This is a genomic window from Rhodococcus sp. IEGM 1307 (genome assembly GCF_030056915.1).
Taxonomy (GTDB): domain Bacteria; phylum Actinomycetota; class Actinomycetes; order Mycobacteriales; family Mycobacteriaceae; genus Rhodococcus_F; species Rhodococcus_F opacus_D.
In genome coordinates, this window is the sequence record NZ_JASHKW010000019.1 from 57,672 (window position 1) to 172,348 (window position 114,677).

Genomic DNA, 114,677 nt, shown 5'->3' on the forward strand with positions numbered 1-114,677 from the left:
CGAGATGATCAAGGGCCAACGGCCGCTGATCCCCAAGTGGGCACTGAGCCACGCCACCGCCCGCAGCATGGACTGGTGGCTGTTCACCGAGGATCTGCCCGATCCGGACAACCGCGTCACCCTCACCGACGACGGCAACATCCAGATCGTGTGGACCCCCAACAACACTCGCGCCCACGAGGTACTCGTCCGCGAGGTGCGCAAGATCCTCCGGAAGATCGGCTATCCGTTCGTCTTCAGCCAGGGCACCGGCATCGAGGTCAACTCCCACCAGGCCGGCACCGTGCGGGCCGGAACCGACCCCGCGACCTCCGTGCTCGACGCCGACTGCCGCGCCCACGACGTCGGCAACCTGTACGTCGTCGACTCGTCGTTCTTCCCGTCCCTGCCCGTGATGAACCCTGCCCTGTCCATCGCGGCCAACGCTTTCCGCGTCGCCGAGAGCATCGCCGACCGAATCGGCAAGACCCGTTCCCACGACACCCCGGCCCAGTCCGCGTCCCTGTGACGCTTCGCCCCCACCACACCCAGAAAGCCTCTTCGATGACAACACAGAAACTCACCGGCGGACAGATGGTCGTCGACTTCCTCATCCGCGAGGGAGTCGAGAAGGTCTTCGCGATCCCCGGACACGGCAACACCGCCCTCCTCGACGCGTTCGTCGACCGAGCCGACGAGATCGAACTGGTGCCGGCAATGCACGAACAGGGCGCCGCCCACATGGCCGACGGCTACTACCGGGCCTCCGGCAAGATCGCCGCGATCTGTACCTCTATCGGACCGGGTGCGACCAACACCCTCACCGGGCTCGCGACGGCCTTCGCCGACTCGATGCCGATGCTGCTGATCACCGGCGCCGTGCACACCTACATGGAGAACCGCGGGGTGCTCCAGGAGATCGACCGCCCGCACGGCAACAACTTTCCCCGCATGGTGGAACCGGTGGTCAAGCGCTGGTGGCAGCCCAGCCGCCTCGAACAGCTGCCGGTGGCGCTCGCGCAGGCGTTCAACACCATGCACGAGGGCAGGCGCGGACCCGTGCTCGTCGACATCCCGCAGGACCTGCAGGCCGAGTACGGCGACTACACCCCCGACACCGGTGCCCGCCGTCCCGCCACCCGCGCGACCGGCGACCCGGCCGTGATCGCCGAGGCCGCACGCCTGCTCGCCGGTGCGAAACGTCCCGTCATCGTGGCCGGTGGCGGCGTCATCCACGCCGAGGCCGCCGCCGAGCTGATGGCCGTCGCCGAGCACCTCGGCGCGCCGGTGACCCATTCGTTCCAGGGCAAGGGCGCGTTCCCCGCCGACCACGACCTCTACGCGTGGCCGTGCGGCGACATGGGTTCGATCCCCGGCAACGGCGTGACCCGCACCGCCGACGTGATCCTCGCCGTCGGCTGCCGGTTCAGCGACCGCATCACGTCGTCGTACCGCCCCGGCGTCACGTTCGACATCCCGAACACCCAGCTCGTGCAGATCGACATCGACGGCTTCGAGATCGGCCGCAACTACCCGGTCGAGGTCGGCGTCGTCGGCGACGCGAAAACGTCACTCGCCGCGCTGCGCGACGTGCTCGCCGACCTCGGGCCTGCCCTCGACTACCGCAGCACCGACTACTTCGCCGAACTGCAGGACCTCAAGGCGCAGTGGGAAGAGCACCTGCGGCCGATGCGGACCACCGACTACCTGCCGATGACCAACTCGCGGGCGATGGTCGAGATCCGCAAGGCCCTTCCGCGCGAGGGCATTCTGGTCACCGACTCGTCCAACCCCGCGAACCAGGCGTTCAACGAGTTCCCGATCTACGGCCCGAAGACCAACATCGTGGCCGGCGGCTTCTCCGGCATCGGATTCGGTGTGCCCGCCGCGATCGGCGCGCAGATCGGCGCCCCGGACACCCCGGTCCTGGCGATGGTCGGCGACGGCAGCTTCCTCCAGACCGGCACCGAGATCGCGACCGCCGCGATGCTCGGAGTGCCGCTGGTGATCGTCGTGCTCAACAACGGCGGCTGGGAGGCGATCAAGGACCTCCAGATCAGCCTGTTCGGTGAGGAACGCGAAATCATCTCCGGATGGAAGAACCTCGACGGGACACCGTATTTCGCCGACATCACCCGGTTCGCTCAGTCACTCGGCTGCAGCGCCGAGCGCGTCGAGGACCCGGAGAAGCTGGCCGACGCCATCGAGCGCGCGTTCGCGACACCCGGCCCGGTGATCATCGAGGCGATGAGCGCCCACGAGCTGCCGTGGACCGAGATGCACCCGACCGGCTGGTGGGACATCACCGTTCCCGCCTACCACGGCGAGGTCCGCGACGACTACGTCGCGCAACGCGGATTCTGATCGGAGACCGGCATGGGAGAGATCAAGCTCGGCCTGAACCTGGAGTTCGCCCGATTCGAGAACGGGTCGTTCGACTGGGCCATGGACCAGGCCGCGGAGATCGGCTACAAGTACGTGGAGCCGATGGTCTACTGGGGCCGCGAGTTGCTGAGCACGGCCGGGTACTTCCACACCCGGTCGATGCTCGACGACCCGCTCATCATGCGGGACGCCGCCGAATCACGCGGGCTGTGCATCTCCTCGCTGTCCAGTCATGCACCGCTGGCCAAGCCGGACGTGAGCGTCGACTATCTGAAGCAGTCGATCCGCTACGCGGCCGAGGTCGGTTCGCCGATGATCATGGTCGACGACGGGCCGCTGCCGACGTGGACCACCGAGGCGGAGAACTACACGCTGATGCGGTACACACTGCAGGAGGCGGCGAAGGTGGCCGAACCGCGCGGCATCAAGATCGCGATCGAGACGCACGGCGAGTACACCGCGACCCCGGAGCGGCTCGAGAAGATCATGACGCTGATCGACAGCCCTGCGTTGACCATCAACCTCGACACCGGCAACAGCTACCTCAGTGAGAACGACCCGCACGAGTGGCTCGAGCAGATCGTCGGCGGCGTCACGCACCTGCACGCCAAGGACATCGGTATCGAGGACGCGAAGAGGCTGCGCGGCAAGGTCCGCGGCATGCTCGGCTGCGCCTGCGGCGACGGCGTCATCGACTGGGAACGGATCGTGAAGACCCTCCACGACGCCGACCACGACGTCGTCCTGTCGGTCGAGTGCGGTGGTCTCGACGCCGCGAAGAAGAGCTACACCTACCTCACAGATCTGATCACCCGCACCCAGGGCAGCTGACAACGGCGTCGCCGGTCCCGCAGGTGATCTCGCGACACGCCGGATCCTGAACCGACATTCGAGTCTCCGGTGCGTCGTGTCCACCGTGCCGCCCGACGCCCCGTGTCGGGCGGCACGGTTCACCCCTACCAGTACTGCGGATGGCGATAGACGCGATCCGGGAAGAGCGTGTCATGAATACTCCTGCCCGCACCGAGGCACGTCATCGCGTGGTGATCATCGGTTCCGGATTCGGCGGCCTGTTCGCCGCGAAGGCGTTGCGCCGCGCCGACGTCGACGTGCTCGTCGTCGACCGCACCAGCCACCACCTGTTCCAGCCGCTGCTGTACCAGGTGGCGACCGGAATCCTGTCCGAGGGAGAAATCGCACCGTCGACCCGGATGGTGCTGAAGAAGCAGTCGAACGCCTCGGTGATGCTGGGGGACGTCACCGACATCGACCTGGCCGCGCGCAGGATCACCTCGACCCACCAGGGCAGAACGACCACCACCGAGTACGACAGTCTGATCGTCTCGGCCGGAGCCCGGCAGTCGTACTTCGGTAACGACCACTTCGCCGAACACGCCCCCGGCATGAAGACCATCGACGACGCACTCGAACTCCGCGGCCGGATCCTGGGCGCGTTCGAACGCGCCGAGCTGTCCACCGCCCCGGAGGAGCGCGCCCGCCTCCTGACGTTCGTGGTGGTCGGCGCCGGACCCACCGGGGTGGAGATGGCCGGTCAGATAGCCGAACTGGCCCACCGAACCCTGGTCGGCGCGTACCGGAACATCGATACCCGCGACGCCCGGATCGTCCTGCTCGACGCCGCGTCCGCAGTGTTGCCGCCGTTCGGTGACCGGCTCGGGTCCACCGCCGCCGAGCGTCTCGAGAAGATCGGTGTCGAGGTGCGGCTCGGGGCGGCCGTCACCGACGTCGACGCGGACGGCGTGACGATCAAGGACGGGCGAGGCGAGACCGTCCGCATCGAATCCGCGTGCAAGGTGTGGTCGGCGGGTGTGGAAGCCAGCCCGCTGGCCAGGCAGCTGGCCGAGCAGTCGGAGGCCGAACTCGACCGCGCCGGGCGGATCGCCGTCCGCGAGGACCTGACCGTGCCGGGACACCCCGAGGTGTTCGTGATCGGAGACATGATGGCGCGCGACCGCCTTCCCGGGGTGGCGCAGGTCGCGATCCAGGGTGGCCGCTACGCGGCGCAGCAGATCGCGGCCGGCGCCCGAGGACGTGACTCGTCACCCGACCGCGTTCCCTTCCGGTACCGGGACAAGGGGTCGATGGCCACGATCTCGAGGTTCCACGCGGTCGTGAAAGTCGGGGGTATCGAACTCGCGGGACTGTGGGCGTGGATCCTGTGGCTGGCCGTCCACGTCGTCTACGTCGTCGGGTTCCGGAGCCGGCTGTCCACGCTCATGTCGTGGACGTGGACCTTCCTCGGGTCGTGGCGGGGACAGATGACGGTCACCGATCAACAGGTGGTGGCACGCAACGTCATGGGCAAACTCGTTCTCCTCGACCGGGGTGAGGACGACGATGACACCGTTGTCGCCAGAGCGAGCTGACACCCGGGGGACGCGCACGGTCCGGCCGATAAGCTGGCCTCGGTAACCGTGCGACGGAGAGGATCGGCATTCGTGACCACGATGCACGACGTCGCCCGAGCGGCAGGCGTGTCCCAGGCCGCGGTCTCGTACGCGTACAACCAGCCCCACAAGCTGTCGGCAGCCCGGCGCGCCCACATCTTCCAGGTGGCCGCGGAACTCGGCTACGCCGGCCCCAACCCCGCGGGACGCAATCTCCGCACCGGGCAGGTCGGTGCGCTGGGGCTGATGATCACCGACTCGTTGCGCTACGCCTTCGACGACCCGGCCACCGCGCAGTTGCTGAAAGGCATATCGGAGGTTGGTGAACTCGCCGAGGTCGCGCTGACCCTGCTGCCCTGCCCACTCGAGTCGACCCGGGTGGCCGAGGGTTCCGGCGTGCTCGTGCGGGGCGCGGTGGACGGCTTCCTCGCGTACGCGATGCCGGACGGCCACCCCGGAATGCAGACGGCGATGAGCCGCCGGCTGCCGATCGTCGTGATCGACGGTCCCAATCCGGGCGAACTGCCGCGGGTCGGAATCCGGGATCGGCAGGCCGCCAAGGAGATCGCGGAGCACGTGCTGTCGCTCGGGCACCGGCGTGTCGGATTTCTCGTCGACCGGCTCGTCCCCGACGGCAAGGGTGGGCCCGTCGACGCCGCCCGCACCCGGGCCGCACGAGATCACGTGATGAAGGAACGCCTCGCCGGATACGCGTCCGCCTGCCGCAAATACACGGTGCCGTGGTCGTCCACCGTGGTCGTCGAAGCAGGCGGGTTCGACTACGAACTGTCGCGCACCGCCGTCGAGACGTTGCTCGATGCCGGTCCCGTGACCGCCGTCATCGCCGCCTCCGACCTGCTGGCCCTCGCGGCCATCGACGTCGCACACGAACGTGGTCTCCGGGTGCCGCAGGATCTGTCGGTGGTCGGTTTCGACGACATTCCCGCGGCCCGGGCCGCCGGACTGACGACGGTCCGGCAACCACTCGTCGACAAGGGCCGCGAGGCCGCGCAGCTGCTGCTCGACATCATCGGCGGCGGAGCGGGACGGGAAATCACACTCCCCACCGAGCTCGTCGTCCGCGAGAGCGCCGGACCCGTCCCCGCGGACCGGTAAGTTACCCTGCTGCACCTCGCAGTTCGGGATTGCCGTCGACGATGGAGTAGAGCGCCTCGGTGATCGCCTTCACCCGCGCGAGTCGCGTCAGTTCCCGCGGTACCACCAGCCAGTAGGTGCGGTGGGCGATGACGTCGCGGAGAACCGGCACCAGATCCTCGTCCAGCGCGCCGATGTAACTCGGCAGCGGAGCGATCCCGACTCCGTGCTTCACGGCCTGGTAGTGGCCCGCGATGTTGTTGGTCTGGATCTGGGCCTGGAAGTCCGGAATCAGCGCGTCGAGGATCCGCAGCGGCTCGACGTCCAGGAACGCATCCACGTACCAGATGAGCGTGTGGTGCCGGAGATCCTCGAGTGACGTGATGGGGTCGTGTGTGTCCAGGTAGCGCCGCGACGCGTACAGACGAAGGTCGTACTCGGCCAGTTTGCGGACCACGACGGACCGCGGCGACGGACGTTCGAGGGTGACCGCGATGTCGAAGTCGCGCCCGGTCAGCAGGTCGTGAGTGGTCGACGTGACGAGTTCGGTGAACAGGTCGGGGTGCTCGGACCGTAGTGCGGCCAACCCCGGCACCAGCACGAACGACCCGAAACCGTCGGGAGTGATGATGCGGACGGTGCCCGTCAGCCCGCCCAGGGACGACGTTTCGTCGAGAGCGGCGAGCACCGCGGATTCCACCGCCTCAGCGTGGGGAACCAGTCGCCGGCCCGCCTCGGTGAGCTGCCACCCCGACACGCCACGATCGAAAAGTCTCGTGCCCGTGTCTTTCTCGAGCCGGGTGATTCTCCGCGAGACGGTCGTGTGATCGACACCGAGCCGCTTCGCCGCATCGGCGAGGCGGCCGGTTCTCGACAACTCGAGGAGGTAACGCATGTTGTCTGCGGTGAACATCGCCCTCATCCCTCGTGCAAAAGTGCAGTCCGAAGTGCCATTTTACTCGTTGACGCAGGCATTGTTGCCCAGCAGACTCGTGGGCACCCCACCTTTCCCAGGAGTGAACCCCATGGCCGTCATCTCGCATTGGCTCAACAACAAGTCCTACCCCGGAATGCGCGTCGATACCGCTCCGGTGACGAATCCGGCCACCGGTGCCGTCACCGGTCAGGTCGCCCTCGCCAGCGTCGAGGACGCCCGCGCCGTCATCGACGCCGCCGCCGCCGCGTTCCCCGCCTGGCGCGACACCTCCCTCGCCAAGCGCACCCAGGTGATCTTCACATTCCGGGAACTGCTCAACGCCCGCAAGCGCGAACTCGCCGAAATCATCACCGCCGAGCACGGCAAGGTCGTCTCCGACGCCCTCGGCGAAGTCAGCCGCGGCCAGGAAGTCGTCGAATTCGCCTGCGGCATCGCCCACCTGCTCAAAGGCGGCATGACCGAAAACGCCTCCACCAACATCGACGTCTCCTCCCTCCGCCAACCCGTCGGCCCGGTCGGCATCATCTCCCCGTTCAACTTCCCCGCCATGGTCCCGATGTGGTTCTTCCCCATCGCCATCGCCGCCGGCAACACCGTGGTGTTGAAGCCGTCCGAGAAGGACCCCACCGCCGCGATCTGGATGGCCGAACTCTGGGCCGAAGCCGGACTCCCGGCCGGGGTCTTCAACGTGCTGCAGGGCGACAAGACCGCCGTCGACGAACTGCTCACCCACCCCGCCATCAAGGCGATCAGCTTCGTCGGCTCCACCCCCATCGCCCAGTACGTCTACGCCACCGGCACCGCCCACGGCAAACGCGTCCAAGCATTGGGTGGGGCGAAGAACCACGCCATCGTCCTCCCGGACGCCGACCTCGACCTCGCCGCCGACGCCATGGTCAACGCCGGCTTCGGGTCCGCCGGCGAACGCTGCATGGCCATCAGTGCCCTGGTCGCGGTCGGCGACATCGCCGACGAACTCGTCGCCAAGATCAAGGACCGCACCGACACGTTGAAGATCGGCGACGGCACCCAGGATTCCGACATGGGACCGCTGGTGACCAAGGTGCACCGCGACAAGGTCGCCTCCTACATCGACGCCGGCGAAAACGACGGCGCCACCATCGTCGTCGACGGGCGCACCGTGCAGGCAAACGGCGGCAAGGACGGGTTCTGGCTCGGACCCACCCTCATCGACCACGTCACCACCGACATGAGCGTCTACACCGACGAAATCTTCGGACCCGTCCTCTCCGTCATCCGCGTCGACTCCTACGACGAGGCCCTGGAACTGGTGAACTCCAGCCAGTTCGGCAACGGCACCGCCATCTTCACCAACGACGGCGGCGCCGCCCGACGGTTCCAGAACGAGGTCGAGGTCGGCATGGTCGGCATCAACGTCCCCATCCCCGTCCCCATGGCGTACTACAGCTTCGGTGGCTGGAAGAACTCCCTCTTCGGCGACAGCCACGCCCACGGCACCGAAGGCGTCCACTTCTTCACCCGCGGCAAGGTCGTCACCACCCGCTGGCTCGACCCCAGCCACGGCGGACTCAACCTCGGCTTCCCCCAGAACAACTAAGGAACCTCTCCCATGACCGCACATCTCTCACTCCCCCGTTTCGCCAGGATCGGGGCCGGAGCAGTCGACGAGATCGGCTCGGTTGTCGACCAATTGGGTCTGCAGAGGCCGGTTCTCGTCACCGACTCCTATCTGACCGGCACCGGCGCGGCCGACCGGATCATGAGCCTCCTCAGGTCCGCGGGCAAGGAGCCGGCACTGTTCTCCGGCACCGTGCCCGACCCCACCACCGATTCTCTGGAGGAGGGGCTGAGGATCGTCGCCGAGCACAACGCGGATTCGGTGATCGGGTTCGGCGGCGGTAGTCCGATGGACACCGCGAAGGCACTGGCCGTGCTGTCCGCGAACGGCGGCGAGATGCGGTCGTACAAGGCGCCCCACGTGTACACCGGGAAGGCGCTGCCGATCATCGCGGTACCGACCACCGCCGGAAGCGGCTCGGAGGCGACGCAATTCACCGTCATCAGTGACAGCGCTTCCGACGAGAAGATGCTGTGCCCGGGACTCTCCTTCCTGCCGATCGCCGCGATCGTGGATTTCGAACTCACGATGTCGATGCCGCCGCGGTTGACCGCAGACACCGGAATCGATGCGCTCACCCACGCCATCGAGGCGTACGTCAGCAAGAAGGCCCAGCCGTTCACCGATGGACTCGCGCTCTCCGCGATCCGCACCATTGGCAAGCACATCGGCACGGCGTACGCGGACGGTGAAGACCGCACCGCGAGAGAAGCGATGATGGTCGCGTCCATGCAGGCCGGTATGGCGTTCTCCAACTCGAGCGTGGCGTTGGTGCACGGGATGAGCAGGCCGATCGGTGCGCATTTCCATGTCGCACACGGACTGTCGAATGCCATGCTACTTCCCGCGATCACGGCGTTCTCTGTGAAGGGAGCGGAGAGCCGCTACGCCGACTGCGCGCGTGCGTTCGGCGCTGCACCGGAATCGGCGGGCGATTCCGTCGCCGCGCAGTTCCTCGTCGAAACCCTGAGCACGCTGTGTCACGACCTGAAGGTTCCGACGCCGCTCGCCTACGGGATCGACCGCGACGCCTGGGACGGCCTCATTCCGTTGATGGCAGAGCAGGCGCTGGCGTCCGGATCGCCCGGCAACAATCCGGTCGTGCCCACCGCCGGCCAGATCGAGACGCTGTATTCGGAGGTCTTCAGCCAGCGCTAGAACTCGACGGTGCCCCTGAGGTACCGCCGGTACGCCCCGGACAGGTGGACGCGGTCGCCGCGCACCTCGCAGTGCACCGTTCCTCCCCGCGCCGACAGTTGTCGTCCGACAAGGCTGTCTCGGCCCAGGACGTCAGCCCAGTACGGTGCGATCTGCGAGTGCGCGGACCCCGTCACCGGATCCTCCTGAACGCCGGCCGCGGCGCCGAACCATCGCGACACGAAGTCGAGTCCCTCGACGTCGGATGCTGCGGTGACGGCGATGCCCCGCACCTTCAGCGGGCTGATCACGGCGAAGTCGGGTGCCATCGACGCGATGTCGTGTTCGGATTCCGCGACGAACACGAGGTCGGTGGCCTTCAGGCACTCCCGCACCGGAATCCCGAGTGCGGCGACGATCCGGGGATCGGCCGCGGTCGGTGCCGGCGGCTCCGCCGGGAAATCCATCACCAGCGTCGCGTCCGGTCCACGGTCGACGTGCAGCCAGCCGCTGCGCGTCCAGAATTGGATGCGGTCGGCGTCCGGGTGCACGTCCTCGAAGATCTGTGCGGCGGTGGCGAGGGTGGCATGGCCGCACAGGTCCACCTCGACGGCAGGGGTGAACCACCGCAGGTGATACGCCGGGTGTTCCGGGTCGTGGGGCCCCGCATCCACGGGAAGCTGAGCGGTGTAGAACGCCGTCTCGGACAGGTTGTTCTCTTCGGCGAGTTGCTGAAGCACCGAATCGTCCAGCCAGTCGGCGGTCAGCGGCATGACCGCCGCCGGGTTGCCCTCGAAGGGCCCGGCGGCGAATGCGTCGATCTGATAGATGTCCAGCTTCATAGCGTCCGATGGTGGTGGACGGTCCGGCGCCCGTCGAGGGCCATCGCACACACTCTGGACCGGTCCAGCCTGCGTCAGGCCCGCGCGAAGCTCATCGTCTCGCCTTCGACGCCGCGCATCCACAGGTCGTTGCACGCGGCCGCCAATTCCGGCAGCCCCTCCTCGATGGCGGCGAACACGTTGCCCGGCACCCAGCCGACGTCGCCGTTGAGCAGGAGGTTGTTGCGGCCGTAGAAGATCGCGAGGTCGGTGGCGCCCTGCGCGGCGTGCGCCTCCGAGCCCGGCTCGTACCCGTAGGCGGAGTTGCCGATCTCCCAGGGCTCGAAGTCGAACAGGCACACGTCACCGGGAATCGGTGTGACGGTGGGATTTTCCCGCCGCGGCGCCGCGGTGATCCGCGGGATCAGCGTGTACACCTCGTTGCGCGCGTACTTGGCGTGGTACGCGTCGCCGCTCTGCGGAAGCACGTTCCACACCGCGTCGCACGTGAGTGGTGCATCCTCGTCGAGAAGCCGGGCACGGCAGGTCACGCCGCGCTTGTCCAGGCTGATGGTGATGTAGCGAGCCACAGGTCCTCCTTCGGAGCCCGTGAGTACTTGTTAACCGCCCGCGGTTAACAAGTACTCACGGGTGCTTGTCACACTTCGTCGAGTACTTCGGACCAGATCTTCAGGGCGTCCTCGATCTGTTCCGCCGTCACGATGAGCGGTGGAATCATCCGTACCACGTTCATGTGGGCGCCGCAGGTCAAGAGCAGCAGCCCCTTCTTCGCGGCCAGCTGCTGCGCCGCAGACGCTTTCGCACGGTCCGCACTGCCGTCGGCGGCCGTGAACTCGCTACCCACGAGCAGTCCGAGACCACGGACGTCACCGATCCCGTCGATGGCGCGGGCGCGCGCACCGTCGAGCAACTGGACGCCCCGCGCGGCGGCGTTGGCCACGAGATCTTCCTTCTCGATCACCTCGAGCGTCGCGACCGCGGCCGCGCAGGACACGGCGTTGCCGCCGTACGTTCCACCCTGCGACCCCGGCCAGCCCTTGGCCATGAGCTCCTCGGACGCCGCGATGCCCGACAACGGGAAACCACTGGCCAGACCCTTGGCGATGGTGATGATGTCGGGCCGGACGTCGAAATGCTGGTGCCCGAAGAACTTGCCGGTGCGACCGAAACCGGTCTGGATCTCGTCGATGACGAGCAGGATGCCGTACCGGTCGGCGCGCTCGCGGAGCCCCTGAAAGAACGCGGTGTTGCCGGGCACGTATCCGCCCTCGCCGAGAACGGGCTCGACGACGAACGCCGCCGTCTCGTTCGGCGCGGTGAGCGTCGCGAAGATGTAGTCGAGTTCCTTCAGCGCGAACGCGGTCGCCTCCTCCTCGGTCCAGCCGTAGCGGTAGGCGTTGGGGAACGGTGCCACGTGCACCCCGCCCATCAGCGGGCTGAAGCCGGCCGAGAACCGGGTGCCGGACGTGGTCATCGTCGCCGTCGCGACCGTGCGTCCGTGGAATCCGCCGTGGAAGACGATCACGTTGGGGCGGCCGGTCGCCTGCCGCGACAGTCGCAGCGACGCCTCGACGGCCTCACTCCCCGAGTTCGCGAAGAACAGCGAGTCGAGCCCCGGGGGCAGCACCGACCCCAGCCGATCGACCAGTTCGAGCATCGGCTGGTGCATGACCGTCGTGTACTGGCCGTGGATCAGGGAGCCGACCTGCCTGCGCGCGGCTTCCACGACGTGCGGGTGGCAGTGCCCGGTGCTGGTGACGCCGATGCCCGCGGTGAAGTCGAGATAGCGCCTGCCGTCGGTGCCGTAGAGGTAGCACCCTTCACCGTGATCGACCGTCACGGGTGTGGCCTGTGCGAGCAGTGGAGATAGCCGAGTCACGAGAACCCTCCCACGCGTAGATGCCGGCGAATGTCGGCAAGTGCATTGTCAGATTGTTGACAATCTGTATAACATGGGGAGCGTCCCTTCGGCAATGGAGAATGGGGAAAAATCATGCTCGAGGAAGCAGCAATCGCATCGGTGCAGACCGGCCTGTTCATCGGCGGCAAGTGGCGCGACAGCGCCCGCACCATGCCGGTCCACGACCCGTCCACCGGACAGATCCTGTGCACGGTCGCCGACGCCGACGCCGCGGAGGCCCGCGAGGCGCTCGACGCGGCGGTGGCGGCGCAACCGTCGTGGGCGGCCACGACACCCCGCGAACGCAGCACCATCCTCATGAACGCACACCGACTCCTGCTCGAGAACGTCGACCGGCTGGCGCTGGTCATGACGCTCGAGATGGGCAAGCCACTCACCGAGGCGCGGGGTGAAATCGCCTACGCCGCGGAGTTCTTCCGCTGGTTCGCGGAGGAGGCCGTCCGCATCGACGGCGGCTACATGACGGCGCCCGGCGGCGGGTCGCGGTTCCTCGTGACCCGTCAGCCCGTGGGGACGAGCCTGCTCATCACCCCGTGGAACTTCCCGATGGCGATGGGTACCCGGAAGATCGGGCCCGCGATCGCCGCCGGGTGCACGTCCGTCATCAAGCCGGCGGCCCAGACGCCGCTGTCGATTCTGGCGCTCGCCGATATCCTCACCGAGGCCGGGCTGCCGGACGGCGTCGTCAACGTCGTCACCACGTCCAGCCCCGACGAGGTCATCACTCCCCTCATCCTCGACGGCAGGGCCCGCAAGCTGTCGTTCACCGGTTCGACCAAGGTCGGGAAGCATCTGCTCGAACTGTGCGCGCGCACGGTGATGCGCACATCCATGGAATTGGGCGGCAACGCGCCGTTCCTCGTCTTCGACGACGCGAATCTCGACGACGCCGTCGACGGGGCCATGGCGGCGAAGATGCGCAACATCGGCCAGGCCTGCACGGCTGCCAACCGGATTCTCGTGCACAGTTCGGTCGCCGAGGAATTCACGCGCAAACTCACGCAGCGGATGGAGGCCCTGCCCGTCGGGCGCGGCACGGAGGACGGCGTCGTGGTCGGACCGCTGATCGACGAGGCGGCCGTCGCGAAGGTGAGCAGTCTCGTCGCGGACGCGGTCGACCGCGGCGCCTCGGTGCTCACCGGCGGCGAGGCACTCGACCGCCCGGGCAACTTCTACCCGGCGACGGTCCTGACGGGTGTGCCCGACGACGCCGAGATGTGCCACAACGAGATCTTCGGCCCGGTGGCCGCGATCAGCACGTTCGAGACCGAGGCCGAGGCCGTCGAGCGGGCCAACGACACCCCGTACGGGCTGGTGGCCTACGTGTACACCGAGAGCCTCAAGCGCGGCATCCGCGTGTGCGAGGCGCTGGAGTCGGGCATGGTCGGCCTCAACCAGGGTGTGGTGTCGAATCCGGCCGCGCCGTTCGGCGGCGTGAAGGAATCCGGGCTCGGGCGCGAAGGCGGAACCACCGGCATCGACGAATTCCTCGAGACCAAGTACATCGGCGTCGCCGTCTAGGAACTAGAGCCAGGTGTCTTCCGACGACGTCGTGAGGAACGCCTCGAGGTCGTCGCGCCACGGCGCAGGCACCGTCTTGTCCGGCTCGATGCCGGTGTACTGCCCGCGGTAGAACAGCAACGGTCGCTCCTCCCTGATCTCGCTCAGGGAGGAGACCCGGCCGAACGCGACCCAGTGGTCGCCGCCGTCGTGCACGCTCTCGAGCGAGCAGTCGATGTGGGCGAGCGAGCCGGTGAGGATCGGCGAGCCCAGCGGCGACTCCGTCCAGTCGATCCCGGCGAATTTGTCCGGGTCGCGGGAACCGAAGCGGGCGCACGTCGACTGTTGTTCCTCGGCGAGCACGTTGACGCAGAAGATGCCGCTGCGCTCGATCGCCGCCCACGACCGCGACGTCTTGGTCGGGCAGAACAGCACGAGCGGGGGTTCGAGCGACAGCGCGGCGAACGACTGGCATGCGAACCCCACGGGCACGCCGTCGTCGATCGTCGTGATGATGGTGACGCCGGTGCAGAACTGGCCGAGCACCGTCCGGAACCGTCGCGGATCGATCGCCTCGGCCGCGACGGCCCCGTCCCCGGTCACCTCGCTCACGGCTGCATCCCGACGCTGAAGTCGTGACCCCACAGGCTGACGGCCGTGCTCTCCCTCGCGATCCAGCTCTCGTCCTCCACCTGACGTCCCTCGCAACCGAATTCGATGTCGAAGCCGCCGGGGGTCTTCATGTAGAACGACAGCATCAGGTCGTTGACGTGGCGGCCGAGCGTGGCCGACATCTTGACCTTCTTGCGGAGCGCGCGGTCGAGGCACAATCCGACGTCGTCGGAGTTCTCGACCTCGATCATCAGGTGCACGATGCCGCTCGGCGTCGGCATCGGCAGGAACGCGAGACTGTGATGCCGCGGGTTGCAGCCGAAGAACCGCAACCACGCCGGCTTGCCGTCCGCCGGCCGCCCGACCATTTGCGGGGGCAACCGCATCGAATCGCGCAGGCGGAAACCGAGGACGTCGCGGTAGAAGCGCAGCGACGCCTCGTCGTCCGTGGTCGAGAGCACGACGTGCCCGAGGCCCTGCTCACCGGTGACGAACTTGTGCCCGTACGGGCTGACCACGCGCCGGTGCTCCAGGGCGGCGCCGTGAAACGCCTCGAGCGTGTTACCCGACGGGTCCTCGAACGTGATCAGCTCGTCGACCCTGCGGTCCTGCAGCTGCTCGGCCGTCCCCTCCTTGAACGCGACGCCGGCCGCCGACAGGTTGTCCCGGACCTCCTGCAACTCCGCGGCATTGGCCGTCTCCCAGCCCGACACCGACAGCCGGTCCTGCTCCCCCGGGAAGATCACGAGGCGAGCCGGGAAGTCGTCCATCCGCAGATACAGGGCGTCCGGGTCGGAGCCCTTGCCCTCGACCATGCCGAGCACCTTGAGACCGTATTCGCGCCACGCGGCCATGTCGGTGGCCTCGATGCGCATGTATGCCAGTGAACGAATACTCATCACTTACCCCCGTCCAGAAGGAAATCGGTGGCCAGGCGGTTGAACTCGTCGAACTTCTCCAGCTGCGCCCAGTGCCCGCACCCGCCGAAGACGTGCAACTGCGCCCGCGGAATCATCTTCAGCGCCACCAGCGCCCCGTCGAGCGGGTTGACCCGGTCTTCGCGACCCCAGATCAGCAGCACCCGCTGGCGCAGCTTGTACGCCTCGCGCCACAGCATTCCCAGCTCGAAATCGGCCGAGGAGAACGACTTTCCCATCGCCTTGGCGGCCGCGAGCGACTCGGGTGTGCTCGCGGCGGCGAAACGTTCGTCGATCAATTCGTCGGTGATCAACTTCTGGTCGAACACCATGATGCGCAGGAACGCCTCGAGGTTCTCCCGGGTGGGCTGGTAGCCGAATTTGCCGAGGTTCTTGACGCCCTCGGTCGGGTCCGGGGCGAACAGGTTGACGCTCAGCCCGCCCGGACCCATGAGCACCAGCCGGCCCGCGCGGTCGGGGTAGTCCAGCGCGAAACGCACCGCGGCACCGCCACCGAGCGAGTTGCCGAGCAGGTGGACACGTCCGTCGATGCCGAGGGTGTCGAGCAGGTCCTTCAACGCGGACGCGCTGTGCACGAAGTACTGCGGGTGCTCGGTCGGCTTGTCCGACAACCCGTATCCCGGCTGATCGACGGCGAGCACGTGGAACTTCTCGGCGAGAACCGGGATGTTCCTGGCGAAGTTCGACCACGACGAAGCGCCCGGTCCGCCGCCGTGCAGCAGCACGATCGTGGTGTCGTTGCCGACGCCGGCCTCGTGGTAGTGCAACGTCAGGTCGGGCCGGACCTGCGCGAACTTCGAGGTGGACTCGAACGTGAGGGCCTCTTCGGTAGTCGTCACGTGTTCTCCTAGACCATCGTGTCGGTGATGGGCAGACCGAATTCGCCTGTGCCGTACATGACGTAGGCGCGCTCGGGATCGTTGGCCGCGTGGACGCGTCCGGCGTGCGCGTCGCGCCAGAAACGCTGCAGCGGCGTGCCATTGGCCAGCGCGGTGGCCCCCGAGCTCTCGAACAGTTTGTCGATGGACGAAATGGCGCGGCCCGTGGCGCGCACCTGGTCGCGGCGAGCCCGCAGCCGCAGCTCGAACGGGACTTCCTCACCGGCGACGAGCAGTGCGTATTCGTCGGCGACGTTCCCGGACAGCTGGCGCCAGGCTGCGTCGATGTCACTCGAGGCCTCTGCGATGCGAACCTTGGCGAACGGGTCGTCCTTCGCCTTCTCACCGGCGAACGCCGCGCGGACGCGCTTTCCCTGATGTTCGACGTGCGCGTCGTAGGCGCCATAGGCCATCCCGACGATCGGCGCGGAGATGGTGGTGGGATGGATTGTTCCCCAGGGCATCTTGTAGACGGGTGCGGTGTTGCGCTCGAGCCCGGGTGCGGTGAGGTTGCTCATCGCCTTGAAGCTGAGAACGCGGTGCGTCGGGACGAAGACGTCCTCCACCACCACGGTGTTACTGCCGGTTCCGCGGAGTCCCACCACATTCCACACGTCGTCGATCCGGTAGTCCTCGCGCGGGATGAGGAAACTGACGAAGTCGACCGGGCGACCGTCCTTGATGACGGGCCCACCGAGCACCGCCCAGCTGGCGTGATCACAGCCGGAAGACCAGGCCCAGGCACCGTTGACCGTGTATCCGCCGTCGACGACCTGCCCGGCACCCATCGGCGCGTACGACGACGAGATCCGGACGTCGGTGTCGTTGCCCCACACGTCTTCCTGAGCCTGCTGCGAGAACAGGGCGAGGTGCCAGTTGTGGACACCGATGATCGACGAGACCCAGCCGGTGGAACCGCAGGCGCTCGCGATCTTCCGCACCGCGGAGTAGAACAACACCGGATCCGCCTGGTAACCACCCCACTGTTCGGGCTGGAGCAACCGAAAGAATCCGGTCTCCTGGAGCGCCTTCATGGAATCGTCGGGGATACGACGTAGATCCTCGGTCTCCTGCGCACGCTCTCGCAGCGTCGGCAGTAGTGCGTCGAGCCGCTGCATCACCTCGTGACTGTCATGGTCACCCACAGGACGCTCCTGTCTCGTTCGATGGTTCACTTATCTTCTGAGACTAGAACACGTTCCCATTTATGTCGAGATACCGGCAAAGGCGCTGTTTGACGGCCCGGGTCTGGAAGAAAGCCCCCGGAAATCTGGCGGATCGTGCCGAAGTTCTATAACGTGTTCTACTAACAGCATGAAGGGATGTGAGGGCACAATGGCGCAGATTCGCGAGATCGATGTGGGCACGGTCCAGACCCGCTTCGCGCGTGGTTGGCACTGCCTCGGTTTGACCAAGACGTTCAAGGACGGCAAACCGCATTCGATCGAGGCATTCGGCACCAAACTCGTCGTCTTCGCCGACAGCAAGGGCGAACTGAAGGTTCTGGACGCGTATTGCCGGCACATGGGCGGCGACCTGTCTCAGGGCACCGTGAAGGGCGACTCCGTTGCCTGCCCGTTCCACGACTGGCGCTGGGGTGGCAACGGCAAGTGCACCAGCATTCCCTACGCACGCCGGGTTCCCCCGATCGCCCGCACCCGGGCATGGCTCACCCTCGAGCAGAACGGTCAGCTGTTCGTCTGGAACGACCCGGAGGGCAATCCCCCGCCGGAGAACGTGACCATCCCCCGCATCGAAGGCGCCTACAGCGACGAGTGGACCGACTGGACCTGGAACTCGATGCTGATCGAAGGGTCCAACTGCCGCGAGATCATCGACAACGTCGTCGACATGGCGCACTTCTTCTACATCCACTACGCGTTCCCGACGTACTTCAAGAACGTCTTCGAAGGCCACATCGCAACGCAGTACCTCAACACGAAGGGTCGCCCCGACGTCGGGATGGCGACGCAGTACGGCATGGAATCGCTGCTGCGCTCCGAGGCCGCGTACTACGGGCCGTCCTACATGATCAATCCGCTGTGGAACAGCTACGGCGGGTACGAGGTCGAGAGCGTCCTCATCAACTGCCACTATCCGGTGACCAACAATTCGTTCATGCTCCAGTACGGCGTCACCGTCAAGAAGCCGACCGGCATCGACGACGAAACAGCCGACAAACTGGCCGCGAAGTTCACCGAGGGCATCGCCGAGGGATTCCTGCAGGACGTCGAGATCTGGAAGAACAAGACCAAGATCGACAACCCCCTGCTCTGCGACGAGGATGGTCCGGTCTACCAGCTGCGACGCTGGTACGACCAGTTCTACGTCGACGTCGCCGACGTCACCGACAAGATGACGCAGCGTTTCGAGTTCGAAGTCGACACCACCAAGGCCAACGAGGCCTGGCAACACGAGGTCGAGGAGAACCTGGCCCGTCAGAAGGCCGAACGCGAGGCGGCGGAGCGGTCCGAGAGCAAGGAAGCGCAGGTCTGATCATGAGTGCCTCGATCGAATGGGCCAAAGCTCCCGACTTCGCCGGGCAGCCTGCTCGGCTCGAGGCCATTCATGCGCAGACGATGGCCGACAAGGCCAATTACCTCGACGACGGCATGAACGAAGTCGAGTGCCGTACGTGCGGAACCTGTGTGCTGGTGCGCAAGAACAGCCTCAAGCACACGAGCGTCCAGTGGACGGACGACCCTGCGAAGACGTGCCCGACGTTCCGGGACGCCGTCGGCGAGGGACAGTCCACCGCGCTCCGCGAGGGGTGCCCGCGACTGTGGGACAGCATCAACCACGCGGTGATGGAGGGGTTCATCGACGTGCGAGATCGCGTCGAATAGTCGTCGGTACCGCTGCGGCGGATGCGTCGCCCGATGTGACATTCGTGCAGTCAGGCTGCACGGATGTCACATTGGGCGCTTAGGCTGGATGTGCCGTCGGATTCGGCGGTTCCAGCCGAACCGGAGGCGTGCCATGACAGGCCGAATCGTGCACTTCGAGATCCCCTTCGACGACGGTGACCGCGCACGAGCGTTCTATCGGGACGCATTCGGGTGGGCCATCGCCGAGATCCCCGACATGGACTACAGCATGGTCACCACCGGACCTGTCGGTGAGAGCGGCATGCCCGACGAACCCGGTTACATCAACGGCGGCATGATGCAGCGCGGGGAGGTGACCACTCCCGTGGTCACCGTCGACGTCGAGAGCATCGAATCCGCCCTCGAAAGGATCGAATCCCTCGGTGGCAAGACCGTCACCGGCCGGACCCCCGTCGGGAACATGGGATTCGCCGCGTACTTCACCGACTCCGAGGGCAACGTCGTCGGGCTGTGGGAGACCGCCCGCTGACCTGTGAGTACTTATCAACCGCCCGACGTTAAGAAGTACTCACGGGCGGCGCAGCCGCAGCCCGCTCGCGCTGCAGTTCGAGCGCGATGTCGATGAGCTGGTCTTCCTGGCCGCCGACGAGCTTGCGCTTGCCGGCGCGGACGAGGAGTTCGGCGGACGAGACGCCGTACCGTTCGGCCTGGCGTTCGGCGTGCTTGAGGAAGCTCGAGTAGACGCCGGCGTACCCCATCATCAGCGCCTGGCGGTCGAGGAGGCATTCGGCGGGCATCGCCGGACGCACCACGTCCTCGGCGGCGTCGGCGATCGCGAAGAAGTCGATCCCCGTCTTGACGCCGATCTTGTCGCACACGCCGACGAACGCCTCGACCGGCGCGTTACCGGCGCCGGCGCCGAATCGTCGTGTGCTGCCGTCGATCTGCTTTGCACCTGCCCGCACGGCGGCGATCGAGTTGGCCACACCGAGTCCGAGGTTCTCGTGACCGTGGAAACCCACCTGTGCGTCCGAGCCGAGTTCCTGCACCAGCGCCTCGACGCGGTCCGACACCTGCTCGAGCACGAGCGCGCCTGCGGAGTCGACGACGTACACGCACTGGCAGCCCGCGTCGGCCATGATGCGGGCCTGCTTGGCGAGCTTTTCCGGTGCGATCGAGTGCGCCATCATCAGGAAGCCGACGGTCTCGAGACCGCGGTCGCGAGCCAGCCCGAAGTGCTGGATGGACACGTCCGCCTCGGTGCAGTGCGTGGCGATGCGGCAGATCGAGGCGCCGTTGTCCTGGGCGACGATGATGTCGTCCTTGATGCCGAGCCCCGGCAGCATGAGGAAGGCGATCTTCGCGTTCTTCGCCGTGTCGACGGCGATCGAGATGAGTTCCTGCTCCGGGACCTTGGAGAACCCGTAGTTGAACGAGGACCCACCCAGTCCGTCGCCGTGCGTCACCTCGATGACCGGGACCCCGGCGTTGTCGAGCGCACCGACGATGGCCCGGACCTCCTCACCGGTGAACTGGTGCCGCTTGTGGTGCGAACCGTCCCGCAGGGAGGTGTCGGTGACGCGGATGTCCCAGCTGCTGCTCATATTTCCCGTCGCTTCGCTCGCCCCGTCGAAATGAACCATTGTGCTCATGCCTCCACACTCAGGAGCTTCTGGGCGATCTCCTCGCCCACCTTGGTTGCCGCTGCGGTCATGATGTCGAGGTTGCCCGCGTACGGGGGCAGGAAGTCGCCTGCGCCCTCGACCTCGACGAACGTGGTGACCGTCGCCTGCCCGCCGGACACGACGCTCGGGTCGTCGAATTGCGGTTCGTTGAGCAGCCGGTAGCCGGGGACGTACTGCTGGATGTCCGCGACTACGCGGTGGATGGAGTCGGTGATGGCGGCGCGGTCGGCGTCCTCGGGGATCGCGCAGAAGATCGTGTCGCGCATGATCATCGGCGGGTCGGCCGGGTTGAGGATGATGATGGCCTTGCCGCGCTGCGCTCCGCCGATGGTCTCGATGCCGCGGCTGGTGGTCTTGGTGAACTCGTCGATGTTGGCGCGGGTGCCCGGGCCTGCGGAGACGGACGCCACCGACGCGACGATCTCGGCGTACGGCACGTCGACGACGCGGGAGACGGCGTACACGATCGGGATCGTGGCCTGCCCTCCGCACGTGATCATGTTGACGTTGGGGGCGCCGAGGTGTTCGCGCAGGTTCGCCGGTGGGACCACGGCGGGTCCTACGGCGGCGGGTGTCAGGTCGACGGCGCGGATGCCGGCGGCCTCGTACCGCGGTGCTGCCTCCCGATGCACGTACGCGGACGTGGCCTCGAAGACGAGATCGGGTTTCTCCGGCTGGTTCAGCAACCAGTCGACACCCTCGGCAGACGTTTCCAGTCCCAACTTGCGGGCCCGCGCCAGGCCTTCGCTCTCGGGGTCGATCCCGATCATCCACCGGGGTTCGAGCCACTCGGATCGCTGCAGCTTGTAGAGCAGGTCGGTGCTGATGTTGCCCGAACCGACGATCGCCACACTTGCCTTGGTCATGAACAAACTCCTACTTGAACTGCAGGGATACGGAGCCGAGCCCACTGAACTCGGCGCGGAAGTGATCGCCCGGGTGCGCGTCGATGGCGCGGGTGCACGAGCCGGGCAGCACGATGTCGCCGGCCTTCAACCGGACGCCGAAGCTCTCGACCTTCTGCGCGAGCCAGGCGACGGCCGTCACCGGGTTGCCGAGCACGGCGTCGCTGCGTCCCTCGGCCTTGGTCTCGCCGTTACTGGTCAGAACGGCGTCGATGGACTTGATGTCGATGTCCTCGGGCCGCACCCGGTTCTTGCCGAGCACGAACCCGGCGGACGAGGCGTTGTCGGCGATCGTGTCCGGCAGCGTGATCTTCCAGTCGGTGATCCGGCTGTCGATCAGCTCGATGGACGGTGCGAACGCCACGGTGGCGTCCAGGACGTCCTGCTCGGTGCAGCCTGCGCCGGGGAGGTCGGCGCCCAGCACGAATGCGACCTCGACCTCGACGCGCGGGAAGCATAACCGCGCCGTGTCGACGGGCTGGTCCTCGAAGACCTCCATGTCGGCGAGCAGGTGGCCGTAGTCGGGTTCGTCGACGCCCATCATCTGCTGCATGGCGAGGGACGACAGGCCGACCTTGTGCCCGACGACCTTCGCGCCGTCCTGCAACCGGCGGCGGATGTTGATCAGCTGGATCTCGTAGGCGTCGACGACGTCGATGTCGGGGTGGTCCGCGGTCAGGGGGCCGATGGGAGCGCGGCCACGTTCCGCGGCGTCGAGCTGATTCGCCAACTCGGTGCGTAGTTGCGTCGAGAGCATGGTTGAGGACCTTCCCTGAAGTTCGTTTGCGTGCGCACGCCCACCGGTTTCCACTGCAACGTGTTTCGTTCTTGTTTGTTGGCGTCAGTAATACTTCCTGGCAGAAAGGATGGACTGACAACCCCATCATTCTATAACGTGTTCTACATGAGCAAGCACGAATACGACATCGTGGTCGTCGGTAGCGGTGCCGGTGGAATGACCGCGGCCCTCACCGCGGCCCACAAGGGACTCAGCGTCGTCATCCTCGAAAAGGCGCCGCACTTCGGCGGCTCCACCGCACGCTCCGGCGGTGGCGTGTGGATCCCGAACAACGAGGCGCTGATCGCCGCGGGGGTCGAGGACACCACAGACGCCGCGCGGACCTACCTGCACAGCATCATCGGCGACGTCGTCCCGAAGGACCGGATCGACGCCTACATCGACCGCGGCCCCGAGATGCTGTCGTTCGTGCTGAAGAACAGCCCACTGAAACTGCAGTGGGTGCCCGAATACTCCGACTACTACCCCGAGGCCCCCGGCGGACGGCTCGGCGGACGGTCCGTCGAGCCGACACCGTTCGACGGCAGGAAACTCGGCGCCGACCTCGCGCAGCTCGAACCCGATTACGTCAAGGCGCCGTCGAATTTCGTGATCACCCAGGCCGATTACCGCTGGCTCAACCTGCTGATGCGCAACCCGCGCGGTCCGCTGCGCGCAGCCCGGGTCGGCCTCCGCTTCCTCGGCGCCAAGCTCACCGGGAAGCGGCTGCTCGTCCGCGGTCAGGCGCTCGTCGCGGGACTGCAGGCCGGGCTGAAGGCCGCCGGCGTCCCGATCCTGCTCGACACCCCGCTCACCGACCTGTATGTGGAGGACGGCGTGGTCAAGGGCGTCAACGCCACGGTCGACGGACAGCCGCAGGTGTTCCGGGCACGCCGCGGCGTGGTGATCGCGTCGGGCGGTTTCGAGCACAACGACGAGGCCCGCAAGAAGTACCAGCGAGCACCGATCGGCACCGAATGGACCGTCGGCGCGAAGGCCAACACCGGCGACGGCATCTGGGCGGGCGAAAAGCTCGGCGCCGCGCTCGATCTGATGGAAGACGCCTGGTGGGGACCGTCCATCCCGCTCACCGGCGGCCCGTGGTTCGCGCTGTCCGAGCGGAGCCTGCCGGGCTGCATCATGATCAACGAATCCGGCAAGCGCTTCGTCAACGAATCCGCACCGTACGTCGAGGCGACGCACGCGATGTACGGCGGCACGCACGGCCAGGGCGACGGACCGGGCGAGAACGTTCCGTGCTGGCTCGTCCTCGACCAGCGTTACCGCGACCGGTACGCGTTCGCCGGAGTCACCCCACGGTCCCCGTTCCCCGGTCGCTGGCTGAAGGCCGGTGTCATCGTCAAGGCGGGCACCGTCGCCGAGCTGGCCGGGAAGATCGGCGTGCCGGTCGACGCGCTCACCGAAACGGTCTCACGTTTCAACACTTTCGCCCGCAACGGCAAGGACGAGGACTTCGGCCGTGGTGAGAGCGGGTACGACCACTACTACGGGGATCCCCGCAACAAGCCCAACCCGAGCCTCGGGGCGCTCGAGAAGGCGCCGTTCTTCGCCGTCAAGATGGTCCCGGGCGACCTCGGCACCAAGGGCGGTCTCCGCACCGACCGCAACGCCCGCGTGCTGCGGGAGGACGGCAGCACCATCGAGAACCTCTACGCGGTGGGCAATGCCAGCGGCCCGGTGATGGGCCACACCTACGCCGGACCCGGCGCAACCATCGGCCCGGCGATGACGTTCGGCTATCTCGCGGTACTCGATATCCTCGACAAGACCTCGCAGGCCGATTCCCCGACGTCACTCACCGGAGACACCACCAATGCCCATTGATCCGAACATCGCCATCGGAGCCGAACTGCCCGTTCAGGAGTTCTCCTGGACCAGTTCCGACGTGCAGCACTACCACCTCGCTCTCGGTGCCGGATCCCGTCCGCTGGACGAGAGGGAGTTGCGGTACCTGACCGACGGGAAGCCGCAGGTGCTCCCCACGTTCGCCACGGTGGCCGCGACTTTCCACGCCACCGAAGCCCCGCGAGTGTCGTTCCCGGGCGTCGAGATCGACCTCGCCAAGGTGGTACACGGCAGCCAGGAAGTGACCGTGCACCAGCCGATTCCCCCGGAGGGCAAGGCCCGCACCACCACCCGCATCGCCGAGGTGTGGGACAAGGGCAAGGCCGCCGTCATCGTGCAGGAGTCTACGACCACCGACCTCGACGGCACCCCCCTGTGGACCGGGCGGTCGTCCATCTTCGCCCGCGGGGAAGGCGGTTTCGGCGGTGAGCGCGGGCCGTCCCAGTCCGTCGAACTACCCGACCGGCCTGCCGACGTCGAGGTCGACACCCCCGTCCTTCCGCAGCAGGCGCTGATGTACCGGATGTGCGGCGACCGCAACCCCCTGCATTCCGACCCGAAGTTCGCTTCCGCCGCAGGGTTTCCCGCCCCGATCCTGCACGGCCTGTGCACCTACGGAATGGTGTGCAAAGCGGCCGTCGACGCAGTGCTCGACTCGGACGCGTCGCAGGTCGCGGGCTTCCGAGGGCGGTTCGCGGGCGTAGTTTTTCCCGGCGAGACGCTGCACACGCGGATCTGGCGGGACGAGGGCAGGCTCCTCATCTCGGCCACGGTTCCCGAGCGTGATCATGCTCCGGCCCTGGCCGACGTGGTGCTGACCCTGGCCCAGGGGTGACAGCTACCGACATTTGACCGAATGTGCCTAGTTCGGGCGGATATTCGCGAATATCAGGCACGATGCCGCAACACTTTGTACGCTTTCCGTGACCTCATCGAGACGTGTCAACCGATGGTCGGGGCGGTTCCACGGCTCTCCACGGGCAGTAGCGAACAAAGGGGGGACCTCGTGTCCCAGCGCAGACATCTCCGTCCCGTGCGGCGCGCCGCCGTTGCCGGTGCTCTCGCGTTCTGCGCGACCGCCCTCGTCGCTGTCCCCGCGAACGCCGCGCCCGTGGCGGGCAGTTCCGACAGCGGCAGCACCGGCGGCAGTTCGATGGGTTCGTCCGTTCTCCCGACACCCATTCCCACCCCGACCGGGCTGGCCGCGCTCGCGGCCGCGACGACCCAGACGGGCAAGCCCTATCTGTGGGGTGGAACGGGTCCGGACGCGTGGGACTGCTCGGGGCTGGTGCAGTGGGCATTCCGTCAGGCGGGGGTGAATCTGCCACGCACCACGTGGGAGCAGGCCGAGGTCGGCGCACCCATTCCGCTGTGGGCGCTGGCTCCCGGCGACATCGTGGTGCTCAACCCGGACGCGTCGCACATCGGTATCTACGCGGGCTTGGGCCAGGTCTTCAATGCGTACGGACGCGGCGTCCCCGTAGGTCTGGCGCCGCTGTCGCAGTTCCACATCTACAGCATCCGCCGGTTCTGACTCTCGGTCGTGCGCCTGCCGACGTACGGCCACACCGCGACGAGGAACAGCACCACCACCGCACCCGGCCCGAGCAGGGACGCCCACGCCGGCCCGTCCGGCAGTGTCGCTGCCAGACCGGCGGCGGCCGCCGTGACGACCGCGCCCAGCAGTAGCGTCGAGATTCCCGGTGCGAGGCCGGTGTACGCGACGAGCAACAGTGCCGTCGCGGCGACCCCCGCGGCGGCGGCCGCGAGCGCCGACGCGTCGCCCAGGACGAGCGCGGTCAACGCTGCCTGCACCGCGACCACCGCGACCCATCTCATCGGAGTGCCCCCGACGGCCGGCGGGCACGATCGGCGAGGGCCAGCGCCAGATCCAGTGCGGAATCGTCGTCCCACGCCACCACCGGAACACCGAGAACACCCATGTTCCGGTACATGTTCCGCCGCTCGAGCCGCCACATCCTGCCGGTCATCGCATCGAGTTCGTACTCGAACGGCGGGCCGCGCAGCACGTCGACTGCCACGACGACGTGACCGCGACGCCTCAACTCCAGCAGCGACAGCGCGAAGTTGGTGTCCAGCATGGTGGAGAACGCGATGACCACCGCCCGCGGCGGCAACGCGACCCGGGGGACGAGTGTGCCTTCGGCGGCGCCGTCGTCGGAGTCGAGGACGGTGTCGAGGATTCGGTAGAACTGCCTGCGTCCGATGTCGGCGCCGAGCCATCGCAGCCGGAGCCCATGGGCGACGACCCCGGCGCGGTCGCCGCGCTGCAGGGCCGTCTGCACCACCTGCGTGGCCCCGCGCACGGTCCGGTGCAGGCTCTCCGACGCCGGGCCCGGTGCCTGCGGGGTGGTGTCGAGTACGGCCACGACGTCCGCGGCGCGGTCCATGATCCGTTCAGTGACGTGCAACCGGCCGCGCCGGGCACTCACCGGCCAGTTGACGCTGCGCAACGGATCCCCCGGCGCGTGCGGCCGGATGTCCCCGAACTCGACGCCCGAACCGAATCGGCGGGTGCGGTGCGCGCCGATCCGGTCCGGAAGTGTGGCGTGGGGCAACGGAGTCGGCATCGGCGGCGCCAACGGGAAAACTCGCAGTTCCGCAACGGGAACCGGCAGCGACGCCGTGAGCAGGCCGCCGCCTGCACGTGCCGTGACCGTCAGTGCGGGTTCGTACCGGCCCCACCGGTCCGCCGATACCACGTAGTCGCCGTCGCCGATCTGCTCGACCGTGTAGCCGTCGGACGGCGTAGGTGCCACCTCGAGTTCCGCCGCACCACCGCAGACCGTCACGTCCACCGAGAAGTGCACGGACTCGGATTCGAAACACCGCAGCATGCGCGCCGACGCCTCGACGCGGATGCCGGTGGCCGGACGGGGCAACCACGTCACCGTGCCGAGCGCTCCCAGCATCGGGGCGGCGAACACGATCAGTTCCCACCACCGCCCCACGACACCCGCCGTCAGCGCCACGGCCGCGCAGGTCGTCAGTGCGAGGGCTGCCGGCGACGCCCGCCACGTCAACTGGTGCTCCGTCATCGGGCCCTCGGCGCGGGGAGACGGCGCAACAGTTCCGCGAGGACGTCGTCGCTGCGGATGCGGCGCACCCACATCTCCGGTCGCAGGCTGATGCGATGCGCGACAGCGGGAACGGCCAGGGCCTTGATGTCCTCGGGTATGACGAAGTCGCGGCCCGAGAGCAGGGCGCGCGCCCGCGCGAGCTGTACGAGGTCGAGTTCCGCGCGGGGGCTGGCCCCGACCTCCACCTGGGGGTGATGCCGGGTGGCGTTCGCGAGCGCGACGACATACCCGAGGACGTCGTGATGAACACTGACCTGCTCGAGCGATTCGCGCATCGCCAGGAGGTCGGCCGCATCGACCACCTGCTCGACGACGACGGCGGCGGATCCCCGGTCGAGGCGCCGGCGCAGCATCTCGTGCTCATCGGTCTCGGTGAGGTACCCCAGTCGCAGGCGGAGCGCGAACCGGTCCAGCTGCGCCTCGGGTAGCGGGTAGGTGCCCTCGTACTCGATGGGGTTGTCGGTGGCGAGCACGATGAAGGGACGCGGCAGGATCCGGGTGGTGCCGTCGACGCTGACCTGCCCCTCCGCCATCGCCTCGAGCAGTGCGGCCTGGGTCTTGGGCGGGGTGCGGTTGATCTCGTCGGCGAGGAGCAGGTTGGTGAAGATCGGGCCCGGACGAAATTCGAAGCGACCCGACGGCATGTCGTAGATGGTGGCGCCGAGCAGGTCGGCGGGCAGCAGGTCGGGGGTGAACTGGACCCGCGTGAAGTCCAGCCCGAGCGCGGCAGCGAACGATCGTGCCACCAAAGTCTTTCCGAGCCCGGGCAGATCCTCGATGAGCACGTGCCCGCCGGCGAGTACCGCGAGCAGGATCGACGTGAGTTCGTCGTGCTTGCCGACCACCGCCCGTTCGACCTCCGCCAGCACCGCGTGGGCGCGCGCGGTGGTGACCTCGGCGGGCATCGTCACAGCTGCTCCAGCCGTTGCAGGATCCGGTCGAGCACGTCCCGGCCCGGACCGGGTGCGGCCCTGTCGGAGCGCTGCACGCACTCGGGATCGACCCACTGCCACAAGTCGCCGAAGAACACCTCACCCGCGGCCGCGGTGTCGGCGGGGTCGAGTCCCTGCCGGTGTCCGGTGGACTGCTGGAACTCGCGCGCCAGGAGCGGACGCAGATGGTGGTCCCAGTCGCCGCGCGTGCCGTCCGCCCAGCTGATCAGTGATTCCGTCCGCGCCATCCAGCGGGCGGTCGCCTCGGCTCGTTCGGCCTCCGTGCCCAGCGGCTGGTCGTCGACGTCCCCGGGTGCCAGGCGTCGTCGAATCTCGAAGAGCACCAGCGCGGTCACCGCTCCCGCGACCAGTACGGCCGCGCTGTACCGGCCGGCGGCAACCAGCGGGACCTCCACGGCCAGCACGGCCCCGACACCGGCTACGGCGACGGCGAGCACGCGTCGCTCCCCAGGTCGTCGAGCACGCGCCGGAGCAGATCGGCGGCCTCGTCACGGTGCTGTTCGCCCATCGGATGCAGGCTGAACCGCGCCTCGGAGAACAGCCGCACCAGCGGCGCCGCCGCCTCGAAGCGCAGCGCTCCGAGTTGCACTGCGCGAGCCAGCACTTCGGATGGGGTGTCCGACTCCCGCGGTTCGGCGCCCGGCGCCTCGCGCAGCGCATCCTCCATGGCGGCGTAACTGGCGATGATGGCCTCACGCGGCGGCAGGCTCGGGGCCACGACCACGGCGAGACCTTCCTCCGCCGCCCGGGCCAGCGACTGCGAGGCAGCCGGATCGTCGGGGGAACTCGCGGCGGTCCAGCCGCCGACCCGGGCCCGGAGGGGGCGCCGGGCCACGGCGCCGAGGATCAGCACGGTCACCAGTATCGGACCGGCAATCGCTGCCGCGGTCCACAATTCCGTCAGATCCTCGCGGGCCTCGTCCACCATGTCGGGCGGTGGGCGTGTGTCGGCGGGCACGGACGCGTCGGTTCGGTCGGCCCCGTCGTCGGTGGTCGGGCTTGCCGTCGACCGCTGACGGTCGAGCGGCTCGTCACCGCCGACGGACCCGAGGAGGAATGCCGCGGTCACGAGAAGCGCGGCGAACGCCGCCCATCCGAGAATGTGCCGGCGCGAGACCGAGGACCCGGTGTTTCCGGTGAGCCCGACCGGCGGCGGGTCGGGTGCGACCCTCGGCCGACCGCTGCGAAAGGCGGACGCGAGCGCCACCACCGCGACGACGACGGCGATCGCCGAGAGGATGATGAGAGCGCGCGTCGCACCTGCGCCCGGCTCCGACGGTGTCGCGGGGGTGTCGGGCGCGGGGACCACCCGGACGGCAAGGGTGACCGTCACGACGGCCGCCAGCAGGGCGACCGTGTGGACGACCCTGCTTCGCACGCGACGGTCCGGCATCCTCACTCCCGAGTTGCCCCTCCATCGTGACACGCGGGGACCGGGAAAATCACCCGTTCACGGCGGCGGACAGCGCAGCATGTTCGGGACGTATCCATCCACGAAGGAGTTCTACTTGACCACGTCCCCGGTAACCGGAGCCGAACTGGCTCGATCGCTGGAACCTCTGGGGGTTGCGGTCCCCTCGGCCGTACCCACGCACTGGTACAACCTTGCCGCCGATCTTCCGGAACCCGTTCCGCCGCATCTGCATCCCGGCACACGTGAGCCACTCGGACCGGAAGACCTGGCACCGCTGTTCCCCGCGAGCCTGATCGAGCAGGAGGTCGCGACGGAACGGTACATCGAGATCCCCGAGACGGTCCGCGAGATCTACGGCATGTGGCGGCCGTCGCCGCTGGTGCGCGCACGCCGCCTCGAGCGGGTGCTCGGCACACCGGCACGGATCTACTACAAGTACGAGGGTGTCAGCCCGGTCGGATCGCACAAGCCGAACACGGCTGTGGCACAGGCCTATTACAACGCACTCGAGGGCACCACCAAGCTCACCACCGAGACCGGCGCGGGTCAGTGGGGCGCGTCGCTGTCGTTCGCCGGCGCCCTGCTCGGCCTCGAGGTGGAGGTCTGGCAGGTTCGCGCTTCGTTCGACGCCAAGCCGTACCGTCGACTCCAGATGGAGGCCTACGGCGGCATCTGTCATCCGTCGCCGTCCGACCTCACCGAAGCCGGCCGGGCCATCCTGGCCGAGCACCCCGACACCACCGGTTCGCTGGGCATGGCGATCAGCGAGGCCGTCGAGGTGGCCGCCAACGATCCCGGCGCGCACTACTCGCTGGGCAGCGTCCTCAACCACGTCATGCTCCACCAGACCGTGATCGGCCAGGAAGCGATGGTTCAGCTGGAGCAGGCGGGCGAGCCTGCCGCGCACACGGTATTCGGTTGCGCCGGCGGCGGTTCCAATCTCGCGGGCCTGACCTTCCCGTTCCTGGGTCGCAATCTGCGCGAGGGCACCACCACCCGCCTCGTCGCCTGCGAGCCTGCGGCGTGCCCGTCGCTCACACAGGGCGAATACCGCTACGACTTCGGCGACGTCGCCGGTCTGACGCCGCTGTTGAAGATGTACACGCTGGGCAACGACTTCGTTCCGCCCGCCATCCACGCGGGTGGCCTGCGGTACCACGGCATGTCGCCGATGGTCTCGCACGCCGTCGCCCTCGGGCTGATGGAGGCGACCGCGATCGAACAGGACGACGCACTCGCCGCGGGCCTGCTCTTCGCCCGCGCGGAAGGCATCATCCCGGCGCCGGAATCCACGCACGCCGTGGCCGCGGCCATCGAGCACGCCCGCACGGTCACCGAGCCGGAGGTCGTGGTCATCGGACTGTCCGGCAACGGCCAGCTGGACCTCCCCGCGTACAGCCGGTACGTCTGATCGATTCACCGAGGCAGACCCACGTACGGGTCTGCCTCGGTGGTCACCGGCTCAGCGTCGACAGCCTGCTCACCAGCCGGTCGAAGTCGAGGGTGTCGTCGAGCCCGGCGAACACGTCGTCCCACGAGGCTTCGGCCACCAGGGTCAGCGCGGTTCCCCGGTCGTACAGCACGTCGACGACGTTCGCGAACCGCCGCACGGTCTCCACGCCTGCCTCCCGCAATCGGGGCACACCGGTGACCACCCAGCATCCGAACCGCTCGGACAGGTCGAGGTAGTCGGCGGGTGCGGTCGGGGTGCCGCACAGCACCGCGAACTCGAACCAGACCGTGCGGTCCCGCACCGCGGAGGCCGTCACCGTGCGGGTCCCGACGGTCAAGGCGACGCGCTCGGACAGTGCCGGAGGCTCGGTGTCGGAGGCACGGACGAAACGTCCGGAAGCGAACCCGGCGTCCGCCGTGGCCACGGTGCGGTAGTCGACGGGACCGGCCACCCGCACGACGGTCAGATTCTGTTCCAGCACGGCGATCGACGGCGCGAACAGGTGATGGAACAGCGGATTCGGCAACAGCCCGTCCGGTGGATAGTTCGATGTGGCGACCAGCGTGATCCCGCGGGTGAACAGGACCTTCAGCAGTCGCGCGACCAGCATCGCGTCCCCGACGTCGTGCAGGTGGAACTCGTCGAAGCACAGCAGCCGGACATCCCCGAGTGCCGCGTCGATCGCGAGGTCGATGGACCTCAGCGCGTGCGCGTCGGCGTGGAGTCGGCGGAAGAACGAGTGGAAGTGCACGCGCCGCTTCGGGACCGCGGCCGACCCGTAGAAGCGGTCCATCAACCACGTCTTGCCACGTCCGACGGGCCCCCACAGGTACACGCCGCGAACTCCGGGCCTCCCCTGCCCCAGGCCCTCGGCGGTCTCGCGCAGGACGGCCGCGGCCGCGCGCTGCGCGTCGTCCAACAGAACCTCTACATCCACAGAGGAAACACTACGAATGTAGAGTCTCGGGCGACAAGCCGATGTGAGGAGGAAGACACCGTGCCCGAGCGGCGTGAGCAGATAGCCGACGCGGCGATCACGATCATCGCGCGCGAGGGCATCCGCGCGCTGACGCATCGGGCCGTCGACCGCGCACTGGATCTGCCGGGCGGGTCCACGTCCTACTACTTCCGCACCCGGCGAGCCCTGATCGAATCCGCCGTGCGCCGGCTCGCCGAACGCTCGCGGCAGGAATTCGCGACCACGACGGCCCCACCACTCGACCTCGCATCCGTCGCCGAGGGCGTGGCCCGGTCGCTGGACCGGCTGCTGCACACCCGCCACGACGACGTCGTCGCGCGGCACGCGCTGACCGTCGAACTGTCCGGTGACGCCGACCTGCACGCACTCCTCGCGACGTGCCTGTTCTCCCGTGCCCGCGCCACCGAAATGTTCGACGCTCTCGGCGTCGCCGACCCCGAGAACGCGGGCGCGGACTTCGTCAGCGTCGTCGAAGGCCTGGTCTTCGACCGTTTCGCAGGAGCCCGGTCACTCGACGGCATCGAGCCAGGCACCGATCGCAGCGTGCGGCAGCTGGCCCGCGCCGTCGAGTGGTATCTGCGCGGTGTGACGGCCTGAACGAACGCCACCCGGCGGGGTGTGGACGACGAGAATCCCGCGTTTCTGCCAAGATCGTGGCGTGAACCCCCAGTACCTCAGCCGTCTCCCCGACAGCGGTTTCGACCGCGTCGACGCACTCCTCGATCCCGTCGACACCGACCTCGCGGACGCCTTTCCGGGTGATCGGCAGCAACCGCAGCCCGTCCACACCGTCTACGTGAGTGCGGCGGACGCCGGACCGGACACCCCGAAAGTGTGGGGTGAGCAGGCTGTCGAACTGCTGGACAGGCACACGAATGCGCTGTCCGAAATCGGAACGACCGGTGCGCTTCCCGACGTCCGCGCGATGCTCGAGCACCGTCCGATCATGGATCTGCGGATCGATTTCGAGGACGGCTTCGGCTGGCGGAGCGACGACGTCGAGGACGCGGCCGCACTGGAGGCGGGACGCACGCTGCGACTGCTCTCGTCCGACCCGTCCGGCCCGCGGTCGCTGGGTATCCGCGCGAAGGGTCTGGCCCCGCACGAGCGCCGCCGCGGGATCCGGACGCTCGAACTCGTCCTCGAAGGCGCGGGTGGGGTTCCCGACGGCTTCGTGTTCACGGTGCCGAAACTGCGTGCGGCCCAGCAGGTCACCGCCGTCGTCGCGTTGTGCGAGGAACTCGAGCGCGCGTACGGGCTCCCTGACAGGTCGCTGCTCTTCGAGTTGCAGATCGAGAGCCCGCAGGCCGTGCTCGGACCCGACGGCACCGTGACCGTCGCGAAGGCCATCCACCTCGCGGACGGGCGCTGCACCGGATTGCACTACGGCACTTACGACTACAGCGCGGCCTGCGGAATCGCGTCCCGGTTCCAGTCGCTCGAGCACCCGGTGGCCGACCACGCCAAGTCCGTGATGCTGGTGGCGGCGGCCCAGACCGGGGTGTGGGTGTGCGACGGATCCACCCAGGTCATCCCGCAGGGCAGCGACGAGGAGATCCGCGCCGCGCTGGCCCGGCACTACCGACTCGTCACCCGCTCGCTCGAACGCGGGTACTACCAGGGATGGGACATGCATCCCGGGCACCTGATCACCCGCTGGCTCGCGACGTTCGACTTCTACCGCGCCGCGCTGCCCGCCGCGGCCACCCGCGTGCAGGCGTACCTCGACCGCCAGGGTGGCGGGGTGATGGACGAACCGGCGACCGCACAGGCCCTCGCGACGGTGATCCTGCGGGGACTGGCGTGCGGCGCGTTCGACGAGGACGCCGTCCGCGCGCAGGCCCCCGGATGCACGGTGGACACCCTGCGCGACCTCCTCACCCGGGCGGTGGTTCCGGGGAGCTGAGCACCTCGCCGCGCACGAGGACCGCCCGCAGCACCCACTCCGACGCCCTACACTTGCCCCCACGCCGATCAGGAGGTAGCCGCACCCGTGAGCCCGAACACCTTGACCGCGCCCAGGTTCCACAGTCCGCCCCCGGGCGAGGCGAGCGTCCGCGAACGGGACGGCGGCACGGCGCGGTTACGCCTGTGGGGTTCCCTGACCGAGGCCGGTCGGGCAGGCTTGGCATCATGACCCACGGTTTCGACTCCAGCTACCCACGCGACCTGGTCGGATACGGGCAGCACCCGCCCGATCCGCAGTGGCCGGGCGGCGCGAAGATCGCCGTCCAGTTCGTCCTCAACTACGAGGAGGGCGCCGAGAACAACGTGCTCCACGGCGACGAGGCGTCGGAGACGTTCCTGTCCGAGATGGTCGGGGCCCAGCCGTTCCCGAACCGGCACATGAGCATGGAATCGATCTACGAATACGGGTCCCGCGCCGGACTGTGGAGGGTGCTCCGGGCGTTCGAGCGACGAGGGCTCCCGCTCACGATCTTCGCGGTGGCGAAGGCGATGCAGCGGAACCCCGAGGCCGTCAGTGCCTTTCGCGAACTCGGACACGAGATCGCCTGCCACGGTCTGTGGTGGAAGTCGTACCAACTCTCCGACGAGGACGCCGAGCGCAAGGACCTGGCCGAGGCCGTGGAGATCCTGCGCGGCCTCACCGGCGAGGCACCGCTGGGCTGGTACACCGGCCGCGACTCCCCGCTCACCCGGCAGCTGGTCGTCGAGCACGGCGGCTTCGAGTACGACTCCGATTCGTACGCCGACGACCTCCCGTACTGGGTGAAGGTCGATGCCCTCGGGAAGGGCCTCGTCGACCACCTGGTGGTGCCTTACACCCTCGACACCAACGACATGCGGTTCGCGTCGCCCGGCGGTTTCCCGAGCGGCGAGCAGTTCTTCGCGCACCTGCGGGACGCCTTCGACGTCCTGTACGCGGAGGGAACGGCCGGGGCGCCGAAGATGCTGTCCGTGGGTCTGCACTGCCGCATCGTCGGCAGGCCCGCCCGCACCGCGGCGCTGGAACGTTTCCTCGATCACGTGCAGTCCCACGACGACGTGTGGGTCGCCCGGCGCATCGAGATCGCCCGCCACTGGCGCGCCGTACACCCCGCCTGAGGACGGACCGATGCCCCCGCGACGACCGTCGATGCTGGTCACGAACCTGGCCAACCGAGATCCCGGCAGCTCTCAGACCGTGATCCTGGAGGAGTTGCGCCGGGTGATCCTCAGCGGCGGCGCCCCGCCCGGCACCCCGATCCCGGTGGACGAGGTGGCCGAGCACTTCGGCGTCAGCCGTATCCCGATCCGGGAGTCGCTGAAGACGCTGATCGGCGAGGGGCTCGTCGACCACCGGGCCAACGCCGGGTACACGGTCGCCCGGCTGACCGTCGACGAACTCGAGGAGCTCTACCTGGTGCGGGGCGTCCTCGAGTCGGCGGCGCACTCCGTGGCGGTCACCCTCGCCGACGAGGCCGACGACGTCCGGGCCCGGGAGGCGTACGCGGCACTCGACCGCTCGGTTCTCGAGGACGATCTGACCGCGTACCACCGGGAGAGCCGCAACTTCCACCTGGCCCTGGCGTCGCCCTGCCGGATGCAGCGACTGCTGCACATGTTCGAATCGGCGTGGAACATCACCGAGCCGGTGCAGCCGATGTCGCAGGTCGGGACGCCGGCGCGGCTGCAGCTCCACCTCGGGCACCGGGACATGCTGGCGGCGTTCCTCGCCCGCGACGCCGCGGCGTTGAAGGCGGCCACCGACCGGCACAACGAACAACTCGACACGGTGATCGCCGCCCTCCCCACGGACACCGGAATCTTCCGGGACACGCCCGGGTAAGCCGTCCGGCAAGATATATTCTCAGCTCGCACCGGCGCCGGCGAGAATATATCTTCGCCGTCACAGGCAGGAAATATCCGAAAACTACTTTTGCTCCCAGCACTTCGGTGGTGTGCTTTTCACCGAGGCACCCTTACGTCGACGCAGTCGTGTCCGTACTGCACCAGGGAGCGAAACGATGACTCAGACAGCGCCCTCCAACGAGGGGGAAACCGTCCCCGGTGCACACCTGGCCGGCGCCGGGCTGATCAAGCCCGGCTATCACCCGAGACTCACCAACGACGATCTCGCGCCGCTGAAGACGCAGTCGTGGTCGTCCTACAACATCTTCGCGTTCTGGATGTCCGACGTGCACAGCGTCGGCGGCTACGTCACCGCGGGCAGCCTGTTCGCGCTCGGGCTGACCAGCTGGCAGGTCCTCGTCGCGCTGGTGGTCGGCATCGCGATCGTCAACGTGTTCGCGAACCTGGTGGCCAAGCCCAGCCAGGTCACCGGTGTCCCCTACCCGGTCATGTGCCGCAGCGCCTTCGGCGTTCTGGGCGCCAACGTCCCGGCCATCATCCGCGGTCTCATCGCGGTGGCCTGGTACGGAATCCAGACGTACCTGGCGTCGCATGCGTTCGTGATCCTCGGCCTGAAGATCTGGCCGGGTCTGGCGCCCTGGGCGGACGTGCACGAGCACGGATTCCTGGGACTGTCGGCGCTCGGCTGGGCCGGGTTCATGACGATGTGGGTGCTGCAGGCGCTGGTCTTCTGGCGCGGCATGGAGAGCATCCGCAAGTTCATCGACTTCTGCGGTCCCGCGGTCTACGTGGTGATGCTGATGCTCGCGATCTATCTGATCAGCGAGGCCGGATGGTCGAACATCAGCCTGAACCTCGGCGAGGTGAACTACACCGGCTGGTCCGCTGTGCCTGTGGTGCTGGGCGCGATCGCCCTTGTCGTGTCGTACTTCTCGGGCCCGATGCTCAACTTCGGCGACTTCTCCCGGTACGGCAAGACGTTCGGCGCGGTCAAGCGCGGCAACTTCCTCGGCCTCCCGGTGAACTTCCTGTTCTTCTCGATCCTCACCGTCGTCACCGCCTCCGCGACCCTGCCCGTGTACGGCCGTCTGATCACCGATCCCGTCGAGACGGTCGCGCAGATGGACAACCTGTTCGCCGTCGTCCTCGGCCTCCTCACCTTCATCGTCGCCACCATCGGGATCAACATCGTCGCCAACTTCGTCTCCCCGGCCTTCGACTTCTCCCACGTCAGCCCGCAGCGCATCAGCTGGCGTACGGGCGGAATGATCGCCGCCGTCGGATCCGTCCTGATCACACCGTGGAACCTGTACAACAACCCCGAGGTGATCCACTACACGCTCGAGACGCTGGGGGCATTCATCGGACCGCTGTTCGGAATCCTCATCGCGGACTACTACCTGGTGCGCAGGCAGCGGGTGATCCTGGACGACATGTTCACCATGTCCGAGAGCGGAACATACTGGTACAAGAAGGGTTACAACCCGGCGGCGATCATCTCCACCGTCATCGGAGCCCTGGTCGCGATGATTCCCGTGATCCTCAAGGCCCAGCCGTTCGGACTCGACGTCTGGGGCATGGCGGGTGCGGCCCAGTACTCGTGGTTCCTCGGCATGGGTGTCGGATTCGTCTGCTACCTCGGGTTGTCCGCCGGCGCCCGCCGTGCGAATCGCACGGCCCCGATCGAAGCGTAGGTCGACGAACGTGCACATCAAGATCATCAATCCCAATACCACCCAGTCGATGACCGACAAGATCGGCGACTGCGCGCGCTCCGTCGCGGGGCCGGGGACGCTCGTCGAGGCGGTGAGCCCGCAGATGGGTCCCGCGTCGATCGAGAGCCATTACGACGAAGCACTCAGCGTCCCCGGGCTTCTCGAGGAGATCGCACGTGGCGAGGCGGCCGGCGTGGACGGCTACGTGATCGCCTGCTTCGGCGACCCCGGCCTCGACGCCGCCCGTGAGCTGGCCTCCGGGCCCGTCCTCGGGATCGCCGAGGCGGCCATGCACGCCGCGAGCTTCCTCGGCCGCGGGTTCAGCGTCGTCACGACGCTGGGACGAACCCGGGGCCGGGCCTGGGAACTGGCCGAACGGTATGGGATGCAACGCTTCTGCCTCGGTGTGCACGCGTGCGAGATCGCCGTCCTCGACCTCGACCGCGATCCGGACGCGGTGAAGGTGATCACCGAGGCCTGCCGCGTCGCCCTCGACCGGGACGGTTCGGACGGGATCGTGCTGGGGTGCGCAGGCATGGCGGACCTGTGCGCCGTCATCTCAGCGGAACTCGGGGTGCCGGTCGTCGACGGCGTGGCGGCGGCCACCCTCATGGTGCAGTCCCTCGTGACGCTCGGTTTGCGAACCGGCGCGGGCGGAGAGTTCGCGGCTCCCCTGCCCAAGAAGTACACCGGACTGCTCGAGGGTTTCGGCCGCTGACGGTCAGAAGGACGGCGGGGTGCTCGTGATGAGGAACCGTGCCGGTTCCGCGGCGTCGTTGAACCACCGGTGCGGCACGGTGGCCGGGTAGTACAGAGTGTCTCCCTTGTCGAGCACGTAACTCTCCTCGACGCCCACTTCCACGCGCACGCTGCCGTCGATGACGTAGATGAACTCCTCGCCGGCGTGTTCGGTGTGCTCGCCGGCCTGCGAACCCGGTTGCGCTGTCACCTCGTTCGGTTCCATCGCGCGCACGCCCGTGGAGCAGAAGCGGAGCACGGCGCCGTCCGACAGCGCGAAGCGTCTGCCCTCGCGGCTGCGCACGAGGCTGGTCGGCGTCCGCGCGCCCTGTTCGAGCAGGGCGTGTGCCGTGGTTCCCAGCACCTGGGCCACCCGGTGCAGATTCATGACGCTCGGCACCGAGTGGCCGTTCTCGGCCTGACTCAGGAACGGCTGCGACAGTCCCGTTTTGGCCGCCACATCGCGCAGGGTCAGTCCCGCGTCTCGCCGGGCCGATCTGATCGCGGTGCCGATGGCGACGGCCAGTAGGTGTTGATCCTCGTCCATGAGGCGAACGCTAGCACCGTGTTTCGCGGAATCCGCGACTGATAACACGGACGAAACGAAATTGACCCTGCTTAGTAAAGATTGGCGTGCTCAATAGAACGTGAACTCGAACGCTCCCTTCACTCGGACGGAGATCGACCCATGTCCTTCCACGCAGTCGACCAGCGCCTGCCCTTGGTGCGGCAGGCGGCCTTCGGTCTGCAGCACGTGCTCATCATGTACACCGGCTGCATCACCGTTCCGCTGGTCTTCGGTGCCGCAGTAGGACTCGACAAGTCCACCGTCGCGTTGCTGATCAGCGCCGACCTTCTGATCGCCGGCATCATCACGATCATCCAGAGCCTCGGAGTGGGGAAGCTGGCGGGCGCACGGCTGCCGATCGTCTGCGGCGCCACGTTCGCCGGGCTGACTCCGATGATCCTCATCGCCGAGGAATACGGACTGCAGGCGGTGTACGGCTCGATGCTCGCAGGCGGCCTCGTCGGACTCGCCCTCGCCGTACCCTTCGCGCGGCTGATCCGGTTCTTCCCACCGCTGGTCACCGGTGTCGTCCTGACCGTCGTCGGCATCTCCCTGATCGGCGTCGCCGCCGGCCTGATCGTCGGAAACGATCCGACGGCAGACACTTTCGCAGATCCCGGCAACATCATGCTCGCCGGTGTCGTCGTGCTCGTCGCGATCGCCTTCCTCTGCCTCGGCCGCGGGATCTGGACCCAACTCGGCGTGCTCCTCGCCCTCGTGATCGGCACGCTCGTCGCGATTCCGATGGGCCTGATCGACTTGGGCGGCGTCTCCGGCAGCCCCTGGTTCGGCATCACCGCCCCGTTCCACTTCGGGGCACCGGAGTTCCCGATCACGGCGGTGGTGGCGATGAGCATCGTGATGGCCGTGGTGTTCGCGGAGTCGACGGCGAGCATGCTGGCCCTCGGCGAGATCACCGGAAAGCCGCTCACCAAGGGCGACGTGGCCCGCGGCCTCGTCGGCGATGCGCTGTCCGGCGTACTCGGCGGCATCTTCAACGCGTTCGTCGACACGATCTTCACGCAGAACGTCGGAGCCGTCGCCACCACCCGCGTCCACAGCCGGTACGTGACGGCCACCAGCGGTGCGATCCTGATCGTCCTCGGACTGATCCCGAAGATGGGCACCGTCGTCGCGGCCCTGCCCGCGCCGGTCGTCGGCGGTGTCGGCATCATCCTGTTCTCGACGGTCGCGGTGGTGGGGATGAACACCCTCCGCAAGGTGGATCTCAGCGACCGGATCAACACCACCATCGTCGCGGTGTCGGTGGGCATCGGCCTGCTCCCCGAGTTCGCCGAGGGCATGTTCGAGCACTTCAACTCGTCCGCCCAGATCCTGCTCGGCAGCGGCATCACACTCGCCGCCATCTCCGCGTTCTCCCTGAACCTGCTGTTCAACCACACCCGGATCGGCGCCGCCGCGCGCGCCGCCTCCGCACCCGTCATTGCGGCCGACCCCGTTCCCCCGACCTCCGAGGAGCCGCATGTTGCCGCCCGTGCCTGAGCCGTTCGACGTCCCCGTCATCGACATCACCCCGTACGTGACCGGCGGGTCCGACACGGAACGCGCCCGGGTGGCGCGCGAAATCGACTCGGCCTGCGCCACCGTCGGATTCATCCAGATCCTCGGTCACGGCATCCCCGAACCGGTGATCGCGGGACTCGCCGGCGCCGTCGACGACTTCTTCGCGCTGCCCCTGGAGACGAAGAAGACGTATCGCGTGGAGGGCGCCAACCGCGGGTACAGCCCGCCGAAGAGCGAGTCGCTCAGCCTGAGTCTGGGCGTCGAATCGGCCACCCGGATGAACGACTTCTTCGAGGCCTACAACGTCGGAACGGAGGCCCGGTCGTTCCCGGACCTGGACCTGTCCGAGGCCGACTACGGACTGAACGTGTGGCCCGAGGTGCCCTCCTTCACCGACTCCGTCCAGGAGTACTACGCGCACGGCGAACGCGTCGCCCGCACCCTGACGCGGATCTTCGCCGACGCCCTTGGGCTCGATCCGGGTTTCTTCACCGCCCTGACCGACCATTCCATCGACGTCCTCCGCATGAACAACTACGCGCTGCCGGAAGGCAGTGTCACCCTGGACGGCGAACTGACCGGCATGGGTGAGCACACCGACTTCGGACTGGTCACGGTGCTGTGGGCCGACCGGGTGGCCGGGCTGCAGGTCCTCGGACGCGACGAGCGCTGGCACGATGTGAGCCCCGCGGAAGGCGCACTGCTCGTCAACGTCGGCGACCTCACCGCCCGGCTCACGAACGACCGGTGGATGTCGACGCTGCACCGGGTTACTCCGCCCGTCGTCGACGGAACGATCACGCGCCGCCGATCGGCGGCGTTCTTCCACGACGGCAACGTCGACGCGGTGATCGCGACCCTGCCGGGACTGTGCGAAAACGCCGACGACGGGTACGCGCCGGTGACGGTCCGTGAGCACATCAAGGCGAAACTGGCGGGTTCCCGTCACGGCAAGAAGAACACCGCAGCGGGGCGGGAGACCGAGCGGGTTCTCGCCGCCGCAGAACGGGCGGCCGCCCGGTGAACCGTGGGCACGTCGTATTGATTCACGGCGCGTGGGCGGGCAGCTGGGTGTGGGACACACTTCTGGAGCCGTTGCGCGACACCGGGTACGAGCCGCACCCGCTCACCCTTCCCGGCGTGGGGAGCTGGCCGGACGGCGCGCGAACCGATCTGGATGACGTCACGGATGTGGCGGTGGCACACATCGATTCGCTGGACGGGCCCGTGTTCGTGGTCGGCCACTCCGGAGGAGGCATCGTGGCCACCCAGGTGGCCGAGCGCCTTCCGCACCGGATCGCGGGTGTGGCGTACGTCGCCGGAATGATGCTGCCCTCGGGAATCAACTTCGGCGACCTCTGCGCAGACCTGCGTCTGCCGGAACCGGTCGGGATCTCGGCCTGGCTGGAGTCCACCCCCGACGGATCCGGGACCATTGTGCCGCCGGAAGCCGCGGCCGCCGTGTTCTTTCACGAAGCGTCGGCCGGTGATGCGATCACTGCTGCCCGAAAGCTGCTGCCGCAACTCGAGACTGCACGTCTCATGGCCCCGACGTGGACGCCGGAGCGGTTCGGCTCCGTCCCCCGCCTGTACGTGGAGGCGACGCTCGACCGTTCGGTGCCGCTCGTGACGCAGCGTGCGATGCAGGACCGGGTGCCGGGCGCGCGGGTGGTGACGCTGGACAGCGATCACGCCCCGCAACTGTCGGCGCGCGGGGCCCTGGTCACGGCACCCGTCGACTTCTGCGCCTCGGTTGTCGCGAGACCTGTTTCTGCACAGGAAATCTGATGGAAACACGATTCCGCTATATTTCGGGGCACATTGCCCATGGCTGAAACGAGCAATGTGCGAACCCGTGTCCGGCGGGCGCGAACCAGCCGCACTCCCGAGAACCCATGGAGGATGCGGATGCATGCCGATCTGATTTCCGATGTCACCGTCTACTCCAACGGCAGCTGGCTGCCGCACCGCGACGTCCTGATCGCCGACGGTCTGATCACCGAGATCCGCCCGACCGCTCCGGCACCGTCGGGGGCCACGGCCGTCGACGGTGCGGGGGCATATCTGATGCCCGGATTCGTCAACACCCACACCCACCTGCAGCAGTCGTTGATGCGCGGCATCGGCGAGGGGCAGCCGCTGCTCAGCTGGCTACTGACCGTCGGTGAGGAATCCGCGATCATCACCCCCGAGCGGGCGTATCTGGCCGCGGTCGCCGCGAGCCTCGACGCCCTGCGCAGCGGCACCACGGCGCTGGTCGAGCACATGTGGCCACATCCGTCTGCGGACGTGCACGACGCGGTGCTGCGCGCCCTGGAGGACACCGGGGTGCGGGCGCTCCTCGGTCGCGGAGTCGCGGACCGGGCGGACGTAACGCGCAAGTGGGGCGTCGACCCGCGCCTGCTGCAGCCGCTGGCCGGGGTGCTCGAGCACACCGACCAGCTGGTCAAGCAGGCCGACGGCACACGCGTCGCGGTCGGTCTGGCCGTCCCGAATCCCCGATCGCTGACCCCGGAGGGGATGGCAGCGGTGCGGCAATTCGCCGGCGAACGCGATATGACGGTGTCGATCCACCTGCTGGAGACGCCCACCGACGACGTGATGTGCCGTGAGCATGCCGGCGCAGGCGCGGTCGACTATCTCGACACGAACGGGTTCCTGTGGGACCGATTGCTCGCCGTGCACTGCTGCGAACTCGATGCCCACGGGCACGCGGTGCTGGCCCGCCGCGGTGTGGCCGTCTCGTACAACCCGATGAGCAACATGCGTCTCGGCAGCGGCGTCGCCCCCGTCCCGGAGATGCTCGAGGCGGGCATCGCGGTCGGGCTCGGCGTCGACGGCGCCGCCAGCAACGACACCCAGGACATGCTCGAAACGCTGCGCATGGGCGCCTACGTGCAGCGGGCCCACCGCAAGACGGCCGACCTGTTCGGATTCGACGCCATGATGGACCTCGCGACGAACGGCGCGAACGGGAATCTCGGTTTCGCGTCCCGCCCGGACGGTGTGGCCGTCGGCGGCGCAGCCGACCTGACCCTGATCCGCTTCGAGCGCGACTTCGGTTGCCTGCCGGTCCGCGACCCGGGGGCAACACTGTTGACCACCGGGAGCCGGCAGATCGTCGACACCGTCCTGGTCGACGGCGAAGTACTGATCCGGGACGGACACAGCACCAGGGTCGACGAAGCGGGGCTTATCGCCGAATTGACCGCCACCGGTGCGCCATAGTGGTAGCCAGAGGTACCGAAAAGGCGCACGAGCGAGGAGCCCTCATGACCGAACCGCCCGGCCTGATCGCGTTCAACGCACTGAGCGACGCGCGGGCCGCCGATCTGCTCGTGCAGTGCTGCTCGTCGACGGTGTGGGCGCAGCGGATGGCCGCCGGCCGCCCGTTCCCGTCCGCCGACTCGCTGTACACCGCCGCCGACAACGTTCTCTACGACCTGACGGAGTCCGAGATCGACGCGGCTCTGGCCGGCCACCCGAGGATCGGGGACCGGGCCGACAACCCGTCGTCTGCTCGCGAACAGTCGGCGGTCGCGTCCGCCGACGACGACGTCCGCGCGCGCCTGCGGACCGGTAACGAGGAGTACGAGCAGAAGTTCGGGCACGTCTACCTGGTATGCGCGTCCGGCCGGTCGGCGCAGGAACTACTGGACGTGCTGCGCGACCGCCTCGGCAACGACAGGGCCACGGAGCGCAAGATCCTGCGGACCGAGCTGGCCGCCATCAACCGGATACGCCTCGAACGCCTTCTCGGCGAGATCGGAGACACGGCACCCTGATGTCCAAGATCCTCAGCACCCACGTGCTCGACGCCACCGACGGCACACCCGCGGCCGGGATGTTCGTTCACCTGCTGTCACCTGAACGCGACGTCATCGCGAGCGCGTCGACCGATGCGGACGGCCGCATCGCCGAGATCGCGCCCGAGGGTCTGATCGCGGCCACCTATTCGCTGGTCTTCGAGACCGGCGAGTACTTCGCCGCCCGCGGCCAGGAGACGTTCTACCCGGAGGTGTGCGTCTCGTTCGTCCTCGACGACCCGCAGCGCGGTTACCACGTCCCGTTGCTGTTGTCCCCCTTCGCCTATTCCACCTACCGCGGGAGCTGAAGAATGACCGACCTCACCGGCGCTATCGTCCTGGGCGACAACCAGTACGGCAAAGCCGAGAACCGCATCGTGCGGATCTACCGCGACACCCCCCGGCACGAGATCCGGGACGTGAGCGTGTCGACCTGCCTACGAGGCGACTTCTCGGCGGCGCATCTCGCCGGCGACCAGAGTTCGGTGCTGCCCACCGACACCCAGAAGCAGACGGCGTACTCCTACGCGAAGGAGAAGGGACTCGACTCCATCGAGGAGTACGGGCTGACGCTGGCACGGCACTTCGTGGACGACGTGGCCCCGGTCGAGGGCGCCCGCATCGAGATCGAGGAATACGCCTGGCAGCGCGCGGTGGTCGACGGAGCGGAGCACGACCACACCTGGGTGCGCAAGGGTGAGGAGGTGCGCACCGCGGCGATCACCGTCGACGCCGACGGCACGTGGGTGGTCGGCGGGCTGAAGGATCTGGTGATCCTCAAGTCCACTGGCAGCGAGTTCTTCGGATTCCTGAAGGACGAGTACACGATCCTCGAGGAGACCCACGATCGGGTGATGGCGACTTCGCTTGTCGTGCAATGGCGGTTCGTCACCACCGACGTGGACTGGAACGGTGTCTACGCCGGCATCAAGGAGCAGATCGTCGCGACGTTCGCAACCGTCCACTCGCTCGCCCTCCAGCAGACGCTGTACGAGATCGGCAAGGCGATCCTCGAGCGCTACCCCGTGCTCGCGGAGGTGCGCCTGTCCGCGCCCAACAAGCATCACTTCGCCCACGACCTCGCCCGCTTCGGTGTGGAGAACGACAACGAGGTCTTCCACGCCGCCGACCGCCCCTACGGCCTGATCCAGGCGACGGTGCAGCGGTCCGATGCCCCGGACGCCGGGCCCGCATGGTCGGCGTACGCGGGCTGGCTCAGCTGATGAATGCCGGCTCGGGCACCGTCGTCGTCTCCGGCGCGTACGTCGCCACTGTCGACGCGGCGGGCACGGAGTACCCGGACGGATATGTCGTCGTGCGGGGCAATCGCATCGTCGACATCGGTGCCGGTCCGGCGCCCGTGATCGACGGTGCGCGGGTGGTCGACGGACGGGGTTGCCTGCTCACCCCCGGGCTGGTGAACACCCACCATCACCTGTACCAGTGGATCACCCGTGGGCTCGCCGCCGACGACACCCTGTTCGGCTGGCTGACCACCCTCTACCCGATCTGGGCGGGCATCGACGCCGACGCCGTCCGGACCGCGGCCACCGGCGGTCTCGCCTGGTTGGCGAAGCACGGCTGCACGACCACGACGGACCACCACTACGTCGTGCCACGCGACGGCGGCGACGTGTTCGGCGCCGAGATCGAGGCCGCGCAGATCGTCGGGCTCCGCTTCCACCCCAGCCGAGGGTCGATGGACCTCGGCCACAGCCAGGGCGGACTGCCACCGGATTCGGTGGTGGAGCGTCTCGAGGACGTCCTGAAGGGCACCCAGGACGTCATCGACCGCTGGCACGACCCGGCTCCCGACTCGATGCTGAGAATCGCGGTGGCCCCCTGCTCGCCGTTCTCCGTCACCGCCGACCTCCTGACCGAGGCCGCGGCCCTCGCCCGTTCGGCAGGCGTGCGGCTGCATACCCATCTCGCGGAAACCCTTGACGAGCAGGACTTCTGCCACGAGCGGTTCGGCTGCACCCCGGTGCAGTACATGGAGCAACTCGGCTGGGTGGGTCCCGACGTCTGGTACGCGCATGCCGTCCACCTGGACGACGTCGCGATCGCCGCGATGGCAGGCACCGGAACCGGGGCAGCCCACTGCCCCACGTCCAATGCGCGCCTCGGCGCCGGGATCGCCCGCGCCAAGGACCTCCACGCGGCGGGGGTTCCTCTGGGGCTCGGCGTCGACGGCGCCGCCAGCAACGAGGCGTGCAACATGCTCGAGGAGGCCCGGCACGCCGTGCTGTTCGCGCGGGCCCGCGGCGGCCCGGGCGAGATGACGGTGCGCACCGCCCTCGAACTCGCCACGCGCGGCGGGGCCCGGGTACTCGGCAGGGAGGACGAACTCGGCACTCTCGAGCCCGGCAAACTGGCCGACCTCGCATTGTGGCGGGTCGACACCCTCGCACATTCCGGCATCACCGATCCGGTGGCGGCGCTCGTACTCGGAGTCACACCGCCGCTGGAGTTGCTTCTGGTGAACGGGCGAGCCGTCGTCGAGCGTGGGAGAGTGATCACCGTGAACGAGGAGAACGTCGCCGCGGAGGTCGAGCAGGCCCACCGGGCCCTGGTGCGTAAGGCGGGGTGAGTCGATGGATCTGTCGTTCGTGACGGAACTCTCGGCCCCGCGCAGCCGTGACGACCTACCCGCCCCGGAACCCGGAACGGCATTCCTGGCGGGCGGCACCTGGCTGTATTCGGAACCGCAGCCGACGGTCACCCGGCTGGTGGACCTGACCACCCTCGACTGGCCTGCGATCACCGTCCACGACGACGGACTCGAGCTCGCCGCGACGTGCACCATCGAGAACCTTTGCAATGCAACGTTTCCCGCGGAGTGGACGGCGGCGAGCCTGTTCCGGCCGTGCGCCGAGTCCCTGGTCGCGTCGTGGAAGATCTGGCACACCGCGACCGTCGGCGGCAACCTGGCGCTGGCGCTCCCGGCCGGGGCGATGATCACCCTGTGTTGCACCCTCGACGCCGAACTCCTGATCTGGACCGCCGACGGGGGTGAACGCCGGGTTCCGGTCGACCGATTCGTCACCGATGCCGGTCACACGGTGCTCGGAGCCGGTGACCTGATCCGCAGCATCCACCTCCCCGCCGCCGCGTTGCGGGGCCGCACGTCGCTGCGCAAGATCGCGTACTCGCCGCTCGGACGGTCCGGCGCCCTGCTGGCCGGACGGGTCGACGTGGACGGTTTCGCGTTGACCGTCACCGCGTCGACCGTCCGCCCGTTCGTCCTCCGCTTCCCCACCGTTCCCGGTCCCGACGTGTTGAGCGAGTCTCTGTCGGAACGGATCTCCCCCGACGACTACCTGACCGACGCGCACGGCGCCGCAGACTGGCGTCGGCACGTCACGGGAGTCCTCGCCGAGGAGATCAGGAGGGAGCTGGAATGAAGTTGACGGTCGACGGACAGTCGGTGGATGCAGACCCACGGCCTGGTCAGTGCCTGCGCACCTTCCTGCGGGAGCAGCAGCGGTTCGCGGTCAAGAAGGGCTGCGACGCCGGCGATTGCGGCGCCTGTTCCGTACTGCTCGACGGCGCCCCGGTGCACTCGTGTGTGGTGCCGGCGCACCGCGCCGAGAACCGCGAGGTGACGACCGCGGCCGGTCTCGGCAGTCCCGATCGACTCCACCCCGTGCAGCAGCGGTTCGTCGACGCGGCCGGCTTCCAGTGCGGGTTCTGCACCCCCGGGATGGTGGTGACCGCGTCCGCGCTGGACTCCGGCCAACGCGCCGACCTGCCGCGCTCACTGAAGGGGAATCTGTGCCGCTGCACCGGCTATCGCGCCATTCGCGACGCCGTCGGCGGCGTGTGCACCACCGAATCGGACAGTGCCGGTGAGTCGTTCGGCCGCTCCATTCCCGCGCCCGCCGCCGCCCGGGTGGTGTGCGGCGCCGAGCCCTTCACACTGGATCTGGCCGTCGAGGGCCTGACGCACATCCAGATCCTCGGCAGCCCGCATGCGCACGCCCGCATCACCCGACTCGACACGTCCGCCGCGGAGAGGCTGCCCGGCGTCCACGCGGTGCTCACCCACCGCGACAGTCCCGACGTCGCCTTCTCCACGGCCCGCCACGAGTTCCGCACCGACGACCCCGACGACACCTACGTGTTCGACACCATCCTCCGGTTCCGGGGGCAACGGGTCGCGGCCGTCGTCGCCGACTCCGTCGACATCGCCCGGCGCGCAGTGGAATTGATCGACGTGGAGTACGAAGTATTGGAACCGGTCTTCGATCCCGACCTGGCACGCCGCCCCGGCGCCCCCGTGCTGCACGGCGACAAGGGCGCCGATGCCCGGATCGCGGACCCGGCCCGGAACCTGGTGGCCGAGGTCCACGGCGAAGTCGGCGACCTCGCCGCCGGGCTCGCGGCGGCGCGGGACACGGGCGCCGTGGTGGAGGGCACGTGGCAGACGCAACGCGTGCAGCACGCGCATCTCGAAACCCACTCGGCCATCGGCTGGCTCGACTCCGACGGGCGGCTCACCCTCCGCAGCAGCACCCAGGTGCCCTTCCTCGTCCGCGACGAACTCGCCCACCTGTTCTCGCTCGACCGCTCACAGGTCCGGGTGTTCACCGCCCGCATCGGGGGCGGCTTCGGCGCCAAACAGGAAATGCTGGTCGAGGATCTCGTCGCCCTCGCCGTTCTGCGCACCGGCAGACCGGTGCAGTACGAGTTCACCCGCTCCGACCAGTTCACTATCGCCCCGTGCCGGCATCCCATGCGCGTGTCGGTGAAGGTCGGGGCCGACGGCGACGGAAAGCTGACGGCGCTCGCCGTCGACGTGCTCTCGGACGCCGGTGCGTACGGCAATCATTCGGTGGGCGTGATGTTCCACGGCTGCAGCGAATCCGTTGCGCTGTATCGATCGCCGAACAAGCGGGTGGACGCCCAGGCCGTCTACACCAACAACCTGCCGTCCGGGGCGTTCCGCGGCTACGGTCTGGGCCAGGTCATCTTCGCAGTGGAGTCCGCGCTCGATCAGCTGGCGACGCAGCTGGGCGTCGATCCGTTCGAACTGCGCCGCCGCAACGTGGTCGTCCCGGGTGACGACTTCGTCGATGCCGAGGTGGAGCGCGGCGACCTCACGTACGGCAGTTACGGACTCGACCAATGCCTCGACCTGGCGGAGGCCGCACTGCGCCGCGGCAACGACGTGCCCCCGCCGGACGGCCCGCAGTGGCGGGTCGGTGAGGGCATGGCGGCGTCGATGATCGCGACCATTCCGCCGCGAGGGCACTTCGCGGACGTGTCCTGCACCCTCGTCGAGGGCGGCCGGTACGAACTTCGGGTGGGCACCGCGGAGTTCGGCAACGGCACCACCACCGTCCACGCCCAGCTCGCCGCGTCCGCGTTGGGCACCACCGCCGACCGGATCACCGTGCTGCAATCCGACACCGACGTCGCCGGGCACGACACCGGCGCGTTCGGTTCGGCGGGCACGGTGGTCGCCGGGAAGGCGGTGCATCTTGCGGGAACCCGGTTGCGGGAACAGCTGTTCGAGGTCGCTCGCCGCGTGGCGGGTGCCGCCGAGGACGCCGACTGCGCGCTGACACCCGACGCGGTCGAGGTCGCCGGGCGGGTCGTCGAACTCGACAAGCTGGTGCCCGAGGGACCGATCCGCGCCGAGGGCAGGCACGACGGCACCCCCCGTTCGGTGGTGTTCAACGTGCACGCGTTCCGGGTGGCGGTCGACACCGTCACCGGGGAGGTCCGGATCCTGCAGTCCATCCAGGCGGCGGATGCCGGCACGGTCCTCAACCCGCAGCAGTGCCGCGGGCAAGTCGAGGGCGGTGTCGCGCAGGCGATCGGCAGCGCACTGTACGAGGAGATCCTGCTCGACGGCGCCGGGACCGTGCTCAACCCGCAACTCCGGAATTATCACCTTCCGCAGCTCGTGGACGTGCCGGACACCGAGGTCTACTTCGCGGACACCTACGACGAACTGGGCCCGCACGGCGCCAAGTCGATGAGCGAGTCACCGTACAACCCGGTCGCCCCCGCCCTGGCCAACGCGATCGCGGACGCCACCGGCGCCCGGCTTCGGCGGATCCCGATGACCCCCGCCGCCGTCTGGCGTGCGCTCCCGCGCCCGTGAGTACTTGTTAACGTCCCGCGGTTAATAAGTACTCACGGGCGGCGAAGCCGCAATGCTCTTACTAGCGGACGCTGCCCCTTGACCAGTTTCGTCTCGGCGACGCTCGCCGGGAACCAGCGGGCGTCGTCGACCTCGGGGAACTGTTGACGCTTCCCCGACCGCGGCGGCCACTCCAGTTCGAACGTGTTGCTCTTCACGAACGTGACGTCCTCGCTCACCTCGGCCGCGTAGACGGTGATCAGCTTGCGTGAGGGCTGCCGGAATTCGCCGAGCAGCTCGTACTCGACGGCCGGCGGCGGCGCGCCGATCTCTTCCTCGAACTCACGCAGCGCGGCCTTGTAGGGGTCCTCGCCCTCGACGTACTCACCCTTGGGGATCGACCACGCGGCCTCGTCCTTACGCGCCCAGAACGGGCCACCCATGTGCACGATCCACAACTGGAGCACCCCCGCATCGTCGGTGCGATACAGGAGCACTCCAGCGCTGGTGACGGTCATGGACCCAGGTTAGGCTGCGGCATCCTCTCGCTGGTCGCGCAGCTCGGCAGGTTCGATTTCCTGGGCGTAGTGGAAGTGCGGGCGGCGGTGTCCGAGGAACGAACCGCACCACGACATCACCGCGACGTACCGGTTGCGGAATCCGACCAGGTAGACGAGGTGCACGGCGAGCCACAGGAACCAGGCGAGCACACCGGTCAGCTCGATCTTGCCGACGCGGGTGATCGCACGGAACCGGTTGATGATCGCCATGCTGCCCTTGTCGCGGTACGTGAACGGCGTTCCGAGGGCGCGTTTCCCGGTGATGATGGCCGCGACGTGCCGTCCACCCTGCATCGCGAACGGCGACTGTGCGGGCAGATTGTTCAGCGACGCCATGTCGCCGATCGCGTAGATGTCGTCGTAGCGACCCACCGTGAGGTCCTCGTCGACCAGGAGACGGCCGCCGCGGCCGGTCTCGCAGCCGGTTCGGTCCGCGAGCACCGCTGCGAAGTCGTTGGCCTGGATGCCTGCCGACCAGATGATGGTGTCCGCCGTGAGGCGCTTCTCGAAGCCGGTGCTCGGCGACGACAGGGTGGCGCCGTGTTCGTCGATGTCGGTCACCATCGTGCCCAGCACCACCTCGACTCCGGCCCGTTCGAGCGAATCCTGGGTGTACTTGCTGAGCTTGCCGCCGAACACGGGCAGCGTCTCCCCCGCACCCTCGACGAGGGTGACGGTGACGTCTTCGGACGTGATGTCGCGGAGCGACTTCTCGAAGTAGCGGCCCGCCAGTTCCTTGATCTGACCTGCCAGTTCGACACCGGTCGGACCGGCACCGATCACGATGAAGTGCAGCAGGTCGCGGCGACGCTCCGGGTCCGAGGTGGTGTGCGCCTCCTCGAAGCAGCGGACGATCTGGCGGCGCAGCCGGTCGGCGTCGGCGACGGTCTTGAGCGCGTACGTGACCTCGGCGAACTCGTCGTGGCCGAAGTAGGCCTGCCGGGCGCCGGTCGCGGCGATCAGGCTGTCGTAACCGATCGTGTGGCTCACCCCGCCGGCCTCGTAGACGACCTGCTTCTTGTCCGGGTCGACGTCGACGACGCGGCCGAGCCGGACGTCACCGCTGGGGTACTTCGCGAGGATCGCGCGGATGGACGGGGCGATCTCGCCGGGCGAGATGACACCGGTGGCCACCTGGTACAGAAGGGGCTGGAACAGATGCTCGGTGGTCTCGGAAATCAGCACGAAAGGCGTGCCTGCCTTGCCGAGCTTCTTCGCCGCCGCGAGGGCGCCGAACCCCGATCCCACGATGACGACCTGTGTGCGATCCACCGAAAACCTCCTACTGCTTCTGGCGTCTACTTAGCGCCGCGTATGAGCTCCACATTAGGGATCGACCATTGTTAATCGCCAGTAAGCTGGGGAAATCGAAATTGTGTTATCTCGATTGCTCATAAGTCTTCACGGAAGGACGTAACCTCAGGTCATGGAGTTCCGACAGCTTCGCTACTTCCTCGCGGTCGGCGAGGAGGGCAGTTTCTCGCGCGCGGCGCAACGCTGCTTCATCTCCCAGTCCGCGATCAGCCACCAGATCGCGAAGCTCGAACACGAGTTGGGCACCACCCTCCTGGAGCGGTCGACGCGCGCCACGCGGCTGACCGCGGCCGGCGAACGGCTGATGCCCATCGCGGCCGAGATGATGGGCCTCGAGGCCCGCGCGCTGTCGGTGGGACTCGATCCCCGCAATCGGCTCCGCATCAGTGCGAGCATGAGCTTCGCGACACAGAGCCTCGAGGCGATATCGGCTGTCCGCGAGGACTTCCCACAGCTCGACATCGAATTCGTCATCAAGGACTTCACCGACCGGATGACCGCCGTCGCGTCGGGGGACGCCGATCTCGCACTCATCCGCGGCGGCGTCGACCGGCCGGGGCTCGAAACCGTGGAATTCGGGCTCGAAGACCTGGTGATCGTCACGTCGAGCAAACACCCGCTGGCGGGGGTCTCGACCGTCGACCTGAGCGAACTGGCACCGTACCCCCTGCTGCTACCGCCACGCAGCAGTCAGATCCTGATCCACACCGTGGTCGAGGACGCGTTCCGGCAGGTCGGGCAGCGGGTCATGCTCGGACCGTCGATCCCCAGCGACCACACCGCGACCCTCGACGTACTGACGACGCCGCGGTCGTGGACGGTGCTGTACGCGGACACCGCCGATGCGACTCCCCGCCGCGGGCTGAGCTTCCTGCGCGAGGCGCACGACCGACTGCGCATCCCGGTGTGCGGGGTCGTCCGGAGCGGAACGGCGACGAGACCCGAACTCACCCACCTGTTCCGCGCGCTCGCACAGTCGATCGCCGGGTCCCGCGGATCGGCCGAAACCTAGGCGTCGATCAGTCCGTGACGGTCAACCCACGTGAGCACGTGGTCGAGCATCGTGTCGGGAACCTCGAGCTGCGGGGTGTGCCCCACGTTTCCGAGAATCACGCTGTCCCACCGCGGGTTTGCCGTTGCCACCTTGCGGGCCGCCGCGACCGGGACCAGTCGGTCGCGGTCGCCGTGGAGCAGGAGAACGGGTTGTGCGATCGACCGCATGGTGTCGAGGTATCGGCGCGGGCGAGCCAGGACCCGCATGAGGGACCGGCTGGCCTGGAGGAACGCCGCATCCTCGGACGGCAGCCCGCGCCGGTATCCCGCGAGAGCCGCTGCGGCGTCGAGGGAATCTTCCGACGCCCGGCTCGGCTCGGCGAAGCACAGGTCGATCATCCGCTGGACCAACTGCCGGTCCGTCAACTTCCTGCTCGAGTACTGCAGGAACCGCTCCCCCACGAACGGCGTGAAGTACATCGCGAACTGCGCGGCGATCCGCGGGTCCGGGATCCGTTGCGCAACAGGCAGTGCGGGATCGACGAGAACCAGCGCCGAGACCATCTCGGGGTGCGCCGCCGTCTCGAACAGCGAGATCATGCCGCCCATCGAGTTGCCCATCAGGATCACGGGACCGCCGACGACGTCACGGAGGAAGCGATGCAGCACCTTCGCATTGGCGCCCACCCCCGTCCGGCGGCGCCCGGACGGACTGAGCCCGAAGCCGGGGAGATCCACCGTCAGCACCCGGGTGCGCTCCGCGAGGACCGGTGCGATCCGGACCCAGTTGAGATGCGAGCCACCGAGTCCGTGAACCATCACCACGGGAGGAGATCCGGTGTCGGCACCGTATTCGACCCAGTGGACGGGACCGTCGAGGTCGACGACGCTGCCGGAGCCGCCCCACTGCTGCGCGAACTCCTGCCGGGAAGGTTCGCCGACTCTGTTCGGATCCACCATGTGTCCGTCCGTTCCGACTGTTGGCGTGTCGAGGCCACCGGCCAGTCTACGGTGCAGTTCGCGACGTGGGAGCGAAGCATGGATCGACCGCGACGTCGTCATCGCCGGGCCGGCGGGCAAGTACCCCGGCATCACCGCCGAGGACTACCTCTACCAGCGCGTCGACGCGAACTTCGCCGAGGAAAAGTAAGTTGAACCCATGCAGCGCGGACCGGTGAGACCACGATGACGATCGGGGGCGTGCTGCTCGCCGCCGGGGCCGGTTCGCGCATGGGCATGCCCAAGGCACTCGTCGTCGGCGCGGACGGAGAACCGTGGCTCGCGCGCGGAGTGCGAGTGCTGTCGGAGGCGGGATGTGAGCCCACCGTCGTGGTGCTCGGTGCCCGCGCCGAGGAGGCCGAGGACCTACTGCCGGGCGGTGTCCCCGTCACCGTCGGGATCGCGGAGGACTGGCAGTCGGGGCTGTCCGCGTCCCTGCGCCGGGGGCTGGAGGTCGCGGCAACGTTCGACGACGTCGATGCCGTCGTCATCACCCTCGTCGACCTCCCCGACCTCGGCGCCGACGCAATCCGGCGGGTGGCGTCGGTGCCGCCCGGCGACGCCCGAGCGTCGCTGCGTCAGGCTCACTACGCCGGCCGTCCGGGCCACCCCGTGCTGATCGGCCGGGACCACTGGCTCCCGTTGCGGCGCAGCCTCACCGGCGACTCCGGTGCACGCACGTACCTCGGGGCACACGGCGCCGAGACGGTCGACTGCTCCGACCTGGGGTCGGGACGCGACGTCGATTCACCGCGCGAACTCCCCTAGCCCTCTGGACGAACGGGACGCTCGTTCGATCTGACGCAACGAGCGTCCCGTTGGCCCGGCGGAGGTGGGTATACGCCGCGACGTGATCGGCAGACAATGGAGTCATGTCACTGGAAACGAACAAGGAATTGATCCGGCGTTTCTACACCGAGATCGACGCAGGCAACATCGACGCACTGGACGAACTCGTCGACGAGAATTACCTCGACCATTCACCGCCGCCGTTTCCCGGCCTCGAAGCACCGGGGCGCGAGGGACTGAAACAGGTGTTCCGGTTGTTCTGGGAGGCCACACCGGGGACGCACCTGATCGAGGATCAGGTGGCCGAGGGCGACAAGGTCGTCACCCGGCTGCTGTGCGCCGGAACGCAGACGGGTGATCTGCCCGGAATTCCCGCGACGGGGAACCGCATGGAAATGACCGCCACCGTCATCCACCGCATCGAAAACGGGCGGATTGCGGAGAAGTGGTCGGACAAGGACGTCCTCGCCATGCTCCAGCAGTTGGGGGTGATCCCTGCCGCGGGGCGGTGACCGTCGCCCTCAGCGGCTGACGGCCTTCTTGTAGCGCCGGATCGCGAACGGCACGAAGATCACCAGCAGCACCGCCGACCATGCCAGTGAGGCGATGATCGGGTGCTGCAACGGCCACGCGTCGGGAACGGTCATGTCCGGGTTGGTGTTTCCGAACAGTTCCCGCACGGCCTGCGTCACCGCGGACACCGGATTCCATTCCGCGATCACCTTCAGCGGACCGGGCAGGTTGGTGGTCTCCACGAACGTGTTCGCGATGAACGAGAGCGGAAAGATGACGATGAAGCTGGCGTTGTTGAACACCTCCGGTGTCCGGATCCACAGGCCGACCACCGCCATCACCCACGACAGCGCGTAGGCGAACAACAGCAGGAGCAGGTAGCCGAGCAGCGCTTCGCCGAGACTCGAGTGGATGCGCCACCCGATGATCAGACCCGTCAGTGACATCACGATGAGGCTGACGATGTTGATCAGGACGTCGGTGGAGGTGCGGCCGAGGAGGACGGCGGACGGGGCCATCGGCAGCGACCGGAACCGGTCGATGATCCCCTTCTGCAGATCCTCGACCATCCCGAGACCCGTCCACGTGGCCCCGAAGATGACTGTTTGCGTGAAGATCCCGGCGATCAGGAACTCCCGGTAGGACATCCCGGGAACCTGAATGGCACTACCGAACACGTACGCGAACAGCAGCACGAACATGATCGGCGACAACGTGGTGAACACGATGAGGTCGGGGACGCGCTTGATCTTGATCATGTTGCGCTTGGCGATCGTGAGCCCGTCCGCGAGCGCGGTGTGTACGGACGCCGTCTGTGGGGCGCTCATGAGACGTGCTCCTCTTCGGCTTCGTGTCCGGTCAGGGTGAGGAAGACGTCGTCCAGGGTCGGTCTGCGCAGGCCTACGTCGAACACCTTCACTCCTCGAGTGGAAAGGCGGCCCAGCGCCTCGACGAGGGCGTCCGCACCGCCGGTCACCGGCACCGTCACCCGGCGGACGTTTTCTTCGACCAGAATGTCGCCTGCGGCGAGCGGGGCCAGTTCGTCGCGCACGACGGAGAGCTCGAAGCCCTCCCGGACGCTCAGCTCGATGCGCTCACCGCCCACACGGTCCTTCAATTCGTCGGCGGTTCCGCGGGCGATGACCGAACCGTGGTCGATCACCGCGATCTGGTCGGCGAGGCGCTCGGCCTCTTCCATGTACTGGGTGGTCAGGAGCAGCGTGGTGCCCCTGGCGACGAGATTGTCGATGACGTCCCAGAGAGCCAGCCGGGCGCGGGGGTCGAGCCCGGTGGTCGGTTCGTCCAGGAACAACACTTCCGGCTCGGCCACGAGCGCTCCCGCGAGATCGAGACGCCGGCGCATGCCACCCGAGTAGCCCTTCACGGGACGATCTCCCGCCTCGACCAGATCGAACTGTTCGAGCAGTTCACGGGCGCGCGCCTTACTGCGTTTGCCCCCGAGGTGGTAGAGCCGCCCGACCATCTCGAGGTTCTCGAAACCGGTGAGGTACTCGTCGACCGCCGCATACTGCCCCGACGCGCCGATCCGGGATCGGAGCACCCGCGCATCGTGGACGACGTCGAGACCGGCCACCTCCGCCCGGCCTGCGTCCGGGACGAGAAGCGTGGTGAAGACCCGGACCGCCGTCGTCTTGCCGGCGCCGTTCGGGCCGAGCAGCGCCATCACCGTTCCCGACGGGACCGCGAGGTCGACCCCGTCCAGTGCCGTGACCTTGCCGTACTTCTTGACCAGACCCTCTGCCGTTATCGCATCGACCATCAGAAGTTCCCATCCGTTGGCGTGTGGACCCAGTGTGACTCGAGGCACCGACAGGTTGCGAGGAATATTCGACGTTCCCGGCAGGCCCGGTGCGGCGGTAGTCTGAAAATTCGAGCAGGTCAGCGCGCAGATCTTCGGCAGGAGACAGTGATGTCCGACGCGACGTCGGAACTCCGGACGGGCCGTGCGGCCTTCGAACGACGAGACTGGCGCGCTACCTACGCACGACTGTCGGGCGCCGACCGGCAGACCCCGCTGTCCGGTGACGACCTCGAACTGGTCGCCACCGCCGCCTACCTTCTCGGTGACGACGACGCCAGCACCGAATGGTGGGAACGGGCGGTGCACGAGTGGGCCCGCGCGGGTCGGCCGGTGCGCTCCGCGCGGTGCGCGTTCTGGCTCTCGTTCGTCCTGATCATGCGGGGCGAGCAGGCGCGCGGTGGCGGCTGGCTGAGCAAGGCCCAGCGACTGCTGGACACCGCGGGCGTCGATTGCGCCGAGCGGGGCTACCTGCTGGTGCCGCAGGGACTGCAACGGATCGACGCCGGTGACGGCAAGGCCGCCCACGACATCTTCCGTGCGATCACGGAGGCAGGCACCCGGTTCGCCGACCCGGATCTGACGACGCTCGGGGTGCTGGGCACCGGCCATTCGCTCGTCCTGCTGGGGGACGTTGCCAACGCGGTGTCGGCGTTCGACGAGGCGATGGTCGGGGTGACGTCCGACGAGGTGTCCCCGGTGGTGGCGGGGATCGTGTACTGCGCCGTGATCGAGCAGTGCCAGAACATGTGCGATCTCCGCCGGTCCCGGGAATGGACTGTGGCGCTGGAGGAGTGGTGCTCTTCGCAACCCGACCTCGTCCCCTACCGCGGTCAGTGCCTCGTCCACCGCGCCGAGATCCTGCAACTGCAGGGCGAGTGGCCCACGGCGATGGATTCGGCGCGGCGGGCGTACGAGCGGCTCGCCTCGCATGCCGCGGCCGGGTCCGCCGCCTACGTGATGGCCGACCTCCACCGCCTGCGCGGCGAGGTCGCCCAGGCCGAGAAGTTGTTTCTGGAGGCGAACCGCTGGGGCAGGCGGCCGCAGCCCGGACTCGCGCTGCTGCGGATGGCGCAGGGGCGGGTCGGCAGCGCGGTCGCCTCGATCCGCTGCGCGGTGGACGAGTCCACCGGCGCGGTGGAACGCGCCCGGCTGCTGCCCGCCTGCGTGGACATCCTGCTCGCCGCCGGCGACGTCCCGGCGGCTCGCACCGCAGCCGACGAACTCGACTCGATCGCAACACGATTCGCGATCCCCTACCTGTGTGCTCTGTCCGCTCAGGCGTCGGGGTCGGTGCTGCACGCCGAAGGACGGGGTAGCGACGCGCTGACCGTTCTGCGCGACGCGTGGCGGCGCTGGCAGGACATCGGCGCGCCGTACGAGTGTGCGCGGGTCCGGGAGTCGGTCGCGCTGGTGTGCCGCGACCTGGGTGACGACGACACCGCGCAGATGGAGCACGACCTCGCGTCCGCCACCTACCGGCAACTGGGTGCGGTCCCGGACCTCGAGCGACTCCGGGCGGAGTTCCGCCCCGACCCGACGGTCAGCACTCCCCTGACCCCGCGTGAAGTGTGCGTGCTCCGCCTCGTGGCGGCAGGCAAGAGCAACCGGGCGGTGGCGACGGAACTGTTCCTCAGCGAGAAGACGGTCGCGCGGCACCTGAGCAACATCTTCCTCAAGCTGGGGATCTCGTCGCGGTCCGCGGCCACTGCCTATGCCTACGAGCATCGCCTCGTCGGCCCGTCTGCATGAAAGTACCCATACGGTCGTACGTATCTGCGCCATTCTCCCGACGCGCCGAGATCGGCCCGGTCATAGCGTTGAGCACGACCACCGATCACCCGAGGGAAGAAGACAGACGATGTCCACAGAACGCTCCGACACGATCGTGATCGGCGCCGGACAGGCCGGCCTCGCCACCGGATACCACCTCACGCGATGCGGGCAGCGATTCGTGATCCTCGACGCCCACGACCGCGTCGGGGACGTGTGGCGGGTGCGATTCGACTCGCTTCGGCTCTACAGTCCCGCCCGGTACGACAGCCTGCCAGGCTGGGGAATTCCCGCCCCGGCTTGGTCCTGGCCCGGGAAGGACGAGGTCGCCGACTACTTCGAGGCGTACGCGCAGCGATTCGCACTGCCGATCCGGACCGGCACCACCGTCGACGACCTGTCCCGTGCCGGCGACCGTTACGTCGTCACGGCCGGGACGGACCGATTCGAGGCCGACAACGTCGTCGTCGCCTCCGGAACGTGGCAGTCCCCGGTCATCCCGGACCTCGCCGAGCGCCTCGACCCCCGGATCCGGCAACTGCATTCGAGCGACTACCGCAATCCGTCCCAACTGCAGGACGGGCCGGTGCTGGTGGTCGGGTGCAGCCACTCCGGCGCGGACATCGCACTGGAAGTCTCCCGTTCGCATCGCACCACGATCTGCGGGCCCGTCCGCGGGGAGGTGCCGTTCGACCTCGAGGGGCGCCTCGCCCACATCGCGATCCCGATCATGTGGTTCATGGCCAATCACGTTCTGACGGAACGCACACCCGTCGGCCGGAAGATGCGCACCCACGTCCGTTCGGGTGGCGGACCACTCCTGCGGGTCAAACGGGCCGACCTGGCCGCCGCCGGGGTGGAGCACTTCCCCGCGAAGGTCACCGGTGTCCACGACGGCAGACCGGTCCTCGACGACGGCACCGCACTCGACGTCCGCAACGTCATCTGGTGCACCGGGTTCCGCAAGGACACGTCGTGGATCCAGATCCCCGTCACCGGATCGGACGGGTGGCCCGAGCAGTCCCGCGGAGTGTCGCCGGACCATCCGGGACTGTATTTCGTGGGGCTGCCGTTCCTGCAGGCGTTCGCCTCGATGCTCACCGGCGGGGTGGGCAGGGATGCCGGGTATGTCGCGAAACACATTGCGCGCAGACAGACTCGGGCCGGACTCAGGCCGTCAGCACCAACCCTGACGTAGGCACACCGGTCCCGGCGGTGACGAGGACGTTCTGCACGCCGGAGACCTGATTCACGGACGTGCCGCGGATCTGACGCACACCCTCGGCGATGCCGTTCATCCCGTGGATGTAGGCCTCGCCGAGCTGGCCTCCGTGGGTGTTGAGCGGCAGACTGCCGTCGAGGTCGATGGCACCGTCGGCGATGAAGTCCTTGGCCTCGCCGCGGCCGCAGAAGCCGAGTTCTTCGAGCTGCATCAATACGTATGGGGTGAAGTGGTCGTAGAGGACGGCCAGATCCATGTCCTGCGGTCCGAGCCCGGCCTGATCCCACAGCTGCCTGCCGACCAACTCCATCTCGGGCAGTCCCGCGAGCTCCGGGCGGTAGTAGCTGGTCATGATGTACTGGTCGCTGCCGCTCCCCTGGGCCGCCGCGGCGATCACGGCCGGCTTCTGCTTCAGATCCTTCGCCCGCTCCGGTGACGTGACCACGATCGCGATGCCGCCGTCGGACTCCTGGCAGCAGTCGAGCAGGTGCAGGGGCTCGGCGATGAATCGGGAGTTCTGGTGGTCCTCGAGGGTGATCGGCTTGCCGTAGAAGAAGGCGTTCGGATTGGTGGCGGCGTGCTTGCGGTCGGTGACCGCGACCCGTCCGAAATCCTCGCTCGTGGCGCCGTATTCGTGCATGTACCGCTGGGCGACCATCGCGACGAACGCCGCCGGCGTCGACAGGCCGTGCGGGTAGGAGAACGCGTTGTCGGTACCCGACGAGTTCACCTGCTGCACCAGACCGGAGTTCACCTGCCCGAACCGCATTCCCGACCGCTCGTTGAACGCCCGGTACGCCACCACCACGTCGGCGACGCCGGTGGCCACGGCCATCGCCGCCTGCTGCACGGTCGCGCACGCCGCACCGCCGCCGTAGTGGATGCGGCTGAAGAACTTCAGGTCCGGAATCCCGACCGAACGGGCCACGGCCGCTTCGGTGTTGGTGTCCATCGTGAAGGATGTCAGGCCGTCGACGTCCGCGGGGGTCAGCCCGGCGTCGTCGAGCGCCGCCGTGACCGCCTCTGCCGCCAGCCGCAATTCGCTGCGGCCCGAATTCTTCGAGAAGTCCGTGGCGCCGATACCGGCGATGGCAGCCTTGCCCGACAGCCCGCTCATGCACCCGCTCCGTTCGTGCGTCCGTCCAGGACGAGGGTCACCTTCGACGTGATGTGGTCGCCGAGACCGTTCTTCCCGACGACGTCCAGCGTGACGACGCCGTCGTCCATCGCCGCCACCGTGCCGCTCAGGGTGAGGGTGTCGTACGCGTACCACGGAACGCCGAGGCGCAACGCGATCGACTTGATCACCGCGTTCGGCCCCGCCCAGTCGGTGACGAACCGCTGCACCAGACCCGTGTCGGTGAGGATGTTGACGAAGATGTCCTTCGACCCGCGTTGCTGCGCCAGGTCGCGGTCGTGGTGGACGTCCTGGAAGTCGCGTGTCGCCAATGCGGCCGAGACGACGAACGTCGGGTCGCCGGTCACGGTCAATTCCGGAAGCGTCGTTCCCACCGCGACATCGAGTGTGGACGTCATGACTGCTCCTTCGCTCCGCGCTGCCACGCGTACAGGGTCCACGGCGTGCCGCCCGTCTCGTCGTCGCCCGGGAAGTCGAGGTAGATCGCCTCCACCGGCATCCCGACCGTCACCTCGGCGGGGTCGACGCCGCGCAGCTCACCGAGCATGCGGACGCCTTCCTCCAGTTCGACCAGCGCCACCACGAACGGCAGCGAGCGTCCCGGCACCTTCGGCGCGTGGTGGACCACGTAACTGAACACGGTGCCGCGACCCGACGCGACGACGTAGTCCGTCGTCTCCGTCTTGTCCTTCCACAGCGCGGGCACCGGTGGGTGCTGCAGCGATCCGTCCTCACGCTGCTGGATCCGCAACTCGTGCGCGGCCACCCCGTCCCAGAAGAACTGGGTGTCCTGTGAGGCGCTGGGCCGCATCAGCTTGGTGGGGTCCAGATCGTCGAAAGATGCACCCTGGCCGTTCGCCGACTGTGACGCCGGTTCAGCGGGTTTGGGCGCGAACTTCAGGATGCGGAACAGCATCTCGGCGACGACCTCGCCGGTGCCGTCGTCGCCGGCGACCCGCCACAGGCTGCGGGTGGTGAAGAACCACCCCTCACCGAGGCCCGTCTTCTTCGGACCCACGAGATCCTCGAGGGTCGTGGTGATGGTGACCTCCTCACCGACCCTCAGGTAGCGGTGGTAGATCTGATCGCAGTTGGTGGCGACGACGGACGTGAACCCGGCCTCGTCGAGGATCGTCGTCATGCGGCCGAGCGGGTCGTCGGGTTGCCGAACGGCGTTCAGCCCCTGCATCGTCCACACCTGCGCCATCGCGGGCGGGGCCACGATGCCGTCGTGTCCCGCTGCCCGCGCCGCCGCCTCGTCGACGTAGATCGGATTCCGGTCGCCGATCGCCTCCACCCAGTTGCGGATCATCGGCAGATTGATCGGGTCACGCCCGAGGCGAGGAGCGCTCGGGCCCGTCGACCGGACCTCGTCCGCGGCAGCGAGAATCTGTTCGGAACTCATTTCGCGCGGCGCTCCTATCGCGGGACTCGGGGAAGTTTCAGACCGGCTGTCGCGATCAGCTCACGCATCACCTCGTTGACACCGCCACCGAAGGTGATGACGAGGTTGCGCTTCACCTGCATGTCGAGCCACCTCATGAGGTCGGCGGTCTCCGGCTCGGACGGGTCGCCGTAGCGTCCGACGATCTCCTCGACGAGCCTGCCGATGCGCTGAATACGTTCGGTGGCGAACACTTTCGTCGCGGACGCGTCGGCGATGTCGACGGCGTCCGCCTCACTCGACGCCACCTGCCAGTTGAGTAGTTCGTTGAGGCGGAACGTCGCGTGGATCTCGCCGAGCGCGCGCCGCACGTCCGGCTCGTCGAGCAGGTCGTGCGCGACGGCCCAGTTGCGGATGCGGTCGTAGAGACCGCCCACCCGGCCGGCCGGTCCGAGCATGACGCGTTCGTGGTTGAGCTGGGTGGTGATCAGTCGCCAGCCCTGATTCTCCTCACCGACCAGCATGTCCGCGGGAACCCGGACGTCGGAGTAGTAGGTGGCGTTCACGTGATGTGCACCGTCGCACGTGATGATCGGCGTCCAGCTGTAGCCCGGGTCCTTGGTGTCCATGATCAGGATGGAGATGCCGCGGTGACGCGAATCCGCCGAACCCGTGCGGACGGCGAGCCACAGGTAGTCGGCGTCGTGACCGCCGGTGGTGAAGATCTTCTGCCCGTTGACGACGTACTCGTCACCCACGCGCACGGCTGTGGTCCGCAGCGCCGCGAGGTCGGTGCCCGCTTCCGGTTCGGTGTAGCCGATCGCGAAGTGCACCTCGCCGGCCAGGATCGCGGGAAGGAATTTGCGCTTCTGCTCCTCGGTCCCGTACTTCTGCAGCGTCGGACCCACCGTCTGCAACGTGACCGCGGGCAGCGGCACGTCGGCGCGGGTCGCCTCGTTGACGAAGATCTGCTGCTCGATCTCGCCGAAACCGCGGCCTCCGAACTCCACCGGCCAGCCCACCCCGAGCCAGCCGTCCTTGCCCATCCGGCGGATGACCTCGCGGTAGGTGCTGCCATGGCGCTCCGTGCGCATCACCTCGGCCTCGGCCGGCGAGATCAGCCCGGAGAAGTAGCGCCGGAGTTCCGCTTGCAGCTCACGCTGCTCGTCGGTCAGATCGATGAACACCGGGCCCCCACGAGGTCGAGTCGGTACGAGGCGCCGCCCACGAGGCGGGCCAGGTCTTTGGCGGTCGAGTAATAACGGTGCAGCGGGTACGTGACGTCGACGCCGATCCCGCCGTGCAAGTGGTGCAGAACCTGCATGGCGGCAGGCACTTCGGCGGCGATCCAGTACGCCATCACGTCCAGATCGTCCTGGGCGTCCAGGCCTTCGGACACCCGCCACGACGCCGCGAGCGCCGACACGTGGAGCGTGCGGGACGTGACGTAGACGTCGGCGATCTGCTGCGACACGGCCTGGAACGTGGCGAGCGGCTTACCGAACTGGTGGCGTGTCGCGAGGTGCTCCCCTGCGAGAACCGTTGCGCCCGAAAGCAGTCCGTCCGCGACCGCCCCGATCGACGCCAGGGCGATGCGGTACAGCGTCTGCACCGCGTCGGTGCCGGCGGCGAGCAGTTCACCCCGCGCGCCGTCGAACGTGATCGCGAATTCGGGGCTCCCCGACGCCGAGGGTGTCGGCGTGAGCGTGACGCCGTCCGCGCCCGGATCCACCAGCACCACCCCGGTGTCCGTGGGCACGAGAATCCGATGTGCCCGCTCAGCGAACGGAACCGCGAGCACGCGCCCGGTGACGGAGTAGCCGTCCCCGTCCGCGACCGCGGTCACCGAGGGCCGTGCCGGGAACTGCGCCCCGGGTTCAGCGAGCGCCGCGGTGAACGTGCGGCCGTCGGCGAGACCGGTGAGCAGTGCGTCCTGTTGGGCGTCGTCGCCCAGCGCGACGATGGGCAGCACACCGAATCCGAGCGTTGCGAGGGCCGGGACCCGCGCCGCCTTCCGCCCGACCTCGGTGAGCAGCGCACCGACGTCGGTGACCGAGAGCCCTTCACCGCCGAGGCGTTCCGGCAGTGCGAGGGTCAGCAGGTCGGCGTCGGCGAACGCGGCCCAGAGGGCGTCGTCGTCGAGGTCGCGGGCCAGCAGTCCGGCCGCGACCTGGGCCACGGCCTCCTGGGTTTCGTCTCGAATGAAGTCCACGCTGACAATCCCACTTTCAATTTAGAACGTGTTCTAGTTGTATCACCATCCCGGACCTCGCGAAAGACCATCGCGACGCGGCTCAGCCCCGCGGCAGTCCGAGAATGCGCTCGGCCGCGACCGTCAGCAGGATCTGCGTCGTTCCGCCCGCAATCGACAGGCAGCGTGTGTTGAGGAACTCCCGCGCCAGCGGACCCTCCACCCAGCCGTCCACGCCACCGAGTTCCATCGCGAATTCCGCGACCGCCTGCCGCTGGCGGACACCGACCAGCTTGCGGACACTCGATTCCGGTCCGGGGTCCTGACCGTCCAGCTGCCGGAGGGTGGTGCGCAGTTCGAGCTGCGAGCCGACGAGCGCATTGCCGATGAGATGCCCGAGTCTGTCGTCGGTCACGGGGTCGCCGTCCCCCGCGAGCGCGAGCAGTTCCTCCATCGCCGCACCGAGCGAGGAGCCTCCGCCCATCGCGACCCGCTCGTTCGCCAACGTGGTTCGGGCCAGCTTCCAGCCGTCGCCGAGATTCCCGACCACCAGCTCGTCCGGTACGAACACGTCCTCGAGATACACCTCGTTGAACAGGGCGTCGCCGGTGATCTCGCGCAGCGGCGAGATGGTGATGCCGGGGCTCGTCATGTCGACGAGGAAGTAGCTGATGCCCTTGTGTTTGGGCGCGTCCCGGTCGGTGCGGGCCAGGCAGATTGCCCAGTCCGCTTCCTGCGCCCTCGACGTCCAGACCTTCTGACCGTTCAGCCGCCACCCGCCGTCCACCTTCTCCGCGGACGTCCGCAGCGCCGCCAGGTCGGAGCCGGCGCCGGGTTCGCTGAACAGCTGGCACCAGATGATCTCGCCGCGCAACGTCGGGGTGGCGAAGCGCTCGATCTGCTCGGCGCTGCCGTGCTCGAGGATCGTGGGCACGGCCCACCAGCCGATCACGAGGTCGGGCCTGCCGATCCCGGCGGCCGCCAGCTCCTCCTCGATCAGGATCTGTTCGGCGGCCCGCGCACCCCGCCCGTAGGGTGCGGGCCAGTGCGGGGCCAGGTAGCCCGATTCCGCGAGGGCCGCGCGTCGCTCCGACTCCGGCCGCGCCACAAGCTCGGCGATTTCGGCGCGGATCTGCGCCCGTTCGTCGTCGAGCCCGGTCAGGTCGATCGACAGGTGCCTGCGAGCACCGGTCCGCGTCAGTTCGGTGACCCGCGCCCGCCAGCGGGTGGAGCCGCCGAGCAGCTGCCGCAGCGACGTCGCCCGGCGGAGGTAGAAGTGCGCGTCGTGTTCCCAGGTGAAGCCGATCCCGCCGAGCACCTGGATGCAGTCCTTGGCGGTCTCGACGGCGGCGTCGAGCGTGAGCGACGCCGCGACCGCGGCCGCGATCGGCAGCTCCCCGCAGTCCGCGTCCCACGCGTCCTCCGCCGCCACGGCCGCATCCCACGCCGCCGCACCGGCTTGTTCGACGCGGCACAGCATCTCCGCGCACAGATGCTTGATCGCCTGGAACGATCCGATCGGTTTGCCGAACTGCTCGCGAATCTTGGCGTACTCCACCGCCGTTCGCAGACACCAGGCCGCGATTCCGGATGCCTCCGCGGCCGCGAGAGTCGCCGCGAGGTCGGGCACGAGCCCGTCCCGCACGCCGGTGACCACCCGGTCGGCCGCCACCGCCACACCCTCGCAGCGCACCCGCGCGAGAGGTCGGCTCTTGTCGATCGTGTCGGCGACCGTGATGTCCAGGCCGTCGGCTTCGCTGTCGATCAGACACCACACGACGCCGTCGCCCGCGTCGGCGGGAAGCAGCACGGACACTCCCGTGTCACCGCCGATCACGAAGCCCGCGTCGCCGGTGACCGTCAGCCCGCCGTCGGCCCCGAGCGTCGCGTTCACCGGGGAGTTGCTGCCGAGAGCCACCGCGCACGGCATCGCGCCGTCCGCGAGTTCCTCGGACCACCGTTTCGCGGCGGCGCCGGAGCTTCGGCCGACGATGAGAGCGGCGAGAGCGGTCGAGAGAACAGGACCCGGGACGAGTTCGGTCGCGGCCTGTTCGAGCATCGCGGCGAGATCGACGATCTCCGCTCCCGACCCACCGACCTCGTCGGGCACGGCGACCGAGAAAATTCCGAGCGAGGCGAAGGACGGCCACGACGTCCGCCACGAATCTGCTGGTCCTTGCCGTACTGTGACCAGCGGGTCCGTGGACCGCGCCCAAGCCTGGATCGAACCCGCTGCAGCCTTCTGTTCTTCGGTGGTGGCGATTGTCACAACGGGTATCCGCCTCTCCTGAATGACACATTCGTCTAGAACGTGTTCTAATATGACACCTGGCCATGAGTCAAGGCGCGAAGGAAAACAGGTAATGACGACCAGCTCTCGATCACGGTCCACGACGGTCGCTGCGGCGACGCTGGGCGAGGACGATCTCAGTTCCAACGCGCAGAAGGAACGGCGCAAGCGAATCCTCGACGCGACCCTGGCCCTGGCCTCCAAGGGCGGATACGAAGCCGTGCAGATGCGGGCCGTCGCCGAACGCGCCGACGTCGCCGTGGGGACGCTGTACCGCTACTTCCCGTCCAAGGTGCACCTGCTGGTGTCGGCGCTCGCCCGCGAGTTCGAGCGGATCGACTCGCGGGGAAAGAACCCGCCGGGCCGGAACCCGCTCGAGCGGATGCAGCTGATCCTCAGCCAGATCACCCGGGCCATGCAGCGCGACCCACTGCTGACCGAGGCCATGACGCGTGCCTTCATGTTCGCCGACGCGTCTGCCGCCGCCGAGGTCGATCAGGTGGGCAAGCTGATGGACCGCCTGTTCGCCCGCGCGATGACGGACACCGAGCCCACCGAAGACCAGTTGGCGGTCGCCCGCGTCATCTCCGACGTGTGGCTGTCGAACCTGGTGGCCTGGCTCACCCGCCGCTCGTCCGCGACCGATGTCGCGAATCGCCTCGAACTCACCGTCGAACTGCTGCTCGGTGACGGAAGCCGCAGACCCGAGTAGGACGCGATCGGGGCACAGCCCCGGCCGACAACGCGCTCACAGCCGTCACATCCCCTAGATTTGAACATGTGAGCGCCCATGATCTGCCCATCGAACTTCGTCGTGCCCTCTCGAGGGTTGCGCGGACCCCTCGCCTGCTCGTCGCTTCCGATTACGACGGCACGATGGCCCCCATCGTCTCCGACCCCGAGAAGGCGTTCCCCCACGCCGAATCGGTGCGCGCTCTCCGCGCCCTGGCCAGCCTCGCCGGAACGACGGCGGCCGTGATCTCGGGCCGCGCACTCAAGGACCTCGCCGCGCTGTCGCGGCTGCCCGCCGAGGTGCAACTGGTCGGCAGCCACGGCTCGGAATTCGACATCGGATTCATCCATGCGATCGACGCCGACGCCAAGAAACTTCTCGGTGAGCTCACCGAGGAACTCACCCGGATCGCCACGCTGCACGCCGGTACGTCGGTGGAGGCGAAACCGGCGAGCGTCGCCCTCCACGTCCGCAACGCCGACGCCGAGGAAGGCGCCCTGGCCCTGGCCGCGGTGCGCGCCGATGCCGGACAGCGCGTGGGCGTGCAAATCACCGAGGGCAAGTCCGTCATCGAACTGGCCGTCGTCGCCACCGACAAGGGCCACGCGCTCGACCTGATCCGCCACCAGGACGGTGCGACGGCAGCCGTCTTCGTCGGCGACGACGTCACCGACGAGAAGGCATTCGCGCGTCTCCAAGGCCCCGACCTCGGCGTGAAGGTGGGCCCCGGCGACAGCCTCGCCGAGTTCCGGGTGTCGACCACCGAAGACGTGGCCGCGGCCCTCGCGTTCCTGCTCGAGGAGCGCCGCACCTGGCTGTCCGGGGCACACGCCCCGCCGATCGAGCGCCTCACCATGCTCGCCAGCCCGCGGACCGTCGCCCTCGTCACCCCCGACGCGACCCTCACCTGGCTGTGTCATCCCGAACCCGACTCGGCGTCCGTGTTCGCGCATCTGCTCGGCGGACCGGAAGCCGGCCACTTCAGCGTCGGCCCGCACCGGAGCGCGCTGCCGCTGAGCCAGCGCTACATCGACAGCACCATGACCGTGCAGACACGGTGGGCCAGCCTCTCCGTCACCGACTACCTGCCGCACGACGTCCGCCAGGGCCGCACCGACCTGACCCGGGTGATCAGCGGGCAGGCCGCCGCCGTCGTGACGTTCGCACCGCGGCCCGAGTTCGGGCAGGGCCAGGTCATCCTGGAGGCGGTCTCCGAGGGACTGCGGGTGCACGGCACCAACGAGCCGATCGTGCTGCGCTCCCCCGGCGTGCAGTGGAACGTCACGTCCGACGGCAACCAGCAGACCGCGCATGCCGTCGTCGACCCGTCCGGCGGCGACGTCGTCCTGGAATTGCGGTGCGGCACCGAAGAACTCGGACCGTCGGAGACTCCCGAGGAGGAGCGTCGCGCGCTGGCCGAATCGTATTGGTCGGACTGGGCGAAGAGCCTCATCCTGCCCACGCTCAAACCTGACCTGATGAAGCGCTCCGCCCTCACCCTCCGCGGTCTGGTGCACGTCGACTCCGGAGCGATCATGGCGGCCGCCACCACCTCGCTGCCCGAGGAGATCGGCGGCGTCCGCAACTGGGACTACCGCTACTGCTGGCTGCGCGACGCGGCGCTCACCGCGTCCGCGCTCGTCAGCCTCGGCTCCCTCAGCGAGGCCGAGGGCTACCTCGACTGGGTGCACGACGTCCTCGAGACGCTGCCCGGCCCCGAACGCCTGCACCCCCTCTACACGCTGCACGGTGGCGGTCTGCCGCCCGAGGCCGTCATCGACTCGCTGCCCGGCTACGCGGGCTCGCGGCCGGTCCGCATCGGCAACGCGGCCAACCAGCAGGTGCAACTCGACGTGTTCGGACCCATCGTCGAACTCATCCACGACCTGTCCCACGCCCGCGAGAAGCAGGGCGTCGAGGTGGCGCTCAACGACCGCGACTGGGAACTGGTCTGCGCCATGGTCGAGGCCGTCGAACGCCGCTGGTTCGAACCCGACCACGGCATCTGGGAGATCCGCGACAACCCGCGTCACCACGTGTACTCCAAGGTGATGGGCTGGGTCACCGTCGACCGTGCGGTGGCGCTGGCCGAGCACTTCGGCCGCGACGTCGAGCCCGGCTGGACGTCGTTGCGCGACAAGATCGCCGAGGAGGTGCGCGAGAAGGGCTGGAAGGACGAGGTCCGCTCGTACACCGCCGCCTACGACGGCACCGACCTCGACGCCGCCACCCTGTACATCGGACTGTCCGGGCTGATCGACCCGTCGGACGAGAAGTTCGCCGCCACCGTCACGGCCACCGAGGCGGAACTGCGCAGCGGCTCGACCGTGTACCGGTACCACCACGACGACGGGCTGCCCGGAACCGAGGGCGGGTTCCACCTCTGCGCTGCGTGGCTGGTCGAGGCGTACCTGCTGATCGGTCAGCGGTCACAGGCCGAGGCCTTGTTCGCGCAACTGGTCGACGCCGCCGGCCCGACCGGACTGCTCAGCGAGGAGTACGACCCCGTCGCCGAGCGGTCGCTGGGCAACCACCCACAGGCGTACAGCCACCTGGGACTGCTGCGCTGCGCTCAGCTCCTGGCCTAGCGCGTATGGGATGGCCGGGTCAGCGCTTGGCGGGCCCGGCCGTCGAACCCCGCAGCAGTTCGGTCTCGAGCATCTCGACGGTCGCGACACCGGAGTGCGACGGGGACATGAGCAGGGCACCTGCCCGGCGACCCTTCTCCTCCTGCGGTTGCCGCACGGTGGTCAGGCCCTCACGCAGTGCGTCGTCGACTCCGTCGAATCCGGTGATCGACAGCCGGCCGGGCACGTCGATGCCCTGCCAGCGCGCCCAGTCCAGCGCGCCGAGCGCGAGGACGTCGGTGGTGCACACGAGTGCGGTGATCCGCGGATTCACGCCGAGCGCCTGCGCGGCAGCGGCGTGCCCCGACTTCCCGGTGTGCTCGAACCGCTCGACGACGGTCAGCGTCCGAGGGTCCAGGCCGGCGTCGGACATGGCGTCGCGCACTCCCTCGATGCGTTCGCGCTGGACGTGGAAGTTCGGTGAGCGCAGACGCTCGGCGTCGGCGACCCCGTCCGAGCGGTCGCGCCCCAGCCTCATACTCAGCACGCCGATGTCGCGGTGGCCGAGCCCGATCAGATAGTCGGCGAGGCCCCGCATCGCGCCGCGGTCGTCGATCCCGACGAGCGACGCCCCCGGGATTTCCCGCGGCTGATCGCACACGACCATCGGCAGGTGACGCTCGCACACCGCCGCGAGGTAGGGGTCGTCGTCCGCCACCGAGTACACGACGAACCCGTCGACGCCCGCCTGCTGCACGACCGCGGCGGCGTCCGCCTCCTCGCGACCCGGGCCCGCCGGAATCAGCAACAGACCCTGCCCGGCCGCCTCGCACGACTCGGCCAATCCGGACAGAAAGCTCATCGCGGCGGGGTCGCGGAAGGAATAGCTGAGAGCCTCGGTGAGCAGCAGTCCCACGGCACCGGCCTTGCGGGTGCGCAGGGATCGTGCCACCGGGTCCGGGCCGGGATAGCCGCGGCGCTTGGCCGCCTGCAGCACCCGCTCGCGGAGTTCCGCGGAGAGTTGATCCGGCCGGTTGTACGCGTTGGACACCGTCGTTCGCGAAATATTGAGCTCGGCCGCGAGCGACGCCAGCGTGGCTTGGCGACGAGGCTGTCGAGACCTGGGCATAGGGGGACGTTAGTACCTGGCCCGCGTTCGGGCGCGTCGGGGCTGCACCGAAAGTGCACTACCAGGACCTATCCGCTAAAGTGCAACGGTAACGGTTTCCAATAGCGTTTAGCGTTCGTCTTCGGTCAGGAGTTTTCTGTGCGCGCTTTCTCAGGTTTTCGTGCCGCCACGGCGGCCGTCGGGCTGTCGTTCGCCGCCGCCCTCACCCTCACCGCGTGCGGCTCCGACACGACCGGTGACGGCACGCTGACCGTCGTCGCGTCGACGAACGTGTGGGGCAGCGTCGCGCAGGCCGTCGCCGGCGACAAGGTGGACGTCACCTCGATCATCACCGAACCGTCGTCCGACCCGCACTCGTTCGAGGCGAGCCCCACCGACGCCGCCAAGCTCACCGACGCCTCCCTGATCGTCTACAACGGCGGCGGGTACGACCACTTCGTCGACGACATCATCGGCACCGGCAACAGCGACCAGCTCACCGTCAACGCGTTCGACCTCCTCGAGGGCGGCGCGCACGCAGGCGAGAACGAGCATTCCGAGGGCGGCGACTCGCACGAGGGCCACGACCACGGCGACGTGAACGAGCACGTCTGGTTCGACGTCGACACCGTCGACGCCACCGCGCAGTCCATCGCGGACAAGCTCGGCCAACTCGACCCCGACAACGCCGACGCCTACAAGGCCAACGCCGCCACCTTCCACGGTCAGCTCGAGCAGATCTCCGCGATCACCGACGGCATCGCGGCAGCGCACAAGGACGCACCCGTCGCCCAGACCGAACCGATCGCCTACTACCTGCTGCAGTCCGCGGGCCTGAAGGACGTCACCCCGCCCGACTTCACGAGCGCCATCGAGAACGGCAACGACCCCGCACCCGCCGCCATCGCCGCGACACGACAGCTGCTCACCGACAAGCAGGTGCAGGCCCTCGTCTACAACGTGCAGACGCAGGACCGGGTCACCCAGGACGTGCGGGCCACGGCCGAGTCTGCGGGCATCCCCGTCGTCGAGGTGACCGAAACCCTGCCCGAAGGCCTGGACTACATTCAGTGGCAGACCAACACCGCCGAGTCGCTTGCTGCGGCTCTGCAATAGAACTGATCGGCTTGTGACAGAACCCACTTCGAAGAACGCCGGCAACGGTCGCGTCCCCGCACTGGAATTGACGGGGGCGCGACTGTCCTTCGGCGAACGCACACTCTGGCAGGACCTCGACCTCACCGTGGAACCCGGCGAATTCGTCGCCGTCCTCGGACCCAACGGGTCGGGCAAGACGTCGCTGCTGAAGGTGCTGCTCGGCCAGCTCGCCCTCAGCTCCGGTACCGCGCGCATCGCCGGATCCCCGGCGCGGAAGGGCAATTCGCACGTCGGGTACATCCCCCAGCAGAAGTCGCTCGACGACGGGCTGCCGCTGCGGGGCCGCGACCTCGTCGGCCTCGGCGTCGACGGCCACCAGTGGGGAACCGGCATCCTCCGGCGAGGCCGGCGCCGGGCGATCGTCGACGCGGCCATCAGCGAAGTCGGCGCCCAGAACTACGCGGACGCCCCGATCGGTTCCATGTCCGGCGGTGAGCAGCAACGACTGCGAATCGCGCAGGCCCTCGTCGGCAACCCCCAGATCCTGCTGTGCGACGAACCGCTGCTCAGCCTCGACCTGGCCAACCAGAATCTCGTGTCGGGACTCATCGACCGGCGGCGCCGCACCCACGACACCGCGGTGCTGTTCGTCACCCACGAGATCAACCCGATCCTCCCCCTCGTCGACCGCGTGCTCTACCTCGTCGACGGACAGTTCCGCATCGGCAAACCCGAAGAGGTCATGACGTCGGAGGTGCTGTCCGAGCTGTACCGCACCGACGTCGAGGTGCTGCACGTACGCGGCCGCCTCGTCGTCATCGGCACCGGCGACGCCATCGACGCGCTCGGCAGCGCGGGCGGCCTCCGCCCCGGTGAGGGTGTGCACCACACGGACGAGGGACACGCATGAGCAACAAATTCACCGACGCGATGTCGCACATGTTCGACGTCTCGGCCACCGTCGACCTCCTGCAGTACGACTTCGTCCAGCAAGCGCTGATCGCAGGCGCCATCCTCGGCCTGCTGGCAGGAGCCATCGGCCCGCTGATCGTGAGCAGGCAGATGTCGTTCGCCGTGCACGGCACGAGCGAGCTGTCGCTGACCGGTGCGTCGGCGGCCCTGCTCATCGGAGTCAGCGTCGGGGCCGGCGCCATCGCCGGGTCGGTGGTCGCGGCGGTCCTGTTCGGGCTGCTCGGCGCGAAGGCCCGCGACCGTGACTCCGTGATCGGCGTGATCATGGCGTTCGGGCTCGGTCTGTCGGTGCTGTTCATCTGGTCGTACCAAGGGCGCACCGGCACCAGTTTCTCGCTGCTGATCGGCCAGATCGTGGCGCCCGGAGACAGCGGCCTCCAGCTGCTGCTGCTCTGCGCCGTCCTGGTCATCGGGGTCCTCGGCCTCATCTACCGCCCCCTCCTCTTCGCGAGCACCGACCCCGACGTCGCCGAAGCCCGCGGCGTCCCCGTCCGTGCGCTGTCGATCGTGTTCGCCGTCCTCGTCGGCATCACAGCCGCCCTCGGCGTCCAGATCGTCGGGGCACTGCTGGTGATGGCACTGCTCATCACCCCCGCCGCGGCCGCCGCCTACGTCACCGCCAGCCCACTCAAGGCGACGATCCTGTCGATCGTGTTCGCCGAACTCGCCGCCGTCGGCGGCATCCTGCTGTCCCTCGCACCCGGAGTGCCCGTATCGAGCTTCGTCACCACGATCTCGTTCGTCATCTATCTCGTGTGCCGGCTCAGCGGATCCTCACGACGCAAGAACGCGGGACGCATCACCCCCACCCACGCACACACGCACTGAGCCGCCCTACAGGTGGTCGGGGAAATACGGCGCCAACGTCGCAGCCACCTTCGTCGCCTGATCGCACGCCGCGTCGACGGTCGTGAAATCCTCCAACTCGCTGTACCCGATCATGAACTCCAGAATCCCCGGCTCGATCGCCACCGACACCGTGCACGCACTACCGCCACGGAAATCCGACACCAGAGCACGCCGCCCGCCGATCTCGGTCTCACTCAGGACGTCGAAGCGGTCGCTCGACTCGACGCTGCTGACGGTTTCAGCAAGCGCGGAAATGACAACGCCGTAGTCAGGATTGCGCGATCGAAATGAGCATGAACGATTCGCCGGCTCATCCGAAAGCCGCGATCCTGCGCGCACGTCGATCTGCGCCGCTTGGAGCGCCTCCTGGGGAAGACCGTCACAGGGGTGGAACCCGATCGCCTTCGCCGGCTGCTGCGCAGCTGCGCCATCCACCGGAGTTGAACAGCCTGCAATTGCGGCAATACCCATTAGGCCGGTTACGAAGGCGATTCCGCCGGACCGACGCTTCACAAGTTCCCTCCGACCGACCCCAGACTCGACGCGATGGCCGCATCCTGCTCGTTGTATCGCGCGAGGACCGCCTCGAACATCGACTTCATGTCCTTCGCATACGTTTGATGCGCACCGAATAGACCCACCGCCGAATTCGCGAACTCGATGTCGCCGCCTCCGATGGCCTTCTCGTCGAATTTGCGTGCCAGCTGCTTCGCCGAGGCGATGTCCTGCTCTCCAATTCCCAGATCAGCGGCGCGAAGTTTCTGACGAGCGTTGTCAGCCAAGTCGCCCATCAATTCCGCATGCTCCTGGCACAGCTTGATGCACTGCTCTATGCCTGCGGGGTCGAGTTCGAGCCTGCCTCCCCCGGTGACGTTCTCGGTGAAAGCCTTCCATCCGGCTTCCGGTGCTTCTGGCCCCGCCATGTCGGTGTCCCCTCCGTGTGTCGTGCTGTGTCCCCACCTGTGCAATCGCCGGCGCGTGGCAATCTACCAACCGCAGGCACCGACCGACCCCGCTCGAGGAGTGGTGCCGACCCTGATCAGGGTGTCGAGCGACGATACGAGCTGTTCGGGGCCTGCCGGGTGCGCAGCGGATGGGTCGTGCGGTCCGATCGCGTAGCGTCCGTCGCCGGCGATGTCGATCCAGTGCATGACGCCGACGTCCCTGCCGGTGCCGTAGCGGGGGCCGCGGAAGACGCGGATCTTCCCGCGTCCCGCGTATCCCTTCTGTACGGCGGGTTCGAGTCGCGGGGCGGGGGCCGCCCGATTGACCTCCTGCAGGATTCCCTGAGAGAAGTGGGTGTCCTGTTCGTCGCGCCGCTGGAATCGGCGGCGGCCGGCGGCGTTCTGCGGGATCAGCCCGATCAGTTGGGCGCCCAGCCGCCCGGCCGCACCGGCGCCGATCACCACGTCGCCACCGATCTGCGGTGCCCGGCCGGGGAGTTGCGACGCGATCACCACCCACTGCCGGTGCTGCGCACCGATGATGCGGATCGGGGTCTCGTCGGCGGCCGAACCGGAGACCTCGACATACACGTCGGGCTCGGCGAGCACACCCAACGCCGACCTCACATCGTCGTGCTCGGCTCCCGCGAACGCTTCGCGTATCCGGTTCTGCTCGGCGACATAGGCATTGAGCCCGGGGTGCGCGCTCACGATCCGGAACGGGTACGGGATGCGGTCCTGCCCTGCGCCGGCCCACAGGGCGTCGAACAGTTCGGGACGCAGCCGCCAGTTGCGCATGTTCATGCGCCGATCACCGGCGGCGAGACGAGGGGCAGTTTGCCGATCAATTCGTTGCCGTTGTCGAGGGTGATCAGGTAGTCGGGCGTCTTGTGTTCCTTGTCCTCGCCGCCGCCCTTGGCAGCTCCTCCGCCGCCCATCATTCCCCCGCCCATCGGGCCGGTGCCCCGCATCCCGGCACCCGCGCGACCTCCGGCGTTGGCCCCCGGAACCCCGGGTGCGGTGCCGGGCCGGGCCACGGTCCCCGGCTGATTCCCGGCACCGACGCCACCGCCGAGTCCGCCGACTCCCAGTCCGCCGCCACCGGAAGCCCCACCCACACCTGCGGATCGCGAGCCGGCACCCGAGGACGAATCGGCGGTGGAAGGCATGCCCGTCCGGCTCTGCACGTGATCCCCCGTCGCCGAGGCCGGGGCCGTCGTCGCCGGTGTGGTGGCAGCCGACGGCGCGGTGGCCGCATTCTGCTGCGTGCCGTCCGCAGCGGGCGCGCCGTCCACTCCGGGCTCGGCGGACGGGTCGCTCACGGGCGCGTCGCCAAGAGAGGGCTGCCCGGCGCTCGGTCCGCCGAGCCGGTCGCTCGAACTCGGGGCGCCGCTCGGGTAGTCGCCACCGGGCCCGGCCGGACCCGAGGGAACGTCGACGATGCTCTCCGGTTTCGTGAACGACGGGACGTTGCCGTCCGACGTCGCGAGTCCGGGGTTGTAGATCGTGGCCATCTTCTCGCGCGCTTCGCCCTCGCGCCGGTAGTACTCGTCTTCGGTGTCCGTGTCCCAGGGCGTCAACTTGTCCCACAGTCCGGTGCCGATGGTTTCGGGAACCTGCGACCGAAGCGACGCGACCGTCTCCGCCAGCGGCGTCAGCGCGTCCGCCACTCCGTGAAGTTGCTGCTGCGCCTGCGGCGCGGAGGTCGAGTACCGTTCGGTCTCGCCGTAGGCCGCCGACGCGGCAGCACCGTGCCAGCTCCCGCTGATCGTCTTCTTGATCGCGTCGCTGAACTCGACGATCGCGTCGTGGGCCGTCGTCCCCAGTTCGGCCCAGGCTCGTGCGATGCCGCTGACGTTCTCGACATTCATGCCGGCGACGGCGCTCGCGATCCTCGCATGATCCCACTGGTCCGAGTGAAAGTTCTCGGGATCCTTGATGTATGCCGGGTCGGTCACGTTTCCCCCTCCGATGGCGCAGTCCACCACGCACGGTCAATTGTTCTGACGCAGCAGGACCCTCACCGGTTCCGCCCGCCCCCGCGAGAGAATCTACAAGACGGCGCTCGGAACCCTAGTATCGAATATGTGCCGGCAATCGATCTGAACAGCGACCTCGGCGAGAGCTACGGTGCCTGGACCCTCGGCGACGACCTGGCGATGCTGAAGCTCGTGACCAGCGCCAATGTGGCCTGCGGTTTTCATGCGGGCGATCCCACTACCCTGTCGGCCACCTGTTCGGCGGCGTCCGAGCTGACGGTCCGGATCGGCGCGCAGGTCGGCTACCACGACCTCGCCGGGTTCGGGCGCCGGTTCATCGACGTCGCGCCGCGTGACCTGACGGCCGACGTCGTTTATCAGATCGGTGCCCTCGACGGTCTCGCCCAGGTTTCCGGCTCCGCGGTGGAGTACGTGAAACCGCACGGCGCGCTGTACAACGCGATCGTCCACCACCGTGAGCAGGCCCGTGCGGTCGTCGCGGCGGTCCACTCATACGACCCGACGCTGCCCGTCCTCGGTCTGCCCGGCTCCGTGTTCCTCGAGGAGGCCGAGAAGGCCGGACTGCGGACGGTCACCGAGGCGTTCGCCGACCGCGCATACACACCCGAGGGGACGCTGGTGCCACGCACGACGGACGGGGCCGTCCTGCACGATCCCGCGGTGGTGGCCGAACGGGTCCGCAGACTCGTCGTCGATCACACCCTCGAAGCGGTCGACGGCACGGTCCTCGCGGTCACCGCCGAATCCGTCTGCGTCCACGGCGATACGCCCGCAGCCGTCGAGATGGCCACCGCCATCCGGTCGTTGCTCGACACCGAGGGCATCACGGTGGAGCCGTTCGTGTGATGCGCATCCTCGACGTCGGAGAAAGCGCGGTCCTCGCCGAATTCGAGGACCTCGGCACCGTGCTCGCGCATTTTCGTGCGCTGGACGACTCCCGGCCACCCGGGGTCGTGGAGGTGATCCCGGCGGCGCGCACCATCCTGGTGCGGTTCGACCACGGCGCGACCAGCCGCGACCGCGTCGCCAAGTGGGTGCGGACCACGGAACCGGAGGCGACGGTCGCCGAGGATCCCCCGGACGAGATCCGGATAGCGGTGCGCTACGACGGTCCCGACCTCGAGGACGTGGCCGAGCTGACCGGTCTCGGTGTCGACGGCGTCGTCGCCGCACACACCGGAACACCGTGGACGGTGGCGTTCTGCGGCTTCGCCCCGGGTTTCGGTTACCTCACCGGCGGCGCACCCGAGCTGCACGTGCCGCGCCGCTCGACGCCTCGGACCTCCGTCCCCGCCGGGACCGTGGCTCTGGGCGGGGAGTTCACGGGAATCTATCCCCGCAGCTCGCCCGGCGGCTGGCAACTCATCGGCACCACCGACGAACCGATCTGGGATGCCGACCGCACTCCCCCCGCCCTCCTGCGCCCCGGCGTCGTCGTGCGCTTCGCGCCCGTGAGTACTTATTAACCGCCCGACGTTAATAAGTACTCACAGGCGCGAAGCGCATTGGCCGCGACCGACAGTGACGCGAGATCGTGGGTGGACGCAGCGTCGATCTCCGACAGCGTCCGGCGAGCACGCTCGATTCTCGCCCGGTTCGCATTCTCCCACAGCAGAATCCGGGAGTCCGGTTCGTCACCGGGCTCCCCCGACGACAGTACGTCCCGGGTCAGGAGGCGGACGGAGCGGTACAGGTCGTCCCGCAGCGCCACCCGGGCGAGGGTGTGCCACCGCTCGCCCCGCGGAAGTGCCGACACCTTGATGAGCCATCGATCCACGCCGAGGTGATCGGAGAGCGCGAAGTAGAGCGGCGCCACCTCGGCGACGTCCTGGTCGAGTTCGCGGGCGACGTCCACTATGTCGAGCAGGCTGAACCGGTAGAGGCCGTCCGCGATACGACGGGCGATGGACGTCTCGACGCCCGCCTCGTCGTAGGAGCGACGCGTGTCCTCCATCGCCAGCACCTCCGCGCCGTGGAGCCATCCGCCGACGTCGCCGGAATGCGTGTGGACGTGGCGCCGGAAATTGTCGATCTCGGCGTCCACCGACAGCGGCTGCCGACGGTTGGCGAGGAACCACCGCGACGCCCGGTCGAGCAGCCGGCGGGCCTCGACGACCAGTTCGTACTCCGTCGCCGGTGGTAGTTTCGCCGCGGCGATGTCGGACCAGAGTTCCGCGAGCCCGAACACCTCCGACGTGATGACGAACGCGCGCACCACATCCGCGGGCCCGGCCCCCGTCTCCTCGCGCAGCCGGTACGCGTAGGTGAGCCCGCCGCGGGCGAAGATGTCGTTCACGATCTCGGTGGCGAGGATCTCCTGGCGGAGGGGGTGCGCGTCGACGGGGAGGACGGAGCGCAGCGCGGCGGGGAAGTACGCGCCGAGCCGCTCGGAGAAGTACCCGTCGGAGAAGACGTCCGTATCCTCGAGCTCCGCTTTCAGATCCAGCTTGGCGTGGGCGAGGAGGGTCGCCAGTTCCGGCGAGCTCAGCCCGAGGCCTGCCTCCGACAGTTCGGCGAAACCCTCGGGGTTCGGAAGCGCCTCCAGGTCGCAGTCCAGACCGCGCTTGTCGACCAGGTCGTTCACCATCCTCGAGTGCACGTCCACCATCCGGTGGGCGTTCGACCGGGCGTCGCCGAGCACCCGGTTCTGCGCGCGATTGTTCGCGAGCACGAGTTCGGACACGTCGTCGGTGAGCGCCCCGAGCAGGTCCGAGCGCCGCACCGGGTCCAGCCGCCGGTCGACGGGCAGCGAGTCGAGCAGGATCTTGATGTTCACCTCGTGGTCGGAGCAGTCCACTCCGGCCGAGTTGTCCAGTGCATCCGTGTTGACGAGCCCACCCGTCCGGGCGAACTCGATGCGGGCGAGCGGCGTCATGCCCAGGTTGCCGCCCTCGGCGACAGCGCGTGCACGCAGCCGGCGTGCATCGATCCGGACGGTGTCGTTCGCTTTGTCGCCCGCGTCCGTGTGCGACTCCGACGAGGCCTTGACGTACGTCCCGACGCCGCCGTTGAACAGGAGATCCACCGGGGCGGCGAGGATGGCGCGGATCATCTCCGGCGGCGTCAGCGTCGTCACCGATGGAGCGAGACCGAGCGCCGTCCGCATCTGGCTGCTCACCGGAATCGATTTGCTCTCACGCGACCAGACGCCGCCGCCTTCACTGATGAGGGTCCGGTCGTAGTCGGCCCACGACGATCGCGGCAGCTCGAACAGCCGGCGGCGTTCCTGCCAGGCCTGCTCCCGGCGGGGAGTGGGGTCGACGAAGATGTGGCGGTGGTCGAACGCGGCGACCAGCCCGATGCCGGCACTCGCCAGCATGGCGTTCCCGAAGACGTCGCCGCTCATGTCGCCGATCCCCGTCACCGTGAAACTGTCACGGTCGACATCGATTCCGAGTTCGGCCAGATGCCGGGTGACGCTCACCCACGCACCCTTCGCGGTGATGCCCATCTTCTTGTGGTCGTAGCCGACCGAACCGCCGGACGCGAAGGCGTCACCGAGCCAGAAGTCGTACGTCCGGGCCACGTCGTTGGCGGCGTCGGAGAACGTGGCAGTGCCCTTGTCCGCCGCCACCACGAGGTAGGGGTCGTCGTCGTCCCGGCAGACGACCCGGTCAGGATGTACCGATTCGGCTGTGCCCAAACGGTTGTCGGTGACGTCGAGCAGCCCGGAGATGAACTGGCGGTAGCAGTCCTGGCCGGTGGACGACGGGTTGCGCACGACGAATCCGCCCTTGGCGCCTGCGGGCACGATGACGGCGTTCTTCACTGCCTGCGCCTTGACGAGTCCGAGGATCTCGGTGCGGTAGTCGTCGAGGCGGTCGGACCAGCGGAGCCCGCCGCGCGCGACGGGTCCGTATCGCAGGTGCACGCCCTCCATGTCCGGTGAATACACGAAGACCTCGTAGAACGGCCGTGGCCGCGGAAGTTCGTCGATCTCGGCGGAGCGGAACTTCAGCGACAACTGGGGACGAGCGGGGCCGAGCGCTCCGTCCTGATAGAAGTTGGTGCGGGTCGTCGCCGCGACGAGGCCCGAGTAGGCGCGCAGGATACGGTCGGCGTCGAGGCCTTCCACCTCTGCGAGCAGCGATTCGACCCGGCGCGCACACTGTTCGACGTCGTCGTCGCGAGACGTGTCGCCACCGGGACGGGATGGATCGAAATGCGCGTGGAACAGATCCACGAGCGCCGACGCGAACTCGGGACGCGACAGCAGGACCGCCTCGATCCGGCCCTGGTCGTAGGGCAGAGTACTCTGCCGCAGGAAGCGGGCGTACGCGCGCAGGAGCACGACCTCCCGCCAGTCCAGGCCGGCGGCGAGCACCAGCACGTTGAACCGATCCGCCTCCGCGCGACCCGACCACATCGCACGAAACGTCTCCAGGACGGCCTCGGGTTCGACGGATCCCGACGCCACCGCGGACGTGACGAGCGGTCCCGCGGACACCCGGAAGTCGTAGAGCCGGCACACCAGTCCGTCGGCGCGGCGGAACACCGACGTCCGCTGACCCTCGACCTCGAGGTCGAGGCTCCCGAGAAGCCGCAGCACCCGTTCGAGCGACACGGTCGAGCCTCCGCTGTAGAGCGTGACCCGCAGTTGCCGGTTCTCGTTCGGTCCGACGGTGTCGACGTGCAGGTCGAATGCGTCGGCAGTCAAGCGGTCGAGGATGGTGACGTCGGGAACCGGCGGCCGATCCCGTTCTTCGACATAGCCTTCCGGCAGGGACAGTGCGAACGTGGACGTGGTCGAGCTCATAGATTCTCTCCGTTGAGATCCGGGCGCCGTGTGTTGTCGTGGAAACGAGAAAGATCCGTCCCGCGGGCGCCATTGACCGCGGGACGGATCGAGTGTCAGGACACGGATGTGTCGGCAGACTGGGTGTCAGGAGTTGCGGTGCGCGTCCGCGATGTCGAGAACCGTGTCGAGGATTGCGAGCCCCTCACGGGCCTCGGCCTCGGTGACGGTGCACGGCGGCACAGCGTGAACGCGATTGAAGTTGGCGAACGGCAGCAATCCTCCTGCCTTGCACGCCGCAATCACCTCGTTCATCGCCGGACTGGAGGCGCCGTACGGAGCGAGCGGTTCCTTCGTGGCACGGTCGGCGACGAGTTCGATCGCCCAGAACACGCCGAGTCCGCGAACTTCACCGATCGACGGGTGCCGGTCGGCGAGGCCCCGCAGTCCGGGGCCGAGGATCTCGCTGCCGATCCGGACCGCGTTCTCGACGATCCGCTCGTCCTCCATCGCGTTGATCGTCGCGACGGCGGCTGCGGTGGCGAGCGGGTGCCCCGAGTAGGTGAGTCCGCCGGGGTACGGCCGGTCGGCGAACGTCGCCGCGATCTTCTCGCTGATCGCGACACCACCGAGCGGGACGTATCCGGAGTTGACCCCCTTCGCGAACGTGATCAGGTCGGGGACGACACCGAAATGGTCTATCGCGAACCACTTTCCGGTCCGGCCGAACCCGGACATCACCTCGTCGGCGATGAACACGATGCCGTAGCGGTCGCAGATCTCGCGCACACCTGCCATGTAACCGGGCGGGGGCACCATGATTCCCGCGGTCCCGGGAACCGATTCGAGCACGATCGCTGCGATCGAGTTCGGCCCCTCGAGGCGGATCAGCTGGTCGAGGTGCTCGAGCGCGCGCTCGGTTTCCTGCTGCTCGTTCTCCGAGTGGAACTGCGACCGGTACAGGAACGGTCCGTGGAAGTGGACGACTCCGCTGTTGCCGTAGTCGTTGGGCCACCGGCGCGGGTCGCCGGTGAGGTTGATCGCGGTGTCCGTGCCGCCGTGGTACGAGCGGTACCGCGACAGCACCTTGTAACGGCCGGTGTGCAACCGAGCCATCCGCACAGCGTGCTCGTTGGCGTCGGCGCCGCCGTTGGTGAAGAACACCTTGTTCAGGTCACCCGGGGTCCGCTCGGCGATCAGCCGGGCGGCCTCGGAGCGGGCGTCGTTCACGTACTGCGGTGCGATGGTGCACAGCTTCGCGGCCTGGTCCTGGATGGCGGCAACGACTTTGGGGTGCTGGTGCCCGATGTTCGTGTTGACGAGCTGGGACGAGAAGTCGAGCATGCGGTTCCCGGCACCGTCCCACACATACGAACCCTCGGACGCGAGGATCGTCATCGGGGTGATCTGCTCCTGCGCGGACCACGAGTGGAACACATGCGCCCGGTCGAGGGCATACGCGCGCTCCCCTTCGACACGGGCCGCGTCGAGGGACTGACCGGTAGGCAAAAGTTCCTGGGAGACTGTCGTCGTCATAACCGTAGGTCCTTTCCGGCTCAGTTGTTCTGGGGGAAGCCGAGGTTGATGCCGCCGTGGCTGGGGTCGAGCCAGCGGGTGGTGACGACCTTGCCGCGGGTGAAGAAGTGGACGCCTTCGGTGCCGTGGGCGTGGGTGTCGCCGAAGAGGGAGTTCTTCCAGCCCCCGAAGCTGTAGTACGCCATGGGGACGGGGATGGGGACGTTGATGCCGACCATGCCGACCTCGACCTCGTTCTGGAACCGTCGGGCGGCGCCGCCGTCGTTGGTGAAGATGGCGGTGCCGTTCCCGAACTGGCTCGCGTTCACCAGTTCCAGGGCCTCGTCGTAGGACTCGACCCGGATGACGGACAGGACGGGTCCGAAGATTTCGTCGGTGTACACACTCATGTCGGTGGTGACGTGGTCGATCAGGGTCGGGCCGAGCCAGAACCCGTCCTTGCCGCCATTTGCCTGCACCTGTCGGCCGTCCACGACGATGGTGGCCCCGTCGTTTTCGCCGGCGTCGATGTAGGAGGCGACCTTGTCGCGGTGCACCTTGGTCACCAGCGGGCCCATGTCGGAGTCCTGGGTGCCGTCGCCGATCTTCAATGTGTCGGTGCGGTCTTTGATCTTGGCGACGAGTTCGTCGGCGATGTCGCCGACCGCGACCAGGGCGCTGATGGCCATGCAGCGTTCGCCGGCGGAGCCGAAGCCGGCGTTGACCATGGCGTCGGCGGCGAGGTCGAGGTCGGCGTCGGGCAGGACGATGGCGTGGTTCTTCGCCCCGCCGAGGGCTTGGACGCGTTTGCCGTGGGCGGTGCCGGTGGCGTAGACGTACTGGGCGATGGGGGTGGAGCCGACGAAGCTGATGGCCTTGATGGCGGGGTGGGTGAGGAGTTCGTCGACGGCGGTCTTGTCGCCCTGCAGCACGTTGAACACCCCGGCCGGGAGTCCGGCTTCGGCCCAGAGTTCGGCCATCCAGATCGCGGCGGTCGGGTCCTTCTCGGACGGCTTCAACACCACGGTGTTGCCGGCGGCGATGGCGATGGGGAAGAACCACATCGGGACCATGGCGGGGAAGTTGAACGGGGAGATGATGCCGACCGGGCCGACGGGTTGGCGGAGGGAGGAGACGTCGATGTTGGTGGAGGCGTTTTCGGTCATGCCGCCTTTGAGCAGGTGGGCGATGCCGCAGGCGAATTCGACGACTTCCTGGCCGCGGCTGACTTCGCCGAGGGCGTCGGAGACGACCTTGCCGTGCTCGGCGGTGATGATCTCGGCGAGTTCGCCCTTGCGGGCGTTGAGCAGTTCCCGGAACGTGAAGATCACCTGGGTGCGCTTGGCGAGGGAGGTGTCGCGCCAGGCGGGGAACGCGGCGGCGGCGGCGTCGATGACGGCGCGGGCGTCCTCGACGCTGGCGAGGGCGACCTGACCGGTGACGGCACCGGTCGCCGGATTCGTCACCGGGGCGGTGTTGCCGCTCGTGCCCGTGAAACTCTTGTTGTCGAACCAGTGCTGGATGGTCCGGGCCTGCGCTGCGCCGTCGCTGTGTGTCATGGGTGTCCTTACCGAGAGAGCCGATACGCGGAAACTCCGCGCGAAGTGCGATGTCTTCACTCTGGTCCGTCAACCAGGCACTGGAGCCCGACGATCTGTAAGGAATCCCGACTTCTGATTTACACTGCGTAAATGCAGCCCACCATCGTCGACATCCTGGCGCTCCCGGTCGTGCAGGCGGGAACACCCGAGGTGATCGGCGGCGGACCGCTCGACAGACCGGTCCGATGGGTGCACGTCAGCGATCTACCCGATCTGTCGAACCTCCTCCAGGGTGGAGAACTCGTCCTCACCACCGGCCAGCCGCTCGCGGACGACTCGTCGAGCGTGGGGTACCTGGAGGGACTGGCCGCGGCGGGCGCAGCCGGACTCGTCGTCGAACTCGGCGTCCACGTCGACACCGTGCCGGACGGGGTTGCGCGCGCCGCCGACAGACTGTCGTTTCCGGTCATCGCACTGCACCGTCAGATCCGGTTCGTCGAGGTCACCGAGGAAGTACACCGCTCGATCGTCGCGGAGCAGTACGACGAGGTCGCCTTCGCACGGCACGCGCACGAAGTCTTCACCGACCTGAGCATGAAGCGGGCGTCACTCGGTGAGATCGTCGACGCCGCAGCCGGCATGCTCGGCGCCCCGATCGTCCTCGAGGACCTCAACCGGCAGGTACTGGCGTTCGCGGCGCAGGGAACCACGGCGGCGGACCTCCTCGCCGAGTGGGAACGTCGGTCGCGGCTGACGCCCGTGTCGCACCAGACCGCGATCGACGGCCCGGAGTCGTGGACGACGACGCCCGTCGGCGCACATCGGCAGGAGTGGGGACGACTCGTCGCCCCTCGCCCCGTCGCCGCCGAAGGTCGGGCGCGGATGACCCTCGAGCGTGCCGCGCAGGCGCTCGCACTGAACCGCATGGTCGAGCAGGACCGGACCGCACTCGAGCAGCAGGCCCAGAGCGGGCTCGTCGACGAACTCCGCCGCGGACGCATCCAGGACGAGGCCGAGGCGACCGCGCGCGCCCATGCGCTCGGCCTCCGGCCGGCACTAACATACCTGCCGATGACCGTCCGGGTCAGCGAAACCCTCAGCGCCGACCAGGTTCTCGCGCAGCGACGCCGAGTGAACATGCTGGACGCCGTCCGCCACGCGGTCCGGACGTCGCGGCAAACCGCACTCACCGCGAACACCCGCGCCGGACAGATCGACGTGCTCCTGTCCCATCCACCGGCGTCCACACCCGACGCGCTGCCCGAACTCTGCGCGGCGATCCGTGCCGCGCTCGCCCGGCTCGACGGCGTCCTGCAGTGCACGATCGGCGTCGGTCCCGAGTCGACCCGGCTCCTGGACGCCGCGGGCGGCCTGACGGAATCCGCTCACATCGCCGAGGTCGCGCTGTCGTTGCCACCGGGCGACAAGGTCTTTCACCGTGCAGCCGACATCCGGTTGCGCGGTCTCCTCGCCCTCATCCGGACCGATCCGCGGGTGCAGGCCTTCGCAGAGACCGAACTCCGCGGCCTGCTGGAGCATCAGGCGCGGCACGGCGGCGACAGCGTCGACGTCCTGCGCAGCTTCCTCGAACTCGGTGGCAACAAGACGGAACTCGCGAAACAGCTTCACCTCTCTCGCCCCACGCTGTACGCGAAACTGGCCACGATCCAGCGCCTGCTCGGTGTCGACCTCGACGACGCCGAGTCCCGGACGTCGCTGCACACGGCCATGCTGATCCTGCGGCTCCGCCACCCGTGAGTACTTCTTAACGTCGGGCGGTTAATAAGTACTCACGGGGCGGAGCCACCCTCCGAACATCGTTCGACGAGGACCGGCTCAGGGTGCCCGCATTCGAATAGTCGAGAGCCAGCACCCCCAATGTTGAGAATTATATTCACAACTCTTGGCATGAATGGTCGTTTTCTTCACTATTGGCACCTACCAATCGAATTTTCGACAGCACGGAGCTCTCATGAAGATCGGCATCCCCCGCGAAATCAAGAACCACGAATACCGCGTGGCCATCAGCCCCGCCGGTGTCCACGAACTCAGCGAACGCGGCCACGAAGTCGTCATCGAATCCGGCGCCGGCATCGGCTCGTCCTTCGCCGACGAAGACTTCAAAGCCGCAGGCGCCCAGATCCTCCAGGCCGCCGACCAGGTGTGGGACACCGCCGACCTGCTCCTGAAGGTCAAGGAACCCATCGCCGAGGAATACGCCCGCCTGCGCCAGGACCAGGTGCTGTTCACCTACCTGCACCTGGCCGCCTCGAAGGACTGCACCGACGCCCTGCTCGCGTCGAAGACCACCTCCATCGCCTACGAAACCGTCGTCGGCGCCGACGGCTCCCTCCCACTGCTCGCCCCGATGAGCGAGGTCGCCGGACGCCTCGCCCCACAGGCCGGCGCCTACCACCTCATGCGCCACGGCGGCGGCCGCGGCGTCCTGATGGGCGGCGTCCCCGGTGTGCGCCCCGCCAAGGTCGTCGTCATCGGCGCCGGCGTCTCCGGCAAGAACGCGATCGCGATCGCCTACGGCATGCAGGCCGACGTCACCGTCCTGGACCTGTCCATCGCCCGCCTCCGCGAGATCGACGCGCTCTACCACGGCCAGGTCAAGACCATCACGTCCAACAGCCTCGAACTCGAGCAGGCCGTCCTCGACGCCGACCTGGTCATCGGCGCCGTCCTCGTCCCCGGCGCCAAGGCCCCCACCCTCGTCTCCAACAACCTCGTCTCGCGGATGAAGCCCGGCTCGGTGCTCGTCGACATCGCCATCGACCAGGGCGGCTGCTTCGAGGACTCACGACCCACCACCCACGCCGAACCCACCTACCAGGTCCACGACTCCGTCTTCTACTGCGTCGCCAACATGCCCGGCGCCGTCCCCCGCACCTCCACCTACGCCCTCACCAACGCCACCCTCCCCTACGTCGTCGCGCTCGCCGACAAGGGTTGGAAGGAAGCCACCGCGACCGTGCCCGGACTCGCCGAGGGACTGTCCACCCACGACGGACAGCTGCTGTCCACCGAAGTCGCTGCCGCGCACGGCGACACCGCAGTCTCCTGAGCGACTGATCCGACGAGAGCGTATCCAGCAGACCTGCGGATGCGGGACAATCGAACGATGGCTTGGCTCGAGGTCGTGCGCACCGGACCCTTCACCACCGTGCAGGATCGGGGCCGCCCCGGTTACGCGTCGATTGGGGTCGGCGAGTCGGGTGCCGCCGACCGAGACGCACACGACAGCGCAAACAGGTTGGTGGGCAACCACTCCGGCGCAGCCACGCTGGAGGTCACGCTGGGCGGGCTCGCGGTGCGTGCGGCCGGGACCGTCTCCGTCGCCGTCACGGGCGCCCGCAGCCCCGTCACCGTCAACTCCGAACCCCGGCCCGACTACACGATGCTGCACCTGGCTACCGGCGACCTGCTGGAGATCGCGTTCGCGTCGGAGGGACTTCGCAGCTACGTGGCGGTGCGCGGAGGTTTCGACGTGCCCGCGGTGATGGGGAGCCGGTCCACCGACACTCTGTCGGGGATCGGCCCCGATCCCGTCGCCGACGGTGATCGGCTGCTGGTCGGAGCAGATGCCGGCGACTGGCCTGCGGACGAGATCATCCCCCCACCCGTCGCTCCCGAGGATCCCCTGATGATGCGTGTCCGGCTCGGACCGCGGGACGACTGGTTCACACCAGCGTCCGTCGCAGCCCTTCTCCGCGAGACGTGGACGGTCAGCTCCGACACCAATCGTGTGGGAGCGCGGCTCGAGGGTCCGGGACCGCTACACCGCGCCGTGACGGAAGAGATGCCGAGCGAGGCGATGGTGGCGGGGGCGTTGCAGGTGCCGCCCAACGGTCGGCCCATCCTGTTCCTGGCCGATCATCCGGTGACCGGCGGCTATCCGGTGATCGCCGTGGTGGCCGAGGCCGATCTGCCGGTGGCCGCGCAGTTGCGGCCCGGGCACCGGGTCCGCTTCCACCGAACGGTGGCGTCGACCATTCCGCGGTGACGGTCTATCTCGCGGCCAGGGCGGTCCGGAGCCCGCGAAGGCGTCCGGTCACGGGATCGGCGCCGAGCGTTGACCGCCCACGGAACTTCACTTCCGAGGCCGTCTCCGGCGCGTCGTCGGACGTCGCCCGGAGGAACCGGTTGGGCAGCGCCAGTTTGTGAATGGTGCGCAGCGTCAGAAGGTACTGCCGCGCAAGCGAACCAGTGGTGTACGGCAAGTCGTACTTCTCGCACAGGCCGCGCACCGCGGTCGAGATCTCGGCGTACCGATTGCTGGGAAGGTCGGGGAAGAGGTGGTGCTCGATCTGATAGCACAGGTTGCCGCTCATGAAGGCCATGACGGCGCCGGCCCGGAAGTTCGCGGTGCCGAGCATCTGGCGGAGATACCACTCGGCCCGGCTTTCGTGCTCGAGTTCCGCGAGCGTGAACTTCTCCGCTCCGTCGGGGAAGTGCCCGCAGAAGATCACGACGTACGACCACACGTTCCGCAGGAGGTTGGCGACGAGATTCGCCTTCAGCGTTCGTCGCCACCGCCGCCCACTGAGAACGGGGAACAGCACGTAGTCCTTGACCATCTGCCGCGCGATCTTGCCGAGCAGATCTCGCACCGGTGGACGCAGACGCCGACTCGCCCTGTCTTCGGCACTGGGCGGAAGCAGATCGTGGAGCGCGATGCCCCACTCGAACGACGCCGCGAGCAGGAGATTCTGGATCGGCTGCAGCAGGTGGATCGGACGCCATTCCTGATCACGAGTGACCCGCATGACGCCGAACCCGACGTCCTCGTCCATTCCGAGCACGTTGGTGTACTTGTGATGACGGAAGTTGTGCGCATACTTCCACTGCGACGACGGCCCCACCTGATCCCACTCCCAGGTGCTCGAGTGGATCTCGGGATCGTTCATCCAGTCCCACTGGCCGTGCGAGACGTTGTGGCTGATCTCCATGTTCTCGATGCTCTTGGCCGCACCCAGTGCCGTCGTACCGAGAACCACGCCCGTGGTCGTCCGGCTTCCGTGGATGACCAGTCGCGCGAGTCCGTCGAGCACGCGCTGGAACGCGATGGTGCGGCGGATGTACGTCGCGTCTTTCTCCCCGAGGGACTCCGCGACGTCGCGGCGAAGTGCGTCGAGTTCGAATCCGAGCGCCTCGACGTCCTGATGGGTGAGGTGCGCGTACTCCTTGATATCGGTGATTGCCATGACCGGCCTCCAACCTCGCGGCCACTGATGATCTCAGTGAACGCCGCTGGTACCAGCCTGTCAACACTGTAGGTCTACGGTAGGTGCCGACAGCGTCGACAGCGACGCTCTCGGACCAGTACCGGTTGTGCGGGCTTCCCCGAGGACGCCGTGCTGTTCGCGGTTCCGCAGCCTAGCCGCGGCGACGGCGGGCGATGTCGGCGAGCACGACACCCGCGGCGACGGACGCGTTGAGCGATTCGACGGGGCCTGCCATCGGGATGCTGAGGATGGCGTCGCAATTCTCGCGGACGAGACGCGACAGCCCCTTGCCCTCGGAGCCGACCACGACCACCACGGGGCCGCTGCCGTCGAACTCGTCGAGTGTGGTGTCGCCACCCGCATCGAGACCGACCACCTGAACGCCCTTGGACGCCCAATCCTTCAGCGTGCGAGTGAGATTGGTGGCGCGGGCGATCGGCAGACGGGCTGCCGCACCGGCGCTCGTCCGCCACGCGACCGCGGTGACCGACGCACTACGACGCTCCGGGATCACCACACCGTGACCGCCGAACGCGGCCACCGAGCGCACGACGGCACCGAGGTTGCGGGGATCGGTGATGTTGTCGAGGGCCACGAGCAGCGGCGCCTCCTGGTGCTTGCGCGCTTCCGCGATCAGGTCGTCGGGATGCGCGTAGCGGTACGGCGGCACCTGCAACGCGATGCCCTGGTGCATGCCGTTGGCGCTGAGCCGGTCGAGATCGGTCCGGGGTACCTCGAGGATGGAGATGCCCGCGTCGGCCGCCCGCTGAACGGATTCCTTCAGGCGATCGTCGCTCTCGGTCCCGACCGCGACGTACAGCGCGGTCGCGGGGACGCCGGCGCGCAGGCACTCGACGACGGGGTTGCGGCCCAGCACGTTCTCCGGGCCGTCGAGCACCTTGCGCCCGGCGGTCTGACGACCGCGGCCGGGCTGCTTGTCGGCGTCCCTGGCTGCGCGGGCGGCGCGCTTGGCGGCGGGATGCTTGGTGCGGGCCTCCGCGGGCGGGGTGGCGCCGCGACCTTCCAGCCCCTTGCGGCGCTGGCCACCGGAACCGGCGACCTGCCCCTTCTTGGTACCGGCCTTGCGGATGGCTCCGCGCCTACTCGAATTTCCAGCCATTACTACTGTCCTGCCTTGAGAGACCACTCGGGCCCGTTGGGGGTATCGGTGACCTCGATGCCCGCCCGGATGAGACGGTCACGCACCTCGTCGGCCACAGCCCAGTTCTTCTCGGCGCGGGCACTCTGCCTGCGCTCGAGTTCGGCCCGGACCAGAACGTCCAGGGCATCGGTTGCCGCGGACGCGTCCGCGGTCTCCTGAGTCCAGTGCTCGTCCAGCGGGTCGACGCCGAGGATTCCGAGCATGGCCCGGACCTGCGACGCGATCTCGCGCGCACCCTCGAGGTCTCCACCATCGAGCGCGATGTTGCCCTCGCGGACCTTGCCGTGCACCTCGGCGAGCGCGGCGGGGACGGCGAGGTCGTCGTCGAGCGCGCGAGCGAACGCCTCGGTCCACAGGCCGACCGGAACCTCCCCGGCACGCTCCTGCGTACGCAGGACGAACGACTCGATCCGACGGAACGCCGCGGCCCCCTCGTCGAGCGCGGTGTCGGAGTATTCGAGCATCGACCGGTAGTGGGCACTGCCCAGGTAGTAGCGAAGCTCTTGCGGGCGAACCTTTTTCAGCACGTTCGGCACCGAGAGAACGTTGCCGAGCGACTTCGACATCTTCTCGCCGCCCATGGTGACCCAGCCGTTGTGCAGCCAGTACTGCGCGAAGTCGTCGCCGGCGCACTTGGCCTGCGCGATCTCGTTCTCGTGGTGCGGGAACACCAGGTCCAGACCACCGCAGTGGATGTCGAACGCGGCACCGAGGTAGAACTCGGCCATCGCGGAGCATTCGAGGTGCCAACCCGGACGGCCCCGGCCCCACGGCGTCGGCCACGACGGCTCGCCCGGCTTCTCCGCCTTCCACAGCGTGAAGTCGCGGGGATCGCGCTTGCATTCGCCTGCGCTCTCGCCCTGGTGGACGTCGTCGAGCTTGTGCCCCGACAGGCTGCCGTACCGGGGGTAGCTGCGGACGTCGAAGTAGACGTCCCCGCCCGCCGCGTACGCGTGGCCGTTGTCGATGAGGCGCTGCATCATCTCGACCATCTGCGTGACGTGCCCGGTGGCCCGCGGCTCGATGGACGGCGGCAGCACGCCCAGCTGCTGATAAGCCCAGGTGAAGGACCGCTCGAACGTGGCGGCCCACTCCCACCACGGCCTGCCCGCCTCCGCAGCCTTGTTCAGGATCTTGTCTTCGATGTCCGTGACGTTGCGGACGAACGCCACGTCGTAGTCGTGGGCGAGCAGCCACCGCCGCAGCACGTCGAATGCGACGCCGCTGCGTACGTGGCCGATATGGGGGTCGCCCTGCACCGTGGCGCCACACAGGTACACCGATGCGTGTCCAGGGGCCAGCGGAACGAAGTCACGCAAGGCCCGCGTCTCGGTGTCGAATAGGCGCAGGGTCACGACCAGCGATCCTACCTGGCGCTTCGACCGGGAATGACCAACGCGGTGGCCATGGCGGCGATCCCCTCGCCGCGCCCGGTGAGCCCGAGCCCGTCCGTGGTGGTCGCGGACACCGAAACCGGCGCGCCCAGAATGTCGCTCAGCACCTTCTGCGCCTCGTTTCGGCGTGGGCCGATCTTCGGCCGGTTCCCGATCACCTGGACCGCGGCGTTGGCGACGTCGAAGTCGTCCTCGTCGAGGAGACGGCGTACCTCGGCGAGCATCGCGGCACCGCTCACCCCGGACCACTCGGGCCGCCCGGTTCCGAAGACGGAGCCGAGATCGCCGAGTCCGGCGGCGGAGAGCAGAGCGTCGCAGAGTGCGTGAACGGCCACGTCGCCGTCGGAGTGACCCGCGCAGCCGTTCTCGTCCTCGAACAGCAGGCCGGCCATCCAGCACGGCCGTCCCTGCTCGATCGGGTGGACGTCCGTCCCGATTCCGACTCGCACTAGTGCGCTCCCTCTTCCACCAGCGCGCGGGCCAGCACGAGGTCCAGCGGCGTGGTGATCTTGAATGCTGTGGGTTCTCCGACGATGCTGCGCACCCGTTCCCCGAGGCGCTCCACCAGGCCGGCGTCGTCGGTGGCGATGCCGTCGGCGGCGGCGTAGGCGCGCCGGAGCAGTTCCGCGGTGAAACCCTGCGGCGTCTGCACGGCCCGCAGTTCGGACCGTTCGGGGGTGCCGGTGACCGCGCCGAGAACGTCGACGGTCTTGATGGTGTCCGTCACCGGCAGGACGGGGATGACCGCGTTGCGGCCGCACCGCAGCTCCGCGACCACCCGCGCGATGAGCGACGGTGGCGTGAGCGCGCGGGCGGCGTCGTGGACGAGCACATATTCTGCGTCGTCCGCGACGGCGAGTCCGGCGCGAACCGAATCGGTCCGCTCACTGCCGCCGGCCACGACGGTGACCTCACCGGGAAGGAGGGTTCGCGTCGACTCGACGAGCTCCTCCGGAACGATCACGACGACGCGGTCGACAGCCCCCGACTGCAGGAGCCCGTCGACCGCGCGTGTCAGCATGGTCGTCCCACCCAGATCAACGAATGCCTTGGGCTTGTTCTCGCCCAAACGCACTCCCTGACCTGCGGCGGGAACCAGCGCGACTACAGGACCTTTTCCCTCGGCCACTGTGGGTATCGCGACTGTCTAGGACGCGGCCGCGAGGACCTCGTCGAGGATGGTCTCGGCCTTGTCGCTGTCGGTGCCTTCGGCCAGTGCAAGCTCGCCGACAAGAATCTGCCGCGCCTTCGCGAGCATGCGCTTCTCTCCTGCGGACAGGCCGCGATCCTGCTCACGACGCCACAGGTCCCGAACGACCTCGGCGACCTTGTTGACGTCACCTGACGCGAGCTTTTCGAGATTCGCCTTGTAGCGGCGTGACCAGTTGGTGGGTTCTTCGGTGTGCGGTGCCCGCAGTACCTGGAAGACCTTGTCGAGACCTTCCTGGCCGACGACGTCGCGTACGCCCACGTACTCTGCGTTGTCTGCGGGAACCCGTACGGTGAGATCGCCCTGAGCAACCTTGAGAACGAGATATTCCTTCTGCTCACCCTTGATGGTGCGGGTTTCAATTGCTTCGATCAGCGCCGCACCGTGATGGGGGTATACGACGGTGTCTCCGACCTTAAAAATCATCTGTCCCGTGCCCCTTTCGATCATTCGAGTTTAACACGTGTCCGGAAGCTGGTCGCATCAACGGTGCAGGTCAGGGGCATCATGGCCTGACCGTAGGGGTTGACAGGGTCCCCGATACGTGCATTCCGGACACCCCGATCGGGCGGTTCTCCAGCGCCGAAACCGCACGCAGACAACCATTGTGAGTACCCAGCGAGCAGGCCACGCGGACGAACTACTACTCTGCCTAGTTGAAGTGCGAACCTGACACCGGAGGACAACTCGTGACTGCTCTCGACAAGTCGACTCGCCGAGTCGCTACCGCCGTCGCTCTCGCTGCCGGCGCAGCACTCGTGCTGTCCGCCTGCAGCGCGGGCCAGATCACTCAGACGTCGAGTCAGGTCGCCGCGGTCAACGGCAACAGCGCGGACGTCGGGTCGATCGCCCTGCGGAACGTGCACGTGGTCTACCCCAACTCCGCCGAGTACAGCCTCGAGCCGGGCGGCAATGCCGTCCTCGCGTTCACCGCGATCAACAACAACGAGGACACCCCGGACAAGCTGACCCGGATCAGCACCGACTTCGCGCAGTCCGTCACCCTCGGCGACAAGGCGGGCGGCCTGGAGATCGCTCCGCAGACCGCGCTCGTCGCCGGACTGCCGGGCGAGGAAGCCGCTGAGGGCGCCGAGGCCGCGGGCCAGAAGGACGCCAGTGCCGACGCACCGGCCGACGTCGTCCTCGTCACCCTGGACGGTCTGAAGGAGGGCGTCCGCCCGGGCCTCACCTTCCCCGTCACGTTCGCGTTCGAGAAGGCCGGCGACGTCACCGTGTCCGTTCCCGTCGACGCGGGCCACGAGACCGAGCGCCACGTCTCCGACACGTCGCCCGGATCCGAAGCCGAGGGCGGCGGACACTAGCAGCCGGATCGGGTCCGCTGTCGGACCCGATACCTAGGCTGGCCCGGTGGCCAAACTCAAAACCAGCTTCCGCTGCTCGTCGTGCCAGTGCACGGTTCCCAAATGGGTCGGCCGGTGCCCCGAGTGCGGTAGCTGGGGATCGATGGACGAGGCCCCGATCGTCGCGTCCGTCGCGAGCCGCCCCGGCGCCTCGCTCGCGAAAGCCGGGGCCGGAGCGGTACTTCCGTCCACCCCGGCCACTCCGATCACGCGGATCGACAGCACGTCCACCCGCGCCAAGCCCACGGGCATCGACGAACTGGACCGTGTTCTCGGCGGCGGCGTGGTGCCCGGTTCCGTCGTTCTCCTCGCCGGCGAACCCGGCGTCGGCAAGTCCACCCTCCTCCTCGAGGTGGTCCATCAGTGGGCCCGCCGCGGCCCGGACGACCGTTCCCTCTACGTCACCGGTGAGGAATCCGCCGGGCAGGTGCGACTGCGCGCCGACCGCACCGGCGCCGTCCACGAGCGGGTCTACCTCGCCGCCGAATCCGACCTCGCGACCATCCTCGGCCACGTCGAGCAGGTGCGTCCCACCCTGCTGATCGTCGACTCGGTGCAGACCATGCTGGCCGCGGACGTCGACGGCGTGGTCGGCGGAGTCACCCAGGTGAAGGCGGTCACCAGCGCCCTCACCTCCCTCGCGAAGGCAAGCGGCGTGCCGGTGCTCCTCATCGGCCACGTCACCAAGGACGGCGCGGTCGCCGGACCACGGTCGCTCGAGCATCTCGTCGACGTGGTGCTGCACTTCGAGGGCGACAAGCACTCCACGCTGCGGATGGTGCGCGGCGTCAAGAACCGTTTCGGCGCCGCCGACGAGGTCGGTTGCTTCGAACTGCGGGAAGACGGCATCGCCGGCATCAGCGACCCGTCCGGACTGTTCCTCCACCACCGTGCCGAGGCCGTTCCCGGAACCGCCGTCACCGTCATGATGGACGGCAAACGTCCCCTCCTCGGCGAGGTGCAGGCCCTCGTGGCCGCCACGTCCATGCCCGCACCCCGGCGTGCCGTGAGCGGGCTCGACAGCGCCCGCGTGGCCATGGTCCTGGCCGTGCTCGACCGCCGGTGCGGGGTGCCGATCGCGAAGAACGACGTCTACGCGGCCACCGTCGGCGGAATGCGGATGACCGAGCCGTCCGCCGATCTCGCGCTGGCCCTCGCCGTCGCGTCCGCGGTGAAGGACAAGCCCGTTCCGGATGGACTGGTGATCCTCGGCGAAGTGGGACTGGCCGGCGAGGTCCGCCGGGTACCCGGCGTCGGGCGCAGGCTCGCGGAGGCATTCCGCCTCGGATTCACCCGCGCCATCGTTCCCCTCGACTCCGGGGCGGCCCCGAAGGGCATGAAGGTCACCGAGGTCGGGAACCTGGGGGCCGCCATCGCGTCACTGCGGTGACGGTCGGATCGAGGTGTCGTTCAGATCGACGACGTGCCGAACGGGCGCTCCGGCACGCCGTCCACGAAATCCTTGGTCTTCTCGAAGTGCTCGGCGGTGACGGTGAGGAACAGCCCCCGCGACGTCGCCACCACCACGTCGGGGTCGGCCGTCGGCCCCTCGACGATGCGCGCCTCGGCGCTCGCATACACCTTGCGGCGGATCGATCCGTCGATGTTCGCGTGGAATTCGAGGACCGAACCCAGCGGGATGGGCCTGGCGAAGTCGATCTCGAGATGACCCGTGACCACCGGACCGTCGACGATCGATCGGCACACCATGCCCAGCGCCTCGTCGAATGCGGTCGAGAGGATGCCCCCGTGGATCACTCCCGGACCGCCCTGGTAGCGGGGTGCCACCTCGAGCCGGCCCCACACGTCGAGCCCCTCCCCGGCTGTGAAGCTCATCGACATCCCGGCAGGCGACTGGTCGCCGCACCCGAAGCACCGTGACCAGTGCTGCGGCACGGGCTGACCTGCGGCGGGGAAGCTGCCGACCGGTGCGGGCAGGGTCAGGTCGTCGGGCAAAGTCCAGGTACTACTCATGGATAGGTAATCTAAACGCGGGTCCGGACGTGTTTCCGCGGCGGTCCCCGACAATGACGTCTACCTCAGCGGGAGTATTGCGCGATGAACGATGCCGAGTCGTCGTCTGCGCTGCGCGAAACGATAGCCCGGCTGGCTCCCGGAACGGCACTTCGCGACGGCCTGGAGCGCATTCTGCGCGGTCGCACGGGCGCACTGATCGTCCTCGGCTACGACGAGCAGATGGAAGAGATCTGCGACGGCGGCTTCGAGCTCGACGTGGAGTTCGCGCCGACCCGCCTGCGTGAGCTGTCGAAGATGGACGGCGCCGTGGTCCTGTCCACCGACGGGTCCCGCATCGTGCGCGCCAACGTCCAGCTGGTCCCCGACCACAAGATCCCGACCGTCGAGTCCGGCACGCGTCACCGCGCCGCCGAGCGGACTGCCATGCAGACCGGGTACCCCGTGGTGTCGGTCAGCCAGTCGATGAGCATCGTCAGCGTGTACGTCGGTGGCATCCGGCACGTCATCGACGGGTCCGCCACGATCCTGTCCCGTGCCAATCAGGCGGTGGCCACCCTCGAGCGGTACAAGGCGCGGCTCGACGAGGTGACCCGCCAGCTGTCGGTGGTCGAGATCGAGGATTTCGTCACGCTCCGCGACGCCCTGACCGTGGTGCAGCGACTGGAGATGGTGCGGCGGGTGTCCGTCGAGATCGAGCAGGACGTGCTCGAACTCGGCACGGACGGGCGTCAGCTCGCCCTGCAACTCGAGGAACTCGTCGGCGACAACGACGTGGCGAGGGAACTCATCGTGCGCGACTACCTGGCCGGCACCGGCCCGGCGCCCGCCGAGGATGTCGCGAAGTCGCTCTCCGCGCTCGACAGGATCACGGACGCAGACCTTCTCGACCTCACGACGCTGGCCCGGGCGTTCGGCTATCCGGGCACCATCGAAGCGCTCGAGGCGCCGATGAGTCCTCGCGGCTACCGCGTCCTCACCCGCGTTCCCCGACTGCAGTTCAACCAGATTCACCGGCTCGTCGGCTCGTTCGGGACGCTGCAGTCACTGCTCGCCGCAACCGCCGCCGACCTGCAGTCGGTGGAGGGGATCGGCGGGCTGTGGGCCCGGCACATCCGCGAGGGCCTGTCCCGGCTCGCCGAGACGTCGATCTCGGGGCCGTACGACTAGGGCTTGTCTCCGTCCTTACCGGCGGTCCGGGCCTGCTTCTCCGACCACGGATTCCAGTGCGACCCGGACGGCGTCCAGGTGTTCGGCCATGGCGCGGGCGGCCTTGTCGTAGCTTCCGGAGGCGATGCCCTCCACGATCCGGTCGTGCTCGTCGTTCGACTTCTGCTGCCGCCCCGCAACGAGATTCAGCGTCTCGGACTGCCGGGTGAGGGCCTCGCGGATGTCGACGATCACGGATTCGAACACGCGGTTCCGGCTCGTCCTGGCGATGAACGCGTGGAACTGCGCATCCAGGGACACCCACACGAGGGGATCGTCCTCGTCCCGCATCTGCTCCACGAGGCCGCGCAGGGCGGCCAGGTCTTCGGCGGTGTGCCGCTGCGCCGCCCATCCGGCGGCGGGAATCTCCACGTGCGGGCGCGCCTCGACGAGTTCGTTGGCCGCGTAGTTCCCGAAGTCGAGGTCGCGGGCGATCGAATCGCTGACGACGAACGTCCCGAGGCCCGACTTCGTCTCCGTGAGCCCGAGCGCATGGCACGACCGCAACGCCTCCCGGATCACCGACCGGCTGACCCCGTGCCGCGCCGCGAGGGATGCCTCGGACGGAAGTCGTTCACCGACCGACAGCTCACCCGACGTGATCGCGTCACGAAGATCCGCGAGCACCGCCTCCGCGGCGCTGACCCGCGCCGTCACAGGACGCCTGGCTGCCCAGCTGTCTGACAGGTTCATGGGGATATTCTGCTCACGCCCCACCCGCAGCGTCAATACGGGACACCCCGGGGTTGACGCCTGCAAGTGAGCGAGGTAACAATTACACCTGTCTGACAGCCTGGCAGGTGGATAGCCGGGTGGCTCGACCGAGAAATCTACCTCTTCGAGCAGCAGACTCCGTCCACCGCATCCGTGCAGAGCAACGGCTCGCGCGAATCCCCGTGAGGAATGATCAAGTGCTCGAAACGCGAACAGAACACGATCTGCTCGGCGACCGCCAAGTGCCTGCGGATTCCTACTGGGGAATCCACACGCTGCGGGCCGTGGAGAACTTCCCCATCACCGGCCGGCCGATCTCCACCAACCCGTATCTGATCCGCGGGCTCGCCTACGTCAAATGGGCCGCGGCAACCGCGAACGAGAAGCTCGGGATCCTCGACCACCGCCGGGCCGACGCGATCGGGCAGGCGTGCCGGGAGATCGTCGACGGCCGCTGGCACGAGCAGTTCGTCGTCGACGTCATCCAGGGCGGCGCCGGGACGTCGACCAACATGAACGCCAACGAGGTGATCGCCAACCGGGCACTCGAGATCCTCGGCCACGGGCGCGGGGAGTACGCGGAGCTCCATCCCAACGAGCACGTGAACCTCAGCCAGTCGACCAACGACGTCTACCCCACCGCGGTCAACATCGCGACGATCTTCGCGATCGACGACCTGCTCGACGCGATGCGCGTCCTGCAGGAGGCCTTCGCGACCAAGGCGGTCGAGTTCACCGACACCGTGAAGATGGGGCGCACCCAACTCCAGGACGCGGTGCCGATGACGCTCGGCCAGGAGTTCGCCACCTACTCGGTGATGATCGACGAGGACCGCACCCGCCTCGACGAGGCCGCTCTCCTCGTCCACGAGATCAACCTCGGCGCCACCGCGATCGGCACAGGCCTGAACGCACCCGCCGGCTACGCCGAGGCAGCGTGCGACACGCTGCGGGAACTCACCGGATTCCCCCTCGTCCTGGCCACGGACCTGGTCGAGGCAACCCAGGACGTCGGTCAGTTCGTCCACCTCTCGGGGGTACTCAAGCGGATCGCGGTCAAGTTGTCGAAGGTGTGCAACGACCTCCGCCTGCTGTCGTCGGGGCCGCGCGCGGGCCTGAACGAGATCAATCTTCCACCGGTACAGGCCGGTTCGTCGATCATGCCCGGCAAGGTCAATCCGGTGATCCCGGAAGTCCTCAACCAGGTGGCCTACGAGGTCATCGGCAACGACGTCACCATCACGATGGCCGCCGAATCCGGGCAGCTCCAGCTCAATGCGTTCGAACCGATCATCGTGCACTCCCTGTCCGAGGGGATGCGCCACCTCGGCGCCGCCTGCCGGATCCTGGCCGACCGCTGCGTTCTCGGCATCACGGCCAACACCGATCTGCTGCGTGCCCGGGTCGAGGACTCCATCGGACTCGTCACCGCGCTCAACCCGTACATCGGCTACACCGCCTCGACCCGGATCGCGCAGGAAGCGCTGGTCTCCGGCCGCCGGGTCGCCGACCTCGTGATCGAGGCCGGTCTGCTCGACCGTGAAGAACTCGACCGCCTCCTCAGCCCCGAGCATCTCGCCAACCTGAGAGCGACCGGTTCGCCACGGCAGACATCCGTCGCCGCTGCCGCGGAGGTGGTCTCGTGACGATCGAGAAGGACGACACCTCCGGCGCCGACATCTTCGTCGAGGAAGACCTCGGCTACCGGAAAGCGCTCGGCCCCAGACAAATCCAGATGATCGCGATCGGCGGAGCGATCGGTACCGGCCTGTTCATGGGCGCGGGCGGACGCCTCCAGCAAGCCGGCCCCGCACTCGTGCTCGTCTACGCCCTCTGCGGCTTCTTCGCCTTCCTGATCCTGCGGGCGCTGGGCGAACTCGTCATGCACCGCCCCACCTCCGGGTCGTTCGTGTCGTACTCGCGCGAATTCTTCGGCGAGAAGATGGCCTTCGCCGCAGGCTGGCTGTACTGGATGAACTGGGCGATGACGGCAGTCGTCGACGTCACCGCCGTCGCGCTGTACATGAACTTCTTCAAGAAGTACTGGGCACCGCTCGGGAACGTCGACCAATGGGTCTTCGCCCTCGCCGCAGTCGTACTGGTCCTCGGGCTGAATCTCGTCTCCGTCAAGGTGTTCGGTGAACTGGAGTTCTGGTTCGCCCTCATCAAGGTCGTCGCCCTCGCCGCGTTCCTCGGCTTCGGCATCTACTTCGTACTGTTCGGAACGCCGCTCGAAGGACATTCGTCGGGCTTCAGCATGATCACCGACAACGGAGGACTCTTCCCCAACGGAATCCTGCCCGCCGTCGTGGTGATCCAGGGCGTCGTCTTCGCCTATGCCTCGATCGAACTCGTGGGAACCACTGCGGGCGAGACGAAGAACCCACAGAAGGTCATCCCCAAGGCGATCAACACGGTCATCATCCGGATCCTGGTCTTCTACGTCGGGTCCGTCCTGCTGCTGTCGCTGCTGCTCCCCTATACCGAGTACCACGCCGGCGAGAGCCCGTTCGTCACGTTCTTCGGCTCCATCAACGTGCAGGGCGCCGACGCGATCATGAACCTCGTGGTGCTCACGGCCGCGCTGTCCTCGCTCAACGCGGGCCTGTATTCCACCGGCCGAATTCTGCACTCGATGGCCATGGCCGGATCGGCGCCCTCGTTCGCCGCCCGGATGAACAAGGCAGGAGTGCCGTACGGCGGCATCGCCCTCACCGGATTCGTCATCCTGCTCGGCGTCGGACTCAACGCCGTCGTCCCCGCGCAGGCGTTCGAGATCGTGCTGAACCTCGCCGCGCTCGGAATCATCAGCGCCTGGGCCGTGATCGTGCTGTGCCAGTTGAAACTGTGGAAATTCGCCAAGGAAGGGAAACTCACCCGGCCCGGTTTCCGGATGTTCGGCGCCCCCTACACCGGGCTCCTGACGCTGGCCTTCCTCGCGTGCGTCGTCATACTGATGGCGTTCGATCACCCCGTCGGAACCTGGACCGTCGGGTCCATCGCGATCATCGCTCCACTGTTGGTGATCGGCTGGTTCGGCGCGCGGAACCGCATCCGCACCCTGGCCTCGGACCGCCCGACCGGATAGCGAGAGAGGACAACAGTGCCGAAAGTCGCCATCGTCACCACCGGAGGCACCATCGCCAGCAGGCGGGACGGGCAGGGTGTCAGCAGGCCGGTGGTCACCGGCCCGGACCTGCTGGGCAGTGCGTGGACCGGGACGGAACTCCGTGTCGTCGACGTGATGTCGAAGGACAGTTCGAGCATCACGTTCGCCGATATGGACCGGGTGCGCGACGCCGTCACCGCGGAATTGCGCGATCCCGATCTCGACGCGGTGGTCGTGCTCCACGGAACCGACACCATGGAGGAGACCGCTTTCCTGGTCGACCTTCACCACGCCGACCCGCGGCCGGTGGTGTTCACGGGTGCGCAACGCACGTTCGACCACCCGGAATCCGATGCCCAGGCCAATCTGGCCGACGCGGTCGCCGCGGGATCGGACCCCGCTCTGCGCGGAGCGGGTGTGATCATCGCGTTCGGAGGCGCCCTGCACCGGGCGTCGGGTACGCGGAAGGTCGACACGACATCCCTCGACGCGTTTCGATCCGTCCACCCCGCCGGTGCCACCCCGCGGCGAAGTCTCGATCCACTGCCGTGGCATCCGATCTCCGGAACCCGCGTCGACATCGTCGCCGCCTATCCAGGGGCCGACCGCGTCCAGATCGACGCGTGCCGAGCCGCCGGGGCCCAGGGGCTGGTGCTCGACGGGCTCGGATCCGGAAACGCGAACCCGGCGATCGTCGAGGCGGTGCGGGACTGCGCGTCCGCCGGGATCCCGGTCGTGGTCACCACCCGCGTGCCGAACGGCCCGACCTCCGCCACATACGGCGGTGGGGGCGGCGGGCACGACCTCGTCTCGGCGGGTGCACTGTTCTCCACCGACCTCAGAGCAGGTCAGGCCCGCATCCTCCTCGCGGCGCTGCTCACCGACCCCGAGCACACCGACCTCGACAAGGAATTCGATCGACGCTCACGCATCGACCCCGCACCGAGGATCAGCTGAGGTTGAACGGCTCCGGCGCGCTGCGGAGCTGACCGAGCTGGCCGACCACGGTGTACGCACCGGGCCCCACCGGATCGCGCTGGGGTTCCGGTTGCGTCAGGCAGTCGGGAGCGGACGTCTTGGCCGACCACTTCACGGTGAACTGAGCTTGCTCGCCGGGCGCGAGGGTCCGAACGTCGGCCGCGGACTGCGGGAAGCAATCGATGTTGGACCACAGCCGCACGGCACCGTCGATCGTGTAGACGAGCACCTGCTGGAGGCTGCTGCCCAGATCACGTTCGCACGGTGTGGTGCCGATGTTGGTGACGACCGTCGTGAAGCTCGGCTCCTCACCCGCCAGGTACGTCGGCTTGTCGGCGGCCACCTTGATGGCCAGCGACTGGTCCGGGCACTGTCCCGCAGCGACCGGCTGACCGCTCGGAGCAGCGCTGCTCGAGGCACCGCTGCTCGACGCCCCGGACGAACCGGACGTGCCCGAGGAGGCCTCCCCGCCGGCGGCAGCGGCGCCACCGCCGCCGCCACCGGAACCGCCTGATCCGCCACTGGACGTGGACGAACCCGAGGCTGTCGGGGAAATCGACACAGGAGTGGTCAACGAGGAACTCGCTGCCGCCGGATCCGTCTCGGAGTCACTGCCACCACGAAGTGAGTTGATCAACCACACCACGAGCAGCAACACGACGATGGCGCCGCCGATCGCCAGCGCCCTGCGGCGCCAGTAAATCTCGGGGGGCAACGGTCCATTCGGTTCCAGCACGACGTCAACGGTAGTTCGGCGTCGCGCGGCAACGGCTCAGCGGGTGCGGCGTGTCGCGGTCAGTCCGTGAGCTCACCGATGTCACCGACGGCGCCCTGCAGGTGGGTGCGACCGTCGGACAGCTTGTACGTGACACCCGCGATGGCGCACGCGCCGCTCTCCACCTTCTCCGCGATGATGCGCGACCGCTGCATGAGCAGGGCCCCGGTCTCCACCACGTGGCGGCCCTCGAGTTCGTCGACGGTGCTGAGTCCCTCTCGGCGTCCCATGAGGATCGACGGCGCGACCCGTTCCACGATGCTGCGGATGAATCCGGGCGGCACGTTGCCGTCGTCGAGGGCGTCGAGAGTCGCCTTGACGGCACCGCAGCTGTCGTGACCGAGCACGACGATGAGCGGCACGTTCAGCACGCCGACTGCGTACTCGATGGACCCGAGCACGGCGTCGTCGATCACGTGACCGGCGGTGCGGACGACGAACATGTCGCCCAGACCCTGGTCGAAGATGATCTCGGCGGCGACGCGGGAGTCTCCGCATCCGAACAGGACGGCCGTGGGGTGCTGGCCGCCCACGAGCTTCGCGCGATCGGCGATGCCCTGGCTGGGATGGAGCGAGGTACCGCTCACGAATCTGTCGTTACCCTGACGCAGGGCCTTCCACGCGGACACGGGGTTGGAATTAGGCATGGGATCATTGTGCACCGGGCGTGTCGCACCGTCGCGACGGGAGTGTGACGACCGCGGAAAATCTGTTTCCCCCGTGAACGAAGGGACTTGTGAGGACGAAGTGGCCGTTGACTCCTCCGCGCTGATCAACTGGTACGACGTACAGGCCCGGGATCTGCCGTGGCGCCGCGACGGCGTCACCGCCTGGCACATCCTGATGAGCGAAATCATGCTGCAGCAGACGCCCGTCGTCCGAGTGGCCCCGATCTGGGAGGAATGGGTGCGGCGCTGGCCCGTCCCGTCCCGCATGGCCGCGTCGAGCCAGGCCGACGTACTGCGCGCATGGGGCAAACTCGGCTACCCGCGTCGCGCGCTGAGGCTCCACGAGTGCGCAGGTGTGCTGGCCGCCGAACACGGCGACGTGGTTCCCGGCGACGTCGACACTCTCCTCGGCCTGCCGGGTATCGGCGCCTACACAGCGCGCGCCGTCGCCTGCTTCGCCTACGGACAGCGGGTCCCCGTCGTCGACACGAACGTCCGGCGAGTGGTCGCCAGGGCAGTGCACGGACGCGCCGAGCCGGGAAATCCCTCGACGACGCGTGACCTCGCCGACGTGTCCGCGCTGCTCCCCCGCACCCGCGCGCGGGCCGCCACGTTCTCCGCGGCCCTGATGGAACTCGGGGCCACCGTGTGCACCGCACGCTCCCCCGAATGCGCCCGCTGCCCGCTCCCCAACTGCGCCTGGGTGGATGCCGGACGTCCCGCGCACACCGGTGAGCGCCGGAAGGTCCAGAAATTCGCCGGCACCGACCGTCAGGTGCGCGGCAAGCTCATGTCCGTGCTCCGTGAAAGCTCCGCCCCGGTCGAACGCGTGCGGCTCGACCAGGTGTGGCCGGGCGATCCGGGCCAACGCGACCGCGCCCTCCACTCCCTGCTGATCGACGGACTGGTCGAGCAGACCGACGACGGACTCTTCGCCCTCGCGGGCGAGGGCAGCTAGCTCACACCGGAACCGCTTCGATGACGGATGACCGGGGACCTTGCGTGATCGAATCCAGCGTGAATCCGTGGTCGGTCAACAGTCGGCGCCATTCGGTGATCGTGCGCTCACGACCTCCCAGGAGAACCAGCATGTGGAGATCCAGCAGAGCCATGGGGTGGGTTGTCGCCGATTCCGGCAGGACCTGCTCGACAATCATCAATCGTCCACCTGGCGGGATCGCTTGCCGGCAACTGCTGAGGATCTTGCCGGCGGACGCGTCATCCCAGTCGTGGAGAATCTGAGACAGCACGTACACGTCACCATTGCCTGGGACGTCGTCGAAGAAGCTTCCGCCCACGACTGTCGTTCGTTCGCCGATGCCCGCCGAACCAAACGTCGACGGCGCTTCCGCGACCACATGAGGCAGATCGAACAAGACTCCGCGTAGATGCGCGTGCCGATCGAGCAACCGGGTGATCAGCGCGCCGGTCCCGCCACCGACGTCGACGACCGTTCCCACGTCAGACCAGTCGTGGTCGAGCAAAGGCAGCAAACGCAACTCGACCAGCCCTGCTTGGCCCCGTGCGAACTCATCGGCTGCCGACGGATTCTCGGACAACCATTCGAAGTACGGCTTTCCGAACGCCGTTGAAAACGATTCCTTCCCCGTCCGGATCGAATGCGCTGCGTGCCCCCACACGAGGTAGGCCTCGTTCGACATCAAGCCGACCAAGTGACGTAGCGAGCCCGGAGCGTCTGCCCGCAGAAGCTCACCGGCCTCCGTCAACGCAAATCGCCCTCCACCGACTTCCGCAAACAAGCCTTCCGCGACGAGGACCCGCAGGAATCGACCGAGTGCGTCGGCGTCGGCGCCCACACTCGCCGCGAGATCGCCGAGCAAGCACGCACCGTCCGCCAATCGGTCGGGCACACCCAGTTCACAGACGGCTGAAATAGATTGGGACACGATGTATCCCATGATTTGTTTTCTCACTCGATGGTTGACATCGCTCATGTTCACGCCACCTCGGACAGCCGCGGGAAGAGTGACATCATCGCAGCATTTTTCAAATACGACGCGCCTGCCGTACCGCCGGTGCCAGGTACCGTTCCGATGACTTTCAGGGTGATGCCCCAGTGGCCGCGCTTCATCGCAACCCACGCACGGTCCAGGCGCCGCATCGCCTCCTCGAGAACGAGTGCATCCGGATGCGTCTTCCGCATCGAGAGATACACGTCCTGCAACGTAGTGTCCCCGACATCGACCTTCCCAACATGCTCGAAGTCACGGGGATCGATTGGAGCGCAGGCGAACTCGACCTCACGAAACGCGCGCGACTGCACCGCGCTCCGCCCATGGGTGAAGCCGCGAATAATCGAGAAGGCGTCAACCGGCATCGTCGTGAGAACCCGGAAGAGCGCAGGCACCGCTTCGAGGCGGATCGACGCCCGGTCGAGGCGACTCTTTGCCGCTGCAGCCAGACCGTGGCGCAGGTCACGGATCGCCATCGAAATCGCTGTCACGACTTGCCGATACAGACCTTCGAAGATCTGGATGCAGCGGATGAACATCTGCTCGTCGTGCAGGCGCGTCGTCGGCAACAACGTCAGCCGAACTGCACTTCCGATCTCTTCGGGGACGCCGTTCAGCGCCGGCGCGGCGTGTGAAGCAAACGAACTGTAGTCGGCGCCCGGCTGAGCCAGCGCCGCAAGACCGGCCGCAACGACGGAAGGATCGAGCGAGAAATCGGGTGCGAGCCTGTCGAGTTGGGTCACGACCCGTGTCACTGCGCGCGTCCGGACCACCTGGGGGGCGTGTGCCGACCTCCCGAAGGCTCGCGCCTCCAGCAACGCGAGGTCCATGGCCGCGGCAGCAACGAAGGCGTCCACGCGCTGCGCGTCATCGGACCGGACGACCTGGTCGAAATAGTCGAGCCCGACATATGACAGATAGTCGCCATTCTGAGCATCGAATGTCATCGGTAGCCAGGCACCGAGAACATGATGCGCACGGTTGTTGTCATGGAAGTTTTGCAGCATGGCGACCAGGTGGGGCCGGACCCCGTTACGCCCGACCGTCTGATAATGGGCCGCGACAGCCGCATGGGGAAACTCCGCGTGTCCCGCCTCCCATTGTCGGAGCGCATTCTCGATATTGCGTCCAGACAATTCATCGGTCGTCGCTTCAGCAGCCTGAAGGCACGCGCCTCCGACGCCGATCACGCCGGAACGAACAAATTTCTGCTCGGCTTCGAGCATCGTTTCGGAAATCAATGCGAAACTCGCCTCTCATCCGTACTGCGGTGTTCAGCTAGCTTCAACGACGCGTGGCGAATGCGGATAGACACCCTAGGGAGACTTCTCGACACCCTTTCCGCTGGGGGGGTGACGTTTTCAACCCTGGGGTGCCTGTTCCGCCCGCAGGCACGTGCCCAGGATTGGGAGCGATACAGAACTCGAGGCAGGTCGATCCCACAGAAGGAAGAAATCTATGCACATAATCGCCAGAAGCGCACTCGAGACGATCAACGAAGCCGTTGTCGGCGGGAGCGTCCACAACCTGGGTGTCGTCAAGATATTCAGCCAACACCCTCAGTTGGCGCAATTCATTCCTGCTTCCAGCAATTTGGCGATCAGCTGGGTCAGGTTGGAGTGCGGTGAGGTGCTGGCGGTGCACAAGCACCCGGAGCCCAGTCTGATCCTGATCTGCGAGGGTTCCGGACGAACGATGGGCAGTGCTGAGCAGGAGGTCGGTGCGGGAGACATGATCCTCGTCCCCGGCGACTCCTGGCACGGCTTCGAAGGAACCCGGGACGGTTTCTGGGCGCTCTCGATCCAGTTCAACGGCAAGGCACTCTACGAGGACGCCGCGAAGCCCAACGCGGTGTTTGCAGGCGAGGTACCGAATCGGGCGGCTGTGCTCCTGGCGGACAACGAGAAGTACCTGCAGCAATTTGGTACCAGCAGCCTGTTGCGGCTGATCGATGACCCCTCGTTCGACGACCCCCACGTTCGGGAACGGCTGCTCGACTGCCAGCAGACCTGGTCGGACGTGTTTCAGGACCTGCTGCACCTGCGTGTCGCGATGACTACCGATACGGCGCACAAGCAGGTGGCGCTCGACCATCTGGTCGAGGAACTGGGCCATAACGACAACCTGCGCAACCAACGGGGATCAGCGCACGTGCCGGTCACCGATGAGACGTTCGTATCGACAATGGAGTGGTTCAGGCATCAAATGCTGTACCGGAGCGACATGGTGCGCACTCTGCTGATGCATGTGGTGCTTGAAGGTAGTGGCGAAATCTGGCACCGGGAAGCGGCGCGAGTGTTTCCGGCAATTCCGCACTTCCAAGAACACGGAGAAGACGACGGCCAGCACGTGAGTATGGGGATCGATCTGCTCGATCGCGCAACGCCGGCCGAGATTCGAGAACTCCGCGAAGCACTCGCCGAGGGATGGAAGATGATCACGCAATTGTGCGACAGAATCGCGTCGCTCGCCCTGGCCGACACGGCGGTCCCCACGTACTCCACATGCTGAGCGTCCTCAGGAAAGTCGTCTGGTTCGAGGTTCCCAAACCCCGAACTCGACTCGACCCTGTGCCCAACGCCTCGCACCTTGCCAGATGGCAGCGGTGGTGTGACGCGGCGCAGCGGGACAGCGTTAACGCGCTCCGAGGCGAGCGACTGAGCAGATCCGTCTTCGGCGGACTTCGTCGTGACATCATGCTCGGGCTCGTGGCCATCGCGGTCAATGCAGGATGCGCCTTTGGTGCTGCGATCACGCTGAAATCGCTGATCCAGCACCTCGTCACCGGCGATTCAGCACTCACGACGAACCTCACGCTTGGTATCACCTGCATCGTGCTGACCTACTTGGCGTGGCTTGCATTGAATCACACCTTCATGCAAGCCGACGTGGTAGGCATCGGAGCCCGGACATACATCGAACAAAGGCTGCTGCACAAGAAACGCAGCATTGCCCCTTCCGACCAACCGGCCGACCTGGTCACGCTTCTGGACCGGGAGGCAGCACGCGTCGAAAATGCGTGGTCGGGACTCATTTTCATCATTCTGGCACTCGCAACTATCACCTTTACCTCCGCGTACTTCTTCGTGGCGTTGGGACTGAGCGCTCTGGCGGCACTGTCGGTGATTCTCGTCAGTTCCGCGGTGATCTACTGGAACGCCAAACAATTGAATGCCGCGCACGCTGCACTGACGGTGACGGCGGCAGATCGCATCGAAGTCGGCCTGTTTTCGCTGAACAATCGCCTGCTCGCGTGGCTCAAGAACTGGAACGACGAACTGTTTCGGCGCTATGCCGACAAGCGAGATGGCGAGGAGCGCGCGCTCCTGAAAGCGGCGCGTCTCATCGCGCGGATCAACCTCATATCGACACTCACTCCGATCGTTGCCATGCTTGCCGCGGTGTTCACCCAGCTGGCCCACGTTGGTTACGTCGATCCAGCAGGCCTGCTGTCCACAATGGCGCTGGTCGGAGGCTTGAAATCCGTCGCCAACAATATCCCCTTCATTGTTCAGAGTCTGTCCCAGGGCATTGTCGGGCACACCAACGTTGCGAAGTACCTATCCAGTCCGCACTCGCTGGACACCGATACGACCGCAACGCGCCTACCGGCAACAACGGCGAAGCACATCGCCGTCGTCGGCGCCGCAGGCAGTGGCAAGACATCCGTTCTGAAAATCGGTGCACGCCACAGCAGCCAGGTGAACAGCAAAACGTTCTTCGTACCGGATGAACCGTGGATATTCCCTGGCGGGCTCTACGAGAATTTGTGTCTCTATCGAAGCGAATTTACCGACGACGAGGCCCGTCGAGCCTTGACACTGTCCCGACTTCCCGGAACCTTCTACGGCGACTACCTCTCGAGCAAGTCACGCGACCGGAACGAGGGCTGGAACGTGTCCCGCGGGCAGGGGAAGCGGCTGGAACTGGCACGGGCAATATTGGCCGAACCGAAGTTCGTTTACCTGGATCAGCCCACAGCAGGGCTGGACGACGACCTGGCGAATGGGCTGTTGGCCTCCCTTCTGCGCGGGCCGTGGCACGACACCACGGTCATTTATGCAACGGACAAGCCCGATGAAAAAGATGCTGCAGACGAGATATGGGTAGTGGCCGGAGGCGAAGTCGTGGAGGTGATGCGAAACCTCACACCACGTGCGGCAAATCCTGCTCGAGAACGCAAAAGGTATCTCGCTCAGGAGGATCGTTCGGTCGCTGGCTCTTCCCAGGGCGTGGACCGAGCGGAGTTCTCGACTTCGTCACGCCGCAGTCTGATGAGCCTGGGCGTCGCGAAGGTCGCGGTTGTCGCGTGCGTCCTGTTTGCGTGCCGCGACGTTCTGACGATTGTCGGTGACTACACAGCTGCCAGCGGAATTTCGACCACGAATGCGCGGACAGCAGCGACAACCCTCATCGCCGCACTGTCCGCCGGGGCCCTCCTGTCGATTTTCACCTCCCTGTTCATAGTCAAACGCAGCATCGTGGCGGCATCCCGAAACTGTCGGAATTACTTCTCGACCGTCATGAGTCCAAAGCCCTCCAGGCCGGCCTTCGACGAGGTCGATCAGGACTATCAGAGCAAACTGACTTGGGATCAACGACGTATCGACGAACTTCTGCCAGAAGTACTTCTGAATACGCTGGGTGCGGTTACATTGCTGCTCACGACCGCCGCCTTCGTTTTGAGCAAGAACATTTTCGTCCTGCTGCCCCTTGTCGGGATGTGCTTCGCCTACTGGCACAGTTCGAAGCGATCGGGAAGGCGACTGCAGGACTTCAACGATAGAGAGATCGGGACGACGTCGACCGTGTTGGAGCGGGTCGAGGCCATTACCTGGAGCTCAGCGAGATTCGACTTGGCACGCGACAATTCGGCCCTCGTCAATTGGCTGAACAAGAGTTTGATGAATCGCGCCTTCGCTTCGATGGACAATGCGGGCGCGCGCCGCTGGTTCAATTACAAGCTCGATTTGATGGGTGTGCTCTTCCTGTCGGTCGTCGTCGGTTCAAGCGTGTTTGTCCAGGCCGGCGGCGGACCCGGCCTCAGCGGTGTTCTCGCGCTCAGTCTCTCGTACAGCCTCATCGCTGTTTTCGCCCGAGTGGGCCGTTGCCTGGTGGACCTCAGACAGGTTCTCGACAGCGCGGATCGTCTCCTCACGCCTCCGACCTGCCCGGCGCCGTGCTGGACCGGCTCAGCAGTTGAAGACGCAGCGCTCGTATCATTTTCGGAGGTAACGTACGTCGCGCCGCACACCGGGGCGGTGCTACTGGAAGAGCTTTCCGAGTCCTTTGCCAGCCGAGACGTCGTGGTCGTCATGGGCCCGAGCGGGGTCGGTAAGTCGACATTTGCGAAGCTGGTTGTGGGCAGACTGCAGCCGACAACAGGCGTCCTCTCTACATTGGGCCGGACGACGGGATACGTCTCGAATTCCCACGCCGAAGACATCCTCCTCCTGACGTCGAGTCCGATCTTCAAGCCAGGCAGATTGATCGAACACTTCAACAGCCCGTTACCGCTCGAATTGGCTCGCGTCGTCGACTATCTCGACGTGGCAGACGTCGTCGGGCGACTACCGTCCGGATTCGACGAGCCCGTCCCTGCCACCGGTCAGTTGAATCTGAGCAAGACGGAACTGCAGCGGCTGGCGCTCCTCGACCTGTTGATCAATCGCCCGGCGGTCGCAATTCTCGACGAAGCGACTTCCGAGTTGAGTACAACAGCGGAGATCTCGATATTGCAGGCCGTGATCTCTGCCTTGCCGGACACGCTCTTCTTCATCATCACGCACAATCCCGGGCTGACCGAACTTGCCAACCGAGTCTTCCACTTCAACGGCGAGCGACGCCTCCTCGAGAATTCTGGCCAGTCGCACACGACAGCCGATCGGAACTGGAATGGAAAGGAGGAAGACCATGGAATGGCTGCCCCAACGCGATGCGTTCTGTAACAGTCACAACGTTCCACGGCCACAACTTCCGCTGCGGAACATCGCGCACTGGAACGCGGTACTCCAGGGCAGCGTGAGCAGCAATGACACCCTGCATCACGAGCGAGCGTACGTCGCACCCGGATACTTCTACATGCCCGTGTGTGACGAGCCCGACGATCGGACATTGGCGGAGTTGTCGAGCCTGGCGTCAACCGCCGACTGGTTGTTGGTCCCTTCCCTTCGCAGATCCGATCGCCGTCGGCGCGCCGACGTCATTGCAGTTCCATTCATGAAGGCTGCATTCTTCCGGTCTTCGCGAAGTGTGGACCTCGCCCTGCGAACCGCGGTAGGACCCAGCCAATACAAATCAATCGTCAGGATCACGAGGAAGGCCGAAGCGGCGTGCACAACCGAGATACACCGTCTCTCGGACGTGGCAGAAGACAATCGGGTCCTGCGCGATTTCGCCTGCCTTCAGGCCATGAATGTGGCCAAGTACGGACACGCCAAGAACCTCTATACGAGCGATGTGCTGCGTATGCTGGCACGCTCGTCCGAAGGTGAGAAATACTTCGTGAAGCTGGACTACGACAAGTATTCGAATACTCCGTTGGCCGGATCACTGAGCTACGCCGACGATCACCGTGGCGTGTTTACGAAACTCGTTCGGGGACTGGATCATGACCGAATTCCGCGTGGGTTGAATCTGTATATCGCCGACTACTACCAAATGTATCATTTCGCGGACCGGCTGGGTTTCGCGGACGTCTGTCTCGGCCGAGGCGCCATCGACGCGAAGGTCCGGGTGGGCGCAATTCACATTGTCAACCTGGACAACTGGCTGATTCCGGTCAACACACAGCGTACACAGGCGATGCAGAACTACGCGAGATCGCGACATGGAGACTGAGATGATCAGCGAAATAGCCTGGGCAGATGGAAGATGCGTGCGATTCGACGAGGTGATCCTGTCACCTGCCACCCATGGGTTGTCGTATGCCACGTCGGTGTTCGACGGTATCCGCACGTACGGCGGCAGCATCTTCAAATGCGACGACCACATAGCGAGGTTGCGGCGGTCCGCCGAGTTGTTCGGGCACACCGTGCACTATTCGAATGCGGACTTGGCCGACGCCTGCCACGAATTGGTGAGGGCCAACGATCTGGCCGATGCGTACATCAAGTGCTTGGTCTTCTATGACGACACCGATGTGAGTTTCAAGGCGCAGGGCTCTTCCAGCAAGGTGGTCCTGTTTGCCCTGCCCTTTCCTTCGAATTCGGCCGCGGAGCAATATCGGCTCTCGACGGCAACGTGGCGGCGTGCACCCGCCTCGTGCCACCCGTATCAGGCGAAAACGTCGTCTACCTACGCGTTGAGCTACTTGAGCCACCGCGGGCGGGCCGACGGCTACGATGATGTGCTCTTCCTCTCGACAGCCGACGCTGTGTGCGAGTCGAGCGGCTCGAACGTGTTCTTCGTCAAGGGAAACGCA

At 67.6% G+C, this 114,677-nt stretch carries 107 protein-coding genes (2 of these 107 cut by a window edge); 58 read left to right on the forward strand and 49 right to left on the reverse strand.

The window, feature by feature from the left end:
* From QM841_RS30650 to QM841_RS30670, 5 genes are all read left to right on the forward strand, one after another.
* Positions 1–508: the final stretch of a GMC family oxidoreductase gene (locus tag QM841_RS30650; protein ID WP_283334884.1), read on the forward strand. The gene continues 1,079 nt to the left of window position 1, outside the view; 508 of the gene's 1,587 nt are visible here — the last part of the coding sequence; its start codon lies off the left edge, out of view; it ends in the stop codon at positions 506–508.
* Between the two features lie 35 nt (positions 509–543).
* A complete protein-coding gene (locus QM841_RS30655) occupies positions 544–2,343 on the forward strand; it encodes a thiamine pyrophosphate-binding protein (RefSeq protein ID WP_283334885.1) in 1,800 nt (599 codons plus the stop codon).
* 12 nt (positions 2,344–2,355) lie between these two features.
* Positions 2,356–3,195: a sugar phosphate isomerase/epimerase family protein gene (locus QM841_RS30660; protein WP_283334886.1), complete on the forward strand. Its 840-nt coding sequence runs from the start codon at positions 2,356–2,358 to the stop codon at positions 3,193–3,195.
* A 173-nt stretch (positions 3,196–3,368) separates the two neighbouring features.
* Positions 3,369–4,751, forward strand: coding sequence for an NAD(P)/FAD-dependent oxidoreductase (locus tag QM841_RS30665; RefSeq protein WP_283334887.1), 1,383 nt, complete (start codon positions 3,369–3,371; stop codon positions 4,749–4,751).
* A gap of 72 nt (positions 4,752–4,823) precedes the next feature.
* Positions 4,824–5,888, forward strand: a complete 1,065-nt coding sequence (locus tag QM841_RS30670) for a LacI family DNA-binding transcriptional regulator (RefSeq protein WP_349307431.1) — start codon at positions 4,824–4,826, stop codon at positions 5,886–5,888.
* Between the two features lies 1 nt (position 5,889).
* On the opposite strand, the gene QM841_RS30675 is transcribed toward QM841_RS30670, so the two are convergent.
* Positions 5,890–6,780 (reverse strand): LysR family transcriptional regulator, encoded by an 891-nt coding sequence (locus QM841_RS30675; protein WP_283334888.1) that lies wholly within the window; start codon positions 6,778–6,780, stop codon positions 5,890–5,892.
* Between the two features lie 112 nt (positions 6,781–6,892).
* Between QM841_RS30675 and QM841_RS30680 the strand changes: the two genes are divergently transcribed.
* Positions 6,893–8,383 carry a CoA-acylating methylmalonate-semialdehyde dehydrogenase gene (locus QM841_RS30680; protein ID WP_283334889.1) on the forward strand — a complete coding sequence of 497 codons (1,491 nt, stop codon included), beginning with the start codon at positions 6,893–6,895 and terminating at the stop codon, positions 8,381–8,383.
* 12 nt (positions 8,384–8,395) lie between these two features.
* Positions 8,396–9,562: an iron-containing alcohol dehydrogenase gene (locus QM841_RS30685; protein ID WP_283334890.1), complete on the forward strand. Its 1,167-nt coding sequence runs from the start codon at positions 8,396–8,398 to the stop codon at positions 9,560–9,562.
* On the opposite strand, the gene QM841_RS30690 is transcribed toward QM841_RS30685, so the two are convergent.
* The 3 genes from QM841_RS30690 to QM841_RS30700 all read right to left on the reverse strand — a co-directional run bounded on the left by QM841_RS30690 (position 9,559) and on the right by QM841_RS30700 (position 12,262).
* Complete coding sequence (locus QM841_RS30690; protein WP_283334891.1) at positions 9,559–10,383, reverse strand: PhzF family phenazine biosynthesis protein; 825 nt, start codon at positions 10,381–10,383, stop codon at positions 9,559–9,561. The genes QM841_RS30685 and QM841_RS30690 overlap by 4 nt on opposite strands.
* Before the next feature lie 74 nt (positions 10,384–10,457).
* Entirely contained in the window at positions 10,458–10,952 is a 495-nt protein-coding gene (locus tag QM841_RS30695) for a DUF3830 family protein (RefSeq protein ID WP_009477605.1), read from the reverse strand.
* Positions 10,953–11,020: 68 nt separating this feature from the next.
* On the reverse strand, positions 11,021–12,262 hold the full coding sequence (locus tag QM841_RS30700) for an aspartate aminotransferase family protein (protein ID WP_283334892.1): 1,242 nt from the start codon (positions 12,260–12,262) through the stop codon (positions 11,021–11,023).
* A gap of 114 nt (positions 12,263–12,376) precedes the next feature.
* Here QM841_RS30700 and QM841_RS30705 point away from each other — a divergent pair, with 114 nt between their 5' ends.
* The gene (locus QM841_RS30705; protein WP_283334893.1) at positions 12,377–13,825 is read left to right on the forward strand and encodes an NAD-dependent succinate-semialdehyde dehydrogenase; all 1,449 of its coding nucleotides are present in this window, start codon (positions 12,377–12,379) and stop codon (positions 13,823–13,825) included.
* 3 nt (positions 13,826–13,828) lie between these two features.
* Here QM841_RS30705 and hsaB read toward each other — a convergent pair whose 3' ends face one another.
* Genes hsaB through hsaA form a run of 4 tightly spaced genes read right to left on the reverse strand, consistent with a single transcriptional unit; the run spans position 13,829 to position 17,377 of the window.
* Positions 13,829–14,416: a 3-hydroxy-9,10-secoandrosta-1,3,5(10)-triene-9,17-dione monooxygenase reductase subunit gene (hsaB, locus tag QM841_RS30710; protein WP_005244804.1), complete on the reverse strand. Its 588-nt coding sequence runs from the start codon at positions 14,414–14,416 to the stop codon at positions 13,829–13,831.
* A complete protein-coding gene (gene hsaC / locus QM841_RS30715) occupies positions 14,413–15,315 on the reverse strand; it encodes an iron-dependent extradiol dioxygenase HsaC (protein WP_005263859.1) in 903 nt (300 codons plus the stop codon). Before hsaC ends, hsaB begins: the two co-directional genes overlap by 4 nt.
* The gene (gene hsaD, locus QM841_RS30720; protein ID WP_283334894.1) at positions 15,315–16,193 is read right to left on the reverse strand and encodes a 4,5:9,10-diseco-3-hydroxy-5,9,17-trioxoandrosta-1(10),2-diene-4-oate hydrolase; all 879 of its coding nucleotides are present in this window, start codon (positions 16,191–16,193) and stop codon (positions 15,315–15,317) included. Before hsaD ends, hsaC begins: the two co-directional genes overlap by 1 nt.
* Before the next feature lie 8 nt (positions 16,194–16,201).
* Entirely contained in the window at positions 16,202–17,377 is a 1,176-nt protein-coding gene (gene hsaA / locus QM841_RS30725) for a 3-hydroxy-9,10-secoandrosta-1,3,5(10)-triene-9,17-dione monooxygenase oxygenase subunit (RefSeq protein WP_005244809.1), read from the reverse strand.
* Positions 17,378–17,567: 190 nt separating this feature from the next.
* On the opposite strand from hsaA, the gene QM841_RS30730 reads away from it, so the two are divergent.
* The 3 genes from QM841_RS30730 to QM841_RS30740 all read left to right on the forward strand — a co-directional run bounded on the left by QM841_RS30730 (position 17,568) and on the right by QM841_RS30740 (position 19,589).
* Positions 17,568–18,728, forward strand: a complete 1,161-nt coding sequence (locus tag QM841_RS30730; RefSeq protein WP_280779026.1) for a 3-ketosteroid-9-alpha-monooxygenase, oxygenase component — start codon at positions 17,568–17,570, stop codon at positions 18,726–18,728.
* 2 nt (positions 18,729–18,730) lie between these two features.
* On the forward strand, positions 18,731–19,078 hold the full coding sequence (locus QM841_RS30735) for a hypothetical protein (protein ID WP_283334895.1): 348 nt from the start codon (positions 18,731–18,733) through the stop codon (positions 19,076–19,078).
* 133 nt (positions 19,079–19,211) lie between these two features.
* Positions 19,212–19,589 carry a VOC family protein gene (locus QM841_RS30740; RefSeq protein WP_009477597.1) on the forward strand — a complete coding sequence of 126 codons (378 nt, stop codon included), beginning with the start codon at positions 19,212–19,214 and terminating at the stop codon, positions 19,587–19,589.
* A gap of 28 nt (positions 19,590–19,617) precedes the next feature.
* On the opposite strand, the gene dmpG is transcribed toward QM841_RS30740, so the two are convergent.
* Genes dmpG through QM841_RS30755 form a run of 3 tightly spaced genes read right to left on the reverse strand, consistent with a single transcriptional unit; the run spans position 19,618 to position 22,407 of the window.
* On the reverse strand, positions 19,618–20,664 hold the full coding sequence (dmpG, locus tag QM841_RS30745) for a 4-hydroxy-2-oxovalerate aldolase (protein WP_283334966.1): 1,047 nt from the start codon (positions 20,662–20,664) through the stop codon (positions 19,618–19,620).
* Between the two features lie 44 nt (positions 20,665–20,708).
* Positions 20,709–21,611, reverse strand: coding sequence for an acetaldehyde dehydrogenase (acetylating) (locus QM841_RS30750; RefSeq protein ID WP_009477595.1), 903 nt, complete (start codon positions 21,609–21,611; stop codon positions 20,709–20,711).
* Between the two features lie 10 nt (positions 21,612–21,621).
* Complete coding sequence (locus QM841_RS30755; RefSeq protein ID WP_283334896.1) at positions 21,622–22,407, reverse strand: 2-keto-4-pentenoate hydratase; 786 nt, start codon at positions 22,405–22,407, stop codon at positions 21,622–21,624.
* A gap of 147 nt (positions 22,408–22,554) precedes the next feature.
* Between QM841_RS30755 and kstD the strand changes: the two genes are divergently transcribed.
* The 3 genes from kstD to QM841_RS30770 all read left to right on the forward strand — a co-directional run bounded on the left by kstD (position 22,555) and on the right by QM841_RS30770 (position 25,828).
* Positions 22,555–24,273 carry a 3-oxosteroid 1-dehydrogenase gene (gene kstD / locus QM841_RS30760; RefSeq protein ID WP_280779028.1) on the forward strand — a complete coding sequence of 573 codons (1,719 nt, stop codon included), beginning with the start codon at positions 22,555–22,557 and terminating at the stop codon, positions 24,271–24,273.
* Positions 24,263–25,129 carry an enoyl-CoA hydratase ChsH3 gene (gene chsH3 / locus QM841_RS30765; protein WP_280779029.1) on the forward strand — a complete coding sequence of 289 codons (867 nt, stop codon included), beginning with the start codon at positions 24,263–24,265 and terminating at the stop codon, positions 25,127–25,129. The genes kstD and chsH3 overlap by 11 nt, the downstream gene beginning before the upstream one ends.
* A 198-nt stretch (positions 25,130–25,327) precedes the next feature.
* Positions 25,328–25,828, forward strand: coding sequence for an NlpC/P60 family protein (locus tag QM841_RS30770; protein WP_280779184.1), 501 nt, complete (start codon positions 25,328–25,330; stop codon positions 25,826–25,828).
* On the opposite strand, the gene QM841_RS30775 is transcribed toward QM841_RS30770, so the two are convergent.
* Genes QM841_RS30775 through QM841_RS30795 form a run of 5 tightly spaced genes read right to left on the reverse strand, consistent with a single transcriptional unit; the run spans position 25,807 to position 29,741 of the window.
* Positions 25,807–26,133: a hypothetical protein gene (locus QM841_RS30775; protein ID WP_283334897.1), complete on the reverse strand. Its 327-nt coding sequence runs from the start codon at positions 26,131–26,133 to the stop codon at positions 25,807–25,809. The two genes, QM841_RS30770 and QM841_RS30775, sit on opposite strands and share 22 nt — an antisense overlap.
* Positions 26,130–27,353 carry a DUF58 domain-containing protein gene (locus QM841_RS30780; RefSeq protein ID WP_283334898.1) on the reverse strand — a complete coding sequence of 408 codons (1,224 nt, stop codon included), beginning with the start codon at positions 27,351–27,353 and terminating at the stop codon, positions 26,130–26,132. Before QM841_RS30780 ends, QM841_RS30775 begins: the two co-directional genes overlap by 4 nt.
* Positions 27,350–28,306: an AAA family ATPase gene (locus QM841_RS30785; RefSeq protein WP_005263839.1), complete on the reverse strand. Its 957-nt coding sequence runs from the start codon at positions 28,304–28,306 to the stop codon at positions 27,350–27,352. Before QM841_RS30785 ends, QM841_RS30780 begins: the two co-directional genes overlap by 4 nt.
* The gene (locus QM841_RS30790) at positions 28,303–28,785 is read right to left on the reverse strand and encodes a hypothetical protein (RefSeq protein ID WP_280779032.1); all 483 of its coding nucleotides are present in this window, start codon (positions 28,783–28,785) and stop codon (positions 28,303–28,305) included. The genes QM841_RS30785 and QM841_RS30790 overlap by 4 nt, the downstream gene beginning before the upstream one ends.
* A complete protein-coding gene (locus QM841_RS30795; RefSeq protein WP_349307432.1) occupies positions 28,767–29,741 on the reverse strand; it encodes a DUF4129 domain-containing protein in 975 nt (324 codons plus the stop codon). Before QM841_RS30795 ends, QM841_RS30790 begins: the two co-directional genes overlap by 19 nt.
* Positions 29,742–29,856: 115 nt before the next feature.
* Between QM841_RS30795 and QM841_RS30800 the strand changes: the two genes are divergently transcribed.
* Positions 29,857–31,173, forward strand: coding sequence for a TrpB-like pyridoxal phosphate-dependent enzyme (locus tag QM841_RS30800; protein ID WP_283334900.1), 1,317 nt, complete (start codon positions 29,857–29,859; stop codon positions 31,171–31,173).
* A 43-nt stretch (positions 31,174–31,216) separates the two neighbouring features.
* Here the strand turns inward: QM841_RS30800 and zapE are convergent, their stop codons facing one another.
* A complete protein-coding gene (zapE, locus tag QM841_RS30805; RefSeq protein ID WP_349307434.1) occupies positions 31,217–32,134 on the reverse strand; it encodes a cell division protein ZapE in 918 nt (305 codons plus the stop codon).
* 78 nt (positions 32,135–32,212) lie between these two features.
* Here zapE and QM841_RS30810 point away from each other — a divergent pair, with 78 nt between their 5' ends.
* The 6 genes from QM841_RS30810 to QM841_RS30835 all read left to right on the forward strand — a co-directional run bounded on the left by QM841_RS30810 (position 32,213) and on the right by QM841_RS30835 (position 38,440).
* Positions 32,213–32,791: a TetR/AcrR family transcriptional regulator gene (locus tag QM841_RS30810; protein WP_283334902.1), complete on the forward strand. Its 579-nt coding sequence runs from the start codon at positions 32,213–32,215 to the stop codon at positions 32,789–32,791.
* Between the two features lie 61 nt (positions 32,792–32,852).
* Positions 32,853–34,100, forward strand: a complete 1,248-nt coding sequence (locus QM841_RS30815; RefSeq protein ID WP_283334903.1) for a DUF6986 family protein — start codon at positions 32,853–32,855, stop codon at positions 34,098–34,100.
* Between the two features lie 227 nt (positions 34,101–34,327).
* Positions 34,328–35,260 carry an allantoinase PuuE gene (gene puuE, locus QM841_RS30820; RefSeq protein ID WP_283334904.1) on the forward strand — a complete coding sequence of 311 codons (933 nt, stop codon included), beginning with the start codon at positions 34,328–34,330 and terminating at the stop codon, positions 35,258–35,260.
* A gap of 10 nt (positions 35,261–35,270) precedes the next feature.
* Positions 35,271–35,984: a GntR family transcriptional regulator gene (locus QM841_RS30825; RefSeq protein ID WP_283334905.1), complete on the forward strand. Its 714-nt coding sequence runs from the start codon at positions 35,271–35,273 to the stop codon at positions 35,982–35,984.
* 178 nt (positions 35,985–36,162) lie between these two features.
* Complete coding sequence (locus tag QM841_RS30830; RefSeq protein ID WP_283334906.1) at positions 36,163–37,701, forward strand: NCS1 family nucleobase:cation symporter-1; 1,539 nt, start codon at positions 36,163–36,165, stop codon at positions 37,699–37,701.
* Positions 37,702–37,711: 10 nt separating this feature from the next.
* Positions 37,712–38,440: an aspartate/glutamate racemase family protein gene (locus tag QM841_RS30835; protein ID WP_105420930.1), complete on the forward strand. Its 729-nt coding sequence runs from the start codon at positions 37,712–37,714 to the stop codon at positions 38,438–38,440.
* A 3-nt stretch (positions 38,441–38,443) separates the two neighbouring features.
* Here the strand turns inward: QM841_RS30835 and QM841_RS30840 are convergent, their stop codons facing one another.
* Positions 38,444–39,007, reverse strand: coding sequence for a helix-turn-helix domain-containing protein (locus QM841_RS30840; protein WP_280779044.1), 564 nt, complete (start codon positions 39,005–39,007; stop codon positions 38,444–38,446).
* Positions 39,008–39,148: 141 nt separating this feature from the next.
* Here QM841_RS30840 and QM841_RS30845 point away from each other — a divergent pair, with 141 nt between their 5' ends.
* The 10 genes from QM841_RS30845 to QM841_RS30890 all read left to right on the forward strand — a co-directional run bounded on the left by QM841_RS30845 (position 39,149) and on the right by QM841_RS30890 (position 50,470).
* Positions 39,149–40,531 (forward strand): uracil-xanthine permease family protein, encoded by a 1,383-nt coding sequence (locus tag QM841_RS30845; RefSeq protein WP_283334907.1) that lies wholly within the window; start codon positions 39,149–39,151, stop codon positions 40,529–40,531.
* Positions 40,512–41,576, forward strand: coding sequence for an isopenicillin N synthase family dioxygenase (locus tag QM841_RS30850; protein ID WP_283334908.1), 1,065 nt, complete (start codon positions 40,512–40,514; stop codon positions 41,574–41,576). Before QM841_RS30845 ends, QM841_RS30850 begins: the two co-directional genes overlap by 20 nt.
* Positions 41,573–42,340 (forward strand): alpha/beta fold hydrolase, encoded by a 768-nt coding sequence (locus tag QM841_RS30855; RefSeq protein ID WP_283334909.1) that lies wholly within the window; start codon positions 41,573–41,575, stop codon positions 42,338–42,340. The genes QM841_RS30850 and QM841_RS30855 overlap by 4 nt, the downstream gene beginning before the upstream one ends.
* Before the next feature lie 120 nt (positions 42,341–42,460).
* Positions 42,461–43,780, forward strand: a complete 1,320-nt coding sequence (locus QM841_RS30860) for an amidohydrolase family protein (RefSeq protein WP_283334910.1) — start codon at positions 42,461–42,463, stop codon at positions 43,778–43,780.
* 44 nt (positions 43,781–43,824) lie between these two features.
* The gene (gene uraD / locus QM841_RS30865; RefSeq protein WP_283334911.1) at positions 43,825–44,337 is read left to right on the forward strand and encodes a 2-oxo-4-hydroxy-4-carboxy-5-ureidoimidazoline decarboxylase; all 513 of its coding nucleotides are present in this window, start codon (positions 43,825–43,827) and stop codon (positions 44,335–44,337) included.
* Positions 44,337–44,666 carry a hydroxyisourate hydrolase gene (uraH, locus tag QM841_RS30870; protein ID WP_280779050.1) on the forward strand — a complete coding sequence of 110 codons (330 nt, stop codon included), beginning with the start codon at positions 44,337–44,339 and terminating at the stop codon, positions 44,664–44,666. The genes uraD and uraH overlap by 1 nt, the downstream gene beginning before the upstream one ends.
* A gap of 3 nt (positions 44,667–44,669) precedes the next feature.
* Positions 44,670–45,581 (forward strand): factor-independent urate hydroxylase, encoded by a 912-nt coding sequence (pucL, locus tag QM841_RS30875; RefSeq protein WP_037242142.1) that lies wholly within the window; start codon positions 44,670–44,672, stop codon positions 45,579–45,581.
* The gene (locus QM841_RS30880) at positions 45,581–46,948 is read left to right on the forward strand and encodes an 8-oxoguanine deaminase (RefSeq protein ID WP_283334967.1); all 1,368 of its coding nucleotides are present in this window, start codon (positions 45,581–45,583) and stop codon (positions 46,946–46,948) included. Before pucL ends, QM841_RS30880 begins: the two co-directional genes overlap by 1 nt.
* A gap of 4 nt (positions 46,949–46,952) precedes the next feature.
* On the forward strand, positions 46,953–47,762 hold the full coding sequence (locus tag QM841_RS30885) for an FAD binding domain-containing protein (RefSeq protein WP_283334912.1): 810 nt from the start codon (positions 46,953–46,955) through the stop codon (positions 47,760–47,762).
* A complete protein-coding gene (locus tag QM841_RS30890; protein WP_283334913.1) occupies positions 47,759–50,470 on the forward strand; it encodes a molybdopterin-dependent oxidoreductase in 2,712 nt (903 codons plus the stop codon). The genes QM841_RS30885 and QM841_RS30890 overlap by 4 nt, the downstream gene beginning before the upstream one ends.
* Before the next feature lie 32 nt (positions 50,471–50,502).
* Here QM841_RS30890 and QM841_RS30895 read toward each other — a convergent pair whose 3' ends face one another.
* Positions 50,503–50,967, reverse strand: coding sequence for an NUDIX hydrolase (locus QM841_RS30895; RefSeq protein WP_283334914.1), 465 nt, complete (start codon positions 50,965–50,967; stop codon positions 50,503–50,505).
* 9 nt (positions 50,968–50,976) lie between these two features.
* Complete coding sequence (locus QM841_RS30900; RefSeq protein WP_283334915.1) at positions 50,977–52,281, reverse strand: NAD(P)/FAD-dependent oxidoreductase; 1,305 nt, start codon at positions 52,279–52,281, stop codon at positions 50,977–50,979.
* Between the two features lie 154 nt (positions 52,282–52,435).
* Here QM841_RS30900 and QM841_RS30905 point away from each other — a divergent pair, with 154 nt between their 5' ends.
* Positions 52,436–53,335 carry a LysR family transcriptional regulator gene (locus QM841_RS30905; protein ID WP_009477562.1) on the forward strand — a complete coding sequence of 300 codons (900 nt, stop codon included), beginning with the start codon at positions 52,436–52,438 and terminating at the stop codon, positions 53,333–53,335.
* On the opposite strand, the gene QM841_RS30910 is transcribed toward QM841_RS30905, so the two are convergent.
* Positions 53,332–54,276 carry an alpha/beta fold hydrolase gene (locus QM841_RS30910; RefSeq protein WP_280779057.1) on the reverse strand — a complete coding sequence of 315 codons (945 nt, stop codon included), beginning with the start codon at positions 54,274–54,276 and terminating at the stop codon, positions 53,332–53,334. The genes QM841_RS30905 and QM841_RS30910 overlap by 4 nt on opposite strands.
* Positions 54,277–54,301: 25 nt before the next feature.
* On the opposite strand from QM841_RS30910, the gene QM841_RS30915 reads away from it, so the two are divergent.
* The 3 genes from QM841_RS30915 (at position 54,302) to QM841_RS30925 (ending at position 55,616) form a co-directional block, all read left to right on the forward strand.
* A complete protein-coding gene (locus QM841_RS30915) occupies positions 54,302–54,466 on the forward strand; it encodes a 1-aminocyclopropane-1-carboxylate oxidase (protein WP_283334916.1) in 165 nt (54 codons plus the stop codon).
* 35 nt (positions 54,467–54,501) lie between these two features.
* Complete coding sequence (locus QM841_RS30920; RefSeq protein WP_283334917.1) at positions 54,502–55,083, forward strand: nucleotidyltransferase family protein; 582 nt, start codon at positions 54,502–54,504, stop codon at positions 55,081–55,083.
* A gap of 104 nt (positions 55,084–55,187) precedes the next feature.
* Complete coding sequence (locus QM841_RS30925) at positions 55,188–55,616, forward strand: ester cyclase (protein WP_280779060.1); 429 nt, start codon at positions 55,188–55,190, stop codon at positions 55,614–55,616.
* Between the two features lie 9 nt (positions 55,617–55,625).
* Here QM841_RS30925 and QM841_RS30930 read toward each other — a convergent pair whose 3' ends face one another.
* Positions 55,626–56,444 carry an ABC transporter permease gene (locus QM841_RS30930; protein ID WP_105420896.1) on the reverse strand — a complete coding sequence of 273 codons (819 nt, stop codon included), beginning with the start codon at positions 56,442–56,444 and terminating at the stop codon, positions 55,626–55,628.
* On the reverse strand, positions 56,441–57,397 hold the full coding sequence (locus QM841_RS30935) for an ATP-binding cassette domain-containing protein (RefSeq protein WP_283334918.1): 957 nt from the start codon (positions 57,395–57,397) through the stop codon (positions 56,441–56,443). The genes QM841_RS30930 and QM841_RS30935 overlap by 4 nt, the downstream gene beginning before the upstream one ends.
* Before the next feature lie 150 nt (positions 57,398–57,547).
* Between QM841_RS30935 and QM841_RS30940 the strand changes: the two genes are divergently transcribed.
* Both QM841_RS30940 and QM841_RS30945 read left to right on the forward strand, forming a co-directional pair.
* Positions 57,548–59,188 (forward strand): helix-turn-helix transcriptional regulator, encoded by a 1,641-nt coding sequence (locus tag QM841_RS30940; RefSeq protein ID WP_283334919.1) that lies wholly within the window; start codon positions 57,548–57,550, stop codon positions 59,186–59,188.
* Between the two features lie 109 nt (positions 59,189–59,297).
* On the forward strand, positions 59,298–60,407 hold the full coding sequence (locus QM841_RS30945; RefSeq protein WP_283334920.1) for a flavin-containing monooxygenase: 1,110 nt from the start codon (positions 59,298–59,300) through the stop codon (positions 60,405–60,407).
* Here the strand turns inward: QM841_RS30945 and QM841_RS30950 are convergent.
* The 6 genes from QM841_RS30950 to QM841_RS30975 form a co-directional block, all read right to left on the reverse strand.
* The gene (locus tag QM841_RS30950; RefSeq protein ID WP_283334921.1) at positions 60,379–61,548 is read right to left on the reverse strand and encodes a lipid-transfer protein; all 1,170 of its coding nucleotides are present in this window, start codon (positions 61,546–61,548) and stop codon (positions 60,379–60,381) included. The genes QM841_RS30945 and QM841_RS30950 overlap by 29 nt on opposite strands.
* The gene (locus QM841_RS30955; RefSeq protein WP_280779064.1) at positions 61,545–61,967 is read right to left on the reverse strand and encodes a MaoC family dehydratase; all 423 of its coding nucleotides are present in this window, start codon (positions 61,965–61,967) and stop codon (positions 61,545–61,547) included. The genes QM841_RS30950 and QM841_RS30955 overlap by 4 nt, the downstream gene beginning before the upstream one ends.
* Positions 61,964–62,974, reverse strand: a complete 1,011-nt coding sequence (locus QM841_RS30960) for a bifunctional MaoC family dehydratase N-terminal/OB-fold nucleic acid binding domain-containing protein (RefSeq protein ID WP_283334922.1) — start codon at positions 62,972–62,974, stop codon at positions 61,964–61,966. Before QM841_RS30960 ends, QM841_RS30955 begins: the two co-directional genes overlap by 4 nt.
* A gap of 14 nt (positions 62,975–62,988) precedes the next feature.
* Positions 62,989–64,140, reverse strand: a complete 1,152-nt coding sequence (locus QM841_RS30965) for an acyl-CoA dehydrogenase family protein (RefSeq protein ID WP_280779066.1) — start codon at positions 64,138–64,140, stop codon at positions 62,989–62,991.
* Positions 64,125–65,165, reverse strand: a complete 1,041-nt coding sequence (locus QM841_RS30970) for an acyl-CoA dehydrogenase family protein (RefSeq protein ID WP_283334923.1) — start codon at positions 65,163–65,165, stop codon at positions 64,125–64,127. The genes QM841_RS30965 and QM841_RS30970 overlap by 16 nt, the downstream gene beginning before the upstream one ends.
* A gap of 82 nt (positions 65,166–65,247) precedes the next feature.
* Positions 65,248–67,413, reverse strand: coding sequence for an acyl-CoA dehydrogenase family protein (locus QM841_RS30975; protein ID WP_283334924.1), 2,166 nt, complete (start codon positions 67,411–67,413; stop codon positions 65,248–65,250).
* A gap of 94 nt (positions 67,414–67,507) precedes the next feature.
* On the opposite strand from QM841_RS30975, the gene kstR reads away from it, so the two are divergent.
* Positions 67,508–68,146 carry a cholesterol catabolism transcriptional regulator KstR gene (gene kstR, locus QM841_RS30980; protein WP_005566090.1) on the forward strand — a complete coding sequence of 213 codons (639 nt, stop codon included), beginning with the start codon at positions 67,508–67,510 and terminating at the stop codon, positions 68,144–68,146.
* 68 nt (positions 68,147–68,214) lie between these two features.
* On the forward strand, positions 68,215–70,755 hold the full coding sequence (gene otsB / locus QM841_RS30985) for a trehalose-phosphatase (protein ID WP_283334925.1): 2,541 nt from the start codon (positions 68,215–68,217) through the stop codon (positions 70,753–70,755).
* A 19-nt stretch (positions 70,756–70,774) separates the two neighbouring features.
* On the opposite strand, the gene QM841_RS30990 is transcribed toward otsB, so the two are convergent.
* Positions 70,775–71,863: a LacI family DNA-binding transcriptional regulator gene (locus QM841_RS30990; protein ID WP_283334926.1), complete on the reverse strand. Its 1,089-nt coding sequence runs from the start codon at positions 71,861–71,863 to the stop codon at positions 70,775–70,777.
* Positions 71,864–72,001: 138 nt separating this feature from the next.
* Here QM841_RS30990 and QM841_RS30995 point away from each other — a divergent pair, with 138 nt between their 5' ends.
* From QM841_RS30995 to QM841_RS31005, 3 genes are read left to right on the forward strand one after another with little or no spacing between them, the layout of a single operon-like run.
* Positions 72,002–72,958: a metal ABC transporter solute-binding protein, Zn/Mn family gene (locus QM841_RS30995; protein ID WP_283334927.1), complete on the forward strand. Its 957-nt coding sequence runs from the start codon at positions 72,002–72,004 to the stop codon at positions 72,956–72,958.
* A gap of 13 nt (positions 72,959–72,971) precedes the next feature.
* On the forward strand, positions 72,972–73,850 hold the full coding sequence (locus QM841_RS31000) for a metal ABC transporter ATP-binding protein (RefSeq protein ID WP_061043582.1): 879 nt from the start codon (positions 72,972–72,974) through the stop codon (positions 73,848–73,850).
* Entirely contained in the window at positions 73,847–74,740 is an 894-nt protein-coding gene (locus QM841_RS31005; RefSeq protein WP_005566094.1) for a metal ABC transporter permease, read from the forward strand. Before QM841_RS31000 ends, QM841_RS31005 begins: the two co-directional genes overlap by 4 nt.
* A gap of 6 nt (positions 74,741–74,746) precedes the next feature.
* On the opposite strand, the gene QM841_RS31010 is transcribed toward QM841_RS31005, so the two are convergent.
* From QM841_RS31010 to QM841_RS31025, 4 genes are all read right to left on the reverse strand, one after another.
* The gene (locus tag QM841_RS31010) at positions 74,747–75,274 is read right to left on the reverse strand and encodes a DUF3558 domain-containing protein (protein ID WP_283334928.1); all 528 of its coding nucleotides are present in this window, start codon (positions 75,272–75,274) and stop codon (positions 74,747–74,749) included.
* Positions 75,271–75,684: a hypothetical protein gene (locus QM841_RS31015; protein ID WP_283334929.1), complete on the reverse strand. Its 414-nt coding sequence runs from the start codon at positions 75,682–75,684 to the stop codon at positions 75,271–75,273. Before QM841_RS31015 ends, QM841_RS31010 begins: the two co-directional genes overlap by 4 nt.
* Before the next feature lie 63 nt (positions 75,685–75,747).
* The gene (locus QM841_RS31020; RefSeq protein ID WP_283334930.1) at positions 75,748–76,509 is read right to left on the reverse strand and encodes an ESX secretion-associated protein EspG; all 762 of its coding nucleotides are present in this window, start codon (positions 76,507–76,509) and stop codon (positions 75,748–75,750) included.
* Entirely contained in the window at positions 76,506–77,663 is a 1,158-nt protein-coding gene (locus tag QM841_RS31025; RefSeq protein ID WP_283334931.1) for a hypothetical protein, read from the reverse strand. Before QM841_RS31025 ends, QM841_RS31020 begins: the two co-directional genes overlap by 4 nt.
* 129 nt (positions 77,664–77,792) lie before the next feature.
* Here QM841_RS31025 and QM841_RS31030 point away from each other — a divergent pair, with 129 nt between their 5' ends.
* Together QM841_RS31030 and QM841_RS31035 are read left to right on the forward strand one after the other, a co-directional pair.
* Positions 77,793–78,551 (forward strand): LamB/YcsF family protein, encoded by a 759-nt coding sequence (locus QM841_RS31030; RefSeq protein WP_283334932.1) that lies wholly within the window; start codon positions 77,793–77,795, stop codon positions 78,549–78,551.
* On the forward strand, positions 78,551–79,171 hold the full coding sequence (locus tag QM841_RS31035) for a 5-oxoprolinase subunit B family protein (protein WP_283334933.1): 621 nt from the start codon (positions 78,551–78,553) through the stop codon (positions 79,169–79,171). The genes QM841_RS31030 and QM841_RS31035 overlap by 1 nt, the downstream gene beginning before the upstream one ends.
* Here the strand turns inward: QM841_RS31035 and QM841_RS31040 are convergent.
* The 3 genes from QM841_RS31040 to QM841_RS31050 all read right to left on the reverse strand — a co-directional run bounded on the left by QM841_RS31040 (position 79,168) and on the right by QM841_RS31050 (position 85,514).
* Positions 79,168–82,461 (reverse strand): NAD-glutamate dehydrogenase domain-containing protein, encoded by a 3,294-nt coding sequence (locus tag QM841_RS31040; RefSeq protein WP_283334934.1) that lies wholly within the window; start codon positions 82,459–82,461, stop codon positions 79,168–79,170. The two genes, QM841_RS31035 and QM841_RS31040, sit on opposite strands and share 4 nt — an antisense overlap.
* A 126-nt stretch (positions 82,462–82,587) precedes the next feature.
* Complete coding sequence (locus tag QM841_RS31045) at positions 82,588–83,976, reverse strand: aspartate aminotransferase family protein (protein WP_283334935.1); 1,389 nt, start codon at positions 83,974–83,976, stop codon at positions 82,588–82,590.
* A 20-nt stretch (positions 83,977–83,996) separates the two neighbouring features.
* A complete protein-coding gene (locus tag QM841_RS31050; RefSeq protein WP_283334936.1) occupies positions 83,997–85,514 on the reverse strand; it encodes a CoA-acylating methylmalonate-semialdehyde dehydrogenase in 1,518 nt (505 codons plus the stop codon).
* Positions 85,515–85,646: 132 nt separating this feature from the next.
* On the opposite strand from QM841_RS31050, the gene QM841_RS31055 reads away from it, so the two are divergent.
* From QM841_RS31055 to QM841_RS31065, 3 genes are all read left to right on the forward strand, one after another.
* Complete coding sequence (locus QM841_RS31055) at positions 85,647–87,254, forward strand: PucR family transcriptional regulator (RefSeq protein ID WP_283334937.1); 1,608 nt, start codon at positions 85,647–85,649, stop codon at positions 87,252–87,254.
* Between the two features lie 214 nt (positions 87,255–87,468).
* The gene (ald, locus tag QM841_RS31060; protein WP_283334938.1) at positions 87,469–88,566 is read left to right on the forward strand and encodes an alanine dehydrogenase; all 1,098 of its coding nucleotides are present in this window, start codon (positions 87,469–87,471) and stop codon (positions 88,564–88,566) included.
* 57 nt (positions 88,567–88,623) lie between these two features.
* Entirely contained in the window at positions 88,624–89,505 is an 882-nt protein-coding gene (locus QM841_RS31065) for a 5-oxoprolinase subunit C family protein (RefSeq protein WP_283334939.1), read from the forward strand.
* Positions 89,506–89,509: 4 nt separating this feature from the next.
* Here the strand turns inward: QM841_RS31065 and QM841_RS31070 are convergent, their stop codons facing one another.
* From QM841_RS31070 to carD, 6 genes are all read right to left on the reverse strand, one after another.
* Positions 89,510–90,706, reverse strand: coding sequence for a fatty acid desaturase family protein (locus QM841_RS31070; protein ID WP_283334940.1), 1,197 nt, complete (start codon positions 90,704–90,706; stop codon positions 89,510–89,512).
* Positions 90,707–90,878: 172 nt separating this feature from the next.
* Entirely contained in the window at positions 90,879–91,847 is a 969-nt protein-coding gene (rlmB, locus tag QM841_RS31075; RefSeq protein WP_283334941.1) for a 23S rRNA (guanosine(2251)-2'-O)-methyltransferase RlmB, read from the reverse strand.
* A gap of 2 nt (positions 91,848–91,849) precedes the next feature.
* Complete coding sequence (gene cysS / locus QM841_RS31080) at positions 91,850–93,244, reverse strand: cysteine--tRNA ligase (RefSeq protein ID WP_280779089.1); 1,395 nt, start codon at positions 93,242–93,244, stop codon at positions 91,850–91,852.
* 11 nt (positions 93,245–93,255) lie between these two features.
* Positions 93,256–93,732: a 2-C-methyl-D-erythritol 2,4-cyclodiphosphate synthase gene (ispF, locus tag QM841_RS31085; RefSeq protein WP_105419436.1), complete on the reverse strand. Its 477-nt coding sequence runs from the start codon at positions 93,730–93,732 to the stop codon at positions 93,256–93,258.
* Positions 93,732–94,412: a 2-C-methyl-D-erythritol 4-phosphate cytidylyltransferase gene (gene ispD / locus QM841_RS31090; protein WP_105419438.1), complete on the reverse strand. Its 681-nt coding sequence runs from the start codon at positions 94,410–94,412 to the stop codon at positions 93,732–93,734. The genes ispF and ispD overlap by 1 nt, the downstream gene beginning before the upstream one ends.
* An 18-nt stretch (positions 94,413–94,430) precedes the next feature.
* The gene (gene carD, locus QM841_RS31095; protein WP_005262216.1) at positions 94,431–94,919 is read right to left on the reverse strand and encodes an RNA polymerase-binding transcription factor CarD; all 489 of its coding nucleotides are present in this window, start codon (positions 94,917–94,919) and stop codon (positions 94,431–94,433) included.
* A 263-nt stretch (positions 94,920–95,182) separates the two neighbouring features.
* Between carD and QM841_RS31100 the strand changes: the two genes are divergently transcribed.
* Positions 95,183–95,815: a copper chaperone PCu(A)C domain-containing protein gene (locus QM841_RS31100; RefSeq protein WP_247252192.1), complete on the forward strand. Its 633-nt coding sequence runs from the start codon at positions 95,183–95,185 to the stop codon at positions 95,813–95,815.
* 46 nt (positions 95,816–95,861) lie between these two features.
* Positions 95,862–97,244 (forward strand): DNA repair protein RadA, encoded by a 1,383-nt coding sequence (gene radA, locus QM841_RS31105; RefSeq protein ID WP_280779094.1) that lies wholly within the window; start codon positions 95,862–95,864, stop codon positions 97,242–97,244.
* Positions 97,245–97,264: 20 nt separating this feature from the next.
* Here the strand turns inward: radA and QM841_RS31110 are convergent, their stop codons facing one another.
* A complete protein-coding gene (locus tag QM841_RS31110; protein WP_283334942.1) occupies positions 97,265–97,828 on the reverse strand; it encodes a PaaI family thioesterase in 564 nt (187 codons plus the stop codon).
* A gap of 84 nt (positions 97,829–97,912) precedes the next feature.
* Here QM841_RS31110 and disA point away from each other — a divergent pair, with 84 nt between their 5' ends.
* Positions 97,913–98,998: a DNA integrity scanning diadenylate cyclase DisA gene (gene disA / locus QM841_RS31115; protein ID WP_009477522.1), complete on the forward strand. Its 1,086-nt coding sequence runs from the start codon at positions 97,913–97,915 to the stop codon at positions 98,996–98,998.
* A gap of 15 nt (positions 98,999–99,013) precedes the next feature.
* Here disA and QM841_RS31120 read toward each other — a convergent pair whose 3' ends face one another.
* On the reverse strand, positions 99,014–99,730 hold the full coding sequence (locus QM841_RS31120) for a FadR/GntR family transcriptional regulator (protein ID WP_283334943.1): 717 nt from the start codon (positions 99,728–99,730) through the stop codon (positions 99,014–99,016).
* A gap of 218 nt (positions 99,731–99,948) precedes the next feature.
* Between QM841_RS31120 and QM841_RS31125 the strand changes: the two genes are divergently transcribed.
* Genes QM841_RS31125 through QM841_RS31135 form a run of 3 tightly spaced genes read left to right on the forward strand, consistent with a single transcriptional unit; the run spans position 99,949 to position 103,817 of the window.
* Positions 99,949–101,397, forward strand: coding sequence for an aspartate ammonia-lyase (locus QM841_RS31125; RefSeq protein WP_283334944.1), 1,449 nt, complete (start codon positions 99,949–99,951; stop codon positions 101,395–101,397).
* On the forward strand, positions 101,394–102,839 hold the full coding sequence (locus tag QM841_RS31130) for an amino acid permease (protein ID WP_280779097.1): 1,446 nt from the start codon (positions 101,394–101,396) through the stop codon (positions 102,837–102,839). The genes QM841_RS31125 and QM841_RS31130 overlap by 4 nt, the downstream gene beginning before the upstream one ends.
* Before the next feature lie 15 nt (positions 102,840–102,854).
* Positions 102,855–103,817: an asparaginase gene (locus QM841_RS31135; protein WP_283334945.1), complete on the forward strand. Its 963-nt coding sequence runs from the start codon at positions 102,855–102,857 to the stop codon at positions 103,815–103,817.
* On the opposite strand, the gene QM841_RS31140 is transcribed toward QM841_RS31135, so the two are convergent.
* A complete protein-coding gene (locus tag QM841_RS31140) occupies positions 103,810–104,574 on the reverse strand; it encodes a hypothetical protein (RefSeq protein ID WP_283334946.1) in 765 nt (254 codons plus the stop codon). The genes QM841_RS31135 and QM841_RS31140 overlap by 8 nt on opposite strands.
* 59 nt (positions 104,575–104,633) lie before the next feature.
* Entirely contained in the window at positions 104,634–105,260 is a 627-nt protein-coding gene (locus tag QM841_RS31145; RefSeq protein WP_005244926.1) for a carbonic anhydrase, read from the reverse strand.
* 100 nt (positions 105,261–105,360) lie between these two features.
* On the opposite strand from QM841_RS31145, the gene QM841_RS31150 reads away from it, so the two are divergent.
* Positions 105,361–106,239 carry an HhH-GPD family protein gene (locus tag QM841_RS31150; protein WP_283334947.1) on the forward strand — a complete coding sequence of 293 codons (879 nt, stop codon included), beginning with the start codon at positions 105,361–105,363 and terminating at the stop codon, positions 106,237–106,239.
* A 1-nt stretch (position 106,240) separates the two neighbouring features.
* On the opposite strand, the gene QM841_RS31155 is transcribed toward QM841_RS31150, so the two are convergent.
* Both QM841_RS31155 and QM841_RS31160 read right to left on the reverse strand, forming a co-directional pair.
* The gene (locus QM841_RS31155; RefSeq protein WP_283334948.1) at positions 106,241–107,200 is read right to left on the reverse strand and encodes a methyltransferase; all 960 of its coding nucleotides are present in this window, start codon (positions 107,198–107,200) and stop codon (positions 106,241–106,243) included.
* A gap of 38 nt (positions 107,201–107,238) precedes the next feature.
* A complete protein-coding gene (locus QM841_RS31160; protein ID WP_283334949.1) occupies positions 107,239–108,495 on the reverse strand; it encodes a tryptophan 2,3-dioxygenase in 1,257 nt (418 codons plus the stop codon).
* Between the two features lie 217 nt (positions 108,496–108,712).
* Here QM841_RS31160 and QM841_RS31165 point away from each other — a divergent pair, with 217 nt between their 5' ends.
* The 4 genes in view from QM841_RS31165 to QM841_RS31180 are tightly spaced (at most 37 nt apart) and all read left to right on the forward strand, a layout consistent with a single transcriptional unit that may run on beyond the window.
* Complete coding sequence (locus QM841_RS31165) at positions 108,713–109,765, forward strand: cupin domain-containing protein (protein ID WP_283334950.1); 1,053 nt, start codon at positions 108,713–108,715, stop codon at positions 109,763–109,765.
* A complete protein-coding gene (locus tag QM841_RS31170) occupies positions 109,759–113,202 on the forward strand; it encodes an ATP-binding cassette domain-containing protein (RefSeq protein WP_349307433.1) in 3,444 nt (1,147 codons plus the stop codon). Before QM841_RS31165 ends, QM841_RS31170 begins: the two co-directional genes overlap by 7 nt.
* Entirely contained in the window at positions 113,168–114,094 is a 927-nt protein-coding gene (locus QM841_RS31175; protein ID WP_283334952.1) for a hypothetical protein, read from the forward strand. Before QM841_RS31170 ends, QM841_RS31175 begins: the two co-directional genes overlap by 35 nt.
* 37 nt (positions 114,095–114,131) lie before the next feature.
* On the forward strand, positions 114,132–114,677 hold the 5' portion of the coding sequence (locus tag QM841_RS31180) for an aminotransferase class IV (protein ID WP_005262186.1). The gene runs 273 nt beyond the window's last position; the window shows 546 of its 819 coding nt (coding positions 1–546); its start codon is at positions 114,132–114,134; its stop codon lies off the right edge, out of view.

What these genes read in the sequence shown, in the direction of transcription:
- QM841_RS30655 (WP_283334885.1), top strand. Translation starts at nt 544, where the DNA reads ATGACAACACAGAAACTCACCGGCGGACAGATGGTCGTCGACTTCCTC.
- QM841_RS30660 (WP_283334886.1), top strand. Translation starts at nt 2,356, where the DNA reads ATGGGAGAGATCAAGCTCGGCCTGAACCTGGAGTTCGCCCGATTCGAG.
- QM841_RS30665 (WP_283334887.1), top strand. Translation starts at nt 3,369, where the DNA reads ATGAATACTCCTGCCCGCACCGAGGCACGTCATCGCGTGGTGATCATC.
- QM841_RS30675 (WP_283334888.1), bottom strand. Translation starts at nt 6,780, where the DNA reads ATGTTCACCGCAGACAACATGCGTTACCTCCTCGAGTTGTCGAGAACC.
- QM841_RS30680 (WP_283334889.1), top strand. Translation starts at nt 6,893, where the DNA reads ATGGCCGTCATCTCGCATTGGCTCAACAACAAGTCCTACCCCGGAATG.
- QM841_RS30685 (WP_283334890.1), top strand. Translation starts at nt 8,396, where the DNA reads ATGACCGCACATCTCTCACTCCCCCGTTTCGCCAGGATCGGGGCCGGA.
- QM841_RS30690 (WP_283334891.1), bottom strand. Translation starts at nt 10,383, where the DNA reads ATGAAGCTGGACATCTATCAGATCGACGCATTCGCCGCCGGGCCCTTC.
- QM841_RS30705 (WP_283334893.1), top strand. Translation starts at nt 12,377, where the DNA reads ATGCTCGAGGAAGCAGCAATCGCATCGGTGCAGACCGGCCTGTTCATC.
- hsaC (WP_005263859.1), bottom strand. Translation starts at nt 15,315, where the DNA reads ATGAGTATTCGTTCACTGGCATACATGCGCATCGAGGCCACCGACATG.
- QM841_RS30730 (WP_280779026.1), top strand. Translation starts at nt 17,568, where the DNA reads ATGGCGCAGATTCGCGAGATCGATGTGGGCACGGTCCAGACCCGCTTC.
- QM841_RS30735 (WP_283334895.1), top strand. Translation starts at nt 18,731, where the DNA reads ATGAGTGCCTCGATCGAATGGGCCAAAGCTCCCGACTTCGCCGGGCAG.
- QM841_RS30740 (WP_009477597.1), top strand. Translation starts at nt 19,212, where the DNA reads ATGACAGGCCGAATCGTGCACTTCGAGATCCCCTTCGACGACGGTGAC.
- dmpG (WP_283334966.1), bottom strand. Translation starts at nt 20,664, where the DNA reads ATGAGCAGCAGCTGGGACATCCGCGTCACCGACACCTCCCTGCGGGAC.
- QM841_RS30750 (WP_009477595.1), bottom strand. Translation starts at nt 21,611, where the DNA reads ATGACCAAGGCAAGTGTGGCGATCGTCGGTTCGGGCAACATCAGCACC.
- QM841_RS30755 (WP_283334896.1), bottom strand. Translation starts at nt 22,407, where the DNA reads ATGCTCTCGACGCAACTACGCACCGAGTTGGCGAATCAGCTCGACGCC.
- kstD (WP_280779028.1), top strand. Translation starts at nt 22,555, where the DNA reads ATGAGCAAGCACGAATACGACATCGTGGTCGTCGGTAGCGGTGCCGGT.
- chsH3 (WP_280779029.1), top strand. Translation starts at nt 24,263, where the DNA reads ATGCCCATTGATCCGAACATCGCCATCGGAGCCGAACTGCCCGTTCAG.
- QM841_RS30775 (WP_283334897.1), bottom strand. Translation starts at nt 26,133, where the DNA reads ATGAGATGGGTCGCGGTGGTCGCGGTGCAGGCAGCGTTGACCGCGCTC.
- QM841_RS30780 (WP_283334898.1), bottom strand. Translation starts at nt 27,353, where the DNA reads ATGACGGAGCACCAGTTGACGTGGCGGGCGTCGCCGGCAGCCCTCGCA.
- QM841_RS30795 (WP_349307432.1), bottom strand. Translation starts at nt 29,741, where the DNA reads ATGCCGGACCGTCGCGTGCGAAGCAGGGTCGTCCACACGGTCGCCCTG.
- puuE (WP_283334904.1), top strand. Translation starts at nt 34,328, where the DNA reads ATGACCCACGGTTTCGACTCCAGCTACCCACGCGACCTGGTCGGATAC.
- QM841_RS30825 (WP_283334905.1), top strand. Translation starts at nt 35,271, where the DNA reads ATGCCCCCGCGACGACCGTCGATGCTGGTCACGAACCTGGCCAACCGA.
- QM841_RS30830 (WP_283334906.1), top strand. Translation starts at nt 36,163, where the DNA reads ATGACTCAGACAGCGCCCTCCAACGAGGGGGAAACCGTCCCCGGTGCA.
- QM841_RS30840 (WP_280779044.1), bottom strand. Translation starts at nt 39,007, where the DNA reads ATGGACGAGGATCAACACCTACTGGCCGTCGCCATCGGCACCGCGATC.
- QM841_RS30845 (WP_283334907.1), top strand. Translation starts at nt 39,149, where the DNA reads ATGTCCTTCCACGCAGTCGACCAGCGCCTGCCCTTGGTGCGGCAGGCG.
- QM841_RS30850 (WP_283334908.1), top strand. Translation starts at nt 40,512, where the DNA reads ATGTTGCCGCCCGTGCCTGAGCCGTTCGACGTCCCCGTCATCGACATC.
- QM841_RS30860 (WP_283334910.1), top strand. Translation starts at nt 42,461, where the DNA reads ATGCATGCCGATCTGATTTCCGATGTCACCGTCTACTCCAACGGCAGC.
- uraD (WP_283334911.1), top strand. Translation starts at nt 43,825, where the DNA reads ATGACCGAACCGCCCGGCCTGATCGCGTTCAACGCACTGAGCGACGCG.
- uraH (WP_280779050.1), top strand. Translation starts at nt 44,337, where the DNA reads ATGTCCAAGATCCTCAGCACCCACGTGCTCGACGCCACCGACGGCACA.
- pucL (WP_037242142.1), top strand. Translation starts at nt 44,670, where the DNA reads ATGACCGACCTCACCGGCGCTATCGTCCTGGGCGACAACCAGTACGGC.
- QM841_RS30880 (WP_283334967.1), top strand. Translation starts at nt 45,581, where the DNA reads ATGAATGCCGGCTCGGGCACCGTCGTCGTCTCCGGCGCGTACGTCGCC.
- QM841_RS30885 (WP_283334912.1), top strand. Translation starts at nt 46,953, where the DNA reads ATGGATCTGTCGTTCGTGACGGAACTCTCGGCCCCGCGCAGCCGTGAC.
- QM841_RS30890 (WP_283334913.1), top strand. Translation starts at nt 47,759, where the DNA reads ATGAAGTTGACGGTCGACGGACAGTCGGTGGATGCAGACCCACGGCCT.
- QM841_RS30895 (WP_283334914.1), bottom strand. Translation starts at nt 50,967, where the DNA reads ATGACCGTCACCAGCGCTGGAGTGCTCCTGTATCGCACCGACGATGCG.
- QM841_RS30905 (WP_009477562.1), top strand. Translation starts at nt 52,436, where the DNA reads ATGGAGTTCCGACAGCTTCGCTACTTCCTCGCGGTCGGCGAGGAGGGC.
- QM841_RS30910 (WP_280779057.1), bottom strand. Translation starts at nt 54,276, where the DNA reads ATGGTGGATCCGAACAGAGTCGGCGAACCTTCCCGGCAGGAGTTCGCG.
- QM841_RS30920 (WP_283334917.1), top strand. Translation starts at nt 54,502, where the DNA reads ATGACGATCGGGGGCGTGCTGCTCGCCGCCGGGGCCGGTTCGCGCATG.
- QM841_RS30925 (WP_280779060.1), top strand. Translation starts at nt 55,188, where the DNA reads ATGTCACTGGAAACGAACAAGGAATTGATCCGGCGTTTCTACACCGAG.
- QM841_RS30930 (WP_105420896.1), bottom strand. Translation starts at nt 56,444, where the DNA reads ATGAGCGCCCCACAGACGGCGTCCGTACACACCGCGCTCGCGGACGGG.
- QM841_RS30935 (WP_283334918.1), bottom strand. Translation starts at nt 57,397, where the DNA reads ATGGTCGATGCGATAACGGCAGAGGGTCTGGTCAAGAAGTACGGCAAG.
- QM841_RS30940 (WP_283334919.1), top strand. Translation starts at nt 57,548, where the DNA reads ATGTCCGACGCGACGTCGGAACTCCGGACGGGCCGTGCGGCCTTCGAA.
- QM841_RS30945 (WP_283334920.1), top strand. Translation starts at nt 59,298, where the DNA reads ATGTCCACAGAACGCTCCGACACGATCGTGATCGGCGCCGGACAGGCC.
- QM841_RS30950 (WP_283334921.1), bottom strand. Translation starts at nt 61,548, where the DNA reads ATGAGCGGGCTGTCGGGCAAGGCTGCCATCGCCGGTATCGGCGCCACG.
- QM841_RS30955 (WP_280779064.1), bottom strand. Translation starts at nt 61,967, where the DNA reads ATGACGTCCACACTCGATGTCGCGGTGGGAACGACGCTTCCGGAATTG.
- QM841_RS30960 (WP_283334922.1), bottom strand. Translation starts at nt 62,974, where the DNA reads ATGAGTTCCGAACAGATTCTCGCTGCCGCGGACGAGGTCCGGTCGACG.
- kstR (WP_005566090.1), top strand. Translation starts at nt 67,508, where the DNA reads ATGACGACCAGCTCTCGATCACGGTCCACGACGGTCGCTGCGGCGACG.
- QM841_RS30990 (WP_283334926.1), bottom strand. Translation starts at nt 71,863, where the DNA reads ATGCCCAGGTCTCGACAGCCTCGTCGCCAAGCCACGCTGGCGTCGCTC.
- QM841_RS31005 (WP_005566094.1), top strand. Translation starts at nt 73,847, where the DNA reads ATGAGCAACAAATTCACCGACGCGATGTCGCACATGTTCGACGTCTCG.
- QM841_RS31015 (WP_283334929.1), bottom strand. Translation starts at nt 75,684, where the DNA reads ATGGCGGGGCCAGAAGCACCGGAAGCCGGATGGAAGGCTTTCACCGAG.
- QM841_RS31020 (WP_283334930.1), bottom strand. Translation starts at nt 76,509, where the DNA reads ATGAACATGCGCAACTGGCGGCTGCGTCCCGAACTGTTCGACGCCCTG.
- QM841_RS31035 (WP_283334933.1), top strand. Translation starts at nt 78,551, where the DNA reads ATGCGCATCCTCGACGTCGGAGAAAGCGCGGTCCTCGCCGAATTCGAG.
- QM841_RS31040 (WP_283334934.1), bottom strand. Translation starts at nt 82,461, where the DNA reads ATGAGCTCGACCACGTCCACGTTCGCACTGTCCCTGCCGGAAGGCTAT.
- QM841_RS31045 (WP_283334935.1), bottom strand. Translation starts at nt 83,976, where the DNA reads ATGACGACGACAGTCTCCCAGGAACTTTTGCCTACCGGTCAGTCCCTC.
- QM841_RS31050 (WP_283334936.1), bottom strand. Translation starts at nt 85,514, where the DNA reads ATGACACACAGCGACGGCGCAGCGCAGGCCCGGACCATCCAGCACTGG.
- QM841_RS31055 (WP_283334937.1), top strand. Translation starts at nt 85,647, where the DNA reads ATGCAGCCCACCATCGTCGACATCCTGGCGCTCCCGGTCGTGCAGGCG.
- ald (WP_283334938.1), top strand. Translation starts at nt 87,469, where the DNA reads ATGAAGATCGGCATCCCCCGCGAAATCAAGAACCACGAATACCGCGTG.
- QM841_RS31065 (WP_283334939.1), top strand. Translation starts at nt 88,624, where the DNA reads ATGGCTTGGCTCGAGGTCGTGCGCACCGGACCCTTCACCACCGTGCAG.
- QM841_RS31070 (WP_283334940.1), bottom strand. Translation starts at nt 90,706, where the DNA reads ATGGCAATCACCGATATCAAGGAGTACGCGCACCTCACCCATCAGGAC.
- rlmB (WP_283334941.1), bottom strand. Translation starts at nt 91,847, where the DNA reads ATGGCTGGAAATTCGAGTAGGCGCGGAGCCATCCGCAAGGCCGGTACC.
- carD (WP_005262216.1), bottom strand. Translation starts at nt 94,919, where the DNA reads ATGATTTTTAAGGTCGGAGACACCGTCGTATACCCCCATCACGGTGCG.
- QM841_RS31110 (WP_283334942.1), bottom strand. Translation starts at nt 97,828, where the DNA reads ATGAGTAGTACCTGGACTTTGCCCGACGACCTGACCCTGCCCGCACCG.
- disA (WP_009477522.1), top strand. Translation starts at nt 97,913, where the DNA reads ATGAACGATGCCGAGTCGTCGTCTGCGCTGCGCGAAACGATAGCCCGG.
- QM841_RS31120 (WP_283334943.1), bottom strand. Translation starts at nt 99,730, where the DNA reads ATGAACCTGTCAGACAGCTGGGCAGCCAGGCGTCCTGTGACGGCGCGG.
- QM841_RS31145 (WP_005244926.1), bottom strand. Translation starts at nt 105,260, where the DNA reads ATGCCTAATTCCAACCCCGTGTCCGCGTGGAAGGCCCTGCGTCAGGGT.
- QM841_RS31155 (WP_283334948.1), bottom strand. Translation starts at nt 107,200, where the DNA reads ATGGGATACATCGTGTCCCAATCTATTTCAGCCGTCTGTGAACTGGGT.
- QM841_RS31165 (WP_283334950.1), top strand. Translation starts at nt 108,713, where the DNA reads ATGCACATAATCGCCAGAAGCGCACTCGAGACGATCAACGAAGCCGTT.
- QM841_RS31170 (WP_349307433.1), top strand. Translation starts at nt 109,759, where the DNA reads ATGCTGAGCGTCCTCAGGAAAGTCGTCTGGTTCGAGGTTCCCAAACCC.
- QM841_RS31175 (WP_283334952.1), top strand. Translation starts at nt 113,168, where the DNA reads ATGGAATGGCTGCCCCAACGCGATGCGTTCTGTAACAGTCACAACGTT.